Source organism: Pseudomonas flexibilis (assembly GCF_000802425.1).
GTDB classification, from domain to species: Bacteria; Pseudomonadota; Gammaproteobacteria; order Pseudomonadales; family Pseudomonadaceae; genus Serpens; species Serpens flexibilis.
In genome coordinates this window covers 1-111402 of the sequence record NZ_JRUD01000008.1, presented here as the reverse complement: position 1 = coordinate 111402, position 111402 = coordinate 1, and the positions used below count along the sequence as shown (strand labels likewise).

At 66.4% G+C, this 111402-nt stretch carries 110 protein-coding genes, 2 tRNA genes and 6 pseudogenes (1 of these 118 only partly in view); 82 read left to right on the top strand and 36 right to left on the bottom strand.

Annotated elements, in window-relative coordinates; genetic code table 11:
• The 15 genes from SF06_RS07035 to SF06_RS06965 form a co-directional block, all read left to right on the top strand.
• A protein-coding gene (locus SF06_RS07035; RefSeq protein ID WP_039560460.1) for a beta-ketoacyl-ACP synthase III crosses the window boundary here: on the top strand, window positions 1–38 show its end. The gene continues 1084 nt to the left of window position 1, outside the view; the window shows 38 of its 1122 coding nt (coding positions 1085–1122); its start codon lies beyond the left edge, outside the window; it ends in the stop codon at window positions 36–38.
• A gap of 294 nt (window positions 39–332) precedes the next feature.
• Window positions 333–2456, top strand: a complete 2124-nt coding sequence (gene flhA / locus SF06_RS07030; protein WP_039560459.1) for a flagellar biosynthesis protein FlhA — start codon at window positions 333–335, stop codon at window positions 2454–2456.
• A 16-nt stretch (window positions 2457–2472) separates the two neighbouring features.
• Window positions 2473–3738, top strand: coding sequence for a flagellar biosynthesis GTPase FlhF (gene flhF / locus SF06_RS07025; RefSeq protein ID WP_027590708.1), 1266 nt, complete (start codon window positions 2473–2475; stop codon window positions 3736–3738).
• Between the two features lie 90 nt (window positions 3739–3828).
• The gene (gene fleN / locus SF06_RS07020) at window positions 3829–4662 is read left to right on the top strand and encodes a flagellar synthesis regulator FleN (protein ID WP_039560458.1); all 834 of its coding nucleotides are present in this window, start codon (window positions 3829–3831) and stop codon (window positions 4660–4662) included.
• Window positions 4659–5399 (top strand): RNA polymerase sigma factor FliA, encoded by a 741-nt coding sequence (gene fliA, locus SF06_RS07015; RefSeq protein WP_175610504.1) that lies wholly within the window; start codon window positions 4659–4661, stop codon window positions 5397–5399. Before fleN ends, fliA begins: the two co-directional genes overlap by 4 nt.
• Window positions 5400–5491: 92 nt before the next feature.
• A complete protein-coding gene (locus tag SF06_RS07010) occupies window positions 5492–5866 on the top strand; it encodes a chemotaxis response regulator CheY (protein WP_175444346.1) in 375 nt (124 codons plus the stop codon).
• A 19-nt stretch (window positions 5867–5885) separates the two neighbouring features.
• A complete protein-coding gene (locus SF06_RS07005) occupies window positions 5886–6674 on the top strand; it encodes a protein phosphatase CheZ (protein WP_027590712.1) in 789 nt (262 codons plus the stop codon).
• 10 nt (window positions 6675–6684) lie between these two features.
• Window positions 6685–8850, top strand: coding sequence for a chemotaxis protein CheA (locus tag SF06_RS07000; RefSeq protein WP_039560455.1), 2166 nt, complete (start codon window positions 6685–6687; stop codon window positions 8848–8850).
• A gap of 43 nt (window positions 8851–8893) precedes the next feature.
• Entirely contained in the window at window positions 8894–9991 is a 1098-nt protein-coding gene (locus SF06_RS06995) for a protein-glutamate methylesterase/protein-glutamine glutaminase (RefSeq protein ID WP_039560454.1), read from the top strand.
• Window positions 9991–10731, top strand: coding sequence for a flagellar motor protein (locus SF06_RS06990; protein WP_039560452.1), 741 nt, complete (start codon window positions 9991–9993; stop codon window positions 10729–10731). Before SF06_RS06995 ends, SF06_RS06990 begins: the two co-directional genes overlap by 1 nt.
• Window positions 10732–10740: 9 nt before the next feature.
• Window positions 10741–11619, top strand: a complete 879-nt coding sequence (motD, locus tag SF06_RS06985; RefSeq protein WP_027591267.1) for a flagellar motor protein MotD — start codon at window positions 10741–10743, stop codon at window positions 11617–11619.
• 24 nt (window positions 11620–11643) lie between these two features.
• Window positions 11644–12429 carry a ParA family protein gene (locus SF06_RS06980; RefSeq protein WP_039560451.1) on the top strand — a complete coding sequence of 262 codons (786 nt, stop codon included), beginning with the start codon at window positions 11644–11646 and terminating at the stop codon, window positions 12427–12429.
• Between the two features lie 69 nt (window positions 12430–12498).
• Entirely contained in the window at window positions 12499–13617 is a 1119-nt protein-coding gene (locus tag SF06_RS06975; protein ID WP_081993412.1) for a chemotaxis protein CheW, read from the top strand.
• 74 nt (window positions 13618–13691) lie between these two features.
• On the top strand, window positions 13692–14171 hold the full coding sequence (locus SF06_RS06970; protein ID WP_027591264.1) for a chemotaxis protein CheW: 480 nt from the start codon (window positions 13692–13694) through the stop codon (window positions 14169–14171).
• Window positions 14172–14173: 2 nt separating this feature from the next.
• Window positions 14174–14611: a DUF2802 domain-containing protein gene (locus tag SF06_RS06965; RefSeq protein WP_039560450.1), complete on the top strand. Its 438-nt coding sequence runs from the start codon at window positions 14174–14176 to the stop codon at window positions 14609–14611.
• A gap of 12 nt (window positions 14612–14623) precedes the next feature.
• Here SF06_RS06965 and SF06_RS06960 read toward each other — a convergent pair whose 3' ends face one another.
• Window positions 14624–14920, bottom strand: a complete 297-nt coding sequence (locus SF06_RS06960) for an EscU/YscU/HrcU family type III secretion system export apparatus switch protein (protein WP_037009418.1) — start codon at window positions 14918–14920, stop codon at window positions 14624–14626.
• The gene (fliK, locus tag SF06_RS06955) at window positions 14917–16410 is read right to left on the bottom strand and encodes a flagellar hook-length control protein FliK (protein WP_039560449.1); all 1494 of its coding nucleotides are present in this window, start codon (window positions 16408–16410) and stop codon (window positions 14917–14919) included. Before fliK ends, SF06_RS06960 begins: the two co-directional genes overlap by 4 nt.
• 195 nt (window positions 16411–16605) lie before the next feature.
• Here fliK and ccmA point away from each other — a divergent pair, with 195 nt between their 5' ends.
• The 10 genes from ccmA (at window position 16606) to SF06_RS06905 (ending at window position 23978) form a co-directional block, all read left to right on the top strand.
• Entirely contained in the window at window positions 16606–17241 is a 636-nt protein-coding gene (gene ccmA / locus SF06_RS06950; protein ID WP_027591261.1) for a cytochrome c biogenesis heme-transporting ATPase CcmA, read from the top strand.
• On the top strand, window positions 17238–17909 hold the full coding sequence (ccmB, locus tag SF06_RS06945; protein WP_027591260.1) for a heme exporter protein CcmB: 672 nt from the start codon (window positions 17238–17240) through the stop codon (window positions 17907–17909). The genes ccmA and ccmB overlap by 4 nt, the downstream gene beginning before the upstream one ends.
• A gap of 85 nt (window positions 17910–17994) precedes the next feature.
• Window positions 17995–18750: a heme ABC transporter permease gene (locus SF06_RS06940; RefSeq protein WP_027591259.1), complete on the top strand. Its 756-nt coding sequence runs from the start codon at window positions 17995–17997 to the stop codon at window positions 18748–18750.
• Window positions 18747–18923 carry a heme exporter protein CcmD gene (gene ccmD / locus SF06_RS06935; RefSeq protein WP_027591258.1) on the top strand — a complete coding sequence of 59 codons (177 nt, stop codon included), beginning with the start codon at window positions 18747–18749 and terminating at the stop codon, window positions 18921–18923. The genes SF06_RS06940 and ccmD overlap by 4 nt, the downstream gene beginning before the upstream one ends.
• Complete coding sequence (gene ccmE / locus SF06_RS06930; RefSeq protein ID WP_027591257.1) at window positions 18920–19369, top strand: cytochrome c maturation protein CcmE; 450 nt, start codon at window positions 18920–18922, stop codon at window positions 19367–19369. Before ccmD ends, ccmE begins: the two co-directional genes overlap by 4 nt.
• A complete protein-coding gene (locus SF06_RS06925) occupies window positions 19366–21342 on the top strand; it encodes a heme lyase CcmF/NrfE family subunit (RefSeq protein ID WP_027591256.1) in 1977 nt (658 codons plus the stop codon). The genes ccmE and SF06_RS06925 overlap by 4 nt, the downstream gene beginning before the upstream one ends.
• Window positions 21339–21869, top strand: a complete 531-nt coding sequence (locus SF06_RS06920) for a DsbE family thiol:disulfide interchange protein (RefSeq protein WP_027591255.1) — start codon at window positions 21339–21341, stop codon at window positions 21867–21869. Before SF06_RS06925 ends, SF06_RS06920 begins: the two co-directional genes overlap by 4 nt.
• Window positions 21866–22339, top strand: a complete 474-nt coding sequence (locus tag SF06_RS06915; RefSeq protein ID WP_039560447.1) for a cytochrome c-type biogenesis protein — start codon at window positions 21866–21868, stop codon at window positions 22337–22339. The genes SF06_RS06920 and SF06_RS06915 overlap by 4 nt, the downstream gene beginning before the upstream one ends.
• A complete protein-coding gene (gene ccmI, locus SF06_RS06910) occupies window positions 22336–23529 on the top strand; it encodes a c-type cytochrome biogenesis protein CcmI (protein ID WP_039560446.1) in 1194 nt (397 codons plus the stop codon). Before SF06_RS06915 ends, ccmI begins: the two co-directional genes overlap by 4 nt.
• Window positions 23530–23561: 32 nt before the next feature.
• A complete protein-coding gene (locus tag SF06_RS06905) occupies window positions 23562–23978 on the top strand; it encodes a hypothetical protein (RefSeq protein WP_027591252.1) in 417 nt (138 codons plus the stop codon).
• A gap of 141 nt (window positions 23979–24119) precedes the next feature.
• Here SF06_RS06905 and SF06_RS06900 read toward each other — a convergent pair whose 3' ends face one another.
• The 3 genes from SF06_RS06900 to mobA form a co-directional block, all read right to left on the bottom strand.
• Complete coding sequence (locus SF06_RS06900) at window positions 24120–24341, bottom strand: hypothetical protein (protein WP_027591251.1); 222 nt, start codon at window positions 24339–24341, stop codon at window positions 24120–24122.
• 350 nt (window positions 24342–24691) lie between these two features.
• Window positions 24692–24768: transfer RNA gene (locus SF06_RS06895), tRNA-Pro, on the bottom strand.
• Between the two features lie 118 nt (window positions 24769–24886).
• On the bottom strand, window positions 24887–25462 hold the full coding sequence (gene mobA / locus SF06_RS06890) for a molybdenum cofactor guanylyltransferase MobA (protein WP_027591250.1): 576 nt from the start codon (window positions 25460–25462) through the stop codon (window positions 24887–24889).
• A 75-nt stretch (window positions 25463–25537) separates the two neighbouring features.
• Between mobA and moaB the strand changes: the two genes are divergently transcribed.
• The 5 genes from moaB to SF06_RS06865 all read left to right on the top strand — a co-directional run bounded on the left by moaB (window position 25538) and on the right by SF06_RS06865 (window position 30321).
• Window positions 25538–26077, top strand: a complete 540-nt coding sequence (moaB, locus tag SF06_RS06885) for a molybdenum cofactor biosynthesis protein B (protein ID WP_039560444.1) — start codon at window positions 25538–25540, stop codon at window positions 26075–26077.
• Window positions 26074–27270: a molybdopterin molybdotransferase MoeA gene (locus SF06_RS06880; RefSeq protein ID WP_039560443.1), complete on the top strand. Its 1197-nt coding sequence runs from the start codon at window positions 26074–26076 to the stop codon at window positions 27268–27270. Before moaB ends, SF06_RS06880 begins: the two co-directional genes overlap by 4 nt.
• Before the next feature lie 224 nt (window positions 27271–27494).
• A complete protein-coding gene (gene yegS, locus SF06_RS06875) occupies window positions 27495–28400 on the top strand; it encodes a lipid kinase YegS (protein WP_027591247.1) in 906 nt (301 codons plus the stop codon).
• Between the two features lie 126 nt (window positions 28401–28526).
• Entirely contained in the window at window positions 28527–29450 is a 924-nt protein-coding gene (locus tag SF06_RS06870; protein ID WP_027591246.1) for a chemotaxis protein CheV, read from the top strand.
• A 67-nt stretch (window positions 29451–29517) separates the two neighbouring features.
• Window positions 29518–30321, top strand: coding sequence for an MOSC domain-containing protein (locus SF06_RS06865; RefSeq protein ID WP_027591245.1), 804 nt, complete (start codon window positions 29518–29520; stop codon window positions 30319–30321).
• A gap of 174 nt (window positions 30322–30495) precedes the next feature.
• On the opposite strand, the gene SF06_RS06860 is transcribed toward SF06_RS06865, so the two are convergent.
• Window positions 30496–31368 (bottom strand): helix-turn-helix transcriptional regulator, encoded by an 873-nt coding sequence (locus tag SF06_RS06860; RefSeq protein WP_027591244.1) that lies wholly within the window; start codon window positions 31366–31368, stop codon window positions 30496–30498.
• A 120-nt stretch (window positions 31369–31488) separates the two neighbouring features.
• Here SF06_RS06860 and SF06_RS06855 point away from each other — a divergent pair, with 120 nt between their 5' ends.
• The 6 genes from SF06_RS06855 (at window position 31489) to thrC (ending at window position 37107) form a co-directional block, all read left to right on the top strand.
• On the top strand, window positions 31489–31893 hold the full coding sequence (locus tag SF06_RS06855) for a hypothetical protein (RefSeq protein WP_027591243.1): 405 nt from the start codon (window positions 31489–31491) through the stop codon (window positions 31891–31893).
• Between the two features lie 40 nt (window positions 31894–31933).
• Window positions 31934–32830 (top strand): site-specific tyrosine recombinase XerD, encoded by an 897-nt coding sequence (xerD, locus tag SF06_RS06850; protein ID WP_039560442.1) that lies wholly within the window; start codon window positions 31934–31936, stop codon window positions 32828–32830.
• Window positions 32831–32874: 44 nt separating this feature from the next.
• Window positions 32875–33600, top strand: coding sequence for a DsbC family protein (locus SF06_RS06845; RefSeq protein WP_027591241.1), 726 nt, complete (start codon window positions 32875–32877; stop codon window positions 33598–33600).
• A 160-nt stretch (window positions 33601–33760) separates the two neighbouring features.
• Window positions 33761–34234, top strand: coding sequence for a GFA family protein (locus SF06_RS06840; RefSeq protein ID WP_039560441.1), 474 nt, complete (start codon window positions 33761–33763; stop codon window positions 34232–34234).
• 107 nt (window positions 34235–34341) lie between these two features.
• On the top strand, window positions 34342–35646 hold the full coding sequence (locus SF06_RS06835; protein WP_039560440.1) for a homoserine dehydrogenase: 1305 nt from the start codon (window positions 34342–34344) through the stop codon (window positions 35644–35646).
• A gap of 51 nt (window positions 35647–35697) precedes the next feature.
• Window positions 35698–37107, top strand: coding sequence for a threonine synthase (thrC, locus tag SF06_RS06830; RefSeq protein WP_039560438.1), 1410 nt, complete (start codon window positions 35698–35700; stop codon window positions 37105–37107).
• A 228-nt stretch (window positions 37108–37335) separates the two neighbouring features.
• On the opposite strand, the gene SF06_RS06825 is transcribed toward thrC, so the two are convergent.
• Complete coding sequence (locus tag SF06_RS06825; RefSeq protein WP_039560437.1) at window positions 37336–38772, bottom strand: M48 family metalloprotease; 1437 nt, start codon at window positions 38770–38772, stop codon at window positions 37336–37338.
• Between the two features lie 110 nt (window positions 38773–38882).
• Here SF06_RS06825 and SF06_RS06820 point away from each other — a divergent pair, with 110 nt between their 5' ends.
• Window positions 38883–39131, top strand: coding sequence for a sulfurtransferase TusA family protein (locus SF06_RS06820; RefSeq protein WP_039560436.1), 249 nt, complete (start codon window positions 38883–38885; stop codon window positions 39129–39131).
• A 161-nt stretch (window positions 39132–39292) separates the two neighbouring features.
• On the opposite strand, the gene SF06_RS06815 is transcribed toward SF06_RS06820, so the two are convergent.
• Together SF06_RS06815 and SF06_RS06810 are read right to left on the bottom strand one after the other, a co-directional pair.
• A complete protein-coding gene (locus SF06_RS06815; RefSeq protein ID WP_039560434.1) occupies window positions 39293–39769 on the bottom strand; it encodes a peroxiredoxin in 477 nt (158 codons plus the stop codon).
• Between the two features lie 10 nt (window positions 39770–39779).
• The gene (locus SF06_RS06810) at window positions 39780–40337 is read right to left on the bottom strand and encodes a glycine cleavage system transcriptional repressor (protein WP_039560433.1); all 558 of its coding nucleotides are present in this window, start codon (window positions 40335–40337) and stop codon (window positions 39780–39782) included.
• A 169-nt stretch (window positions 40338–40506) separates the two neighbouring features.
• Between SF06_RS06810 and dapA the strand changes: the two genes are divergently transcribed.
• From dapA to SF06_RS06720, 18 genes are all read left to right on the top strand, one after another.
• Window positions 40507–41385, top strand: a complete 879-nt coding sequence (dapA, locus tag SF06_RS06805) for a 4-hydroxy-tetrahydrodipicolinate synthase (RefSeq protein WP_039560431.1) — start codon at window positions 40507–40509, stop codon at window positions 41383–41385.
• Window positions 41386–41406: 21 nt separating this feature from the next.
• Window positions 41407–42492, top strand: a complete 1086-nt coding sequence (bamC, locus tag SF06_RS06800; RefSeq protein ID WP_039560430.1) for an NlpB/DapX family lipoprotein — start codon at window positions 41407–41409, stop codon at window positions 42490–42492.
• Between the two features lie 86 nt (window positions 42493–42578).
• Window positions 42579–43454 (top strand): phosphoribosylaminoimidazolesuccinocarboxamide synthase, encoded by an 876-nt coding sequence (locus tag SF06_RS06795; RefSeq protein ID WP_039560524.1) that lies wholly within the window; start codon window positions 42579–42581, stop codon window positions 43452–43454.
• 100 nt (window positions 43455–43554) lie between these two features.
• A tRNA-Ser gene (locus SF06_RS06790) sits at window positions 43555–43644 on the top strand.
• 684 nt (window positions 43645–44328) lie between these two features.
• Window positions 44329–45204 (top strand): type IV pilus biogenesis protein PilM, encoded by an 876-nt coding sequence (locus SF06_RS06785; protein WP_234702669.1) that lies wholly within the window; start codon window positions 44329–44331, stop codon window positions 45202–45204.
• Entirely contained in the window at window positions 45204–45806 is a 603-nt protein-coding gene (locus SF06_RS06780) for a PilN domain-containing protein (RefSeq protein ID WP_039560428.1), read from the top strand. Before SF06_RS06785 ends, SF06_RS06780 begins: the two co-directional genes overlap by 1 nt.
• Window positions 45799–46440, top strand: coding sequence for a type II secretion system protein GspM (locus SF06_RS06775; RefSeq protein ID WP_027591228.1), 642 nt, complete (start codon window positions 45799–45801; stop codon window positions 46438–46440). The genes SF06_RS06780 and SF06_RS06775 overlap by 8 nt, the downstream gene beginning before the upstream one ends.
• Complete coding sequence (locus SF06_RS06770; protein WP_234703311.1) at window positions 46433–46762, top strand: general secretion pathway protein GspB; 330 nt, start codon at window positions 46433–46435, stop codon at window positions 46760–46762. The genes SF06_RS06775 and SF06_RS06770 overlap by 8 nt, the downstream gene beginning before the upstream one ends.
• Window positions 46759–48366, top strand: a complete 1608-nt coding sequence (mshL, locus tag SF06_RS06765; protein ID WP_039560425.1) for a pilus (MSHA type) biogenesis protein MshL — start codon at window positions 46759–46761, stop codon at window positions 48364–48366. Before SF06_RS06770 ends, mshL begins: the two co-directional genes overlap by 4 nt.
• Window positions 48363–50078, top strand: coding sequence for a GspE/PulE family protein (locus SF06_RS06760; protein ID WP_039560424.1), 1716 nt, complete (start codon window positions 48363–48365; stop codon window positions 50076–50078). Before mshL ends, SF06_RS06760 begins: the two co-directional genes overlap by 4 nt.
• A complete protein-coding gene (locus SF06_RS06755; RefSeq protein ID WP_039560423.1) occupies window positions 50078–51322 on the top strand; it encodes a type II secretion system F family protein in 1245 nt (414 codons plus the stop codon). Before SF06_RS06760 ends, SF06_RS06755 begins: the two co-directional genes overlap by 1 nt.
• Entirely contained in the window at window positions 51319–51801 is a 483-nt protein-coding gene (locus SF06_RS06750) for a prepilin-type N-terminal cleavage/methylation domain-containing protein (protein ID WP_039560421.1), read from the top strand. Before SF06_RS06755 ends, SF06_RS06750 begins: the two co-directional genes overlap by 4 nt.
• A 36-nt stretch (window positions 51802–51837) precedes the next feature.
• Entirely contained in the window at window positions 51838–52293 is a 456-nt protein-coding gene (locus SF06_RS18830; protein WP_039560420.1) for a type II secretion system protein, read from the top strand.
• 102 nt (window positions 52294–52395) lie between these two features.
• Window positions 52396–52839 (top strand): pilus assembly FimT family protein, encoded by a 444-nt coding sequence (locus tag SF06_RS18885; protein ID WP_039560418.1) that lies wholly within the window; start codon window positions 52396–52398, stop codon window positions 52837–52839.
• Window positions 52836–53426, top strand: a complete 591-nt coding sequence (locus SF06_RS06735; RefSeq protein ID WP_367401662.1) for a type II secretion system protein — start codon at window positions 52836–52838, stop codon at window positions 53424–53426. The genes SF06_RS18885 and SF06_RS06735 overlap by 4 nt, the downstream gene beginning before the upstream one ends.
• Window position 53427: 1 nt before the next feature.
• Entirely contained in the window at window positions 53428–54348 is a 921-nt protein-coding gene (locus SF06_RS06730; RefSeq protein ID WP_052199745.1) for a PilW family protein, read from the top strand.
• Window positions 54338–54736 carry a hypothetical protein gene (locus tag SF06_RS06725; RefSeq protein WP_039560416.1) on the top strand — a complete coding sequence of 133 codons (399 nt, stop codon included), beginning with the start codon at window positions 54338–54340 and terminating at the stop codon, window positions 54734–54736. Before SF06_RS06730 ends, SF06_RS06725 begins: the two co-directional genes overlap by 11 nt.
• Window positions 54733–57957, top strand: coding sequence for a DUF6701 domain-containing protein (locus SF06_RS06720; RefSeq protein WP_139326707.1), 3225 nt, complete (start codon window positions 54733–54735; stop codon window positions 57955–57957). Before SF06_RS06725 ends, SF06_RS06720 begins: the two co-directional genes overlap by 4 nt.
• 135 nt (window positions 57958–58092) lie before the next feature.
• Here the strand turns inward: SF06_RS06720 and SF06_RS06715 are convergent, their stop codons facing one another.
• The 3 genes from SF06_RS06715 to SF06_RS06705 all read right to left on the bottom strand — a co-directional run bounded on the left by SF06_RS06715 (window position 58093) and on the right by SF06_RS06705 (window position 59739).
• On the bottom strand, window positions 58093–58518 hold the full coding sequence (locus SF06_RS06715; RefSeq protein ID WP_027591217.1) for a DUF2141 domain-containing protein: 426 nt from the start codon (window positions 58516–58518) through the stop codon (window positions 58093–58095).
• Between the two features lie 13 nt (window positions 58519–58531).
• The gene (locus SF06_RS06710; protein WP_027591216.1) at window positions 58532–58891 is read right to left on the bottom strand and encodes a VanZ family protein; all 360 of its coding nucleotides are present in this window, start codon (window positions 58889–58891) and stop codon (window positions 58532–58534) included.
• A gap of 125 nt (window positions 58892–59016) precedes the next feature.
• The gene (locus SF06_RS06705; protein ID WP_039560413.1) at window positions 59017–59739 is read right to left on the bottom strand and encodes an SIMPL domain-containing protein; all 723 of its coding nucleotides are present in this window, start codon (window positions 59737–59739) and stop codon (window positions 59017–59019) included.
• Between the two features lie 65 nt (window positions 59740–59804).
• On the opposite strand from SF06_RS06705, the gene SF06_RS06700 reads away from it, so the two are divergent.
• The 4 genes and pseudogenes from SF06_RS06700 to SF06_RS18985 all read left to right on the top strand — a co-directional run.
• On the top strand, window positions 59805–60746 hold the full coding sequence (locus tag SF06_RS06700) for a class I SAM-dependent methyltransferase (protein WP_039560412.1): 942 nt from the start codon (window positions 59805–59807) through the stop codon (window positions 60744–60746).
• Window positions 60747–61880: 1134 nt separating this feature from the next.
• A pseudogene (locus tag SF06_RS18995) lies at window positions 61881–62387 on the top strand (methyl-accepting chemotaxis protein); the annotation flags it as partial.
• Between the two features lie 197 nt (window positions 62388–62584).
• Window positions 62585–63349: pseudogene (locus SF06_RS18990) on the top strand (MCP four helix bundle domain-containing protein); the annotation flags it as partial.
• Window positions 63350–63604: 255 nt separating this feature from the next.
• A pseudogene (locus SF06_RS18985) lies at window positions 63605–64204 on the top strand (methyl-accepting chemotaxis protein); the annotation flags it as partial.
• Window positions 64205–64321: 117 nt separating this feature from the next.
• Here SF06_RS18985 and SF06_RS06685 read toward each other — a convergent pair.
• A complete protein-coding gene (locus tag SF06_RS06685; RefSeq protein ID WP_039560409.1) occupies window positions 64322–65221 on the bottom strand; it encodes a prenyltransferase in 900 nt (299 codons plus the stop codon).
• Between the two features lie 79 nt (window positions 65222–65300).
• Window positions 65301–65723, bottom strand: a complete 423-nt coding sequence (locus tag SF06_RS06680) for a MerR family DNA-binding protein (RefSeq protein ID WP_039560408.1) — start codon at window positions 65721–65723, stop codon at window positions 65301–65303.
• Between the two features lie 68 nt (window positions 65724–65791).
• Here SF06_RS06680 and SF06_RS06675 point away from each other — a divergent pair, with 68 nt between their 5' ends.
• Window positions 65792–66424 carry a cation efflux transmembrane domain-containing protein gene (locus SF06_RS06675; protein WP_039560406.1) on the top strand — a complete coding sequence of 211 codons (633 nt, stop codon included), beginning with the start codon at window positions 65792–65794 and terminating at the stop codon, window positions 66422–66424.
• Window positions 66425–66577: 153 nt separating this feature from the next.
• Here SF06_RS06675 and SF06_RS06670 read toward each other — a convergent pair whose 3' ends face one another.
• The 7 genes from SF06_RS06670 to mnmC all read right to left on the bottom strand — a co-directional run bounded on the left by SF06_RS06670 (window position 66578) and on the right by mnmC (window position 74554).
• Window positions 66578–67669, bottom strand: coding sequence for a TRAP transporter substrate-binding protein (locus SF06_RS06670; RefSeq protein ID WP_039560405.1), 1092 nt, complete (start codon window positions 67667–67669; stop codon window positions 66578–66580).
• Window positions 67670–67849: 180 nt separating this feature from the next.
• Window positions 67850–69502, bottom strand: coding sequence for an MBL fold metallo-hydrolase (locus SF06_RS06665; protein WP_039560404.1), 1653 nt, complete (start codon window positions 69500–69502; stop codon window positions 67850–67852).
• A 246-nt stretch (window positions 69503–69748) separates the two neighbouring features.
• Window positions 69749–70465 (bottom strand): hypothetical protein, encoded by a 717-nt coding sequence (locus SF06_RS06660; protein ID WP_039560403.1) that lies wholly within the window; start codon window positions 70463–70465, stop codon window positions 69749–69751.
• Window positions 70458–71366, bottom strand: a complete 909-nt coding sequence (locus SF06_RS17715) for a hypothetical protein (RefSeq protein ID WP_052199744.1) — start codon at window positions 71364–71366, stop codon at window positions 70458–70460. Before SF06_RS17715 ends, SF06_RS06660 begins: the two co-directional genes overlap by 8 nt.
• Before the next feature lie 64 nt (window positions 71367–71430).
• Window positions 71431–72183 carry a sulfite exporter TauE/SafE family protein gene (locus tag SF06_RS06650; protein WP_039560402.1) on the bottom strand — a complete coding sequence of 251 codons (753 nt, stop codon included), beginning with the start codon at window positions 72181–72183 and terminating at the stop codon, window positions 71431–71433.
• A 52-nt stretch (window positions 72184–72235) separates the two neighbouring features.
• Window positions 72236–72502, bottom strand: coding sequence for a metal-sensing transcriptional repressor (locus SF06_RS06645; RefSeq protein WP_027590379.1), 267 nt, complete (start codon window positions 72500–72502; stop codon window positions 72236–72238).
• Window positions 72503–72589: 87 nt separating this feature from the next.
• The gene (gene mnmC / locus SF06_RS06640) at window positions 72590–74554 is read right to left on the bottom strand and encodes a bifunctional tRNA (5-methylaminomethyl-2-thiouridine)(34)-methyltransferase MnmC2/FAD-dependent 5-carboxymethylaminomethyl-2-thiouridine(34) oxidoreductase MnmC1 (RefSeq protein WP_039560401.1); all 1965 of its coding nucleotides are present in this window, start codon (window positions 74552–74554) and stop codon (window positions 72590–72592) included.
• Between the two features lie 113 nt (window positions 74555–74667).
• Between mnmC and pap the strand changes: the two genes are divergently transcribed.
• Window positions 74668–76158: a polyphosphate:AMP phosphotransferase gene (gene pap / locus SF06_RS06635; RefSeq protein WP_039560400.1), complete on the top strand. Its 1491-nt coding sequence runs from the start codon at window positions 74668–74670 to the stop codon at window positions 76156–76158.
• 94 nt (window positions 76159–76252) lie between these two features.
• Here pap and nadC read toward each other — a convergent pair whose 3' ends face one another.
• Entirely contained in the window at window positions 76253–77101 is an 849-nt protein-coding gene (gene nadC / locus SF06_RS06630; RefSeq protein ID WP_039560399.1) for a carboxylating nicotinate-nucleotide diphosphorylase, read from the bottom strand.
• Window positions 77102–77340: 239 nt separating this feature from the next.
• On the opposite strand from nadC, the pseudogene SF06_RS18980 reads away from it, so the two are divergent.
• The 7 genes and pseudogenes from SF06_RS18980 to SF06_RS06600 all read left to right on the top strand — a co-directional run.
• Window positions 77341–77958: pseudogene (locus SF06_RS18980) on the top strand (DUF1631 family protein); the annotation flags it as partial.
• Window positions 77959–78051: 93 nt separating this feature from the next.
• Window positions 78052–78321: pseudogene (locus tag SF06_RS18975) on the top strand (DUF1631 domain-containing protein); the annotation flags it as partial.
• A 604-nt stretch (window positions 78322–78925) separates the two neighbouring features.
• The gene (gene bamJ / locus SF06_RS06620; RefSeq protein ID WP_027590384.1) at window positions 78926–79627 is read left to right on the top strand and encodes a BamJ family beta-barrel-assembly machinery protein; all 702 of its coding nucleotides are present in this window, start codon (window positions 78926–78928) and stop codon (window positions 79625–79627) included.
• Window positions 79628–79836: 209 nt separating this feature from the next.
• Entirely contained in the window at window positions 79837–80280 is a 444-nt protein-coding gene (locus tag SF06_RS06615) for a YkvA family protein (protein WP_027590385.1), read from the top strand.
• 89 nt (window positions 80281–80369) lie between these two features.
• Window positions 80370–80693 (top strand): helix-turn-helix domain-containing protein, encoded by a 324-nt coding sequence (locus SF06_RS06610; protein WP_039560397.1) that lies wholly within the window; start codon window positions 80370–80372, stop codon window positions 80691–80693.
• Window position 80694: 1 nt separating this feature from the next.
• Entirely contained in the window at window positions 80695–81054 is a 360-nt protein-coding gene (locus SF06_RS06605; RefSeq protein ID WP_027590387.1) for a hypothetical protein, read from the top strand.
• Window position 81055: 1 nt separating this feature from the next.
• Window positions 81056–81529, top strand: coding sequence for a tetratricopeptide repeat protein (locus SF06_RS06600; RefSeq protein ID WP_027590388.1), 474 nt, complete (start codon window positions 81056–81058; stop codon window positions 81527–81529).
• A gap of 129 nt (window positions 81530–81658) precedes the next feature.
• Here SF06_RS06600 and SF06_RS06595 read toward each other — a convergent pair whose 3' ends face one another.
• Window positions 81659–83767 (bottom strand): carboxy terminal-processing peptidase, encoded by a 2109-nt coding sequence (locus SF06_RS06595; protein WP_081798273.1) that lies wholly within the window; start codon window positions 83765–83767, stop codon window positions 81659–81661.
• 100 nt (window positions 83768–83867) lie between these two features.
• Here SF06_RS06595 and SF06_RS06590 point away from each other — a divergent pair, with 100 nt between their 5' ends.
• On the top strand, window positions 83868–84827 hold the full coding sequence (locus SF06_RS06590) for a zinc-binding dehydrogenase (RefSeq protein WP_039560396.1): 960 nt from the start codon (window positions 83868–83870) through the stop codon (window positions 84825–84827).
• A 157-nt stretch (window positions 84828–84984) separates the two neighbouring features.
• On the opposite strand, the gene SF06_RS06585 is transcribed toward SF06_RS06590, so the two are convergent.
• Genes SF06_RS06585 through SF06_RS06570 form a run of 4 tightly spaced genes read right to left on the bottom strand, consistent with a single transcriptional unit; the run spans window position 84985 to window position 88692 of the window.
• Window positions 84985–85974: an ABC transporter ATP-binding protein gene (locus SF06_RS06585; protein ID WP_039560395.1), complete on the bottom strand. Its 990-nt coding sequence runs from the start codon at window positions 85972–85974 to the stop codon at window positions 84985–84987.
• Window positions 85971–86768 (bottom strand): ABC transporter permease, encoded by a 798-nt coding sequence (locus SF06_RS06580; RefSeq protein WP_039560394.1) that lies wholly within the window; start codon window positions 86766–86768, stop codon window positions 85971–85973. Before SF06_RS06580 ends, SF06_RS06585 begins: the two co-directional genes overlap by 4 nt.
• Window positions 86755–87627, bottom strand: coding sequence for an ABC transporter permease (locus SF06_RS06575; RefSeq protein ID WP_052199743.1), 873 nt, complete (start codon window positions 87625–87627; stop codon window positions 86755–86757). Before SF06_RS06575 ends, SF06_RS06580 begins: the two co-directional genes overlap by 14 nt.
• 12 nt (window positions 87628–87639) lie before the next feature.
• Entirely contained in the window at window positions 87640–88692 is a 1053-nt protein-coding gene (locus tag SF06_RS06570) for an ABC transporter substrate-binding protein (RefSeq protein ID WP_027590394.1), read from the bottom strand.
• Between the two features lie 311 nt (window positions 88693–89003).
• Here SF06_RS06570 and SF06_RS06565 point away from each other — a divergent pair, with 311 nt between their 5' ends.
• The 6 genes from SF06_RS06565 to SF06_RS17960 are packed head-to-tail and all read left to right on the top strand — an operon-like array spanning window position 89004 to window position 92781.
• Window positions 89004–90149, top strand: a complete 1146-nt coding sequence (locus tag SF06_RS06565) for an amine dehydrogenase large subunit (RefSeq protein ID WP_052199742.1) — start codon at window positions 89004–89006, stop codon at window positions 90147–90149.
• 5 nt (window positions 90150–90154) lie between these two features.
• On the top strand, window positions 90155–90712 hold the full coding sequence (locus SF06_RS06560) for a MauE/DoxX family redox-associated membrane protein (RefSeq protein WP_051587423.1): 558 nt from the start codon (window positions 90155–90157) through the stop codon (window positions 90710–90712).
• Between the two features lie 15 nt (window positions 90713–90727).
• Window positions 90728–91318 carry a methylamine dehydrogenase accessory protein MauD gene (gene mauD, locus SF06_RS06555; protein ID WP_027590395.1) on the top strand — a complete coding sequence of 197 codons (591 nt, stop codon included), beginning with the start codon at window positions 90728–90730 and terminating at the stop codon, window positions 91316–91318.
• Window positions 91319–91339: 21 nt separating this feature from the next.
• A complete protein-coding gene (locus SF06_RS06550) occupies window positions 91340–91891 on the top strand; it encodes a methylamine dehydrogenase light chain (protein ID WP_027590396.1) in 552 nt (183 codons plus the stop codon).
• Window positions 91884–92324, top strand: coding sequence for a c-type cytochrome (locus tag SF06_RS06545; protein WP_052199741.1), 441 nt, complete (start codon window positions 91884–91886; stop codon window positions 92322–92324). Before SF06_RS06550 ends, SF06_RS06545 begins: the two co-directional genes overlap by 8 nt.
• A 13-nt stretch (window positions 92325–92337) precedes the next feature.
• On the top strand, window positions 92338–92781 hold the full coding sequence (locus tag SF06_RS17960; RefSeq protein WP_052155491.1) for a c-type cytochrome: 444 nt from the start codon (window positions 92338–92340) through the stop codon (window positions 92779–92781).
• 78 nt (window positions 92782–92859) lie between these two features.
• Here SF06_RS17960 and SF06_RS06535 read toward each other — a convergent pair whose 3' ends face one another.
• The 3 genes from SF06_RS06535 to SF06_RS06525 form a co-directional block, all read right to left on the bottom strand.
• A complete protein-coding gene (locus SF06_RS06535) occupies window positions 92860–93513 on the bottom strand; it encodes an HAD family hydrolase (protein ID WP_039560393.1) in 654 nt (217 codons plus the stop codon).
• Window positions 93513–94802: a M18 family aminopeptidase gene (locus SF06_RS06530; RefSeq protein ID WP_039560392.1), complete on the bottom strand. Its 1290-nt coding sequence runs from the start codon at window positions 94800–94802 to the stop codon at window positions 93513–93515. The genes SF06_RS06535 and SF06_RS06530 overlap by 1 nt, the downstream gene beginning before the upstream one ends.
• A 66-nt stretch (window positions 94803–94868) precedes the next feature.
• Window positions 94869–96257, bottom strand: coding sequence for an adenylate/guanylate cyclase domain-containing protein (locus tag SF06_RS06525; RefSeq protein WP_407681074.1), 1389 nt, complete (start codon window positions 96255–96257; stop codon window positions 94869–94871).
• A gap of 166 nt (window positions 96258–96423) precedes the next feature.
• On the opposite strand from SF06_RS06525, the gene SF06_RS06520 reads away from it, so the two are divergent.
• The 4 genes from SF06_RS06520 to pdxH all read left to right on the top strand — a co-directional run bounded on the left by SF06_RS06520 (window position 96424) and on the right by pdxH (window position 101451).
• Window positions 96424–98709, top strand: a complete 2286-nt coding sequence (locus SF06_RS06520) for an alpha-amylase family protein (protein ID WP_039560391.1) — start codon at window positions 96424–96426, stop codon at window positions 98707–98709.
• A gap of 128 nt (window positions 98710–98837) precedes the next feature.
• The gene (locus SF06_RS06515) at window positions 98838–99986 is read left to right on the top strand and encodes an EstA family serine hydrolase (RefSeq protein WP_039560390.1); all 1149 of its coding nucleotides are present in this window, start codon (window positions 98838–98840) and stop codon (window positions 99984–99986) included.
• 174 nt (window positions 99987–100160) lie between these two features.
• The gene (locus SF06_RS06510) at window positions 100161–100754 is read left to right on the top strand and encodes an OmpA family protein (protein ID WP_051587425.1); all 594 of its coding nucleotides are present in this window, start codon (window positions 100161–100163) and stop codon (window positions 100752–100754) included.
• Between the two features lie 49 nt (window positions 100755–100803).
• Window positions 100804–101451: a pyridoxamine 5'-phosphate oxidase gene (pdxH, locus tag SF06_RS06505; RefSeq protein WP_027590405.1), complete on the top strand. Its 648-nt coding sequence runs from the start codon at window positions 100804–100806 to the stop codon at window positions 101449–101451.
• A 158-nt stretch (window positions 101452–101609) separates the two neighbouring features.
• Here pdxH and SF06_RS06500 read toward each other — a convergent pair whose 3' ends face one another.
• The 3 genes from SF06_RS06500 to SF06_RS06490 all read right to left on the bottom strand — a co-directional run bounded on the left by SF06_RS06500 (window position 101610) and on the right by SF06_RS06490 (window position 104404).
• On the bottom strand, window positions 101610–102446 hold the full coding sequence (locus SF06_RS06500) for a DMT family transporter (protein ID WP_027590406.1): 837 nt from the start codon (window positions 102444–102446) through the stop codon (window positions 101610–101612).
• A gap of 122 nt (window positions 102447–102568) precedes the next feature.
• Window positions 102569–104116 carry a glycoside hydrolase family 17 protein gene (locus SF06_RS06495; protein ID WP_052199740.1) on the bottom strand — a complete coding sequence of 516 codons (1548 nt, stop codon included), beginning with the start codon at window positions 104114–104116 and terminating at the stop codon, window positions 102569–102571.
• 69 nt (window positions 104117–104185) lie between these two features.
• Window positions 104186–104404 (bottom strand): DUF2061 domain-containing protein, encoded by a 219-nt coding sequence (locus SF06_RS06490; protein ID WP_027590407.1) that lies wholly within the window; start codon window positions 104402–104404, stop codon window positions 104186–104188.
• Window positions 104405–104677: 273 nt separating this feature from the next.
• Between SF06_RS06490 and SF06_RS06485 the strand changes: the two genes are divergently transcribed.
• Entirely contained in the window at window positions 104678–104989 is a 312-nt protein-coding gene (locus SF06_RS06485; protein WP_027590408.1) for a DUF485 domain-containing protein, read from the top strand.
• Window positions 104986–106644: a cation acetate symporter gene (locus SF06_RS06480; protein WP_027590409.1), complete on the top strand. Its 1659-nt coding sequence runs from the start codon at window positions 104986–104988 to the stop codon at window positions 106642–106644. The genes SF06_RS06485 and SF06_RS06480 overlap by 4 nt, the downstream gene beginning before the upstream one ends.
• A gap of 66 nt (window positions 106645–106710) precedes the next feature.
• Here SF06_RS06480 and SF06_RS06475 read toward each other — a convergent pair whose 3' ends face one another.
• Complete coding sequence (locus tag SF06_RS06475) at window positions 106711–109464, bottom strand: response regulator (protein ID WP_039560389.1); 2754 nt, start codon at window positions 109462–109464, stop codon at window positions 106711–106713.
• 79 nt (window positions 109465–109543) lie between these two features.
• Window positions 109544–110176 (bottom strand): trimeric intracellular cation channel family protein, encoded by a 633-nt coding sequence (locus tag SF06_RS06470; RefSeq protein WP_037008862.1) that lies wholly within the window; start codon window positions 110174–110176, stop codon window positions 109544–109546.
• A 116-nt stretch (window positions 110177–110292) separates the two neighbouring features.
• Between SF06_RS06470 and argP the strand changes: the two genes are divergently transcribed.
• The gene (gene argP / locus SF06_RS06465; RefSeq protein ID WP_027590412.1) at window positions 110293–111189 is read left to right on the top strand and encodes an HTH-type transcriptional regulator ArgP; all 897 of its coding nucleotides are present in this window, start codon (window positions 110293–110295) and stop codon (window positions 111187–111189) included.
• A gap of 15 nt (window positions 111190–111204) precedes the next feature.
• On the opposite strand, the pseudogene SF06_RS17955 reads toward argP, so the two are convergent.
• Window positions 111205–111402 (bottom strand): annotated as a pseudogene (locus tag SF06_RS17955) (IS110 family transposase); the annotation flags it as partial.

The following is a 111402-nucleotide window of genomic DNA, read 5'->3' as shown; positions in this document are numbered from 1 at the left end:
GCTATTCCATTGGCAGCGTGGTGCTGCGCAAGCGCTGATACATCCCTGCTGGAAAGCATCGGGGCTGAAGCCCCTCCTGCGGACATGCGGATCACCGCTTTGGCAGGAGGGGCTTCAGCCCCGAGCTTTTTGGGCGCCAGCTTTCGAAGGCGGAACATGGGTTTTGCCTGACGCAACGGCGGTGCCTCGGTTAGCGGCCAGAAAAGCGCTGGCCGACGGAACTTTTTTGGTTTTTCTCCGTCGCCACCCCGCAAGTTGGACGGCTTCTTGCTATCACTCCTGCGCGTTTGTGATGCGCGTCAAAAAATTGTTTCAGCGAGTGGGAGAAGCGGGTGGATCGCACGCGGTTGACGAACTTGCGCGGCAACCTGGCCAGTCTGAGCCGGGGCAATCTGGGCGTGCCGCTGCTGGTGCTGGTGTTGCTGGGCATGATGACCCTGCCGATGCCGCCTTTCCTGCTCGACGTGTTCTTCACGTTCAACATCGCCCTGTCCATCGTGGTGCTGCTGGTCAGCGTGTACGCGCTGCGGCCGCTGGATTTCGCGGTGTTTCCGACCATCCTGCTGGTCGCCACCCTGTTGCGCCTGGCGCTGAACGTCGCCTCCACGCGGGTGGTGCTGCTGCATGGCCAGGAGGGCGAGGGCGCCGCCGGCAAGGTGATCCAGGCCTTTGGCGAGGTGGTGGTCGGCGGCAACTACGTGGTCGGCGCCGTGGTGTTCGCCATCCTGGTGATCATCAACTTCGTGGTGATCACCAAGGGCGCTGGGCGCATCTCCGAAGTGAGCGCGCGCTTCACCCTGGATGCCCTGCCCGGCAAGCAGATGGCGATCGACGCCGACCTCAATGCCGGCCTGATCGATCAGGCCGAGGCCAAGAAGCGCCGCGCCGAGGTGGCGCAGGAAGCCGATTTCTACGGCTCCATGGACGGCGCCAGCAAATTCGTGCGTGGTGACGCCGTCGCCGGCCTGCTGATCATGTTCGTCACCCTGCTCGGCGGCATGGCCATCGGTACCCTGCAGTACGACCTTTCTGCGGGCGAGGCGGCGCGCATCTATTCCCTGCTGACCATCGGCGACGGCCTGGTGGCGCAGATTCCCTCGCTGCTGCTGTCCACCGCGGCGGCCATCATGGTGACCCGCGTGTCCACGTCCGAGGACATGGGCCAGCAGGTCAATCGGCAGATGTTCTCCTCGCCCAAGGCCCTGGCGGTGGCGGCTGGCCTGCTGATCGTCATCGGCCTGGTGCCGGGCATGCCGCACACGCCCTTTGTCGGCCTGGGCCTGGTGGCGGCCGGCCTTGCCTGGCTGATCTGGCGCAAGGCGAACGGCAAGGCGCGCGCCGAGGCCGATGCGGCGCCGGCGCTGCCCGCCGACCAGTTGCCGGCCCTGCAGGAGCCGGAAAGCAAGGAACTCGGCTGGGAAGACGTCAATCCGGTCGATCTGGTGGGCCTGGAGGTCGGCTACCGGCTGATCCCGCTGGTGGACCGCAACCAGGGCGGCCAGTTGTTGGCGCGCATCAAGGGCGTACGCAAGAAGCTCTCCCAGGACCTGGGTTTCCTGATTCCGCCGGTACACATCCGCGACAACCTCGATCTGCTGCCCAACGCCTACCGCCTGACCCTGATGGGTGTCAGCGTGGCGGAGGCCGAGCTGTACCCGGATCGCGAGATGGCCATCAATCCGGGCCAGGTGTTCGGCACCCTGAACGGCATCGCCGGCCGCGATCCGGCGTTCGGCCTGGAGGCGGTGTGGATCGAGGGCTCGGCCCGCGAGCAGGCGCAGACCCTGGGCTACACGGTGGTGGACGCCAGTACCGTGGTCGCCACGCACCTCAACCAGGTGCTCTACAAGCACGCCCACGAACTGATCGGTCACGAAGAGGTCCAGCAGCTGCTGCAGGTGCTGGCCAAGAGCTCGCCCAAGCTGGCCGAGGAACTGGTGCCGGGCATGGTCTCGCTGTCCACCTTGCTCAAGGTGCTGCAGGCGCTGCTGCAAGAGCAGGTCTCGGTGCGGGACATCCGCAGCATCGCCGAGGCCATCGCCAGTGTGCCGGGCAAGAGTCAAGATCCCGGCGCGCTGGTGGCAGTGGTCCGCGTGGCGCTGAGCCGCGCCATCGTGCAGGGCATTGTGGGGCTAGAGCCGGAGCTTCCGGTGATCACGCTTGACCCGCGGCTGGAACAAATATTGCTTGGCAGCGTTCAGAAGGCCGGCCAGGGCGCCGATGAAGGTTTCCTCCTCGAACCCGGCATGGCGGAGAAGCTGCAGCGCTCCCTGGTGGAGACCGCGCAGCGTCAGGAAGCCCTCGGCAAGCCGGTGGTACTGCTGGTTGCCGGGCCGATCCGCGCCATGCTCTCCCGCTTTGCACGTCTGGCTGTACCCAGCCTCCATGTGCTGTCCTACCAGGAAGTGCCGGACAACAAGCAGGTCACCATCGTCGCCACCGTAGGCCAGAACTAACCGAGGTATTCCGACCATGCAGGTCAAACGCTTCTTCGCCGCCGACATGCGCCAGGCCATGAAGCTGGTGCGTGACGAACTGGGCGCCGATGCCGCGATCATCGGCAATCGTCGTCTGGCCGGTGGTGTCGAGCTGGTCGCGGCGCTGAACTATCAACTGCCCAATGAACTGGTGCGCGAGCCCAACCTGCAGCTGGAAGCCGAGCTGCGCAAGACCCAGGAAATGATTGCCTCCGCCCAGGTGGAGATGGCCATCCGCAGCGAAAGCGAGCAGACCCAGCCGGCACCGGTCGCGCCGGTCGCCCCGCCGGCGCCGCGTCGTGATCCGGAGAGCACCGAAGGCATGCTGGATGCGGTGCGCAGTGAGCTGACCGGTCTGCGCGAGCTGATCGAGATGCAGCTGGGCACCATGGTCTGGGGCAACATCCAGGAAAATCGGCCGCTGATCGCCAACCTCTGGCGGCGCATGCAGCGCATCGGCCTGCCGGTGGATGTGTCCAAGAAGCTGATGGATGAGGTCAGTGACGAGACAGACTCGCGTCGTGCCTGGCGTATCGTGCTTGCCCATCTGGCGCGCAGCCTGATCGTGCCCGAGCGCGAGCCGCTGGAAGAGGGCGGCGTGATTGCCCTGGTCGGCCCGGCCGGCATGGGCAAGACCACCACGCTGGCCAAGATGGCGGCGCGCTACGTGCTCAAGCACGGCGCCAAGAATATCGCCCTGGTGAGCATGGACGGCTACCGCATCGGCGCCCAGGAACAGCTCAAGACCCTTGGCAAGATACTTAACGTGCCGGTCACCCAGGTGGAGCCCGGCGAATCGTTGATCGAGGCCCTGGAGCCGCTGAGGAAGAAGCGTCTGGTGCTGATCGACACCGCCGGCCTACCGACCGCCGATCCGGCCCTGCGCCAGCAGCTCGACGCGCTGGCCGCCGCTGATCTGAACGCCCGCAATTATCTGGTGCTGGCGGCCACCAGCCAGGAACAGGTGTTGCGTGCCACCTATCAGAGTTACAAACGCTGCGGCCTGGCTGGCTGCGTGATCACCAAGCTTGACGAAGCACTGAGCCTGGGCGAGATCCTCGGCGTGCTGGTCAGCGAGAAGCTGCCCCTGGCCTACCTGGCCGACGGGCCGCGCATTCCCGACGATCTGCATACGCCGCGCAGCCACCAGCTGGTGAGCCGTGCCGTGCGCATGCAGATGTCCGAAGATCCCAGCGAGGATCTGATGGCCGACATGTTCGCCGGCCTATACAACAACACCACGACGCGTCGCGTCGGATAAGACTCAGGGGAAGCGGCTGGCTAGCCAGACCCTTCGCGCCGCGGCGCGAACAAGGACAGCAGGCCAGACTGGCGAATCAGTGGAGAGAACATGGGTAGCTTGCACCCCGTACAGGTGATCGCCGTGACCGGCGGCAAGGGTGGTGTTGGGAAGACCAGCGTCTCGGTCAACCTGGCGCTGGCCCTGGCCGACCTCGGCCGCCGGGTGATGCTGCTGGACGCCGACCTTGGCCTGGCCAACGTCGACGTGATGCTGGGCCTGACGCCCAAGCGCAACCTGGCCGACGTGATCGAGGGCGAGTGCGAACTGCGCGACGTCATCCTGCAGGGGCCCGGCGGTATCCGCATCGTGCCGGCCTCCTCGGGCGCGGCCAACATGGTGCGCCTGACCAGTCAGCAACATGCCGGGCTGATCCAGGCGTTCAGCGACATCAGCGACAGCATTGACGTACTGATCATCGACACCGCCGCCGGTATCGGCGACGGCGTGATCAGCTTCGTGCGTGCGGCCCAGGAAGTATTGCTGGTGGTCACCGACGAGTCCACCTCGATCACCGACGCCTATGCCCTGGTGAAACTGCTCAACCGCGACTACGGCCTGAGCCGCTTCCGCGTGCTGGCCAACATGACGCACACCCCCGAGGAAGGCCGCAACCTCTACGCCAAGCTGACCAAGGTCACCGAGCGCTTCCTCGACGTGGCGCTGCAATACGTGGGGGCGATTCCCGCCGACGAGCTGGTGCGCAAATCCGTACAGAAACAGCGCGCCGTGTACGAGGCCTACCCGCGTTCCAAGTGTGCGCAGGCCTACCGCGCGGTCGCCCAGAAGGTGGACAGCTGGCCGTTGCCGGCCAATCCGCGCGGCCACCTGGAGTTTTTCGTCGAGCGTCTGGTGAACAGGCCCACAACAGGTTCTTCCGCATGAGCTCACCCGTTCACATGTACAGCCATGCCCAGTCCCGTGACTCCCAGTACCAGCTGATCGAGCGCTACGCGCCGCTGGTCAAGCGGATCGCCTACCACCTGCTCGGCCGCCTGCCGGCCAGCGTGCAGGTCGAGGATCTGATGCAGGCCGGCATGATCGGTCTGCTGGAGGCGGCGAAGAAATACGATTCGGGCAAGGGTGCCAGTTTCGAGACGTATGCCGGCATCCGCATCCGTGGCGCCATGCTCGACGAGGTGCGCAAGGGTGACTGGGCGCCGCGTTCGGTGCATCGCAACAGCCGCATGGTCAGCGACGCCATCCGCGTGGTGGAGGCCAGAACCGGCCGCGACGCTAAAGATCACGAGGTTGCTGCCGAACTCCAGTTAAGTCTCGAAGAGTATTACGCGATCCTCAACGACACCCTGGGGAGTCGCCTGTTCAGTTTCGATGACCTGTTGCAGGAGGGCGATGGCGGCGGTGCGCTGGAAGATATCGAGCACTCCCACCCGAGCCCTTCGCGCGAGCACGAGGACCAGCGCTTCCAGAATGCGCTGAGCGAAGCGATCGCCAACCTTCCGGAGCGCGAGCGCCTGGTGCTGTCGCTGTATTACGACGAAGAACTGAATCTCAAGGAAATCGGTGAGGTACTGGGGGTCAGCGAATCCCGCGTCAGCCAGTTGCACAGCCAGTGCGCCGCCCGTTTGCGGGCCCGGCTGGGCGAATGGCGGGCTCGCTGACAGGGCTTGCCGGTTTTCTGAAGAAGGGGACGCAGTCGGGATGACCCGGCTGCGTTTTTGGACTGTATGGAGGTCGACCGTTGGACAAAAACATGAAGATTCTCATCGTGGACGATTTCTCGACGATGAGGCGGATCATCAAGAACCTGCTCCGTGACCTGGGCTTCACCAACACCACCGAAGCTGACGACGGCCTCACCGCCCTGCCGATGCTGCAGAGCGGCAACTTCGACTTCCTGGTGACTGACTGGAACATGCCGGGCATGAATGGCATCGACCTGCTGCGCGCGGTGCGTGCCGATGAGCGCCTGAAGCACCTGCCGGTGCTGATGGTGACCGCTGAAGCCAAGCGCGACCAGATCATCGAGGCAGCCCAGGCCGGTGTGAACGGCTATGTGGTCAAGCCGTTCACCGCCCAGGGACTGAAGGACAAGATCGAGAAGATCTTCGAACGCGTCAGCGGCTGAACAGCGCCTTGGGGGCATGATGGAGCAGCACACAGATCCAAGGGGCGAGCTCGAAGCGAGCCTGATGGACAATGCACGGGAGCTGATTCGCAGCCTTGAGCAGCGCGACTTCGGCGATGCCGTGCAGATCATCAACGAGCTGAACAAGGTGCGTGACCGTGGTCTGTACCAGGCCGTGGGGCGGCTGACGCGCAAGTTGCACACCGCGATCGTCAGCTTCCATATCGACCCGAATTTCCCCGAGTCGCGGGAGATGTCGGAGATCGCCGATGCCACCGAGCGCCTGAACTACGTCGTGTCGATGACCGAGCGCGCGGCCAATCGCACCATGGACCTGGTCGAGGCCACCGCGCCGGTGATCAGCCGGCTGAACGACGACGCCCGCGAGTTGCGTACCGATTGGCAGCGCTTCATGCGTCGCGAGATGGATGCCGAAGGCTTCCGCCAGCTGGTCAAGCGGGTCGAGCAGTTCTTTGTCCGCAGCGAACGCGAAAGCGAGAAGGTCGGCGCGCAGCTGAACGAGATCATGCTGGCGCAGGACTATCAGGACCTCACCGGCCAGGTCATCAAGCGGGTCACCAATCTGGTCACCGAGGTCGAGCGCGATCTGGTCGAACTGATGCTGATGGCCAGCCAGGTGGACAACTTCGCGGGCATCCAGCACGACCATGCCCAGCTGCGGGCGGAGCTCGATCAACAGAAACAACCCTCGCAGGGTGAAGGTCCGCAGATCCATGCCGATAAACGGGAAGATGTCGTCAGCAATCAGGACGACGTGGACGATCTGCTTTCCAGTCTAGGGTTTTAAGGGGCACGTAATGGGCGTCGATGCCGATGATGAGATCCTTCAGGATTTCCTGGTAGAAGCCGGCGAGATTCTCGAACAGTTGTCCGAACAGCTGGTGGAGTTGGAGAGCCGTCCGGATGACATGGATCTGCTCAACGCGATCTTCCGCGGCTTTCACACCGTCAAGGGCGGCGCGGGCTTCCTGCAGCTGAACGAGCTGGTGGAATGCTGCCACAGCTCGGAAAACGTCTTCGACATGCTGCGCAAGGGCGTGCGCCTGGTCGACGCCGAGCTGATGGACGTGGTGCTGCAGGGCCTGGACGCCATCAACGGCATGTTCGCCCAGGTGCGTGAAGGCAGCGAGCTCACGCCGGCCAGCCCGGAGCTGCTCGAAGCGCTGCACCGCCTGGCCGATCCGGCCGCCGCGCCCGCCGCGCCCGTTGCACCGACCCCGGTGCCTGCCGCGCCCGCACCCGGTCCCGTGGCGACGGAAAAGGAACAGGACCTGACCGACGCCGAGTTCGAAAGCCTGCTGGACGCCATTGGCGGCCCCGAAACGGCGGCTGACGGCGGCGAGTCTGCTGGCGACGAGATCACCGACGCCGAGTTCGAGAACCTCCTCGACCAACTGCACGGCAAGGGCCAGTTCAAGCCCGAGACGTTGCCGGCCAGCGATGCCGCCGCCGGTGACAGCATCACCGAATCCGAATTCGAGAACCTGCTCGACCAGCTGCATGGCAAGGGTCAGTTCAAGCCTGACGTTCTGGCAGGCCAGGAGCAGGCGCCAGCAGCCGGTAAGACGGCCGCTGGCGACGACATCACCGACGACGAGTTCGAGGCGCTGCTCGACCAGCTGCACGGCAAGGGCCAGTTCAAGCCCGAGCAGGTCGCCAGCGAGCCGCCCAAGGCCGCCGCGCCGGCGCCTCAGTCGGCGGCGGTCAAGCCACCCGCCGCCGCCGCACCCACGGAAAGCGCGCCGGCCGCCAGGCCTGCCGCTGCGGCGCCGGCCAAGGCGCCCGCGGCCATCGAGTCGGAAACCACCGTGCGCGTGGATACCGCGCGGCTGGACGAAATCATGAACATGGTCGGCGAACTGGTGCTGGTGCGTAACCGCCTGGTGCGCCTGGGCTTGAACAGCGGTGACGAGGAACTGGCCAAGGCCGTTTCCAGCCTCGATGTGGTCACGGGCGACCTGCAGACCTCGGTCATGAAGACCCGCATGCAGCCGATCAAGAAGGTCTTCGGCCGCTTCCCGCGCCAGGTCCGCGACCTGTCGCGCCAGCTCAAGAAGGAAATCAACCTGGAGCTGGTGGGTGAGGAGACCGACCTCGACAAGAACCTGGTCGAGGCGTTGGCCGACCCGCTGGTCCACCTGGTGCGCAACGCGGTGGACCACGGCATCGAGATGCCCGAGGAGCGCCTGGCCGCCGGCAAGCCGCGCACCGGCAAGGTGGTGCTGTCCGCCGAGCAGGAAGGCGACCACATCCTGTTGCTGATCACCGACGACGGCAAGGGCATGGATGCCAACATCCTGCGCGCCAAGGCGGTGGAAAAGGGCATGCTCGACAAGGACGCCGCCGATCGCCTGAGCGATACCGAGTGCTACAACCTGATCTTCGCGCCGGGCTTCTCCACCAAGAAGGAAATTTCCGACGTGTCCGGCCGCGGGGTGGGCATGGACGTGGTGAAGACGCGCATCGCCCAGCTCAACGGCACGGTGTTCGTCGATTCCACGCCCGGCAAGGGCTCGCGCATCGTCATCAAGGTGCCGCTGACCCTGGCGATCATGCCGACGCTGATGGTCATGCTCGACGACCAGGCGTTCGCCTTCCCGCTGGTCAACGTCAAGGAAATCTTCCACCTGGATCTGTCGCACACCAACGTGGTGGACGGCCAGGAGGTGATCATCGTCCGCGACAAGGCGCTGCCGCTCTTCTACCTCAAGCAGTGGCTGGTGCCCGGCTTCCGCAACGCGGTACAGAAGGAAGGCCACGTGGTGATCATCGCCATCGGCAACCAGCAGATCGGCTTCGTCGTCGACCAGCTGGTGGGCCAGGAGGAAGTGGTCATCAAGCCGCTGGGCAAGATGCTGCAAGGCACGCCGGGACTGGCGGGCGCCAGCATCACCAGCGACGGCAGCATCGCGCTGATTCTCGATGTGCCCAGCATGCTCAAACACTACGCGCGACGCGGCTGATGCCGAACCGGCCCCGCTGGGGCCGGTTCGTTTAGGAGTAGTTATGGCAATTAAAGTCCTGGTGGTGGACGACTCGGGATTCTTTCGGCGCAGGCTGACGGAAATCCTGGGCTCCAACCCCCAGATCGAGGTGGTGGGCACGGCCAACAATGGCCAGGAGGCGATTGACAAGACGCTGGCCCTCAAGCCCGATGTCATCACCATGGATTACGAGATGCCGTTGATGAACGGCATCACCGCCGTGCGCGAGATCATGCGCCGCTGTCCGACCCCGGTGCTGATGTTCTCCTCGCTGACCCACGAGGGCGCCCGGGTCACCCTGGATGCGCTGGACGCCGGCGCAGTGGATTACCTGCCGAAGAATTTCGAGGACATCTCGCGCAACATCGAGAAGGTCAAGGCGCTGCTCTGCGAGAAGGTGCTGACCATCGCACGCAGCAGTCGGCGCGGGCCGGCGGTGTCGTCTGCGGCGGCTGTGGCGCCTGCCACCCCCGCGCGTCGACCGCTGCGCGGCGCAGCGCCCGCCGAGGCGGAGCCGGCGCCGAGCGTGAGCGAGCGCTGGCCGGCCCCCAAGCGCAAGGCCTACAAGCTGGTAGCGATCGGCACCTCGACCGGCGGTCCGGTGGCGTTGCAGCGCGTGCTCACCCAGCTGCCGGCCAGCTTCCCGGCACCGCTGGTGCTGATCCAGCACATGCCGGCAGCCTTCACCGGCGCCTTTGCCGAGCGCCTGGACAAGCTGTGCAAGATCCGCGTCAAGGAAGCCGAGGACGGCGACCTGCTGCGCCCGGGCCTGGCCCTGCTGGCGCCCGGCGGCAAACAGATGATGGTGGACGGCCGCGGCGTGGTGAAGATCCTGCCCGGCGATGACCGCCTGAACTACAAGCCCTGCGTGGACGTCACCTTCGGCTCGGCCGCCAAGGCCTACGGCGACAAGGTGCTGGCCGTGGTGCTGACCGGCATGGGTGCCGACGGCCGCGAAGGCGCGCGCATGCTCAAGCAGGCCGGCAGCCAGGTGTGGGCCCAGGATGAGGCGAGCAGCGTCATCTACGGCATGCCCATGGCGGTGGCCAAGGCCAACCTGGCCGACGGCATCTACGACCTGGACGAGATCGGGCGTCACCTGAGCGAGGCTTGCCAGTAATGGATGTCTTGAGCCTGATCGGCATTCTGCTGGCGTTTATCGCCATCCTGGGCGGCAACTTCCTGGAGGGCGGCAGCCTTGCGGTGCTGCTCAACGCGCCGGCCGCGTTGATCGTCATCGGTGGCACGCTGGCCGCCTGCCTGCTGCAGACGCCGCTGCAGACGCTCAAGCGGGCGGTGGCGGTGGCGCATTGGGTGTTCTTCCCGCCGGCGATCCGCATGGAGGAGGGCATCGAGAAGGTCACCCGCTGGAGCCTGGTGGCGCGCAAGGAAGGCCTGCTCGGCCTGGAGCCGATGGCCGAGCGCGAGCCCGACCCCTATGCCCGCAAGGCCATGCAGCTGCTGGCCGATGGCGTGGAGAGCGAGAACATCCGCACCATCCTGGAAGTGGAGATGTACAGCCACGAGGAGCGCGACTTGCAGGCCGCCAAGGTGTACGAGGCGATGGGTGGGTATTCGCCGACCATCGGCATCATCGGCGCGGTGCTCGGCCTGATCCAGGTCATGGGCAACCTGACCGATCCCTCCCAGCTGGGTACCGGTATCGCCGTGGCCTTCGTCGCCACCATCTACGGTGTGGCCTTCGCCAACCTGCTGCTGCTGCCGCTGGCCAACAAGCTCAAGGCAGTGATCCGGGTGCAGACCCGTTATCGCGAGATGCTCATCGAAGGCGTGCTGTCCATCGCCGAAGGCGAAAACCCGCGCTCCATCGAACACAAGCTCAAAGGCTTCCTGGTGTAGGGCCCAGCCATGCGTCTACGCCGTAGCCGACAGCAGGACACCGAGCCCAGCCATGACCGCTGGCTGGTGTCCTTTGCGGACTTCATGACCCTGATGTTCGCCTTCTTCGTGGTGATGTATGCCACCTCGTCGATCAACGAGGGCAAGTACAAGGTCCTGGCCGACACCCTGGTGGGCATCTTCAACCAGAACGAGAAGGCGATCAAACCGATCCCGGTTGGCCAGGAGCGCCCGCGCACCCGCGACTACGACCTCAGCATGGAAGATGACGGCGGGCCCATGCCCATGGAAGACGGCGACCCGCTGGCGCAGATCACCCGCAACATCGAGCAGGCCTTCGCCGGCTTGATCGCCGAAGGACAGCTGATCGTGCGCGGCACCGAGTCCTGGGTGGAGATCGAACTCAAGTCCAGCCTGCTGTTCCCCAGCGGCGACGCCATCCCCAACGACCACGCGTTCGACATCATCGAGAAGATCGCCAGGATTCTGGCGCCCTTCGACAATCCGGTGCAGGTCGAGGGATTCACCGACAACCTGCCGATCAGCACGCCGCTCTATCCCACCAACTGGGAATTGTCCGCCGCCCGTGCCGCCAGCATCGTGCGCATGCTGAACATGGACGGCGTGGCGCCCGGACGCCTGGCCGCCGTCGGTTACGGCGAGTATCACCCGGTGGCCGACAACGCCACGCCCGACGGGCGTGCCAAGAACCGTCGCGTGGTGCTGGTGGTGTCGCGCTTCCTGGAAACCCGGCGCAGCGGGAGCACCCGTGTGGAAAATCGCCAGGCGGTCACTGGCACGCAATCTGCACTGGCGCCGCACACTGACGCCCGGATCGAAGGTGCTGTCAAAACGCCGGCATTGATGGCCGGTAGTGGTCCGCGCTGAGTCGCGGACGAGAAGGAGCAGTTGATGAAAATCTGGGCAGTAGCCAATCAGAAGGGCGGGGTCGGCAAGACCACCACGAGCGTGGCCCTGGCCGGCCTGCTGGCCGACGTCGGCAAGCGGGTACTGATCGTTGACCTCGACCCCCATGGCTCGATGACCAGCTATTTCGGCTACAACCCCGACAACCTCGAACGCACCGGCTTCGAGCTGTTCCAGCATGGCGGCCAGGTGCCCGATGGGCTCGCCGCACAGCTGCTGCAGAAGACCAGTCATCCGCGCATCGCCCTGCTGCCGGCCAGCACCGCGCTGGCCACCCTGGAGCGCCAGACGCCCGGGAAGAGCGGCCTGGGGCTGGTGATTTCCAAGACGCTGGCGCAACTGTGGAACGATTTCGACCACGTGCTGATCGACAGCCCGCCGCTGCTCGGGGTGTTGATGGTCAACGCCCTGGCGGCCTGCCAGCAGTTGGTGGTGCCGGTGCAGACCGAGTTTCTCGCCGTGCAGGGCCTGGAGCGCATGGTTCACACCCTAACCATGATCAACCGTTCGCGCCGCCAGGCGCTGCCCTACCTGATCGTTCCGACCCTGTTCGATCGCCGCTCGCAGGCCTCGCTGTCGACGCTCAAATTGCTGCGCGACCGCCACAAGGAACACATCTGGCCGGCTTATATCCCCACCGATGGGAGGCTGCGCGATGCCAGTCGCGCCGGTCTGGTGCCGTCGCAGTTCGATCCCGGCTGTCGCGGCGTGATCGCCTATCGGGCCTTGCTGAAATCCCTGCTGGCACGCCAGCCGGGACAGCCGACGTGACGCCCGGCTATCAAGCTGTCGCCCCTGTCGGCCGATAGCATTCAGAGGAAAGACTTACGGATGCAGGATATGAGCACCCAGGACGCCCCTCGGATCGGACCGCAGCAGGCCCTGCAGTCCTATCTGGACGAGCTGTTGCAAGAGGCGACTGATGACCGGCCGGTACGTGCCGAGGATTTCTTGCGCCCGCAGGCGGTGCCTGCCAGCGCCAGGCCGGTGGCCGAGCCGCAGGTACTGGAACCGCGACCGCTGGTATTGCCGACCATCAAACTGACCGACATCAAACTGGTCGAGGCCCCCGTGGCGGTGATCGATGCGCCGGTGCCTGCCGCGCCAGTCGCCGTGAGCACGCCGAGCGAGCCGGAGCCGCTGGCGCCGGTCGCGGTGCCTGTGGTCGAAGCCCCCGCCAGGGTCGAGGCACCGGTGGTTGCGGCCCCGCAGGTCGAAGCGCCTGTCGCGCTGCCGGCGGTCGAGGTGCCGGTGGTTGCGTCGCCAGTGGCCGAAAGCCCGGTCGTTGCGCAGCCTGTGGTTGAGGCGCCTGTCGCGCCGCCAGGGGGCGAGGTCCCGGTGGTTGCGGCACCCGTGGTGTCCGCGCCTGTTGCTGAGGTCGCTGCGCCGGTGGCTCCGCCGCGTGTGCAGCCAGCCGAGGCGAAGGTCCAGGCACCGCTCGCCGAGCCTGTCGTTGCAGCCGCGGTGCCCCCGCTGCCACCGAAGGTGGTGGCTGGCCGTCCCGAGTGGGGTGAGCAGCGTTTCGAGTGCCTGCTGTTCGACGTGGCCGGGCTGACCCTGGCGGTGCCGCTGGTCTGCCTGGGCACCATCCATTCGCTGGAAGGCCAGACGCTGACCCCGCTGTTCGGGCAGCCGGACTGGTTCCTGGGCATGCTCAAGACCCACAGCGGCAACATCAAGGTGATCGATACCGCGCGCTGGGTGATGCCAGAACGCTATCGCGACGAGTTTCGCGATAACCTGTCGTTCGTCATCACCATCCAGGGCTTCGACTGGGGACTGGCGGTGCACAAGGTGGACCGTTCCATCCACCTGCACCCGGACCAGGTCAAGTGGCGCAGCCTGCGCACCCAGCGCCCGTGGCTGGCGGGTACGGTGATCGAACACATGTGCGCGCTGCTCGACGTGGCGTCGCTGGCCGACCTGATTGAAAGCGGTGCGCTCAAGCGCGCGCGCTGAAAGGCGCCCGCCAAGGCGGGCAGAACGGATACGCGCCGCGGGCCGGGCCCGGGCGTTCGACGACGAGGTGGACAATGAAGAATTCGACAGCGCAAAGCTCCGACGATCCGATGCTGCAGTGGGTGACCTTCCGCCTGGACAACGAAACCTATGGCATCAACGTGATGCAGGTCCAGGAAGTGCTGCGCTACAGCGAAATCGCACCGGTGCCCGGTGCGCCGAGCTATGTGCTGGGCATCATCAACCTGCGCGGCAACGTGGTGACGGTGATCGACACCCGCCAGCGTTTCGGCCTGGACTCGGCGGAGATCACCGACAACACCCGCATCGTCATCATCGAGGCGGACAAGCAGGTGGTCGGTATCCTGGTCGACAGCGTGGCTGAAGTGGTTTATTTGCGGCAGTCCGAGATCGAGACCGCGCCGAACGTCGGCAATGACGAGTCGGCGAAGTTCATCCAGGGCGTATGCAACAAGAACGGCGAGCTGTTGATTCTTGTCGAGCTGGACAAGATGATGACCGAGGAAGAATGGTCGGAACTTGAGAACTACTGAATATGGGACACGGAATCGCCCTGATCGTACTGGCAGGGGTCTGCCTGGCGCTGATCATGACCTGCGTCTGGCTGGCCACTCGCCTGCAGCGCCTGAACAAGAGCATGGAATTTCAGTTCAGGCAGCATGCCGAGCGTCACCTCAAGCGTGACCAGAGCATGCAGGAGCTGACCCGTCGGGTGGATACCTACATCGGCGTGTGCGTGAAGATGGGCGATGAACTGCAGGCGCTGCAGCAGCTTGCCGCGCCGCTTCCCGAGCGGCTCAGCAAGCTGGAGCAGAGTGACCCGGCGATGATTTCCTACATCCAGGCCTCGCGGCTGGTGACCCTGGGCGCGAGTGTCGAGGATCTCACCCAGTCCTGCGGCCTGACCAAGGGCGAAGCGGAACTGGTCAGCAAGCTGCACAAGGCCCGCGGCGCCACGCCACCGGCCAACTGAGCGCCACTCCGCTCAGTCCGCCATTGGCAGCGAGTCGTCCTGCCGGGTGAATCCCTCGGGCGCCTTGCCTTTCAGGTACCAGGCGAAGGCGATGATTGCCGCCACGCTGCGGTACAGCGCCTCGGGGATCTCATCGCCGACCTCCAGTCCGGCCAGCAGGCGCAGCAGGTCGGCATTCTCGTAGATAGGCACTTCGTATTCACGGGCCAGCTCGATGATCGCCTGGGCGATCTCGTCGTCGCCCTTGGCCACCAGGGTCGGGGCGTTCTGGCCGTCGTAGCGCAGGGCAATGGCGCGGGGCTCGTTCATGCGGTCACGTGTATCCAGTGGGTTTCCAGGGGCGTGCTCGGCGGCGCGGGGGGCGTGCCGCGATGGCAGTCGAGTTCGCCGATTTCCAGTCCGGCCTCGCTGAGCGTGCGACGCAGTTCACCCAGTTCCCGATCAATCAGCGCCGCGGTGGCGGGGCGCTCGGCCCACAGCTGGCCGCTGAACTGGTTGCGACATAGCTGTGCCTGCACCTGCAGGGGGCCTAGTGGTTCCAGATCGAAGGCCAGATCGATCTTCCATTGCCGTTGACGCTCAGAACCCTTGCGTTTGCGCGGTTCGCCGTCCTCGCTGCGGATGCGCAGTTGGATCGGGGTGGGCAGTTCGCGTACCGGTATCTCCATCTGCAGCACGGTGGCCGGCTGGCCTTCCGTGCTGCTGGCCTGGCCCTGCGCCAGGCTTGCCAGCTGGTGGCTCTGCACCCGGGCCACGGCGCCGGCGGCGAGCTTCAGCAGCGTCTGCAGGCTGGGGTTCTCCAGACCCTCCAGGCGCTGCGTGGGCAGCGGAAAGCTCAGCCCCGGCTGGCGCTCGGGCCGCTGGCCGAGTGCGCCTAGCACCTGGCGGGCCAGGGTCGGCAAGGTGGCCATCAGCAGGGTGCCGGCGGGGGATTGCAGGGTCGTGGCCGGATTGAAGCTCGACAGCTGGCCGAGCAGGCGCAGCAGGTTGGCCTTCAGGTCGCTCTCCAGTGCGCCGCCCTGGCCACTGAGTACGCGGTGCTCCAGTCCGACGCCGGCGTTGCGCAGAATGGCCGCCAGTTGGCGGGAGTCGCTGAGCTGCGCCGCGCTGGGCTGACTGTTCAACAGGCGTTCGATGCTCTGCTGCAGGCCCGATGGCAGGGGCTGGCCCTGCAGTGAGCGCAGCGCGGTGAACAGTGCGGACAGTGGCGACTGGCGGGCGAACTGGCTGGCCAGTTGCTGCAGCAGGTCCAGTTGCTGGACGCGCGCGTCCGGGCTGATGGCTTGCAGGCTGCGATCGTCCAGCACGCGGGCATTGATCAGGCTGCCGACGGGCAGGGGCCTGGCGCTCTCCAGCAGCAGCTGACGGCCGTCCGGCAGCTGCGCGACGATCTGCTGCAGATTGCCGCTGGGCGTGCTGGACAGCACGCGGGCCTGCAACAGGCTGCCGGCGGGCAGGTCGAGGCGGGTCAGCGGGCGGGCCGCGTCGGGCTGAGTAATCAGCAGGCGGTTGTCCGGCAGCGCGGTGAGTTGCAGGCGCGTGCCGGCCGGCAGCTCGGGCTGTCGAGTGGCCAGGGCGTCCAGCGTCACGCTGCGCCCGTCGGCGAGGGTCAGGCGCAGGCTGATCTGCTGTCCCTGGGCAGCCTCGGCTCGGCCCAGCACCTGGGCCTGGGCCTGCTGGCCGGGAGCGAGCAGTCCCTCCAGGGTGGTGAGCGCCTTCAGTGTGTGGGGCGCCAGGCCGCCGGCGGCGCTGGTGGAGCCGGGCAGGGAAGGCGGAAGGGTAAAATTGATCTCGCTCATCAAAAAGGAATTGCCTTTACAACCTGTCGTAATTACCCGTCTTGATAGCCAAGTCACGCATGTATAATGCCGAGCCATTCGCCGGGGCGCCCGTTACTAGATAGCGGCTGCCGTTGGTCCGACTTAAGACGGATCGTCGATTTTCAGCGGCGGCCCGTCTGGCCCTGATTGCATACTGAAGTGGATACGCATGTCGTGAGCCGTCCATTCCTCGAAGCCGTTGCGTTGACCTGCGAGCGTGACTGGCGGCTGCTGTTCGAAGCGTTGGACCTGCGCCTGATGCCCGGTGACATGCTGCAGATCGTCGGCCCCAACGGCAGTGGCAAGACCAGCCTGCTGCGGTTGCTGTGCGGCCTGATGCAGCCGACCGCCGGCGAAGTGCGCCTGCAGGGTGAGCCGCTGGCGGCGCAGCGTGGCGAGCTGGCCCGCAACCTGCTGTGGATCGGCCACGCCGCTGGCATCAAGGGCCTGCTGACCCCCGAGGAGAACCTGGCCTGGCTGTGTGCGCTGCACCAGCCGGCCGAGCGCCAGGCGATCTGGCAGGCCCTGGCTGCCGTCGGCCTGCGCGGTTTCGAGGATGTGCCCAGCCATCGGCTGTCCGCCGGCCAGCAGCGCCGTGTGGCGCTGGCGCGCCTGTACCTGGATGCGCCGCCGCTGTGGATCCTGGATGAACCCTTCACCGCCCTGGACAAGCAGGGCGTGGCCCAGCTGGAAGCGCATCTGGCCGGGCATTGCGAGCGGGGCGGCATGGTAGTGCTGACCACCCACCACACACTGGAAAACAAGCCTTCCGGCTACCGCGAACTGGACCTTGGGCAGCGTGCCGCATGAGTAGTGTCTTTGCCCTGTTGCTGGCCCGCGAGAGCCGACTGCTGTTCCGCCGTCCGGCCGAGCTGGCCAACCCGCTGGTGTTCTTCGCCATCGTCATCGCCCTTTTCCCGCTGGCGGTGGGGCCGGAAAGCCAGCTGCTGCAGACCCTGTCGCCCGGCCTGGTCTGGGTCGCCGCACTGCTGGCGGTGCTGCTGTCGCTGGACGGCCTGTTCCGCAGCGATTTCGAGGACGGCTCGCTGGAGCAGTGGGTCGTTTCGCCGCAGCCGCTGGCGCTGCTGGTGCTGGCCAAGGTGCTGGCGCACTGGTTATTTACCGGCCTGGCGCTGGTGCTGCTGTCGCCGCTGCTGGCGCTGATGCTCGGCCTGCCGCCGCGCTGCCTGCCGGTGCTGCTGCTCTCGCTGCTGCTCGGCACGCCGGTGCTGAGCCTGCTGGGCGCGGTCGGCGCGGCGCTGACCGTGGGTCTCAAGCGCGGCGGCCTGCTGCTGGCGCTGCTGATTCTGCCGCTGTACATCCCGGTGCTGATTCTCGGCAGCGGGGCGCTGCAGGCGGACCTGCAAGGATTGCCCACGGCCGGCCACCTGCTGTGGCTGGCCACGCTGACCGCCCTGGCGGTGACGCTGACCCCCTTCGCCATCGCGGCGGGGCTGAAGATCAGCGTCGGCGAATAAGACATCAACGCGTCGGGTCCGCCCGGCGCCGGACGGTAAACGCACGGGGGCGGCGATCCGGCCCCGCGACACGAAGAGAGCTGCAATGAACTGGACATGGTTTCACAAGCTGGGTTCGCCCAAGTGGTTCTACGAAATCAGTGGTCGCTGGCTGCCCTGGCTGGGCGGCGCGGCGATTGTCCTGTTGCTGCTCGGCAGCGTCTGGGGACTGGCCTTCGCGCCGCAGGACTACCAGCAGGGCAACAGCTTCCGGATCATCTACCTGCATGTGCCCACGGCGATCCTCGCCCAGTCGATCTACGTGATGCTGGCAGTGGCCGGCGTGGTCGGCCTGGTGTGGAAGATGAAGCTGGCCGACGTGGCCCTGCAGCAGGCCGCGCCCATCGGCGCCTGGATGACCTTCCTGGCGCTGCTCACCGGCGCGGTGTGGGGCAAGCCCACCTGGGGTGCCTGGTGGGTGTGGGACGCGCGGCTGACCGCCATGCTGATCCTGCTGTTCCTCTACTTCGGCATCATTGCCCTGGGCAACGCCATCAGTAACCGTGACAGCGCCGCCAAGGCCTGCGCGGTGCTGGCCATCGTCGGCGTGGTCAACATTCCGATCATCAAGTACTCGGTGGAGTGGTGGAACACCCTGCACCAGCCCGCCACGTTCAAGCTCACCGAAAAGCCGGCCATGCCGGTGGAAATGTGGGCGCCGCTGCTTGTGATGGTCATCGGCTTCTACTGCTTCCTGGCCGCCGTGCTGCTGATGCGCATGCGCCTGGAAATTCTCAAGCGCGAGGCGCGCGCCAGCTGGGTGAAGACCGAGCTGCGCGCCCAGGTGGAGGGTCGTCCGTGAGCTTTGCCTCCTTCTCCGAATTCCTCGCCATGGGCAACCATGGCGTGTATGTCTGGACCAGTTACGGCATCGGCCTGCTGGTCGTGCTGATCAATGTCGCTCTGCCGCTGCTCGGACGCCGGCGTTACCTGCAAGATGAGGCGCGCCGTCTGCGCCGGGAGGAAATGAAGTGAATCCGGTCCGCAAGAAACGTCTGTACATCATCCTCGCCCTGCTCGTCGGGGTGGGCGCGACCGTTGGCCTGGCCCTCTCGGCGCTGCAGCAGAACATCAACCTGTTCTATACCCCGACGCAGATCGCCAATGGCGAGGTGCCGGACGGCGTGCGCATTCGCGCCGGCGGCATGGTCAAGGAAGGCTCGCTCCAGCGCACCGGGGATTCCCTTGATGTGGAGTTCGTGGTGCATGACGGCGCCTCCGAAGTGCGCATGCGCTACCGGGGCATCCTGCCGGACCTGTTCCGCGAAGGGCAGGGCATCGTCGCGCTGGGTCGCCTGAATGAAGAGAACGTGCTGGTGGCCGACGAAGTGCTGGCCAAGCACGATGAGAACTACATGCCGCCGGAAGTCGCCCAGGCGATGGACAAGGCGATCCAGGCGAAGGCGGAGAGCGCGCAATGATTCCCGAGATCGGCCATCTGGCCCTCATCCTGGCCCTGTGCCTGGCGCTGGTGCAGTCGACCCTGCCGCTGATCGGCGCCTGGCGCGGCGACCGTCTGTGGATGGGCATCGCCCGTCCGGCGGCCTGGGGCCAGTTCGCCTTCCTGCTGCTGTCGTTCGCCTGCCTGACCTACGCGTTCATGGTCGACGACTTCTCCGTAGCCTATGTGGCGCACAACTCCAACAGCGCACTGCCCTGGTACTACAAGTTCAGCGCCGTGTGGGGCGCCCACGAGGGCTCGCTGCTACTGTGGGCGATGATCCTCGGTGGCTGGACCTTCGCCGTGGCGGTGCTGTCGCGGCAGTTGCCGGAGGAGATGCTCGCCCGCGTGCTGGCGGTGATGGGCATCATCAGCATCGGCTTCCTGCTGTTCCTGATCGTCACTTCCAACCCGTTCGAGCGCCTGCTGCCGCAGGTGCCCACCGACGGCCGTGACCTCAACCCGCTGCTGCAGGACTTCGGCCTGATCGTGCACCCGCCGATGCTGTACATGGGCTATGTAGGTTTCTCGGTGGCCTTCGCCTTTGCGGTCGCCGCGCTGCTCGGCGGCCGTCTTGACGCTGCCTGGGCGCGCTGGTCCCGGCCCTGGACGCTGGTGGCCTGGGCCAGCCTGGGCATCGGCATCGTGCTCGGTTCCTGGTGGGCCTACTACGAACTGGGCTGGGGCGGCTGGTGGTTCTGGGACCCGGTGGAAAACGCGTCCTTCATGCCCTGGCTGGTGGGCACCGCGCTGATCCACTCGCTGGCGGTCACCGAAAAGCGCGGCGTGTTCAAGAGCTGGACCGTGCTGCTGGCCATCGCCGCCTTCTCGCTGAGCCTGCTGGGTACCTTCCTGGTGCGTTCCGGCGTGCTGACCTCGGTGCACGCCTTCGCCGCCGACCCCGAGCGCGGAACCTTCATCCTGGCCTTCCTGCTCATCGTGGTTGGCGCTTCGCTGACCCTGTTCGCCCTGCGCGCGCCGGTGGTGAAGAGCAAGGTAGGCTTCGCCCTCTGGTCGCGGGAAACCCTGCTGCTGGCCAACAACCTGATCCTGGTGGTGGCCTGCGCAATGATCCTGCTCGGCACCCTGTATCCGCTGCTGCTGGACGCCATCTCCGGCGCCAAGCTGTCGGTCGGTCCGCCGTACTTCAATGCCCTGTTCCTGCCGTTGATGGCCATCCTGATGGGCGCGGTGGGTGTCGGTGTGCTGGTGCGCTGGAAGGACACCCCTGGCAAGTGGCTGGCCGGCATGCTGATGCCGGTGCTGATCGCCAGCGCGGTGCTCGGCGGCCTGGCCTCCGTGCTGCTGGGCGACTTCCACTGGGCGGTGCTGGCGGTGTGCATCCTGTCTGCCTGGGTGGTGCTCACCGGCGTGCGCGACCTGCTCGACAAGACCCGCCACACCGGCCTGCTCAAGGGCATCCCGCGCATGACCCGCAGCTACTGGGGCATGCAGCTCGGTCACCTGGGCATCGCCGTATGCGCCATCGGCATCGTGCTGTCCACCCAGCACAACGCCGAGCGCGACTTGCGCATGGCGCCGGGCGACATGCAGGAGCTGGGCGGCTATCAGTTCGTGTTCGAAGGCGCGCAGCACCATGAGGGTCCGAACTACACCTCCGACCGCGCCACCGTGCGTGTGCTGGAGGAAGGTCGCGAGATTGCCGTGCTGCATCCGGAGAAGCGCCTGTACACCGTGCAGATGATGCCGATGACCGAGGCCGGCATCGATCCGGGCCTGTTCCGCGATCTGTACGTGGCGCTGGGCGAGCCGCTGGAAGATGGCGCCTGGGCCGTGCGCCTGCACGTCAAGCCCTATGTGCGCTGGATCTGGCTGGGTGGCCTGCTGATGGCCTTTGGCGGCCTGCTGTCGACTCTCGACCGTCGCTACCGCATCAAGGTCAAGACCCGCGTCCGCGAGGCGCTGGGCATCTCTGGAGCACAACCGGCATGAAACGCGCATTGCTGCTGATTCCCCTGGCGATCTTCCTGGTGGTTGCCGGTTTCCTCTACAAGGGGCTGTTCCTCGACCCGCGCGACATTGGTACCACCATGATCGGCAAGCCGCTGCCCGCGTTCAGCCTGCCGTCCGTGGAAGACCCGGCGCGCACCCTGACCACCGCGGACTTCAATCCGGGCGAGCCGGCGCTGGTCAACGTGTGGGCCACCTGGTGCCCGACCTGCCGCGCCGAGCACGCGATGCTCAACCGCCTGGCCGGGCAGGGCGTGGCCATCTACGGCATCAACTACAAGGAAACCGGCGACGCGCGCCGCTGGCTCAGCGAGCTGGGCAATCCCTACCGGCTGAATGTCGCCGACCCGCAGGGTAGCCTGGGCTTCAACCTGGGCGTGTACGGAGCGCCGGAAACCTTCCTGATCGACAAGAACGGCATCATCCGCCACAAGTACGTGGGCGCCATCGACGAGCGTGTTTGGCGTCAACAACTGGCACCGCTCTACCAGGAGTTGCTCGAGCAATGAAACGCCTGCTAGCTGCCGTTTTCTGTAGCCTGGCCCTGGGCGGTTTCGCCCAGGCCGCCATCGACACCTACGAGTTCTCCAGCGAGACCGAGCGCCAGCGCTTCCGCCAACTGACCAGCGAACTGCGCTGCCCCAAGTGCCAGAACCAGAACATCGCCGACTCCGACGCGCCCATTGCCATGGATCTGCGCCGCGAGATCTTCCGCATGCTGGAAGATGGCCAGGCCGATGAGCAGATCGTCGAGCACCTGGTCGACCGTTACGGCGACTTCGTGCGCTACAACCCGCCGGTCGAGCTGCGCACCCTGCTGCTCTGGTACGGCCCGTGGGTGCTGCTGGGCGGTGGTCTGCTGGCCCTGGTGGTCATCGTGGTCCGCCGTCGCCGGGTCGAGAACGCCCCGCAGAATGCCCTGCTGTCCGCCGAGGAGCAGGAGCGCCTTTCCCAATTGCTGGATAAGAAAGACCCATGATCGATCTCTGGCTTGTCGCCGGCCTGCTGTTGCTGGCCGCCCTGGCGTTCATCCTGGTTCCGGTGCTGCGCGGTCAGCGCGCCCAGGCCGAGGAAGACCGCACCGCCCTTAACGTGGCGCTCTACGAAGAGCGCGTGCGTGAACTGGAAACCCAGCACGCCGCTGGCACTCTGACGGATGAACAGCTGGCCGCCGGCAAGGCCGAGGCTGGTCGCGAGTTGTTGGTGGATACCGAGGGCGATGCGCAGCGCCACGGCAACCTGGGCCGCGCCGTGCCGATCGCCGCCGCCGTGCTGGTGCCGGTGCTGGGCCTGGCGCTGTACCTGCACTGGGGCGCCAGCGACAAGCTGGAACTGGCCCGCCAGTTCGACCACCAGCCCGCCTCCATGGAGGAAATGGTCGCGCGTCTGGAGCAGGCCGTTAAGGCGCAACCCGATGGCGTGGAAGGCTGGTATTTCCTGGCTCGTGGCTACATGGCCATGGAGCGCCCGGCCGAGGCCGCCAACGCCTTCGAGCGCACCGTGGCGCTGGCCGGTCGCGATCCCTCGCTGCTCGGCCAGTGGGCGCAGGCGCTGTACTTTGCCAACGGCCAGCAGTGGAGCGAACAGATCCAGGGGCTGACCGACGAGGCGCTGCAGAGCGATCCGGGCGAAGTCACCAGCCGCGGCCTGCTGGGCATCGTTGCCTTCGAGGCCGGCCGTTACCGGGATGCCATCGAGCATTGGGAATTCCTGATGAATGGCCTGGATCCCCAGGATCCGAACCGCATGGCCATTGCCCAGGGCATTCAGCGCGCCCGCGAGATGCTCGGTGAAGCAGCCCCGGCCGCTTCGGCCGACGTGGCGCCCGTGGAGATGCGCGTGCGTGTGGAGCTGGCGCCGAATGTCGCAGGCCAGGTGCAGCCCGAGGACAGCGTGTTCATCTTCGCCCGCCCGGCCGCTGGTGAGGCGATGCCCCTGGCGGTCAAGCGCCTCAAGGTCGCCGACCTGCCGGCGGAAGTGATCCTCAGCGACGCCGACGCCATGATGGAGCAGCTACGCTTGTCCAACTTCCCGCAGGTGGAGTTGGTAGCGCGCGTGTCGCGCAGCGGCAACGCCACCGCCGGCGAGTGGATCGGGCGCAGCGGTGCTGTCAGCAGCACGGAAGACCGGCTGCAGAGCTTGCGCATCGATCAGCCCGAGAAGCGCTGACGGCCGAACTGACCACCGGCCCTGGAGAGGATATGCAGCGTGCCGCAGGCCGGCTGCTGCTGCTCGGCAGCCTGCTGCTGAGCGGTTGCGCCAGCGATATCTACCAGCTGCCGGGTTCCCGGCAGACACCGCAGCCCTGGCCGGAACCCCGGCCAGCGCCCACGCCCGAGCCATCGCGCCCGGTGATCACCCCGGTGCCGCCGCGCCCGGAGGTTCCCTCGCAGCCGCAAAGCACTGGCACCCACCCACGCTACGCGCCGCCTCCGCATGTGGAAGCGCGCTGGGATGCGCGTCTGGGCGTCTATGTGGTGAGTGGGCGCGAGCTCTACTACCGCGAGCGGCTCTACTACCGCTGGGAAGACGGCTGGCTCTGTTCCGCGCAACCGGACGGTCCCTGGGAGTCGGTGGCCGAGGTCAGTGTGCCGATGGGGCTGCGTGGCCTGCATTGAGGCGTTGTGCCGGCAGAGTAGGGCGGGGGTGAGCGGCGGCTGTGGGAGCGGCGTCAGCCGCGATCAGGGCTGGGGTGGCTGTGAGCTCACCTGTGCGCTCCCACGCGTCGGAAAAGCAGATGGAACGGTGATGAATCGGCCTTACAGGGCCTTGTTGCGGGCGCGTTGAATGACTTGCTGCAGGCGTTCGCCCTGGCATTGCTCCGGATACAGGCGCTCGCTGTGGCGGGCGACACCGTGCTGGTCGACCAGGGTGAAGCTGAAGGTGCCCTTGCGGCCGGGGGCCACGATATAGCAGTGCAGTGGGGCGAAGGCTTCGCGCAATGCGCTGATGGCGTTCTGGGTATGCGAGTGGTTGCTCATGGTTCTTCCTTTTATTGTCTTGGTGGCGCCCGGTTCGCTTGGGGCGGGGGCCTGAAGAGGTCCGCCTGTATGGGAGCGACATCGGGGGCGATGGTTCCGTGCCTGATTTCAAGCAATTAATGGGCCGGAACAGCTGTCAGGGTGGCCCGTGCGGTGCCGTCGAGAGATCAGCTTAGCCGGGTTGCCAGGGTTTGCCGGGGTTCTGGCTGTGTCAGCGACCAGTGATCGCCTGCCAGAATGCTCGGAGAGTTTGACGACTTGATGACTGTTTTCCGGCGTCTCGTCAGGGCGGCGCGGAACAGTTTTCGGAATGACAAAACCCCGCCGTGAGGCGGGGTTTTGCGGGGATTTGGTCGGAGCGACTGGATTCGAACCAGCGACCTTCTCGTCCCGAACGAGACGCGCTACCAAGCTGCGCTACGCTCCGTTTGGATGGCGCGCATTCTACCGAAAAACTTTTGATGCACAAGGGGTTAGGCGAAAATTTTTTTGCAGGGCGGGATGCAGGCGTTTTGCCGCTGGGCACGGCATTCCGTCAAACGGACTCATTGCAGCAGCTCCGGACTGTTGAGATTGGCCAGCCGGTCATCGTCCTCGGTGCAGTCGAGCGCCACGGCGCCCATAGCGGTGAAGATATGCCGGGGGCTGCGCTGGCCTTCCTGCCAGGCGCGCTCCAGGTCGGGTAGCACGCGGGTCGGCAGTAGGCAGAACAGCGGTTGCCACTGCGCACCCTGGCGCAGCAGCAACGGACGGCCTGGCAGGGCGGCCTGCCGCATGCTCGTCAGTAGGGCACTGTCCACCCTGGGTGCATCGCAGGGCAGCACCAGCAGCCAGGGATGCCGTGCCACGGCGAGGCCGGCGCGAATGCCGGCCAGCGGGCCGGGGAAGTCCGGCTCGGCATCCGACACCAGTTGATCGGCAAAGGGCTGGTAGCACTCGGCGTTGCGGTTGCACGAGACGATCAGGTCATCGGTGAGCGGGCGCACGACATCATGCAGCCAGGCGATCATCGGTCGGCCGCGCCACGGCACCAGCCCCTTGTCGCGCCCACCCATGCGCTGACCGCGCCCACCGGCCAGCAGCAGCACGGAGCAGGGCGCAAGAGAGGGAAGCGTTGGCACGATGGGGCTCCTGGGACGGGTGGCGAAAGGCCTGTGATATAACACCGGCATTGTGAACCCTCAACAGGATCCTCCATGTCCCACAAGGCTGCCGTTCCCTTCACTCCGCTGAACATCGCCGTCCTGACCGTCAGCGACACCCGCACCCTGCAGACCGACACCTCCGGGCAATTGCTGGTCGAGCGCCTGACCGAAGCCGGCCACCGGCTGGCCGACCGCGTGCTGCTCAAGGACGACCTCTACCACATACGCGCGCTGGTGGCCGCCTGGATCGCCGATGCATCGGTGCAGGTGGTGCTGATCACCGGCGGCACCGGCTTCACCGCGCGCGACAGCACGCCGGAAGCCGTCACCTGCCTGCTGGACAAGCAGGTCGACGGCTTCGGCGAGCTGTTCCGGCAGATCTCCTACACGGACATCGGCACCTCCACGATGCAGTCGCGCGCCCTGGCCGGGCTGGCCAATGGCACCCTGGTGTGCTGCCTGCCGGGCTCCACCAACGCCTGTCGCACCGCCTGGGACGGCATCCTCGCCCAGCAGCTGGACGCCAGCCACCGGCCCTGCAACTTCGTGCCGCACCTGCGCATGGCCGCCGCCTGCGAGAGCCGCGAATGAGCCTGCTCAGCGTCGAGGAGGCTCTGCGGCGCCTGCTGGTCTGGGCCGCGCAGACGCCGCTCGACGAGCGCGAATCCGTGCCGCTGGAGCAGGCCGACGGCCGGGTCCTCGCGGCGCCGCTGATCGCCGGGCTGGACCTGCCGCCCTGGGACAACAGCGCCATGGATGGCTACGCCCTGCGCCTGGCCGACGGGCAGGGCGAGCCGCTGCCGGTCAGCCAGCGCATCCTCGCCGGCAGCGCGCCGCAGCCGCTGAAACCGGGCACCTGCGCGCGCATCTTCACCGGCGCGCCGCTGCCGCCCGGCGCCGACTGCGTGGAGATGCAGGAAAACACCGAGGTGCTGGCGGACGGTCGCGTGCGCTTCCTCGAAGCCTTGCGCCCGGGACGCAATGTCCGCCCGCGCGGCCAGGAAGTCCGTACTGGCGAGACACTGCTGGCGGCCGGTTCACAGCTCGGCCCGATCGAACTGGCACTGGCCGCCAGCATCGGTATCGGCACCGTGACGGTGCGTCGTCGGCCCCGGGTGGCGCTGCTGTCCACCGGTGACGAGCTGGTCGAGCCCGGGCAGCCGCTGGGGCCGGGGCAGATCTACAACAGCAACCGTCGCCTGCTGGCCGCCTGGCTAATGCGGCTGGGCTGTGAGATGCGCGACGCCGGCATCCTGGCGGACGACCTGCAGGCCACGCGCGCGGCACTGGCCGGAGTGGGCGAGGTGGACCTGATTCTCTCCACCGGCGGCGTGTCGGTCGGCGAAGCCGATTACCTCGGCCAAGTGCTGCGTGAAGCCGGCGACCTGGCGCTGTGGAAGCTCGCCATCAAGCCCGGCAAGCCGCTGACCTGCGGACATTACCGGGGCGTGCCGGTGCTCGGCCTGCCGGGCAACCCGGCCTCCACGCTGGTGACCTTCGGCCTGCTGGCGCGCCCCTATCTGCTGCGCCGCCTGGGTGTCGAGGCCGTCGAACCGCTGGGCGTCGAGGTGCCGGCCGGCTTCGCCTGGGAGCGCGCCGGCAACCGCCGCGAGTACTTGCGCGCTCGTCTGGAACAGGGGCGCGCCGTGCCGCACCCGAACCAGAGCTCCGGCGTGTTGCGCAGCGCCGCCTGGGCCGATGGGCTGGTGGAAGTGCGCGAGGAACGCACCTTCGCCGAGGGAGCGCCGGTGCGCTTCATTCCGTTCAGCGAGCTGCTGGGCTAGCGCGGGATGCCGCGCGGCCCCGTTTTTTAGGAGCGGCTTCAGCCGCGATGTTTTCCGCGCAGGTTCAGCATGGCTGGACGGCCCTGGTCGGGCACCTCCTCCCCAAAAAAAAGCTCGCGACTGAAGTCGCTCCTACAGTCGCTCTTGCAGGTCCATGCCTGCCTCGAACCATCCTCCCTGCGGTGCTTTCCAATGCTGCGGCAGCACGGAACCAGGAGGCATTCATGCAGCGGCGGGCGTGGCTGATTCTGCACGGCAAGCAGGCGCAGAACGAGGCGGTGCGCGAGGCGGTCCAGGCGTGTCGTGAGCGGGGCTGGGAGCTCGCGGTGCGCCTGACCTGGGAAGCCGGCGACGCGCGGCGCCTGGTGGAGGAGGGGCTGCGGGCCGGTTACCCCTGCCTGATTGCCGGCGGCGGCGACGGCACTCTCAACGAGGTGGCCTCGGCGCTGATCGAGCTGCAGGGGGATGCCAGTCTGGCCCTGCTGCCGCTGGGGTCGGCCAACGACTTCGCCCGGGCCGCGCAGGTTCCCCTGGAGCCGGACGCCGCACTGGCGCTGCTGGAGCTGCAACCCACGCCGGTCGACGTGGGCATGGCCAATGAGCGCTTGTTCGTCAACATGGCCACCGGCGGCTTCGGCTCGCTGGTCACCGCCAATACCTCGGAGGAGCTGAAGAAGGTGCTCGGCGGTGGCGCTTACCTGCTCACCGGACTCACCCGCTTCGCCGAGGTGCGCAGCGCCTTCGGCCGTTTCCATGGTCCCGGCTTCGACTGGCAAGGTGATTTCCTGGCCATGGGCGTGGGCAATGGGCGCCAGGCCGGAGGCGGTCACGCCCTCTGCCCGCGCGCGACCATCACCGACGGGATGCTCGATCTCTGCCTGATTCCCGCGCCGCAGGATGTCGGCGAAACCCTGCGGGTAATGCTGAGCGGCGGCATGCTCGGGCTGGATACGGTCGCCGTGACCGCCCGCTTGCCCTGGCTGGAGGTCGAGGCGCCGGACGGGCTGGACCTGAACCTCGATGGGGAGCCTGTGCACAGCCCCCGGGTGCGTTTCGAAGTGCGCCCGCAGCTCCTGCGTCTGCATCTGCCAGTGGATTCGCCGCTGCTGACCGGGGCTGCGGCGGAGTGACGCGGCCGAGCGCTGCCTTTGGTCTGCATTCCTGCGTGATGCCGGTTTGATATTAAACTCGCTGGCGTCGCGGCCGATAACTTTTGAAACGTTGCGCCGCAACTCACTTCGACGTCAGGTAAGCACATGGCGAGTATTCTCGACTCGGTCGATCAGCGCACCCAGCTGGTGGGTGAAAATCGCCTGGAAATTCTGCTGTTCCGCCTCGCCGGGCGGCAGCTCTTCGCGATCAACGTCTTCAAGGTGCAGGAGGTCCTGCACCTGCCGCGCCTCAACCGCATGCCGCACCGCCATCCGTGCGTGTGCGGGGTGATCAACCTGCGCGGCCAGACCCTGCCGGTGATCGACCTGTCCAAGGCCATTGGCATGCGCCCGCTGCAGCCGGAGGCCAACACCATCATCGTCGCCGAGTACAACCGCTCGGTGCAGGCCTTCCTGGTGAGCAGCGTCGAGCGCATCTACAACCTCAACTGGGAAGAGGTGCAGCCGCCACCCGGTGGCAGCGGCCGTTCCCACTACCTGACCTCCATCACCCGCGTGGATGACCAGCTGGTGGAAGTCATCGACGTGGAGAAGGTGCTGGCCGAGATCGTGCCCTACAACGCCCGCGTTTCCAGCGAGCGTCTGGCCGATCCGATTCTCGCCCGCGCCGCCGGTCGCGAGGTGCTGCTGGTGGACGACTCCAGTGTGGCGCTCGCCCAGCTGACGGAGACCCTCAGCCAGCTGAACTTGAAGATCCACACCGCCAGCAACGGCCAGATGGGCCTGCGCAAGCTGCGCCAGTGGGCCGACGAGGGCCACGACCTCAACGAGAAGCTGCTGATGGTGTTCACCGACGCGGAGATGCCGGAGATGGACGGTTACCGGCTGACCGCCGAGATCCGCAACGACCCGCGCATGAAGGACCTGTACGTGGTACTGCACACCTCCCTGTCGGGCTCGTTCAACGAGGCGATGGTCAGGAAGGTCGGCTGCGACAACTTCCTCTCCAAGTTCCAGCCGGAACGCCTGATCGACGTGATCCGCGATCGCCTGCAGCGCGACGCCTGATCCTCGTGCGTGACGGAAGGCCGCCGATTATGCTGGCGCCTTCCGCTCACCACCGATCGAGGCCGTCATGCAGCTCGCCGCGCTATATCGCTACCCCCTGAAATCCGCCATCGGCGAGTCCCTCGACCGCGCCTGGGTCGACGGCCTGGGCATTCGCGGCGACCGCCGATGGATGCTGGTGGAAGCCGACAGCGGCCGATTCCTCACTCAGCGGGTGCTGCCGCAGATGACCCAGTTGCTGGCGCGCTGGAAGGCTGAGCAGGGGGTGCGCCTGCGCGCGCCGGGCATGCCGGACCTCGACGTGCCGGTGCCAGCGGAAGAGGCGCCGCTGCGCCGTGTGAGCATCTGGAAGGACGAACCGTCGGCCGCCGATGCCGGTGACGCCGCCGCCGAGTGGCTCAGCCAGTGGCTGGGGCGTGCCTGCCGTCTCGTTTATCTGCCGCCCGAGCGGGCCCGCCAGGTGGATCTTAAGTATGCCGAGCCCGGCCAGCATGTGGCCCTCGCCGATGGCTTTCCGCTGCTGCTGATCGGTCAGGCTTCGCTCGACGACCTGTCGGCCCGCGTGGGCCGGCCGCTGGAAATGCGCCGCTTCCGTCCGAACCTGGTGATTGCCGGTAGCGACCCCTATGCCGAGGACGGCTGGCGGCGCATCCGCATCGGCGAGCTGATCCTGCGCCCGGTCAAACCCTGCACCCGCTGCATCATCACCACCCTCGACCCGGATAGCGGCGAGCGCAGCGCCGACCAGGAACCGCTGGCCACCCTGGCGCGCTATCGCAAGAGCGACAAGGGCGTGATGTTCGGCCAGAACCTGCTGGTCGACGGCCAGGGCTGGCTGGAAGTGGGCATGCCGGTCGAGCTGCTGGAGTGATCCGGCAAATGCCGTAGGGTGGATCGCGCTCCACCGATCCACCAAACGCGCCGCAGGCGCGCCGTGCCGGCGCGTTGGTGGACAAGAAAGACGTTGTCCACCCTACAGGTCAATCCGCCAGCCGCGCGCCTTCGTAGGGAGGATCGCGCTTCACCGATCCACCAGAGCCGCAGCTCAATACAGCCATTCCCGCAGCCCATCCAGGTTGGCCACCACGATCTGCTGGGCCTCTGCCTTGGTGTGCACCTTGGTCGGGTCGATGTGGTAGCGCTGCAGCACGTACTGCACCAGCGCGCCCCGCGTGTCGATCACCAGCCGGCCGTCGCGCATGCCGAAGTCGTGCTCGATGATCGCCCGCTGCTCGGGCTTCAGGCGCGAGTCCGGCTCGATGATCACCTGCACCTCGGCATTCCAGCCGGCGTCGCCGTCGCGGCCATGCTCGGAGGGCAGGTCGAGCAGCTCCGGCGTGCCGCGCAGGCGACTGAGCACGAAGTCCCGGTAGTCGCGGTTGCGCTCGCAATAGGCGCGCACATGCCAGCGCATGCCGGTGTAGACCAGGGTGTGCGGCGCGATCAGGCGCGTTTCGCCATCCGGCGTGGCGAACGACACATAGCCGCACTCCAGGCGCAGCCCCTCGCGGCAGGCACGCAGCAGCGGGCGCAGCACCTCGGGGGTCACCGAGCGATCCGGCACGCGCAGCACCTCGGTGTGCGCATAGGCCAGCGCCAGTCCCTCGATGTGCGGCGCGCGTTCGTGGTTCTGGTTGAGCAGGTGCAGGTAGGCGCTGGCGCTGTCGTCGATGAACAGCGGCGCGAAGTCGCGGGTCGGCACATAGCCCTTCAGGTGCCGGTCATATGTCAGGTTATGCGGCGCATGCTCGGCGATGTAGGTGTTGATGTCCCTGGAGGCTTGCTGACGGCTGATGCCGAAGCTCTGGATCAGGTGGTTGGTGGTCAGCCGGCCTTCCCACCAGGCCACCGTCTCGATTAGCCGGTAACGCAGCGCCAGGTCCCAGCGCACGGATTCGATCGACTGTTGGCGTTTCATGCTCACTCCATCTGCCTGAAAACTTTACCTGTACAGGTAAACACTCTGGATATGTCGGGTAACGCTACATATCGTTTCGCCACTATTCAAGCGGAACCGGCTGTAATAAGGAGAGTGCAGATGACCCATCAGGTTGCCGATACCGTGCTGTTCGAGGGCACACGCTATCTCAACTGGGATACCCCCCTGGATGGCTATTTCATCGAACGCGGGCTGATGACCCGCATCGTCGAGGAGGGTGCGCGCCATCCGGCTTGCCGGCGCGGCTACGTGGCGCGCTGGGTGGTGGTCGACGGCCTGCTGCGCCTGGCCGAGCTGGAGCGCCACCAGCAGCCGGGTAGCCTGTTCCGCCGCGTATTCGGCAAGGCCGCCGGCCGCCCGCTTGCGGCGCTCTGGTACAGCGGCACGCTGCGCCTGTTCGAGGCCGACAGGCCCCAGCCGGGGCGCTGGCTGGAACTGGACGTCAGCGCGGGGCGGGTGTGCGCGGTGCGGTGGATGCTGCGGGAGGGGTGGGAGAAGGCATAATCCACTGCACCTCGATCATCCGAACAGGCACGCGCTCGCCATGTCCGCCCTCGACCACCCGCTGATCGACCGCTTCCTCCAGGCCCTGTGGCTGGAGAAGGGCCTGTCGGCCAACACCCGTTCCTCCTACCGCAGCGACCTGACGCACTTTCATGGCTGGCTGCATGAGCGCGGTATCGGGCTGACCGGAGTCTCCCGCGAGGCGCTGGGCGATCATCTGGCCTGGCGGCTCGACCAGGGCTACAACGCGCGTTCCACCGCGCGGCTGCTGTCCGGCTTGCGCGGTTTCTACCGCTTTCTGTTGCGGGAAGGGGTGATCGGCGAAGACCCGACCCTGCTGGTCGAGCAGCCGCGCCTGGGTCGCTCGCTGCCGCAAAGCTTGAGCGAGGCGGATGTCGAGGCGCTGCTGGCTGCGCCCGATCTGGACGAGCCTCTGGGACTGCGCGACCGCGCCATGCTGGAGGTGCTGTACGCCTGCGGGCTGCGGGTCACCGAGCTGGTGTCGCTGACCCTGGAACAGCTCAATCTGCGCCAGGGCGTGGTGCGGGTGTTCGGCAAGGGCAGCAAGGAGCGCCTGGTGCCGCTGGGCGAGGAAGCCGTGCACTGGCTGGAGCGCTACCTGCGCGAGGGGCGCGCGGCGCTGCTGGCCGGGCGGCCTAGCGATGTGCTGTTCCCCAGTCGCCTGGGCGAGCAGATGACCCGGCAGACCTTCTGGCACCGCATCAAGCGGTACGCGCGGGTGGCGGGGATCGCCAAGCACCTGTCGCCGCACACATTGCGGCATGCCTTCGCCACCCATCTGCTCAACCACGGCGCCGACCTGCGCTCGGTGCAGATGCTGCTCGGCCACAGCGATCTGTCGACGACACAAATCTACACACACGTGGCCCGCACGCGCCTGCAGGAGCTGCACGCCCGGCATCATCCGCGCGGATGAGCTGTGATAGGCTCTGGCGCCTCGCAACCCATTCCGGAGTATCCATGCGCTGTTCCTCGCTCTTCGCCGCCCTGGCCCTGACTGTCGCTGCACCCCTGGCGCAGGCCGCCGACGCCGAGCAGGCGATTCGCAAGACCCTGAACACCCTGCAGCCGGACCTCAAGGTCGAATCCGTCAGCGCGAGCCCGCTCAAGGGCCTGCATCAGGTGCAGCTGGAGGGCGGCCGGGTGCTCTACATGAGCGAGGACGGCCAGTACCTGATGCAGGGCTACCTGTACCAGATGCGCGACGGGCAGATGGTCAACCTCACCGAGCAGGCCGAGAACGTGGCCGTGGCCCGCCAGCTCAACGCGCTGCCGCGCAACGAAATGGTCATCTTCGCGCCGAAGAACCCCAAGACCCACATCACCGTGTTCACCGACACCGATTGTGGCTACTGCCAGCTGCTGCACAAGGAAGTCGCCGAGCTGAACCGCCAGGGCGTGGAGGTGCGCTATCTGGCCTACCCGCGCGCCGGCGTGGGTTCTCCGACCTACGAGACGCTGGTCAGCGTCTGGTGCGCCAAGAACCCTCAGGAGGCCATGAACCAGGCCAAGGCCCGCAAGAAGGTGCCGGCGGCCACCTGCGAGAACCCGGTGGCGAAACAGTTCGAACTGGGCCAGCGCATCGGCGTGCAGGGCACCCCGGCGATCTTCCTGGCCAACGGCCAACTGATCCCCGGCTACCAGCCGGCCGACAAGCTGGGCCCGACGGCGCTGCAGGCCCGCTGAGGCGTTGCTTCTGCGCGGAACCCCGTAGGAGCGACTTCAGTCGCGAGCGCTTGATGCGGCCTGCACGAACGCATCGCGGCTGAAGCCGTTCCTACAAAGCCTCCCCGGAACCGCCAGCGCCTCAGGTCCTCCAACACCGGTAGGTAAAGGAGGGCATGCGATGCACCTGCAAGGCTCCTGTCATTGCGGCGCGGTGCGTTTCAGCGTCGAAGCGCACCAGCCCTATCCGTTCATGCGCTGCTATTGCTCGATCTGCCGCAAGACGGCGGGTGGCGGTGGCTACGCCATCAACCTGGGCGCCGATTACGCCAGCCTCACCGTCGAGGGCGAGGAGCACCTTTCCATCTACCGTGCCCGGCTGGAGAGCGGCGAGGCGAGCACCGGTCAGCGGCATTTCTGCCGGCACTGCGGCAGCGCGCTGTGGCTGTACGACCCCACCTGGCCCGAACTGGTGCACCCGCACGCATCGGCCATCGACACACCGTTGCCGCTGCCGCCCGAGCATGTGCACATGATGCTCGGCTCTCGGGCGCCCTGGGTGGAGGTCGCGTGCAAGCCGAATGATCGCTGCTTCGACGACTATCCGGATGAATCCCTGGCCGACTGGCACCGGCGCCACGGCCTGACCGACTGACGCTTCCAACCGCAGGGCCAATTGACTTGACCCCCCTGGCCTTCGTAATGTGCGGCTCTTTTCCGCGCCTTGCGGGCGCGCCACGCCGCACACATGGGGAGTCAAGCGTGAAATCGGTGAAAGTAGGCATCTGTGGGTTGGGCACCGTCGGTGGCGGTACCTTCAATGTACTCAAACGCAACGCAGAGGAGATCGCCCGGCGCGCCGGGTGCACCATTGAGGTTGCGCAGATTGCCGCCCGTGACACCAACCCGAAGTGCGACACCACCGGTACCCCCATTACCGCTGACGTCTTCGAACTGGTGACCAACCCCGAGATCGACGTGGTCGTCGAGCTGATCGGCGGCTACACCATCGCCAAGGAACTGGTGCTCAAGGCCATCGAACACGGCAAGCACGTGGTCACCGCCAACAAGGCGCTGATCGCCGTGCACGGCAACGAGATCTTCGCCCGCGCCCGCGAGAAGGGCGTGATCGTCGCCTACGAAGCCGCGGTGGCCGGTGGTATCCCGGTGATCAAGGCGATCCGCGAGGGCCTGTCCGCCAACCGCATCAACTGGCTGGCCGGCATCATCAACGGCACCGGCAACTTCATTCTCACCGAGATGCGCGAGAAGGGCCGCGCCTTCGAGGACGTGCTCAAGGAAGCCCAGGCCCTGGGCTACGCCGAAGCCGACCCGACCTTCGACGTGGAAGGCATCGACGCCGCCCACAAGCTGACCATCCTGGCGTCCATCGCCTTCGGCATCCCGCTGCAGTTCGACAAGGCCTACACCGAGGGCATCACCAAGCTCACCACCGCCGACGTGAACTACGCCGAGGCGCTGGGCTATCGCATCAAGCACCTGGGCGTGGCCCGTCGCACCGAAGCCGGCGTCGAGCTGCGCGTGCACCCGACGCTGATCCCGGCCGACCGCCTGATCGCCAACGTCAACGGCGTGATGAACGCAGTGATGGTCAACGGCGACGCCGTGGGCAGCACCCTGTACTACGGCGCCGGCGCAGGCATGGAGCCGACCGCCTCGGCCGTGGTGGCCGACCTGGTCGACGTGGCCCGCGCGCTGTCCTGCGCGCCGCAAGGCCGCGTGCCGGCCCTGGGCTTCCAGGCCGATGCGCTGTCCGAGCTGCCGATCCTGCCGATCGGCGAGTGCGAGAGCGCCTACTACCTGCGCATCCACGCCCAGGACCGTCCGGGCGTGCTGGCCAAGGTCGCCACCATCCTCTCCGAGCGCGGCATCAACATCGAGTCGATCATGCAGAAGGAAGCCGAGGAGCAGGACGGCCTGGTGCCGATGATTCTCGTCACCCACCGCGTGGTGGAGCGCAACATCGACGACGCCATCGCCGCCCTGGAAGCCCTGGACGACATCAGCGGCAACGTCGTGCGTATCCGCGTAGAACAGCTCAACTAATGCTCAGGGCCCGGGGCGCAGGCGCCGGGCCCGCACCGAAGGTTTGATGACATGCGCTATATCAGTACCCGTGGCCAGGCGCCGGCCCTGAATTTCGAAGACGTGCTGCTCGCCGGCCTGGCCAGCGATGGCGGCCTGTACGTGCCGGAAAACCTGCCGCGTTTCACCGTCGAGGAGATCGCCTCCTGGGCCGGCCTGCCGTACCACGAGCTGGCCTTCCGGGTGATGCGCCCGTTCGTGGCCGGCAGCATCCCGGACGCCGACTTCAAGAAGATCCTCGAAGAAACCTACGCCGTGTTCGCCCACAGCGCCGTGGCGCCGCTGCGTCAGCTGGACGGCAACGAGTGGGTGCTGGAGCTGTTCCACGGCCCGACGCTGGCCTTCAAGGACTTCGCCCTGCAGCTGCTGGGTCGCCTGCTCGACTACGTGCTGGCCAAGCGCAACGAGCGTGTGGTGATCATCGGCGCCACCTCCGGCGACACCGGCTCTGCGGCCATCGAAGGCTGCAAGGCCTGCGAAAACGTCGACATCTTCATCCTGCACCCGCACAACCGCGTGTCCGAAGTGCAGCGTCGCCAGATGACCACCATCCAGGGCGACAACATCCACAACATCGCCATCGACGGCAACTTCGACGACTGCCAGGAGATGGTCAAGGCCAGCTTCGCCGACCAGGGTTTCCTCAAGGGCACCCGTCTGGTGGCGGTCAACTCGATCAACTGGGCGCGGATCATGGCCCAGATCGTCTACTACTTCCACGCCGCCATCCAGCTGGGCGCGCCGGCCCGTTCGGTGGCCTTCTCGGTGCCCACCGGCAACTTCGGCGACATCTTCGCCGGCTACCTGGCGCGCAACATGGGCTTGCCGATCAACCAACTGATCGTGGCCACCAACCGCAACGACATCCTGCACCGCTTCATGAGCGGCAACCAGTACGTCAAGGAAACCCTGCATCCCACTCTGTCGCCGTCGATGGACATCATGGTGTCCTCGAACTTCGAGCGCCTGCTGTTCGACCTGCACGGTCGCAACGGCGCCGCCATCGCCGCGCTGATGGACACCTTCAAGCAGGGTGGCGGTTTCAGTGTCGAGGCCGATCGCTGGAGCGAAGCCCGCAAGCTGTTCGACTCGCTGGCCGTGAATGACGAAGAGACCTGCGAGACCATCGCCCAGGTGTACCAGCAGTGCGGCGAACTGCTCGATCCGCACACCGCCATCGGCGTGCGCGCCGCCCGCGAGTGCCGCCGCAGCCTGGCCACCCCGATGGTTACGCTGGGCACCGCGCACCCGGTGAAGTTCCCGGACGCCGTGGTCAAGGCCGGCGTCGGCCAGGCCCCGGCCCTGCCTGCGCACCTGACCGACCTGTTCGAGCGCGAGGAGCGCCTGAACGTGCTGCCCAACGACCTCAAGGCCGTGCAGCAGTTCGTCAGCCAGCACGGCAACCGCGGCAAACCGCTTTAAAGGCGAACTGCGCAGGGGCGCAACGGCACCATGATGAAAAGCCCGCACCTTTCGGCTGCGGGCTTTTTCGTTGGTTAGTCAGACGTAGGGCGGACATCGCCGTTTTGTCCGCCGCAATGTGCACGCCGGGCGGTGGACAACGAAAAACGATGTCCACCCTACGTGGTCGCCATGACCGTAGGGCGGTCGGCGTTTTTCCGGCCGCCGATTCGGTGCCGCGGCGGCGGCCTACCTGAGCATCTCCTCCAGCAGCCGCTTCTCGGTGCGCAACTCGTCCTGCCGCGCTTCGATGCGTGCGGTCAGCGGGAAATTGCCGATCACTCGGCGCTTGGCGTAGTCCAGTTGGGTCAGGGCCTGTCCGTAGTCGCCCACCAGGGCAAAGAATTCGGCGCGCGCCTGGTGCACGCCGATGATGTTGCCTGCGAGGCCGCGCACTTCCGCGACCTGATACCAGATGTCCGGGTCCTTGGGCCGCTCGCGCAGCAGGCGGTCGAGAATGGCCTCGGCTTCCGCTGGGCGTGACTGGGCGAGCAGCAGTTCGACCTGCATCTGCAGCAGCGGGTAGTTGCCGGGGTGCGCCTTGAGCAGCCGTTCCAGTCGCTGGGTGGCCTGGCTGTAGCGCCGCGCATCCATGTCCAGCTCGATGCGCGCCAGGTTGTAGACGATGTCGTCCGGGCTCTTGTCCAGCAGTGGTTGCAGGATGCTGCCGGCTTCCTCCAATTGCCCAGCGCGCCGCAGGCTGATGGCCAGGCCGTAGCGGGCGGCGTCATGCTGCGGGCTTTCCTCCAGCTGCGCGCGAAAGCGCTTGGTGGCCAGCCCCGGGGTGCTCTCGAACTGCAGTTGGGTACGGGCGCGCATCAACTGGTAGGCCAGGCTGTCGGTCTTGCCGCCGGCCGGCGTCTGCTCGGCGCGGTTGCGGCTGTCGGCCACCCGCGATTCGGACAGCGGGTGGGTGAGCAGGAACTCCGGCGGCTTGGCGTCGTAGCGGTACTGGCGGGCCAGACGCTCGAACATGCTCGGCATGCCGCGCGGGTCGTAGCCGGCGTTGCGCAGGTTGCTCAGGCCGATGCGGTCGGCTTCCTGCTCGTTCTGCCGCGAAAAGCTGCGCTGGCTCTGGATGGCGGCGGCCTGCCCGGAGGCGATGGCGGCGATGGCTGCATCCCCGGCGCCGGCCGCCGCAGCGACCACGCCGGCGAGCATGGCGGCCATCAGCGGCAGCTGCATGCGCTGCTGCGCTTCCAGACCGCGCGCGTAATGGCGCTGCGACAGGTGGGCCAGTTCGTGTGCGAGCACCGAAGCGAACTCGGCTTCGGTCTGGGCGTGCAGGAACAGGCCGCCATTGACGCCGACGATGCCGCCCGGCACGGCGAAGGCGTTGAGCTGCGGGCTGTCGAGGATCACGAACTCCAGGCGCCGGTCCTGCAATTGGCTGGTCTCGGCCAGGCGGTAGACGTGCCGTTCGACGAAGTCCTTGAGCAGCGGGTCGGACAGCTGCGAGACCTGGCCGCGCAGCATGCTCAACCAGGCGCGTCCGAGCTGGTACTCCTGTTCTGGGGCGACTATGGCCGAGCTGGCATCGCCCAGCGACGGCAGGTCGTTGGCGTGCGCCGCCGGACTCAGGGCCAGGCAGACGGCAAGCAGCAGAGTGGGGCGCGGGGCAGTCATGCGGGTACTCGCTCGAATCGCGGGGGCTAACTGTAGCCTTGTCCCGGCGTCGCTGGCCAGCCACGCCGGGGCTTGGGTATTCTCGCCCGCTCACTGCGCAGAGGTGTGAAATGACTGACCAAGTGCAGGCCCCGGCCTGCGATGCGGAACTGGACGCCAGCGGCCTGAACTGCCCGCTGCCGTTGCTCAAGGCCAAGCTGGAGCTCAACCGCCTGCCCAGCGGCGCGGTGCTCAAGGTCACCGCCACCGATGCCGGTTCGCAGCGCGATTTTCGTGCCTTCGCGCGCCTGGCCGGGCATGAGCTGGTGCGCGAGGAAGAGGAGGCGGGGGTTTTCCGTTACTGGTTGCGCAAGGGGTAAGCGCTCAGCCCCAGTGGGTCGGCGGCCGGAAAAGCGCCGACCGCCCTACGGCTGCACCGGCCTGTTCGTAGGGTGGTCAACGCAACGCGTTGGCCACCGAGACGCCGCATCGGCGTACACCGCATTGGCGGCCCGGAGCAGCGCCAGCCGCCCCACAGGAGTCAGCGCCCTTCGTGCAGCGCCCGGGCGGCGTCCAGTACCGCCTCTACATGGCCCGGCACCTTCACGCCGCGCCATTCCTGGCGCAGCACGCCGTCCTGGTCGATCAGGAAGGTGCTGCGGTCGACGCCCAGGTATTCCTTGCCATAGAGCTTCTTCAGCTTGATCACCTCGAACAGCTGGCACAGCTGCTCATCCTTGTCGGAGATCAGGTCGAAGGGGAAGCCCTGCTTGGCCTTGAAGTTCTCGTGGGATTTCAGGCCGTCGCGGGACACGCCGAACACCAGGGTGTTGGCGGCCAGGAACTCGGCGTGGCGATCGCGAAAGCCCTGTCCTTCGGTGGTGCAGCCGGGGGTGCTGTCCTTCGGGTAGAAATACAGCACCAGCTGGCGACCCTTGAGGGCGCTCAGCTGGACGGTCTGGTCGCCGGTGGCCTGGGCCTGGAAGTCGGGGACGGGCTGGTCGAGGCTGACGGTCATGGCGGATTCCTTACGGGTTGTTCGGGCGCCACGGCTCGATCAGGGCATCGAGGTTCAGGGCATCGGCGAAATCCAGGAACTGGTCGCGCAGCCAGCTGATCTGGGTGCCCGGCGGCAGGGTGACGTTGAGGGTGGCGTTGAGCATGGTGCCGCCGGTGTGCGGCGCCTGGTAAGTGTCGCAGCTCAGGCTTTCCAGCTCGATGCGGTGATCGGTGAAGAACTGGCAGAGCTCGCCGAGGATGTCCGGCCGATAGGCCGCACTCACGTAGGCGACGTACGGCAGCGCCTGCGGGCGGACTTCCAGCGGCACACTGCGCACCACATTGAGGGTGAAGTCGTGACGCTTGGCGATCGACGGCAGGGTCCCTTCCAGGCGGGCCAGGGCGTCCCAGCTGCCGCCGACCTGCAGGGTGAGCACGCTGCATTCGCCGTGGCGGCTGAGCTGCGTGGAGGTCACTGCGCAGCGGCTTTCCTGGCAGGCCCGGTACAACACGCTGGTCAGCGTCATGGGGTTGGTGCCGAGGGCGCTGACAACCAGAAATTGTTCACGAACGGGCGGGGTGGACATGCAGGCTTCCTAACGCAGATGAAGACAACGCCGAAGGCGTCGAAACGAGGGCGAAAGGGTAGCGAAAAGCGCCGCCCAAAGGAATGGCGGGCCCCCGGAACTTCGCTTGTGCGAGGCCGGGGCCGACAGTACCATTGGCCCCTCTCTTTTCTGGCAGGAGTGGTGGTAGATGATTTCGGGCAGCATGGTGGCGCTGGTCACTCCCATGGATGCGCAGGGCGCACTGGATTGGGACAGCCTGAGCAAACTGGTGGACTTCCACCTGCAGGAAGGCACCAACGCCATCGTCGCGGTGGGTACCACCGGCGAGTCCGCCACCCTGACCGTGGACGAACACATCGAAGTAGTGCGTCGCGTCGTCGACCAGGTCAACGGTCGCATCCCGGTCATCGCCGGCACCGGGGCCAACAGCACCCGCGAAGCCATCGAACTCACCGAGCTGGCCAAGGGCGTGGGCGCCGATGCCTGCCTGCTGGTCACCCCGTATTACAACAAGCCGACCCAGGAAGGCCTGTACCGCCACTTCCGCGCCATCGCCGAAGCCGTGGCCATCCCGCAGATTCTCTACAACGTGCCGGGTCGCACCGTGTGCGACATGCTGCCGGAAACCGTCGAGCGCCTGTCCCGCGTGCCGAACATCATCGGCATCAAGGAAGCCACCGGCGACCTGCAGCGCGCCCGCGAAGTGCTCGAGCGTGTCGGCCAGGATTTCCTGGTGTATTCCGGTGACGACCCCACCGCCGTGGAAATGATGCTGCTCGGCGGCAAGGGCAACATCTCGGTGACCGCCAACGTCGCACCGCGCGCCATGAGTGACCTGTGCGCCGCCGCCATGCGTGGCGAGGCCGCCATCGCCCGCGCCATCAACGACCGCCTGATGCCGCTGCACAAGGCCTTGTTCCTGGAGTCCAACCCGATTCCGGTGAAGTGGGCGCTGCACGAGATGGGCCTGATCCCGGAAGGCATCCGCCTGCCGCTCACCTGGCTCAGCGAGCGCTGCCACGAACCGCTGCGCCAGGCCCTGCGTCAGACCGGCATGCTGGCCTAACAGACCAAGGAAGCGAAACGCATGAAGCGACTGGCCGGACTCACCGCACTCGCCCTGATCATCACCGGCACTGGCGGTTGCAGCTGGCTGGGCTTCCGCGATCGCGGCAGCGATTACCTGCAGGCGCAACAGACCGCGCCGATGCGTTTGCCTGAGGGCGTCCAGGCCAAGCACCTGGATCCTCTGCTGCCGATTCCGACCCAGATTCCGTCGCTGGCCGCGCGCGACGACGAGTTCGAGACGCCGCGCCCGCAAGCCCTGGCCGCTGGTCCGGACAGCGGCGAGTTCAGCCTGCAGAAGAGCGGTGATGCGCGCTGGCTGCTGGCGCTGCGCCCGCCGGCGGAAGTCTGGCCGCTGGCCCGTCAGTATTTCGAGCGCAACGGCCTGGCGATTGCCGAAGAGCGGCCACAGACCGGCGAGTTCATCACCGCCTGGCAGCGTTACGATCGCCTGTCGCCGGAGCTGAGCCGCCGCCTGGGGGGCCGCGTGACGGTCGCCGCTCCCGATGCCCAGGTGCGGGTGCGGGTGCGCATCGAGCCGGGCGTGCAGCGCAACACCAGCGAGATCTTCCTGGCTGCCGTGGAACGCCCGGCGGACAGTACGGCCAACCTGAGCTTCCCCAGCCGCTCGGCCAACCAGGCGCTGGACAGCGCGCTGCTCGACGAGCTACTGGCCGGCCTGGAGCGTGGCGCGGGGCAGGGCGGTTCGGTGTCCCTGGCCGCGCGCAGCGCCGATAGCCGCGTGCGGGTCACCGCCGGCGAGGATGGCAGCGGCAATCCGGTACTGAACGTCGAGGCCGATTTCGACCGCAGCTGGTCGAGCATCGGCCGCGCCCTGGAGCGCGCCGACCTGCGCATCGACGACCTCAACCGCAGCCTGGGCCTGTATTACCTGAACCTGTCCGGCGATGCGCGCAAGCCCGGCGAGAAGCCCGGCTTCTTTGGTCGCCTGTTCGGCAGTGACGAAGCCGCCGGCGAGCGTTACCAGGTGCGCCTGACCCGACTGGGCAATGGCGTGCAGGTCTCGCTGGAGCAGGATGCCGATACCCTGGCACCCAAGGACATCGCCCAGCGCGTGCTGGGGCAGATCCAAAGCAATCTGAACTGAAACCCGCGTTTCAGCTCGAACCCCAGGCGAAACCCCGCAGCGCGGTTTCGCCTGTTTTCTTTCCGATGATGCGGACCTTTTTCGACATGAGCACACCCACCGCCCTGAGCCTGAAGAAACTCTACTCCGGCAAAGTCCGCGACCTGTACGAGATCGACGACAAGCGCATGCTGATGGTCGCCAGTGATCGCCTGTCGGCGTTCGACGTGATCCTTGAGGAGCCGATCCCGGAGAAGGGCAAGATCCTCACCGCCATCTCCAACTTCTGGTTCGACAAGCTCAAGGGCCTGGTGCCCAACCACTTCACCGGCGACAAGGTCGAGGACGTGGTGCCGGCTGCCGAGCTGCCGCTGGTGGAAGGTCGCGCCGTGGTGGCCAAGCGCCTCAAACCGGTACCGGTGGAGGCCATCGTGCGCGGTTACCTGGTGGGCTCGGGCTGGAAGGAATATCAGAAGAGCGGCACCGTCTGCGGCATTCCGCTGCCGGCCGGCTTGAAGGAGGCCGCCAAGCTGCCGCAGCCGATCTTCACCCCGTCCACCAAGGCAGCCGTGGGCGACCATGACGAGAACATCTCCTTCGCGCGCTGCGAGGAGATCATTGGCGCCGAGTTGGCCACCAAGGTGCGCGACACCGCCATCGCCCTGTACAGCGCCGCCGTCGATTACGCCGCCACCCGCGGCATCATCATCGCCGACACCAAGTTCGAGTTCGGCCTGGACGAAGATGGCACCCTGACCCTGATGGACGAGGCGCTGACCCCGGATTCCAGCCGCTTCTGGCCGGCCGACAGCTACGCCGAAGGCAGCAACCCGCCGAGCTTCGACAAGCAGTTCGTGCGCGACTGGCTGGAATCCACCGGTTGGAACAAGCAGCCGCCGGCGCCCAAGGTTCCCGCCGAGGTCTGCCAGAAGACCGCCGACAAGTACCGCGAAGCGCTGACCCGCCTGACCGGCGAGGACTGAACCTTTCCCGGCGCAGTGCAAGCGCTTGAAATGCGAGCGAAAAACTTGCGTCGGGGGTTAGACAAATGCGCCGCAGCTGGTATGATGCGCGCCGACCTCTGGGGAGATGCCGGAGTGGTCGAACGGGACGGATTCGAAATCCGTTGTGTCCTCACGGGCACCTAGGGTTCAAATCCCTATCTCCCCGCCATACATCAAGCCTGAGCCCCTGATTTTCCTAGCGAATTTCAGGGGTTTTTGCTTTCCGGAACCCAGGTGTCGAAAGCCGGCCACTGGATCAACGGGCACCGTCATGGCCAGCGTGGCTCATCTCTGGACGATCCTCGCCCGTTGTTCGCCATGCGGGGTTGCACGGCAACTGCCCCAGTACCGAGAACATTTGCATCGCGAGCTGCCCTCGGTTTTCCAGATTTGAACCTGTCGACTTTTTTCTTCCGATAGCCAACCTGGCGGGCAGCCTGACCGTTCAAAGGTGTCAACTCGCCATAACCCCTTGATGTAAAAGGAAATTTGCTCATCGCTAATGGCTATGAGATAGCAAATTGACACTTTTCCTCTGTTTTCGAGCTATCGACAAATAACCGGCGCTGAACGAAAATGTGCGCCGCTTCACAGTTCGAGGTCTGCGTTGGACGGCTGGAAACCCCGTTCCAGACGCGTTTGTTGTCGGTGTTGCCGGTCAGGGCAGGCACCAATGGCGAAAACCAGGCCCGGTTCGCTGTGTAGTGGCCCTTTTTCGGTCGCAAGGTTGGCAGGCCGCATCGTCAGCAGTAGTCGCTCGCAGCACGCGCAGGAAGGCGTGGTGCGAAACGGTCTTTGACAGGTAGCCTCAGTGGCGTGGTTGAAAAGGACGAAGCCCCTGCCAGACGGACTGGTGGGCCTGGAATTCAGTCATCAGGGCATTGCGCTTGCGCAGGTGCGCAGGCGTGCAGGCCAGGCACCTGAACTGCTGCATTGCGTGTATCGCGAAGCCGAACTGCCCGAGCGTGCCGCCGTGCTCAAGGCGCTGGTCGATGAGCTCGGCCTGTCCGGCCTGCCCGCCAACCTGGTGCTGCACTCCGCCGATTACCGTACCTTCCTCCTCGAAGCCCCCGAAGTTCCCGCCGATGAGCTGCGCGACGCCATGCGCTGGCGCGTCAAGGACATGCTCGGCGAGCCGCTGGACCAGGTCGTGCTGGATTGCTTCGCGCTGCCGGCCGATGCCTATCGCGGGCGCATGCGCATGGCCTATTGCGCCGTACTGGGCAAGGCGCAGATGAACCAGTACGCCGCCTGGCTGCGTGGCAGCGGCCTGCGACTGACCAGCATCGACATCTCGGAAATGGCCTACCGCAACCTTGGCCTGCTGGCCGGGGCGCCGGACCTTAACATCGCCGTGCTGCGCCTGCGCACCACGGAAAGCATGATCTGCATCCAGAAGGGCGCCGACCTGTACATGGCGCGACGCCTGGAGCAGGGCGCGCGGGGCGGGGTCGACGACCTGGCCAACATGACCCTGGAGATCCAGCGCAGCCTGGATTACTTCGAAAGCCAGATCGGCGCCGGCCGGCTCAACCGCATCCTGCTGCTGCCCATGAAGCACAAGGCCGCCGAGGCTCGCACAGAGCTGACCTACGGGCTGGCCACGCCGCTGCAGGTGGTCGATCTGCGTGAGCTGTTCCCTGGGCAGCCGGCCGCCGAGCTGGCCGAACTGCAGCAGGTGCAATGCCTGGGCGCCATCGGCGCGGCGCTGCGCCAGGATGCCGCCTGATGCAGAACATCAACCTCTACCAGCCGGAAACGCCCCAGTCGTCGGGTCCGCGCCCCCGGCAGATGCTGCTGGGCCTTGCCGTGCTGGCGTGTCTGCTGCTGTTGCATGGCGGCTGGACGCTGTGGCGCAGCCACCTCGGCAGCCAGGCCCTGGCGCGCGCCGAGCAGCAGTCCCGTGCCGTGGAAGCCGAGCTGCTCAACCGCCAGGCCAGCTTCCGCGAGCCGCAACTGGACAGCGGGCTGAGCGAGCGGCTGGCCGAGTTGCAATCCGGCAACCAGCGCCTCCAGCAGCTGGTGGACCACCTGTTGTCCCTGGAAGCCCAGCATCGCGCGGGCTTCGCGCCGCTTCTGGCCGGGCTGGCCGACCGGCACATCCAGGGGCTGTGGCTGACCCGTATCCGCATGCGGGAAGGCGGACAGCTGCTGCGTCTGGAAGGCCTGGCGCAGGAGCAGACCCAGGTGCCGCGCTACCTGGCCAGCCTGAGTGGCAGCCCCGCGTTGCAGGGCCGTGAGTTCGCCCAACTGCAGGTGCAGCGTGAAGACAGCGGTCTGCTGCGCTTCAGCCTGGCTTCGCAGGTCGAGCAGGAGCCGGGCGATGAATAGCCTCGTGCAGTTCTGGCGCCAGCGGGCGCCGCGTGAGCAGTGGCTGATGTATCTGGTCGGCCTGGCGCTGGTTGGTCTGCTGTACGTGCAGTGGCTGGCCGCGCCCCTGGCGGCGCGTACGGTTGCCCAGGAGCAACGCCTGCGCCAGGTGGAGCAGGGCATTGCGGCGGCGCAGGCGGCCATGCGCCAGCTGGATGAACGCCTGGCCGCCGACCCCAACCCCCGCTATCGCCAGGCCATCGGCGAGGCCGAGGCCCGACGCGAGGCGATCTTCGCCGGGATCGACAGCGGCACGGCCCGGCTGATCTCGCCCACCGACATGCAGAAGTTGCTGGAAGACCTGCTGCGTCGCCAATCCGGCCTGCGTCTGGTGGAGCTGCAGAGTTTCAGCGCCCCGCTCAGCCTGCCGGATGCGCAACAGGCCCCCTCGGTGCTCTATCGCCACGGCCTGCGCCTGACCCTGGAAGGCGGCTACTTCGACCTGCTCGCCTACCTGCAAGCCGTGCAGGCCAGTGGCTGGCAACTGCACTGGAACAGCCTGGACTACCGGGTCGGCGAAGCCGGGCCGGGCAAGGCGAGCATCCGCCTGGAGCTCTATACCCTCAGCCGACATGCGGGGTGGCTCGGTGTTTAGGTCCTGCCTGTCCCTCGCCCTGTCGCTAATGAGCATTCCCCTGTTCGCCGCCGACCCGACCCTGCCGCCGCGCCAGGCGTTGCCGGCCGCTGCCAACCAGCCCGCGCCGATTCTCGAACCGCTGCGCCTGCAGGCCATCCTGCGCACCGCCGATAGTGCGCGCGCGGTGATCAACGGCCAGACCCTGCGAGTCGGTGATCGCGTCGACGGTGCCCGCGTGCTGGCCATCGGCGCGCGCTCGGTGAGCGTCGAGCGCCAGGGGCGGCGCAGCACCCTGCAACTGGTTTCTCCCCTTCTGACTCCGAGCCGAAACACGCCATGATCTTTTCCTTTGCCCCGCGCTTCGGCCTGCTCGGCCTGTTCGTCCTGATCAGTGCCTGCCAATCCTTCCCGGACGGTGAACGGCGCCTGGCCGACGAGACCGCCCGGTCCTTCCAGGACAGCCTCGCCCACAGCCAGGCCGCCCTGCAGGCACCGCTGCCGGCCACGCGCGGCGCCCCGGTCGAACCGCCCATGCCCGCTGCGCCGAGCGCCGCTGCGCCGCGTTTCGACGTGCTGGTCAGCGACATGCCGGCGCGCGCCTTCTTTCTCAGCCTGATGGACAGCGCCGGGCAGAACATCCTGGTGCCGCCGCAGGTCAGCGGCGAGATCACCCTCAGCCTGCGCCAGGTCACCCTGCCGGAAGTGCTGGCCGCGGTGCGCGACGGCTATGGCTACGACTTCCGGCGCACCAGTTACGGCTACCAGATCCAGCCCAACCAGGCGATCACCCGTACCTACGACCTCAACTACCTGAACGTGCAGCGCCAGGGCATGAGCGACACCCGGGTCAGCTCCGGCCAGGTGACCACCAGCGACAGCATCGGCGCCGGCGCCGCCGGCACCACCACGAGCAGCACCGCCAGTACGGTGAGCGCCAGCCACCTGCTGACCAGCAGCAACGCCGACTTCTGGAAGGAAGTGCAGGCCGTGGTGGCGATGATCATCGGTATCGAGGAAGGCAACAGCGTGGTGGTCAACCCGCAGGCCGGCCTGCTGGTGGTGCGCGCCTCCAGCGCCGACCAGCAGAGCGTGGCCGACTTCCTCGACAAGGCGCAGCGCAACCTGCAGCGCCAGGTGATCCTGGAAACCAAGATCCTCGAAGTCAGCCTGACCGACGAATTCCAGGCCGGCATCCGCTGGAGCGACCTGGGCCGCGAGCGCAACAGCCGCTTCGGTGTGGCCCTGGCCGGTGCCGAGCTGGCCGGCGCCCAGGGCATCGGCGGGGTGTTCAGCGCGGCGCTGAGCGTCGGTGATTTCGACGGCATCCTGCAGTTGCTGGAAACCCAGGGCGACGTGCGCGTGCTGTCCAGCCCGCGCATCTCCACGCTGAACAACCAGAAGGCGGTGATCAAGGTCGGCACCGACGAGTTCTTCGTCACCGACGTGTCCACCACCACCACCACCCTGGCCGGCGGCGGCACCGCCCCGGACCTGGACATCACCCTGACGCCGTTCTTCTCCGGCATCTCCCTGGACGTGACGCCGCAGATCGACGAGCGCGAGCAGGTCACCCTGCACGTGCGACCCACCGTCAGCCGCGTTCAGGACCAGAACAAGAGCATCCAGCTGGGCAGCTCCAGCAACACCTTCCTGCTGCCGTTGGCGCTGTCCACCACCCGCCAGTCCGACTCCATCGTGCGCGCGCGCAGCGGCCAGGTTGTGGTAATTGGTGGCCTGATCGAGAACGGCGCCGACAACACCGACGCGCAGGTCCCGTGGTTGGGCCGCCTGCCCGGGCTCGGCTGGCTGTTCAAGCAGCAGCGCAAGGTCTCCACGCAGACCGAGCTGGTCATCCTGATGCGTCCGCTGGTGGTCGGCGACCAGACCTGGCACGAGGTGCTGCAGAGCAGTGCGCGCTCCTTCGACGAGAGCGGCCGGCGATGAACCAGGATTTCCGCCAGGGCCGCGTGCGGCTCGGTGATTTGCTGATCGAGGCCGGGCTGATCGACGACGCCCAGCTGCAGCGTGCCTTGCAGGAGCAGAAGCGCACCGGCGTGAAGCTCGGCCGCGCGGTGGTCGACCTCGGTTTCATCAGCGAGACGCGCCTGCTCAAGGCGCTGTCCGAGCAGCTGCGCATCCCGTTCGTCGAGCTGCCGCACTACAAGTTCGACCCGGCCCTGACCCAGAGCCTGCCCGAGGCGGTGGCGCGGCGTTTCCGGGTGATCGTGCTGTCGCGCCAGGGCGACGGCCTGCTGCTGGGCATGGCCGATCCGCTCAACCTCTATGCGCTGGACGAGGCCGAGCGCCTGCTGGGCAAGCGTGTCCATCCGGCGGTGGTGCTGGAGGCCGACCTGCTGGCCGCGCTGGACCGCATCTACCGGCGCAGCAGCGAGATCGCCTCGCTGGCCGGCGAGCTGGACGAGCGCCTGGAGGAAGCCGATTTCGACTTCGGCGGCATCAGCCAGGACAACCAGGACGCCCCGGTGGTGCGCCTGCTGCAGACGCTGTTCGAGGACGCGGTGCAGATGAAGGCCTCGGACATCCACATCGAGCCGGACGACAAGGTGCTGCGCCTGCGCCTGCGCATCGATGGCGTGCTCAACGAGCAACTGATCAAGGAAACCCGCATCGCCTCGGCGCTGGTCATGCGCCTGAAGATCCTCGCCGGCCTGGACATCTCCGAGAAGCGCCTGCCCCAGGACGGCCGCTTCAACATCCGGGTAAAGAACCGCAACCTGGACGTGCGCGTCTCGACCCTGCCGGTGCAGTTCGGCGAATCGGTGGTGCTGCGTCTGCTCGACCAGAGCGCCGGGGTGTTCAGCCTGGACGGCACCGGCATGCCGGTGGAGATGCTCGAGCGCTTCCGCCAGCTGCTGCGCCGTCCCCACGGGCTGGTGCTGGTCACCGGCCCGACCGGCTCGGGCAAGACCACCACGCTGTACGCGGGCCTGGCCGAGCTGAACAGCGCCGAAACCAAGATCATCACCGTGGAAGACCCGGTGGAATACCGCCTGCCGCGCATCAGCCAGGTGCAGGTCAATCCGAAGATCGAGCTGACCTTCGCCCGCGTGCTGCGCGCCGCGCTGCGTCAGGACCCGGACATCGTGCTGGTCGGCGAGATCCGCGATGGCGAGACCGCCGAGATCGCCCTGCGCGCCGCGCTGACCGGCCACCTGGTGCTGTCCACCCTGCACACCAACGACGCGCTGACCTCGCCGCTGCGCCTGATCGACATGGGCGCCGAGCCGTTCCTGGTCGCCAATGCCCTGAACGCCGTGCTGGCCCAGCGCCTGGTGCGCCGCGTGTGCGAACACTGCCGCGAGGAGCACGCGCCCGAGGAGCGTGAGCAACGCTGGCTGGAAGTCATCCATGGCCGGCCGCTGAACGGTCGGTGCTTCGTGCGCGGCCGCGGCTGCCATCACTGCCACAACACCGGCTACCTCGGGCGCATCGGCGTCTACGAACTGCTGGAAGTCAACGCCGCCATGGCCGCCGCGCTGCGCCGCAACGACCCGCAGGCGTTCGTCGATGCGGCGCGCCGGCAACCCCACTACCGTCCGCTGGCCGCGGTGGCGCTGGACTACGCCCTGGCCGGGCTGACCAGCGTCGATGAGGTGTTCCGCGTCAGCGCCAGTCTGGTGGAGGAATTCGACTGATGGCCGCGTTCCGCTTCACCGGTCGCGACGCCCAGGGCCAGAAGGTCAGCGGCGTACGCCAGGCGGCGAGCGCCGAAGCGCTGGCCGGCGAGCTGCTGGCCGAGCGCATCACGCCGCTGACCATCGAGGCCCAGGCCGAATCCGCCGTGGGCGGCGACACCGATGTGCTGCGCCAGCTCAGGCGTCTGCTGGGCCGCGAGCGGGTGTCGCTGGAGGAACTGATCATCTTCTGCAGGCAAATGCACAGCCTTAGCAAGGCCGGCGTGCCGATCCTGCGCGCCATGGGCGGACTGGCCGATTCCACCCGCAACCCCTTTTTCGGCGAAGTGCTGCGCGCCGTGCGCGCCGACCTGGAAGCCGGCAACGGCCTGGGTGTGGCGCTGTCCAGCCATCCCAGGGTATTTACGCCGCTGTTCATCAGCATGGTCAGCGTCGGTGAGAACACCGGCCAGCTGGACCTGGCCTTCAAGCAGCTGGCCGGCTACCTGGACATGGAGCGCGAAACCCGCAAGCGCATCCAGCAGGCCACCCGCTACCCGCTGTTCGTGCTGCTGGCCATGGGCGTGGCGCTGGTGGTCATCAACCTGCTGGTGATCCCGGCGTTCTCCAAGGTGTTCGCCCAATTCAAGAGCGAGCTGCCACTGCCCACGCGCATCCTTATCGGCTTTTCCGAGTTCACCCAGCAGTGGTGGTGGCTGATCGCCCTGGCCCTGGCCGGCGGGTTGGTGCTGTTGCTGCGCTGGCTACAGACCGAGCCCGGCGCGCGCCTCTGGGACCGCTACAAGCTGCGCCTGCCGATTGTCGGCGGCATCTTCGAGCGCATCGCCCTGGCACGCTTCACCCGCACCTTCGCGATGATGTACCGCGCCGGCCTGCCGCTCTTGCAGGCCCTGGCCATCAACAGCAACACCGTGGGCAACCGCCACATCGGCCAGGCCATCCTGGCCATGCGCGACGGCGTGGAGCGCGGCGAATCCCTGACCCGTGGCGCCGTGGCCAGCGGCCTGTTCACCCCGCTGGTACTGCAGATGCTGGCGGTGGGCGAGGAGACCGGCGCCCTGGATGACCTGTTCATCGAGGTCGCGGACTTCTACGAGCAGGAGGTCGATTACGACCTCAAGCGCCTGGCCGACTCCATCGAACCGATCCTCATCGTCGCCATGGGCGGCATGGTGTTGGTGTTGGCGCTCGGCGTGTTCCTGCCCATGTGGGAACTTTCCGCCGCCACCAAGGGGGTGCGATGAGCCGGTACGCGCAACAGGGCTTCACCCTGCTGGAACTGGTGGTGGTCATCGTCATCGTCGGCCTGCTCGCCGCCGTGGCGCTGCCGCGCCTGATGAGCGCCACCGGCGATGCCCAGGCCGCCTCGGTCAACGGCACCGCCGGCGCCCTGGCCGCCGGCGTGGCCATGGTGCGCGCCCAGTGGGAACTGAACCGCGCTAGCGGACGCGGCGGACTGAACAACGTGGCCGGCTTTGGCAATGGCGACGTGGACGTCAACGAACTGGGCTGGCCGGTGGCAACCGCCTCCGGCCCCGGCGCGCAAGGCTGCGCCGAGCTCTGGCGCGGCGTGCTGCTCGGCTCCGCGCCCAGCGTGGCCGTGCGCGGCAGCGCCGCCTACCTCAGCGAATTCGCTGCGCCGCTGTGTCGCTACCGCTACCAGAACGACAAGCGACGCATCGAGTACGACACCCGAACCGGCGCGGTCACCGTCGCCGAATGACATTTGTTTTAAACACACCCAAAGGGGGAGCTGTATATGAAGAAGCAACAGAGTGGTTTCACCCTGGTCGAGCTGATCATGGTGATTGTGGTGCTGGGCATTCTGGCGGCGTTTGCGTTGCCGCGGTTTGCGGATTTTGGGGGGCAGGCGCGGGTAGCAGCGGTGGAAGGCGTTGCTGGTAGCCTGCGTTCGGCGGCGGCGATTGCGCATGCTGCGGAGTTGGCAGGAACTGGCCCGGTAGTTCTGGAAGGGGTAACCATCGCCATGGTCGGTGGCTACCCGGCGGCGACTCGGGCGGGCATCGTTGCTGCTGCACAAGTAGATGGCGTGGAAGTTTCCGCCGACGCTGCTGGGTCTGCCGGCGTCCTGTATTTCGCACCGAATGGTGGCGAGGCTACCGCTGCGAGTACCTGCAAAGTGACCTACACCGCTGCTGATACGAGTACGGATCCCGTTACTCCGGCAAGCATCGCAGTGGACGATGACTGCTAATTCTTTGGTAGCTGATAGGTGGGCAGCGTGTTTCTGTCCACCGCGCGGACGCCACGGTGGCCAAGGCTGCGTCTTGACCACCCCACGTCGGGTTCATGCCTTATGAACACACAACGCGGTTTCACCCTGGTCGAGCTCATCCTGGTGATGGTCGTCATCGGCATCCTTGCCGCCGTGGCGGGGCCGCGTTTCTTTTCCCGTGATGTCTTCGACGAGCGGGTCTATTTCGAGGAGGCCCTGGCCGCCGTGCGCTATGCGCAAAAGGTGGCCGTGGCCTCCGGTTGCCCGATCCGTGTCGAGCTGGACAGTGCGGGCTACCGGCTGCTGCATCACTCGACCTGCGGCGGCTTGGCGCCTGAGGCGTCGGTCGCCGACCCGGCCGGCGGTCCTTACCAGGCCGGCAACCCACGCAGTGTGTCCGTGGTCCCGGCGCTGAAGGTGGTCTTCGACGCCCGCGGCGGCACGAGTAAGCAACACAGCACCACCGTCGGGGGCACCTTCATGATGACCGTGCACGAAACGGGCTTTGTCGAGGTGACGCCATGAGTATGCGCCCCCTGTGGGAGCGGACTTGTCCGCGAGCTGCTGGGTTCGGTGCGCACCGCATCGCGGACAAGTCCGCTCCCACGGTTCCTTGCGAGCTCCGACCGCCGGTGGCGGGCCCGGGTGCCAGCCATGCGGCCAGCCAGCGCGGCATGACCCTGGTCGAACTGATCCTCACCATCGTCATCATTGGCATCGCCGCCACCGCGCTGTTCAGCGCCATGGCCTCGATCACCGTTCGCTCCGCCGATCCCATGCTGCGCCAGCAGAGCCTGGCGATTGCCGAGGGGTATCTGGAAGAGATTCTGTTGCAGGACTATGCATCCGCCCCAGATCCCTGCACCGGACGAGCCTGTTTCAACGATGTGCGGGACTACCACGATCTGGACGACCGTCCGCCCCGGGATATGAACAACGATGTGATTCGGGGGCTGGACAACTACCGGGTGGAAGTGGACATCGCCGCCCGGAGCGGGACGGAAGGCCTGGGGCCGATCGGGCATAAAGTCACGGCCCTGCATATCCGCGTCACCGTCACCGACCCGGCCGGAGGCACACTGAGCCTCGATGGCTATCGGACGGAATACTGACATGCGCCTTTCACCCCGTAGGGTGGACAACGTTGTCCTGTCCACCAGGCCGCCGCTCCAGGGCAACCCACAAGCCACCCCGCTTCGGGGACAGCACGGCTTCACCCTGGTCGAGCTCGTGCTGGTCATCGCCCTGGCCGGGGTGGTGGCGGTGCTGATCTCTACCGTGCTGTCGCGCCCGTTACAGGGCTTCGTCGATCAGAGCCGCCGGGCGGAATTGACCGATCAGGCCGCGACGGCATTGAACCGCATGGCCAGGGATATTCGGATGGCGGTGCCCAACTCCGTGCGGGAATCGCCCGGAACAAACGGGCTGGATTTCGTGCCGCTGCACGAGGTTGGGCGCTACCAGGGCAGCCTGGACGAACACGGTGTTCTGCACGATCCGCCGATATGTGACACCGACCCTTGTCGTATCAGCATGGTTACCGATCTGGAAGCGGCATCTGTCGTCGAGTCGCGTTGGCTGGTGATTTACAACCTAGGCGCCGAGTCGGGTGGTGTGCCTGTGGATGGCCAGAATCTTTGGGCATATCAGGCTCCAGGTGTGGTCACCCCCTCCAACGCGCGGTTTGAACTGGATGTATCAGGTTCCTCGCAACGTCTGGTCGTGAAGGACGCAATCGGTTTCCGCTTTGCCTTTGCTTCTCCGCAACGTCGCCTATATCTGGCGCGCGAGGCCGTGCGCTACCGCTGCGATCTTGCTAGGGGGGTGTTATGGCGGGAGACCTTCGACACGCTGGATCTGACGAAACCGCCCCTGAGTCGTACACCGTTGGCCGACAGCGTCTCCCACTGCGCTTTCACCTACCTGCACGGAACGCACACCCGCAACGCCCTTATCACCCTGCGTTTGTCCCTGAGCAAGGGCGGCGAAACCATCAGCCTTATCCAGCAGGTCCACGTCGACAATGCGCCTTGAATTCGCCCCCGCCCAACGCGGCTTCGGCCTCGTCGCCGCGCTGTTTCTGATCCTCGTCGTTGCCGGCGTGGTCGCCGCAATGGCCCGCCTGGCTGCGACCCAGCACAGCACCAGCAGCCTGGCGTTGCAGCAGGCACGCGCCCACCAGGCGGCACGGGCGGGACTGGAGTGGGGGATTTCTCAGTTCGTGAATCAGAAAACCTGTGCGATGAGTCTGGAGCTCTTTGCCTTGGATGCATTCGAGGTAACGGTGCAGTTCATACCCCGGCCGCCGGAAGCGGGAGTGGTGTTATGCATGGTACGGGCCACGGCCGACTACTCCACTCCGGGCAGCCCGGACCATGTACACCGTAAGCTGGAAGCTGTTCTGGAAGAGGACGCACCGTGACGACTCGTTCTTTACTCTCCGGACTTGTCGGCCTGTTCGCCTACCTGTTCGCCTCGCTCGCCCAGGCCGCCCTGCAATGCACGCAGGTCTTTCCGGGCGGCATCCAGAGCCATTCGCCCACGGGCTTCATCCAGATGGGCTACAAGTCGCGGGTCTATGGTAGCGGCCCGACACTGAACGCCCCCACCGTTACCCACACCCATTCGTGGGGGGATCAGGTGGGACTGTGCGATGGGGTGAAATGCACTGCGACCGGGAAACATGCCGCCAGTTCGGCCCCTGCCTTTCAGGCAGGCTCCTTGATGCCGGGCATTTTCCGCACTGGCAACGCAGTGGATGGTCCTCTAGCTACGGAAAGCGCAAAGGAGCTGTCGAAGATCGCGGGCGACTATGGCGCGGTTACCGTGGCTCAGGAATCGACCCTGCGCTTCACGAGCATTGGCGGAACCTACCTCATGCGTGGCGTGACGACACGCTACAAGTCCGCCCTGGAATTTGCTCCCGGCGAGTACTGGATAGACGGTTCCTTTACCAACGCCGAGCAGACTGTCATTCGTCCGCAAGTCGGTAGCGCCGGGGTGGTGCGCCTGTATGTGAGAGGCAGTTTCAAGTCCGGCTACATGCGCTTCGAGGGATTCTCGCCGGGACAGATCGAGCTTTACGTACAGGGCGACGTGCAGGTTGGCGAGAACTTCCGGTTTCCCGGTTCCATCCATGCCACTGGCAAAGTCGAATTCGGAACCCACGCGAAAGTGGAAGGTGGTGTATTCGCCCGGCAGTTCGCCAAGGGCAACTCGGCGACCATCACCTACCCGGAGGGCACAGAGGATCGCTATATGGGCATCCTCAGGCCTGACTACAACGCCACTTTCGAGCTGGGCACCGGCAGCTACTGGATCGACGGCGACCTGGATGCCAGTGTTGCCAGCCGGATTCGCAAGTTACCGGGCGCCGGGACGGTGCGCCTGTTTGTGAGGGGCGACATTCAACTGGCCTATGCTGCCCAGTTCGAGGGCTTCGCACCCGGCGAACTGCTGATGTACGCCACCGGTGATATCACCCTAAACAGCCAGAAGGACATTCCCGCCTTTGTCTATGCCGCGGGCGATGTCCGGATCAACTTCAGCGGCGGCGCCCGCTACCGCGGCGGTATAACCGGGCGCAATGTCTACATTGGGCAAGAGTCCATTGTTGAGTACGTGGATCCTGTGGACTTGGGGGATCTATGTGATAACTCGGGTGGCCATGTTGTCGACCATTACCGACTTTCGTTTTCTACCCCGCAATTCAGTTGCGAACCCATCCCGGTGCTCATCCGTGCCTGCGCCGACGCCAGCTGTTCCCGCACTGTGCCCGTGACCAAAACCCTGACCTTGACGCCGGCCAATCGCTGGCTCGGCAACGGTACGGTGACCTTTGCGGATAGCGACACGGCCACCGCGTATCTGAAACGGATACCCGGCCTGCTGCAGCTGGGGTTGGTTGGCGAACCCTATCGCTGCAACCGCGGGGACTGTGGGCTGGAAATTCTGGAGAGCGGCTTCGCGATTCGTGTTCCTGCCCTGATTGCCGGCCAGCAGGTGGCCGCCGAGGTGCAAGCGATGCGCCTGGACGAGAGCAGTGGCGCCTGCGTGGCGGATGGTAGCTTCGCCAGCAGCGAGCGGACGGTGGCGCTCTGGTCGGCCTACAGTGCGCCGGACAGCGGATCTCGGGTGGTGTTGATTGCCGGCGGCAGCATCGGTACGCATGCTGGCGACGCCAGCCTGAGAACCCTGCGCTTCGATGCCCAGGCACGCAGCGGGTTCCCGATCCACTATGACGATGCCGGGGCCTTGGATCTGCACGTCCGCTATCTGGGCAGCGGGGCGGAAGACGGGCTCGACATGCAAGGCAGCACGACCGTCGTATCCCGGCCCTACGGGTTCTGCATCGAGACGGGCGCATACCTTTCGGGGTGCAGCGATGCCGATTGTCCGCTGTTCGCGCCGGCTGGGAATACCGTGCGTGCTGGTGACCCCTTCGACCTGCGTATCACCCCGGTGGCGCTGCCAGCCGATGGCAATCTCTGTGCGGCGCAGCCGACCCCGAATTTCACCGGCCCGCTGGAGCTGCGCGCACTCGTTCAGGAGCTGGACGATGGCGTCGACGGCCCGTTGGAGATCGACCGTTACGCCCATCCCTTGGGCGGGCGTCACGAGCTGCAGCAGAAGCTGCACGAGGTGGGCATCTTCTCTATCGAGGTGCACAGCACCGGCTATCTTGGCGGCTCGGACTTCATGAGCCAAAGCGCTCCTTTTGGGCGCTTCGCACCGGCCTATCTTCAGGCGCGCCTCAACACGCCGGAGCTCAAGGCCGGATGTGTGTCGGCGACGGGCTCCTTCAGCTACCAGGACCAGCCCATCGAGTACGCTGTGACGCCCGAGCTCACGATCACAGGCAAGAGCAGCAACGGGGCAGTGACGCGCAACTATGACCGGGGCGCTTTCTGGAAGCTGGGGGATACCCTGGCCCCGACCCTGAGTTTTGCTCCGGGCCAGGTGCAGGATGCCTCGCGGTTATCCGGTTCCGGCGACTTCAAGGTGATACCCGACGCTACGTCGGGTGATGGTGAAAAGGCTTACCTGCTCACGGCGGGCCACATGGTCTACCAGCGTGCCGGCACCGGTCCCGCGGCCAGCGATGTGCCCTTTTCGCCGAATCTGCTGATGATGATTGCCGCCGGGCAATTGAGTGACAGCGATGGAACCCGCCACGGTGCGGGCAGTGGTGCGGATTTCGTATCCGAGCCATTCGGCTTCCAGACGCCGGGCGGCGAGATCCGCCTAGGCCGAATCCGTGTGGGTAGCGCCCATGGCCCCGAGCACGCACCGCTGGATCTGCCCTATCAGGTGGAAACCTGGCAGTCCGGCAATGCCTTCGTGCCGGATGGCAGCGATGCCTGCGCGGTGATCACCGGTGTGCAGTTGGGTCCGTACACCGGACAACTGGAGGGCAAAACCCAGGCGCAGGTTTCAGCGCTGGCCCAGGGCAGGGGCGTGATCCGCCTGACCGCTCCCGGCCCGGGTGGCGAAGGGAGCGTAGTCGTCACGCCGCAGGTCCCCGACTGGCTGACATACGACTGGAAGGGCGATGGCTTCGAGAACCCCAGCGGCCTAGCCACCTTCGGCATCTACAAGGGAAACGAGAAGATCATCTTCCGCCGCGAGGTGATCGGGCGCTGAGCTGGGTTGTGAATGAAGTTCGGCAATCCGGCCTGCTTCCGTGGAGTCAACTTCAGTCGCGATGCGCGTGGGCTGGGGCGCACAAAAGCATCGCGGCTGAAGCCGCCCACTAAAGGTCCGGAGGCCGGCACCGCCTTAGTACCTCACCTCCAAGACCACCCGATTCTCCCCACCCTCCACCACCTCGAACGCACTGTCCTCGAAGCTCGGCGGGCCCATCACCGTGGGGTTGTTGGACAGCGCGTAGCCTTCGGTGGGGAACATGCCGAAGCGGCGGTTGAGTTCGCCGTTACCGTCCTCGTCGTGGTAGGCCATGATCGCGTAGCGGCCGGCGGGCAGGTTTTCCAGGGTCAGGGTGGCAGTGCCCGGGGTGGCCGGCAGCTTGTGCACCTGGAACGCCTGGGGTTCCTTGCGGAAGGTCTTGGGGTCCTGGTACAGGCCGACGCTCAGCTCACCGCGGTCGTGCTGGATGCCGGTCAGTTCGATGGTCAGTCGGTTGTCGGCCAAGGCGGTGGCGCTGGCGAGCAGGGCGGGGAGCAGGAGGAAGACGGGGCGGAACATGGTGGTAGGTCCTTCAAGGGTGGGAAACACGGGGGCGCAGCACAACGTAAGCCAGCAGGCCGAGGGCGATGCCCAGGCCATCGGCCAGCAGGTCGGCCCATTCGGCGAACCGGTAGCCGGTCAGGCCCTGCAGCAGCTCGATGAGCACGCCATAGCCGAGCAGGCCCGCCGTGATCATCAGCCGGCGGCCGCGCAGCGCCATGCAGCCCAGAAACGCCAGGCTGGCAAAGGCCAGCAGGTGGTTGCCCTTGTCCCAGCCGGTGCTCAGGCGTGGGTCGGGATCGGGAAGCAGGGCGAGCACCAGCACGGCAAGCAGGCAGGCGGTGAAGGCCAGGCGCCAGAGCGAAAGGGGAATGCGGTGGAGCAGGTGCATGGGTGGTCCTTGCGGTGAAAGCGGAAGCAGCGGGTACAGGGCGGCGGGTGTATTCCGGCCGGCGTGAAGCCGGCCCTACAGGGTAGTGCCCCACAGGGACGGTCGCCCACCGGGGCCGCTTCGCATCACTCCAGGGCGAACTGGAAGGTGCTGACCACACGCAGGCGCTTGCCGATGGTGCGCGAGCTGTCCATGTCGCTGCCGTCGTCGTCGAGTACGCGGATCACGCCCTGGTTGGCGCTTCTCAGATCGCCCAGGGTGGCGCCGGCGTCGGCGGCGAATTTGGCGGCCTGTTCGCGGGCGTTGCGGGTGGCTTCTTCGAGGAGCTGCGGTTTGACTTCGTTGAAGCCGCGCAGTTGGTAGCGGGGTCCGGCGAAGCCGTCGGGGTTCTCCAGCTGGATGCCGGCCTGGATCAGCGGATCGCTGGCGTTGGCGGCCTTGGCCACGGCATCCACGCGGGAGGACTTCACCAGCACCTGTCCCTGGCCGGTGAAGCGCAGCGCCACGTCGCTGTTGCCCCATTCACGGGCCAGCAGGTCCTGCACCTGCAGTGGGCGCACCTCGATTTCCTCGGCGGTAAAGCCCTGCTCGCTCAGGAAGGCGACCACCCGCTGGCGGTCCGCGGCCAGCTGGCGCTGCACTTCGTCGAAACTCGATCCGCCCCGGCGGAAGCCCAGGGTCCAGATGGCGAAGTCGCTCTTCACGTCCAGCTCGGCCAGCCCCTTCACGGTCACCGAACGGTCTGCCAGGCGAAAACGCTCGATACCCTGGCCCACTGACCAGCCAGCGAAGGCCAACGCGGCTCCGAGGATAAGGGCGGGGACGATTCCGAAACGGGTCACGGGCATGGTGGCTCTCCGGTAGGCAGCGAGGCGAGTACAATGCCGGCTTTTTTTTGCAGGTGCCACCGCCAATGAACCCCGACGCCCTCGCCACACTGGAGCAGTGTGTGCTCGATGCGCTGGTCTCGCCGCCCGCCGAGACCCGCCGCCTGCTGCATGGTCGCGGCCGTTGCTGGCCGGGTCTGGAGCAGCTTACGGTCGACTGGCTGGAAGGCGTGCTGCTGGTGTCGCTGTTCCGCGAGCCGGAGGGCGACGGCCTTGAGGCGCTGCGCGCGCTGCTGCTGCGCCTAGGCGAGTCGGCTGCCTGGCAGGGCAGCGGTGCCCGTCATCTGTTGCTGCACCTGCGTTACCAGCCCGGCAGCCCGACCGAGTTCCTGGTCGGCGAGGCACTGGACGGCTGGCAGATCACCGAGGACGGCCTGCGCTACCAGCTGGATCTGGGCCGCAAGCAGAACAGCGGGCTGTTCCTCGACATGCGCTACGGGCGCCGCTGGGTGCGCGACAATGCGGCCGGCAAGCGGGTGCTCAACCTCTTCGCCTACACCTGCGGCTTCTCGGTGGCGGCCCTGGCCGGCGGCGCCGAGCGGGTGGTCAACCTGGACATGGCTGGCGCCGCCCTGGCGCGTGGCCGGGACAATCACCGACTCAACGGTCATGACCTGGGGCGGGTGAGCTTTCTGCCCCATGAACTGTTCAAGTCCTGGGGCCGGGTGCGCCGGGAAGGGCCGTATGACCTGGTCATCATCGACCCGCCCAGCTTCCAGAAGGGCAGCTTCGCGCTGACCCGCGACTACGCCAAGATCCTGCGCAAGCTGCCGGAATTGCTGACGCCGGGCGGAGGGGTGCTGGCCTGCATCAACGCGCCGGACATCGACGCCGCTTTCCTGATCGAGGGTATGGCCAGCGAGGCGCCGAGCCTGCGCTTCGAGCAGCGGCTGGAGAACCCGCCGGAGTTCGCCGATATCGATCCGCACGGTGGATTGAAGGCACTGGTTTTCCGCGACGCGTCGTGACATGCGTCAAGTTTCGCCGTTTGTTTCCGATAAACGCCCTAACGGGCCACGCAAGGCCCATTCGCCAGTACAAAAGGGGGAGTGATGGATAACCGCACGCAAACGCTCAAGGCGCGTCTGTGGCTGCTGGGCTGCGCCAGCGTGCTCGGGGTGCTGGTACTGGCAGCAGTGACGCTGTTCTATGCGCAGCGCGCCAAGGACCAACTGGTCGAGTTCGTGGAGCATCACGTGGCGCTCAGCCAGCTGGCTACCGAGACCTATGCCAACGGCCTGCAGATGGGGCAGGCGTTGCGCAACATCCTGATCGATCCCGCGAATCAACAGGCGTACAAGAACCATCAGGCGGCCCTGGAAAACCTTAATTCCGCCGGTGAGCGGCTGGTCGCCCTGTTGGCGAACGATCCTGAGCATGTCGCCGATGCCGAGACGCTGCGGCGCCACCTGCGTGCCTGGCCGCCGCTCCAGGCGCAAGTCATCGAGCGAGTCCGGGTCGGCGAGCTCATCGAGGCGCGCTTGCTGCTGGTCGAACAGGAAACCCCGGCCTGGCGCGCCCTGCGCGGTCCGTTGCTGGAACTGGTGAAGCAAAGCGACCAGGAAGCCGATGCCGGCTACGTGTCGCTGGTGGCCGGGCTCGATGCGTCTTCGCGCATGGCTCTGTTCATCAGCCTGGCCACCCTGCTGCTGGTGGCTGGCGCCACGCTGCTGGTCGGTCGTGGCGTCTTTCGTCAGGTGGGCGGCGAGCCCGCCGAGGCGGCGCTGGCGCTGCGCCGGATAGCCAATGGCGATCTCACCCAGAAGCTGCCGGTGGCGGCGGATGATCGCAGCAGCATCCTGTTCGCCACCCGCGAAATGCAGGAGCAGCTGGCCACGCTGATCGGACGCATCCAGGGTTCGGCCACCCAACTGGCGTCGGCCTCCGAGGAACTGCACGCGGTCACCGAGGACACCGCGCGCGGCATCGCTCGCCAGAACGACGAAGTCCAGCAGGCCGCCACGGCGGTCACCGAGATGTCCACCGCCGTGGACGAGGTGGCTGGCAACGCCACGCGTACCTCGACGGCGTCCAGCGACGCCGAGCAGGAAGCCCGCGACGGCCTGCGCCAGGTGGCGGCGACCCGCGAAAGCATCGGCCAGGTGCTGGTGGTGATCCAGGCCATCGCCGACCAGACCAACCTGCTGGCCCTCAACGCGGCCATCGAGGCGGCCCGCGCCGGAGACGCCGGACGCGGCTTTGCGGTGGTGGCCGACGAGGTGCGCGGCCTGGCGCAGCGCACGCGCAGTTCGACCCAGGAGATCGAACGGATGATCGGCGCCATCCAGAGCGCCACCCAGGCTGCCGTCAGGGAAATGCATGAAAGCAGCGAAGTGGCCGCGCACAGCCAGGGCATGGCCGGGCAGGCCGACCAGGCCCTGGCGCGCATCGCCGAACGGGTCGGGCAGATCAACGAGATGAACCTGGTGATCGCCAGCGCCGCCGAGGAGCAGGCCCAGGTGGCCCGCGAAGTGGACCGCAACCTGGTGGCCATCCGCGACATCGCCCAGCAGAGCGCCGCCGGCGCCCAGCAGACCTCGGCCGCCAGCGACGAGCTGACGCGCCTGGCCACCGATCTGACCCGCCTGACCAGCCGCTTCCAGCTCTAGATCGAGTGGGGGTGCCGAAAATGGACTCAATTTTCGGCATCTGCTGCCGATAACGGCGCGTCGGACCCGCTGCGGCGGGCTACCAGAACCCTATAAACCGACTGCCAGCGTCTGCGTGTCCCCTCTGGGGAAGCTTCCGAGGGCCGAAGCGCCGATGTGCTTCGGCGTTTCGCCGTGTTCACTTCAAGGAGAAGGCCATGTTGCAAAACTGGACCATACGCACCCGTCTGCTGCTGCTGGTCGGCATGATGCTGCTCGGTACCCTGATCACTGGCGTGGTGTCGCTGGTCGCCCAGCAACGCAGCCTGGTGGGGCTGAACTCGATGTACCTGGACCGCGTCGTCCCGCTGCGCGAACTCAAGGTGGTGTCGGACATGTATGCCGTGCAGATTGTCGACGCCGCGCAGAAGGCCAATCTCGGCCTGATGTCCTACGAACAGGCGCTGGGTGATGTGGACAAGGCCCTGGCGGACATCGACCGGGCCTGGAAGCGTTACCTGGGTACCTTCCTGCTGGAGGACGAGCAGCAACTGGTGGCGCGTATCGAGCCGATGATGCAGGACCTGCGCGCCCCGCTGAGCAACCTGCGCGAGATCCTGCGCAGCAAGAACTCCTTCGACCTGCAGCAGTTCGTGGACACCGAGCTGTATGGCCGCATCGATCCGATCTCCGCGGCCATTAATGCCCTGATGGATGTCCAGCTGCAGGCGTCCCGTGCCGTGTACGACGAGTCCGTGGCCCGTTACGAAACCAACCAGCGGATCACCATCGGCGTCATCGTGGTGCTGCTGGCGCTCGGCGCGGGGCTGGCCGCGCTGCTGCTGCGCAGCATCATGGGCCCGCTGGACACGCTCAAGCAGGCCGCTGGCCGCGTGGCGGAAGGGGATCTGACCCAACCGCTGAACCCGGTCGGTCGTGACGAGATCACCGAGGTGCAGCGTTCGGTGCAGCAGATGCAGCAGAACCTGCGCGATACCCTGCAGCGCATCCAGGGCTCGGCCACCCAGCTGGCCTCGGCCGCCGAGGAGCTGCACGCGGTGACCGACGACACCGCGCGCGGCATCACCCGCCAGAATGACGAAGTGCAGCAGGCCGCCACGGCGGTCACGGAGATGTCCACCGCCGTGGACGAAGTGGCCGGCAACGCCACCCGCACCTCGACGGCCTCCGGCGAGGTCGAGCGCGAGGCCCGTGACGGTCTGCGCCAGGTGGCGGCGACCCGCGAGAGCATCGATCAGCTGGGCGGCAAGCTGGGCCAGACGGCAGCCACCGTCGAGCGTCTGGCGGCCGAGGCGGAATCCATCGGCCAGGTGCTGGTGGTGATCCAGGGCATCGCCGACCAGACCAACCTGCTGGCCCTCAACGCGGCCATCGAGGCGGCGCGTGCCGGCGAGGCAGGGCGCGGCTTTGCGGTAGTGGCCGACGAGGTGCGCAGCCTGGCGCAACGCACCCACAGCTCGACCCAGGAAATCGAGCGCATGATCGGCGCTATCCAGACCGCAACCCAGGCGGCGGTCCGGGAAATGCACGAAAGCAGCGAAGTCGCGACCCATAGCCAGGGCATGGCCGGGCGCGCCGACCAGGCGCTGGGACGCATCGCCGAACGCATCAGCCAGATCAACGAGATGAACCTGGTGATCGCCAGCGCCGCCGAGGAACAGGCCCAGGTGGCCCGCGAAGTGGACCGCAACCTGGTGACCATCCGCGACATCGCCCAGCAGAGCGCCGCCGGCGCCCAGCAGACCTCGGCAGCCAGCGACGAGCTGGCGCGCCTGGCCACCGACCTGAACCGGCTGACCAGTCGCTTCCAGCTTTGAGGGGTGTGTCGCCCTGCTTGCGGAAGGAGGGATTTCAACTGCGGCTCCGTTCGGGGTAGGGCGGTCGGCGTCGTTCTGGCCGCCAAGGTCTGGGGCGGCACCGCAGGTTCTGATGCGTCAGATCAGCAGCCCCACCGCCATCAGCAGCGGCGTTCCCACGCTGACTGCCGCGTTCAGTCCCAGGGCCGGCAGCAGGCGTTGCGGTTCCAGCGCATTGCGGCGCAGCAGCCAGGCGGCGCGCAGTGCCAGCGGCAGGGTCAGCAAGCCCAGCGCGGCGCCGGCCAGTTCGCGCTGCCACAGGGCCGCCAACAAGACGCCATAGGCCAGCAGCCAGTGCCGCAGCGCCACCCGCAGCGCTCCGGCAACACCGATCTGCATGGGCAGCGTGCGGCGGCCGGCGGCGCGGTCGGCGTCGATGTCAGGAATCTGGCTGAGCAGCAGCAGGTTGTTGCACAGCAGCAGCGGCACCAGGGTCAGCAGCAGGTCGCCACTGTCCAGCGGGCCGCCGAGCACCAGACGCGCGCCAAGCACCATCAGGGCGAAGCCGAGGCCCGGGGCGAACAGGCAGAGCCAGGGATGGCGGGTCAGCCAGGGGGTATACGCCAGCACCAGCAGCAGGCCGGCCAACCCCAGGGGCGCCAGGCTGGCAAACAGCTGCGGCTGGCGCAGCAGGAAGAACAGGCCGATCAGCGCGCAGGTCAATAGGCTGCCAATGCCCAGCAGCAGGGTGCGGCCGAGCAGCTGCGGATGCGCCACCAGCGTGCCGCTGCCACCGCTGAAGGCGGTGCGCCGGGTGCGCAGGTCCAGCCCGCTGCGGTAATCGCCGTACTCGTTGAGGGCGTTGACCGCCACGTGGGCAGCCAGCGCGCCAATCAGTACGAGGAGGGCTTCGCCGAACGGCAGCGATGCGGGTGGAGCCGGCGGCAGGGCCAGCGCCAGTCCGAGCGCCACGCAACTCAGCGTCAGCGGCAGAAAGCGCCCACGCGCCACGCCCAGCCAGGCCCAGGTTTCGCTCATTTCGATGTTCCTTTTCCGGTATCGGGAGGGCAGGGCCGCGCACTCTGCCAGCAAACCGCGCGGCCGGTATTGATGGGGCTCAGTCGTCCGGGTGCTGGCAGCAGTGGCGCTCGTCCAGAGCTTCGAGCAGCCGGCAGTGCTCGGCCTCGGCACTCGGGCAGTTGCCCAGCTTGCGCAGTTCCTGCTGCAGGTTCTGCAGGTCGCGGATGCGTGTATCGATGGCATCCAGATGCTCGCGGACCATGCGGTCGGCGCTGGCGCAGGGTTGTTGCGGGTGGGCGGCCAGTTCCAGCAGTTCGCGGATTTCCTCCAGGCTGAAGCCCAGCTCCCGACCGCGGCGGATGAAGCGCAGCCGGCGGACGTCCTCGGCGCGGTAGCTGCGGTAGCCGGACGGGGTGCGCTGGGGCGCGGGCAGCAGGCCGGAGCGCTCATAGAAGCGGATGGTCTCCACGTTGACGCCGCTTTGCTTGCTCAATGCGCCGATGGTGAGGGGAGTGGACATGGTCTTGACCCTGTAGCAACTACAGGCTTTAGCCTACGGCCAGTTCTGAAAAACACCAAGGAGACTCCATGGGAGCCAATTGCTGCAGTCACGCGACCGCGCTGCGGTCGGGCCGTTACCGGAAGATTTTGTGGATCGCGCTGGTGGTGAACTTCACCATGTTCGTGGTGGAAATCGGCGCCGGCTTCACGGCCGGGTCGGTATCCCTGCTGGCAGACTCGCTGGATTTCGCCGGCGACGCTGCCAACTACGGCATCAGTCTGCTGGTGCTGGGCATGGGGGTGGTGGCGCGGGCACGGGCCTCGCTGTTCAAGGCGCTGTGCATGCTGCTGTTCGGCATCGCAGTGCTGGCCACCGCCCTGTGGCATCTGGTCAGCGGCACGGTACCGAGCGCGCCGACCATGGGCGTAGTGGGCACCCTGGCGCTGCTGGCCAACGTCGGCGTGGCGGCGCTGCTCTACGCCTACCGCGAGGGCGACAGCAACATGCGCAGCGTCTGGCTTTGTTCGCGCAACGATGCGCTGGGCAACCTCGCGGTGCTGATGGCCGCGCTGGGCGTGTTCGGCACCGGCAGCGCCTGGCCGGACCTGCTGGTGGCCGGCATCATGGCCAGCCTGGCGACCAGTGCCGCGACGCAGATCCTGCTGCAGGCGCGCGGTGAGTTGAACGGTGAGCAGGCGCACGCCGGTCACCGGCACTGAGCTGCCGCTGCGCGCTTTCCTGTAGGAGCGGCAACAGCCGCGATGCTCTTTCGTGCAGGCCGGCGGTGCGGCGGTTGCGGGCGGTGGGGGATCAAAAAAGCCCCGGTCTCTGGCGAGGCCGGGGCTTTGCTGTACATCCGGATCAGCGCGGCATCAGCGCCATTCGTAGATGTTCTTGTCGGTGGCTTCGCCCATCGGCGTGGCCAGCTCGCGGAACTGCTTCATGGAGGTCCAGATGCGCTGGTTCAGGTCGCTCTCGGCGGCGAACTTGTCCATCACCTGCTCGGATTGCTGTTGCAGCGCGGCGAGCACGGTGTCCGGGAACTTCTTCAGGATCACGCCCTGCTTCTGCAGTTCCTGCAGCGCCTTGGCGTTGTTGTAGACGTACTCGTCGATCATCAGCTGCAGCGAGCCCCGGGCGGCCTCTTCGAGGATCGCCTGCAGGTCGGCGGGCAGTTCATCCCAGGCGGCCTTGTTGATCAGCAGCTCGATGGCGGCCTGCGGTTCGGCCCAGCTCGGGTAGTAGTAGTACTTGGCGGCCTTGTGGATGCCGGAAGCCAGGTCGTTGTACGGGCTGACCCAGTCGGTGGCGTCGATCATGCCGGTCTGCAGGGCGGTGAACACCTCGCTGCCGGGGACGATGATCGGCGTGGCGCCGATGCTGCCGATGACTTCGCCGCCCAGACCCGGCATGCGGATCTTCAGGCCCTTGAGGTCGTCGACGCTGTTGATTTCCTTGTTGAACCAGCCGCCCATCTGCATGCCGGAGTTGCCGCCCAGCAGTGGCTTCACGCCGTGCGGCGCGTAGGCTTCTTCCCACAGCTGCATGCCGCCGCCGTAGGTGACCCAGGAGTTGAACTCCATGGTGGTCAGGCCGAAGGGCACCGAGGTGAAGAACTGTGCTGCCGGCACCTTGCCCTTCCAGTAATAGGAGGGGCCGTGGCCCATCTGCGCGGTGCCGCGCGACACGGCATCGAAGACTTCCAGGGCTGGCACCAGCTCGCCGGCGGCGTAGGTCTTGATGACCAGGCGGCCGTTGCTCATGCGCTCGACGCGCTTGGCGAAGTCATCGGCCCCGGTGCCCAGGCCCGGATAGTTCTTCGGCCAGGTGGTGACCAGTTTCCAGTGCACGGTTTCCACCGGCGCGGCGGCGGTGGCTTGTGATTGTTGTTCGTCCTTGCACCCGGCCAGGCCGAGAGCCAGCAGTAGCGCCGAAGTGGCACCGAACAGTTGGCGGCGATTCATCAGGAGTGTTCCCCTCGCGGAAGGTTGGGCCCCGCCCGGTCGGTTCCGGGGGCGGGGAGACCGCGGTCCGGTGCCGAATTGCCTGGGCGGAGCGAGGCAGAGCCCGCGTGCCAGAGGCTGCGGGCGTCGCGCACAATAATCCAGCGTTGGCGGACTTAACAAGCCGAGTGGTCGTGCCGGTCAATCCAGCAGGGCCCGCAGCGCTTCGATTTCCTGGCGCAGTCGTGCTATCTCGTGGGTCTCCGAGGAACCTGCCGCGTTCAGGGATTCTGGAAGCGGTTGGCAGTTGTCCAGATTAATCCAGCGCCCATCGGCAATTCGCACCTCGGCAATGGGGCGTTCCCCCGCTCTTTTCTCTGCCGCGCGCTCAAGAATGGCTTCCTGCAAGGAGCGCTTGCTTTTGTAGTCGCCGTGATTGAGAAAAACGGTCGCCGGGGTGTTCGCTGAGAAACCATCGGTCTGGAAGAGGAACTCCAGCAGCATCTTGCGGTCCGCGTGCGCCGAATAGAACGCGGACAGGTCGATGACCTCCGCATGGCCGGCTTCCAGTTCATGCAGTGGGCGTGGTTGAGATGACGCGTACCCCATCAGCTCGTGCCCCCGGGTTCCAGGCGACTGGAACCCGGTGAGGAGGATGCTGTTGCGGGGATCCCCGGCCATGTACTCCAGGTAGTCGACAACCGGACCGGCATCGCACATGCCGGCGCTGGACACAATCACCTGATGGGCCTCGACAGTGTGCGAGACGTTTTTTCCTTTCGGGTTGAGCATGCGCAGTTCATAGCCATACCCGTTGACGTCTTGGTGTTCGACCAGACGCTGTAAAAGCTGCTGTATGGCTTCCGCCGACATGTTGAGCCGCTCGCAGAGGGCCGAGTTGAAGTATTTGAACTTGCCCTTGGGGCTGCGGCTGAACAGTTCGTTGGCATAGATGCGCGTTACGGACAGCCCAAGCGGAGCATGGACAAGGGTGCTGACCGGTTTTTCAATGCCGCGCCGATGGCGGGGAAGTTCCTGTTTCATCCAGCGCAGCAAGTCCATGAGCAATTCCTGGGTGCGGTGCAGCGAAAACGCGGGGATCAGCACCTTGCCGCCCTTGTCGAAAAGGGTGTGGACAATTGCCTGCCCGAGCCGGGCTAGGCGATTGTCCGCGCAGAGGTATTGGGTATCGCGCACCCGGGAACCATAAGTGGACTCAACCACAATGTAGTCAGTGCCCGAAGGGAAAGGGTTATGCCCATCCTTCATCAGCGGCAGGTAGGGATTTTCCGCGCTTTGGCACCCAATATCACCGCTGAAGCAGATGTTCCTGTCGACCAGTTCGGCGGGATTGCCCGGTTTGGGTACTTTCCAGGAGAGATTGAACATGCACGCGCCGAGGATATGGCTGCTGCGCAGATAACGCATGACCAGTCCGCTGGAGAGGGGGACGATGTGCGTACCCCAGCGGAAGTCGTCATTGCGATCCACGGGACGCCAGCGAATCCGCTCCACGTCCTCCTCGCTGTACTCGCCGGAGATGCGGCCGGCGTCCTTGAGCATGAGCCGGGTGAGCTCCTGGGTGGCCTGGGTGGCATAGACTGCGCCCGTGAAACCCTCCTTGATCAGGCGTGGGAGCAGGCCGCAATGATCGAGATGGGCATGGGTCAGAAACACATATTTGATTTTCTTGGGATCGAACGGAAACGGTTGGCTGTTTTGCCAGACGAAGTTCTCGTCGCCCTGATGAATGCCACAGTCCACCAGCAATTGCGTGTCCGAATCGGTGTGGTGAAGCCAGGTGCAGGAGCCGGTTACGCCTTCGATTGCGCCGACAAATTTCATTTTCAACATGATGGTTTCCTTTTTTCGGACTGCGTGGATCCCTGGCGCTTTGGCGCCGGATCGCGGATTGGATTATTCAGATATGCGTGACGGCGATCAGGTCGCGGTACACGGGGGCGATTGCGCGGTCAGCGCGATTGAGCGGGGGATGATTCGAGGCACTTCAGGACTCCTTTTTGGCTTTTCCTGAGGCCAGTCTCGGTTGGGGAATTTCCCTACCAAGCTTTTTTGAGAAATAAATCGAAGGTGGCTTGGTTATAGCCAGCGCTTGAGCAGATTGTCGAAATCCACGGCCTCCTGGTAGCGGGCAATGACTGTCTGACGAATCCGTTCCTGCTCCGGCGACAGATGCTGCGGATCAACGGCTTGCGCCTCTTTCCAGGCGAGTTCCACTTCATTCCTGAGTGCATGGCGCGCCATTCGGTCGGCGGCCGAGGACACGGGCTGGTGCGCCAACTGCTCGGCAAGACTGCCGGCGCTTAGAATGCGCTGGGGTAGCCGGCTACCAAAGGGGTTGGGAAGTTCGACGTGCCGTGGATCGACCGAGGCGAGTTGGTTCAGGAAGTCGTCCAAGGCATCGTCCAGCCAGCCATGAAGTTCGAGCTGTTCTCTCAACTGGCGAGCCTTGTCGCGGCGGTGTCCACTCGGATCGCGAGGGTCTTTGGCAGGCCTGAGCAGTTCGGCGACGGCGGCCGGTTTGCCCAGGACGCCCAGTAGGGAAAGGGCGTTGCGCAAGCACGTTTGTTGATCGCTGGGGAGGTCCTGCTGGCTCCTTCGGCCGTCACCGGTGCCAGATGCTTCTTGCCAGCCAATATCCAGAAGCTTTTCCAGCGGGTTCTGGTCTTTGTCCTTCTCCGCGCTCAGCACTTTGACCAGGTAGTTGACGCGCTCCTTGAATTTTGGGTTCTTGCTGCGATCAACCTGGAGCCAGCGTCTGATGGCGTCTGTCAGGGAAATACGCGGGTCAGCCATTGCAGGCGCGCCGCAGTAGGTCCCCCGGCCAATGAGCGCCATGGGTGGAGGCCGCTCGGACAAGACGCTGAGCAACCACATGGATGTCTTGATGACAGTGGCCACGGTGCTGGCTGCGATATTGATCGATGACTCCCAGACAGTAACCGGCCTTCATGGCTTCGGACACTGAAGTGGTTAGCGCTGCCAGTGGCGTTGCTTTGCGCCCGTGGAGCGCCAGCAATTCCCGGCAACTTGTGACCAGCTCGTTATAGGCCGGTGAAGCATGAGCTGAGGGGGCGGGTAGCCACAGACCGAGCAGTAACAGCAAGGGAAGCAGGGATTTGCCAACGGGCAATCCGGCCTTTTCGACGGTCATGACGTCGGCGCCTCGTTCGTGTGCGCCGAGCTTCAGCGACTCGTCGAGCTGGGGCTGTCGGGCCTGTACGGGCGCGGCCAGGTAGATTGTGAGCAAGAAGAGACCCAGCAGCGCAAACTCGCTTGGCTTTGAATGGAACAGGAACGTCTGCAACTCCATAGCCGCTTCAGAAATCCGGGGCGGCTCAATAGCGACAACGGCGACGGTGAAACACAGTCCCGTGGTGACCAGAAAGGCCACGGCAAGCAGGCCCTGTGCTTTCAGGAACCGATCAAGACCGTCCCAAAAGCCATACTGGAAAACCTTGCAACGCCGGATATGGCGCCTTGCAAGCGATAGCCAAAGCAGCAGAAACAGCCACTCAGCGGGGGAAATATCTTTGAGTCCATTCCATGACTCGAAAATGAGCACCGGAATGAACATCAGCGCCAACAGGCCCAGTGCCCACCATAGGACGTGGCGAACGCCGTTCAGTAACAGAAGCAGCAGCCGGCTAAATCCGATGCTCAGTTGCAGGGGGCGGGAAAGTGGAATGTGGCCCATCAGTCGTCCTTGGCGTAACAGTCTTAAGGCACGCCATGATATCACTTCGATATTGTTCGTGAGCCTAGGCCGCGAGCTTCTGCACCGCCATCGACAGGCTCACCAGCACCAGCATCAGGGCGAAAAGCCGCTGCAGCAGCGTGCTGTTCAGGCGCTGCGCCAGCAGGTTGCCGGACAGCACGCCGATGGCGCCGCCCAGGGCCAGGCCGCCGAGCAGCGGCAGTGGCGGATTGGCGCCGGTGAGGTAGATCAGGAAGCCGCCGCCGCTGACCAGCGCGATCACCGCCATGGAGGTGGCCATGGCGCTGAGCAGCGGCAAGGGTGAGAACCACAGCAGCGCCGGCACGATCAGAAAGCCGCCGCCCACGCCCATCAGTCCGGACAGGGTGCCGACGCCGACGCCGATGGCCAGCAGCGGGCCCGGACGCAGCGGACCCGGATCGACGCGAGGCGGCTGCCCGCTGCTGCGCCACAGGCGCCAGGCCGACCACAGCACCAGCGCGCAGAAGGCGACGATCAGCGCGGTTTCCGGCACGAAGCGACCCAGCCACTGGCCCAGGGCATTGCCCGGCAGGCCAGCCACGGCCAGCAACACGACGGGGCGCCAGGCCACCTGGCCGAGGCGCGCGCGGGGGATGGCGCCGATCAGTGCGGACATGGCCACCGCGCCGAGGCTCACGCCGATGGCGTCGCGCAGCGGCAGGTGCAGGCTGAGCAGCAGGGGCAGGGCGACTAGGGAGCCGCCGGCGCCGGTCAGGCCCAGCAGCAGGCCGAGCACCAGCCCGATGCCCAGCGCTTCGGCCAGTAGAAGTTCCATCAGCGGGTCCCGGGGTGGAGGGGCAGCGTCATGCGGATACTGCCTCCGGGTATCAGGTGTATTTGGTGAAGATGGTGCGTACCCGGCTGAGCATCTGTGCATCGTCCCGCTCGGGGTCCAGCACGGTCTCTTCCAGCAGGCAAGCGAGCATCTCCTGATAGGCCTTGTCGAGCGCCTTGCGCGCCGCAGCGAACTGCTGGGCGACCGCCTCGCAGTCCTCGCCCCGGCGAATCATGCCCTGGATGCCGCGTATCTGGCCTTCGACGCGGGCCAGGCGCTTGAGCATGGCCTCTTGGTGCAACTGAATGGAATCGGGCATTTCTACTCCCTGGGGGTATCGGTGGCGAAGTGTACTGTCGGGCGCAACGACGCGGCAACGCGACAACGGACCGGTGGCGAGCCGGGATTATCCAGCTTGTCCGCGCACCTGCTGCCGGAGCAGGAAGCGGTTGGGGTGGCAGGCCTCGGCAACCGCCACTGGCACCGGCAGGGGTTCGGCCTCCAGCCAGGCGGCCAGTAGCTCGCCGCACAGCGGCGCGGTCACCACGCCCCGCGAGCCGTGGGCCAGGTTCACATACAGGCCGTCCAGCCAGGGGCAGGGGATATCCGGCACCTGGCGCGCGTCGCGGGCCAGTACGGCATAGCAGTTGGCGAATGCCGCTGCGTCAGCCAGCGGGCCGACCAGGGGCAGATAGTCCGGGCTGGTGCAGCGGTAGGCGGCGCGGCCTTGCAGGCTCGCCGGATCGAGCTGGCCGGCGTCCAGGCGCGTGGCCAGCTCGGGCGCGATCTCGCGCAGGCGATTCAGGTTGCCGATGTGCTCCTCGGGGGTGACGCCCTGGAAGCGGTTGTGCAGGTCGAAGCTCGCACCCAGGGTGTGCTCGTCGCCGCGCGGCGGCGCCACATAGCCCTCGGCGCACAGTACGGTGCGCAGGGCGCGGCTCTCCGGCGTGGCGGGCACGCGGGTGATCTGGCCGCGAATGCGCTTGAGCGGCAGCGCGCGGGTCGGCTCGAAGGCGGTGGCGTCGGCGGCGTTGGCCAGCACCAGGATCGGTGCGGCGGCGAGCAGGCCGTCCGCACCGTGGGCCTGCCATGCGCCGGCTTCGCGGCGAATCGACAGCGCTTCGCGGTGCGTCAGCAGCTGGATGTTCGGGTGATGGGCCAGCAGCCGGCAGAGCGCCGGCGGGTGCGCCCAGCCGGCCTCCGGGTAGAAGAGGCCGCCGCAGGGCAGGGCGATGCCGGCACGTTGTTCGGCCTCCGTCTGGCTCATGGGTTGCAGCAGGCTGGGCGGGAAGGCTGCCGCCAGTTGCGCCTGGCGCTCGGCTTCCTTGGCATCGAAGGCCAGTTGCAGCACCCCGCAGGCGTCCCAGTCGACGCCACGTTCCAGGCGCTCCAGCAACCGGCGGGTGAAGCCGAAGCCGGCGAGCAGCAGGCGCGACAGCGGCGTGCCGTGCGCCGACAGCTTCAGGTAGAGCACGCCCTGCGGATTGCCCGACCCTTCCTCGGCGACCTCGCCGTGGCGTTCCAGCAGAGTCACCTGCCAGCCGCGCGCGGCCAGACTGGCGGCGCTGGCGCAGCCGGCCAGCCCGGCGCCGATGATCAGCGCGCGGCGCTCGGCCGGGCGCGGCGGCCGGGCGAACCAGGGTTTGCCGCCCGGCGCCGGCTGGCCTTCAAAAAGCCCGGCGAGCATTTCGCGTTTGTGGCCGAAGCCCTTGACCTTTTCCATGCGGAAGCCGGCCTCGATCAGGCCACGGCGCACCGTGCCGGCGCAGGTGAAGGTGGCCAGGCTGGCGCCGGGGGCGGACAGCCGCGCCAGTTGCGTGAACAGCTCGGGCGTCCACATCTGCGGGTTCTTGGCCGGGGCGAAGCCATCGAGGAACCAGGCGTCCACCTGGGCGTCCAGCTGCGGCAGGCATTCCAGGGCGTCGCCGACCAGCAGCGTCAGCAGCACCCGGCCGCCGTCGAACAGCAGCCGCTGGAAGCCCGGCTGGATGCCGGCGTACTGCTCGAGCAGCGGCGTGCTGAACACGGCCAGTTCCGGCCACAGCGCCAGGGCGCGGCGCAGGTCTTCCCCGTCGAGCGGGTACTTCTCGACGCTGACGAAGTGCAGGCGCGCACCGGCCGGCGCGTGCTCGGCGAAGGCCTGCCAGGCGCAGAGGAAATTCAGTCCGGTGCCGAAGCCTGTCTCGCCGATGACCAGGCGGCCGTCGCTTTCCAGCGCGGCGCAGCGCTCGGCGATCCGGTTGTGACGCAGGAACACGTGGCGGCTTTCCTCCAGGCCGCTGGCGCGGGAGAAATACACGTCGCCGAACTGGCGGGACAAGGGCTGGCCCTGCTCGTCCCAGTCGAGCTGGGCCCGGGAACTCTCGGTCATGAATCTGGCTCCGCAAAAGGTGCGGCATTGTAGCCTGCGTGATGGCATTTCGACTTTGTGGGCGAGTGCACATTTGGGTAGTCTGGCCGCCTTGCAGTCAGGAAGCTTTCTCCATGTTCGAATCCGCCGAAATCGGCCATGCCATCGACAAGAAAACCTACGAAGCCGAATTGCCCGCGCTGCGCCAGGCCTTGCTGGAAGTCCAGTACCAGTTGCGCGAGCAGGCGAACTTCCCGGTGATCATCCTGATCAATGGCATCGAGGGCGCCGGCAAGGGGGACACGGTCAAGCGGCTCACCGAATGGATGGACCCGCGCCTGATTCAGGTCTCCACCTTCGACCTGCAGACCGACGAGGAGCTGGCCCGCCCGCCGGCCTGGCGCTACTGGCGCCAGCTGCCCGCCAAGGGGCGCACCGGCATCTTCTTTGGCAACTGGTACAGCCAGATGCTGCAGGCGCGGGTCAAGGACAAGATCGACGATGCCCAGCTGGATCAGGCGATAGAGAGTTCGCAGCGCCTGGAGCGCATGCTCTGCGACGAGGGCGCGCTGATCTTCAAGTTCTGGTTCCACCTGTCCCGCGAGCAGATGGAAGCGCGCCTGAAGAGCCTGGCCGACGACCCGCTGCACAGCTGGAAGCTGAGTCCCCTGGATTGGCAGCAGAGCAAGACCTACGACCAGGTGGTGCAGCATGCCGAGCACATCATCCGCCGCAGCAGCCGGGACTATGCGCCCTGGTACGTGGTGGAAAGCAGTGATCGCAACTACCGCAACCTGACCGTCGGCAAGATTCTCCTGCAGGGCTTGCGCGCAGCCCTGGAGGGGGCGCGCGGCCCGCAGCCGGCGCCGCATGCCGCGCCGGTGGCGGTCAACCTGGGCACCCGTCGCCTGCTGGAAAGCCTGGACCTGGGCCAGGCGCTGGAAAAAGCCGACTACAAGGCGCAGCTGGCTCGCGAACAGGCGCGACTCTCCGCACTGCTGCACGACAAGCGCATGCGCCGGCATGCCCTGGTGGCAGTGTTCGAAGGCAACGATGCGGCCGGCAAGGGTGGCGCCATTCGCCGTGTGACCGAGGCGCTGGACCCCCGCGAATACCGCATCATTCCCATCGCCGCACCCAGCGACGAGGAGCGCGCGCAGCCCTACCTGTGGCGCTTCTGGCGGCATATCCCGCCGCGCGGGCAGTTCACCATCTTCGACCGCTCCTGGTACGGCCGCGTGCTGGTGGAACGCATCGAAGGCTTCTGCTCGCAGGCCGACTGGCTGCGCGCCTACGGGGAAATCAACGACTTCGAGGAAAGCCTGGTGGAGCACGGCGTGGTGCTGGTGAAGTTCTGGCTGGCCATCGACAAGGACACCCAGTACGCGCGCTTCAAGGAGCGCGAGGCCACGCCCTTCAAGCGTTTCAAGATCACCGAGGAAGACTGGCGCAACCGCGAGAAGTGGGACCAGTACCTGGATGCCGTGGAGGACATGGTGGACCGCACCAGCACTGGCCTGGCCCCGTGGACCCTGGTGGAAGCCAACGACAAGCGCTTCGCCCGGGTGAAGGTGCTGCGCACCATCAACGATGCGCTGGAGCGGGCGTTCGCGCGGGACCGGTAGCACGTAGGGGTGGTCGGCGCGCAGCCTTGGCCACCACGGTGGCCAAGGCGATGCCTTGACCGCCCTACGGAGTTAGCTGCCGCAGTTTCAAGGATCAGAGACTCAGGCGCATCGACAGGTCGATGGCCTTGATGTCCTTGGTCAGTGTGCCCAGGGAGATGTAATCCACGCCGGTCTCGGCCACGCCGCGCAGCGTGCGCTCGTTGATGCCGCCGGAGGCTTCCAGCTTGGCCCGGCCGGCCGTCAGGCGTACGGCCTCGCGCATATCATCCAGGCTCAACTCGTCGAGCATCACGATATCGGCGCCGGCCTCCAGGGCCTGGCGCAGCTCGTCGAGGCTTTCCACTTCCACTTCCACCGGCTTGCCGGGCGCGATGCTGCGCGCCGTGGCCACCGCCGCGGCGATGCCGCCGCAGGCGGCGATATGGTTTTCCTTGATCAGGAAGGCGTCGTACAGACCGATGCGGTGGTTGTGGCAGCCACCGCACGTCACCGCGTACTTTTGCGCCAGGCGCAGGCCCGGCAACGTCTTGCGGGTATCCAGCAGCTTCACCGCGGTGCCGTCCACCAGATCGGCGTAGTGCCGGCAGCGGGTGGCCACGGCTGACAGGGTCTGCAGGAAGTTCAGCGCACTGCGCTCGCCGCTGAGCAGCGCGCGCGCCGGCCCCTCGACACTGAACAGCACCTGGTTGGGCTCCACGCGGTCGCCATCCTTCACCCGCCAATGCACGGCCACGCGGGCGTCCAGCTGACGGAACACCGCGTCGACCCAGGCAGTGCCACAGACCACGGCCGCCTCGCGGGTGATCACGCTGGCGTGTGCCAGGCGTTCGGAGGGGATCAGCTGTGCGGTGATGTCACCGCTGCCGAGGTCCTCGGCCATTGCCAGACGGACGTTGGACTCGATCTCGGCGCTCAGCTCGGCAAGGGTGAGGTTGGCCATGGCGGACTCCTGCGGGGTGGGGAGGGCGGCGATTATACGAGCCCTGGCGCCGGCGTGCCCGGGTTGCGTTCGTCGGAACAAAGCGGCGCCCTGTGAACCGCATCATGTCCGGGCCGCTCCGCACTTGAGCCCTTGGCGCGTCGGCCAATAATTCGGCCCGTTGGTTTCTCCGGCGCCTGGCTCAGGCGTCCGCAGCCGGCAGCCAATGCTGTCGGCCGCTCTATCCCGAGGTTCTTACGATGAAAACTGAAGCCAAGGTGGTGGCCTTCGGTATGCCGACGTCGCGCCGCCGTAACGATCAGCCATTGCCGGTTCCGCTTGAGCAGATCCGTGACCTGGCCCAGGCCCAGTTGCGCCAGGGGATACAGGCGCTGTTCGACGACGTTGACGATGCGCTGTTCGATCGCGCCGATCGTGCCGACAACAGCCAGGAGCAGGAGCTGTACTTCGAGGCCATGCGCGATCTGCGCCTCAAGCGGCAAGGCATCGAGCGCACCTTCCTCGATCGCTGTGCGGGCGGCTTCGAGAGCCTGCTGCAAGAGCAGGGGGCGGAGCTGCGTACGCTCGGCCATGCCGAACTGGAGGCCCGCGTGGCAGACGAAGCGATGATCGGCAAGGCGTTGGGCCAGCTGGAACCGGGGCTCGGCCAGCTGAGCCTGCGTTTCGGCGCTTTGCTCGGGCGTCCGGTGGGGGAGGGCGCCAATCCGCTGGGGCCGCATGCCCTCTGCACATTCTTCGCCGAGGCCTGCAGCGAAGCGGACATGCCGATCCGCATCAAGCTGATCGTGCTCAAACTGTTTGAGCGGCATTGTTTGGGCCGCCTGGGCGTCCTCTGCAAGGAAGCCCATCGATTGCTGGAAGCGGAAGGCGTGCCGTCCGCCGAGAGTCCGCCAGCGGCGGTCACTGAGCAGGAGGCGGCGATGGACGCCGCTGCCGAGCCCGCAGATGCGCAGGTCGATCAGCTGCGAGTGGGCAGCTGGCTGGAGCTGCGCATGGATAACGAACAGAAGCTGCGCTGTAAGCTGGCCGCTTTCATTCGGCCGACCGGTCGCTACATCTTCGTCAACCGCAGCGGCGTGAAGGTTCTGGAGAGGACGCGGGCCGAGCTGGCGGCCGATCTCGCGGCGGGGGCGGTTCGTCTGCTGGATGATGCGCAGATCTTCGATCGTGCCCTGGAATCGGTGATCAATCTGCGTCGGGTAAAGACGGACCAACCCTGACGGTTCCAGGGTTGTAAGCAAAAAAATAAAGGGGCGGAGGATGGCTCCGCCCCTTTCGTCCCGATCCCTGTGCTCCCCCGTCGTCCTGACGACGATACATCCTGCATCGGTTCCTGCGGGTCGCATTCCTGGCAACCCGGTCGCTCCCTCGACACGCTGTGGATTCTAGTGTGCCGGCCGACGGCGGCAACCTTGCCGCCCCGTTCATTCGGGACGCTTCAGGTACTGAGGATGGAGGAAAAATTCAAGTATTTCAGATGGTTAGGCGAATGCCGGGGTGCGGGCTTGACGTATTTCGGGCGGCTCTCCTACAGCGGGTGTAAGCAATTTCCTACAAGGAGCGCCGCGAGGAAGCGCCTGCTCCTCCCGTCCGTGGCCAATGGCCTGCGAGGGGGACGAGCGGGAGTGAACAGGCGCGGCCATTCTCGCCGCCCGCGTCTGAGGGCTGAATGACCGTCGTCAATTCCGCGAGGTAGTCGCTGAATCCGTGACTGCGGAACCTTGGCAGCCGCGTGTCACTCCTATCGCGGTAGCCAGTTTTCGCGGCGGGCTGCTAAGCTCGCCGCTTGATCGATACCCCCGCAAGGCGGAAGAAGGAAACAGCATGAGACAACATCGGTTGGCGGCGTCCATGGCGCTGGTGGGTCTGGTTCTCTCCGGCTGCGATTCGCAGACCAGTGTGGAACTGACAACCCCCGCCCAGAAAGCCTCCTACGGCATTGGCCTGAACATGGGACAGAGTCTGGCCCGTGACGGCATGGACGATCTGGATCCGCAGGCAGTCGCCCTGGGTATCGAGGATGCGCTGGCCGATCGCGAGCCGCGTGTAAAGGACGAAGAGCTGATCGAGGCGTTTTCTGCCCTGCAGGCCCGTGTCGACGAGCGTATGGCAGCCCAGCAAGCGGAAAATGTTGCTGCGGGCAAGAAATTCCTCGAAGAGAACGGCAAGCGTGAAGGCGTGGTGACCACCGCCAGCGGGCTGCAGTACGAAGTGCTGAAGAAAGCCAACGGTGCCAAGCCGAAGGCCGATGACGTGGTGACCGTCCACTATGTCGGTACCCTTACCGACGGCAGCGTGTTCGACAGTTCGGTCGAGCGCGGTGCGCCCATCGACCTGCCGGTGGGTGGCGTAATCCAGGGCTGGGTAGAAGGCCTGCAACTGATGAACGTGGGCGAGAAGTACAAGCTGTACATCCCCAGCGAGCTGGCCTATGGCGATCAGAGCCCGAGCCCGCTGATTCCGCCGAGCTCGGTGCTGGTCTTCGAGCTGGAGCTGCTGGGTATCAAGGGCAAGAACGCCCAGTAAGCGTGCGTGAATGTCGAGCGCCCCGTCCTGACGGGGCGCTTTCGTTTCTACCGGTGGAAACCCGCATTGACGGCGACAGGTCTGAGAATAGGAGTCCGGGATCGGCGTGCGGATGAAATGCCGGCAACCCGTCCGAGTCCTGTGTACCCTTTCAGGGCAGTCCCCCTGTTTCGCGTCGAGATAGGAGTGCCGGCAATGCGGAGATCACCATGAATGTGCCGCGGCATCTGGCCCGCTTCCTGCCCCTTGCGGCGCGTATCCTGCGCGGCAAGCGGCTGCCCGCGTTGCTGCTGGCAGTGTCCGGCAAGGCGGCGCGCCGGGGTGCCGGTCAGCGCGGGCTGGTCGCGAATCTGGGACTGTTTCAGGCGCTCTGCCTGGCCTGGTGGCGCGGCGAGTATCGGGCGGTCAGTGGCAAGGCGCTGCTGACTGTGGTCGCGGGCCTGGCGTATTTCCTCTCGCCGCTGGACCTGATTCCGGACTTCCTGCCGGGTCTGGGTCTGCTCGACGATGTGGCTGTGCTGTCCTGGATCATGCGGACCTGGAGCAGCGAGCTGGATGCGTTCGCCGCCTGGCGGGATGCGCAGTCCACCGTGCGGCGGCAAGCGCTGGAGCGCTTGCCGGACGAGGCGGAAATTCGTTCCCGTTCGGACTGATGTGCGCTCGGCGGACGTAACAAGAAGGCTGTGCTTGTTAAGATGTGGTCGCCGAGGGATCGGTGGTCGTACTTTCAGGAGACGTATCAATGAGTGTTCAAGTGATATTGCGCGAAGGCCAGCCGGAGTATGCCGTGCTGCCCTGGGATGAATACCAGGCGCTGCTGAGTGCCGCCGGCCAGTCCGGGTGGCAGGAAGAGGCTGCACCCGCGCCGACGCCGACCGGCGGTTTGGTTCTGGAGCGGCTCGCCGCGTTGCGTGAGGGCGTGGGCATGAGTCAGGCGGAACTGGCCCGCAGCGTGGGCATCAGCCCGTCCTACCTGGCGATGATCGAGCAGGGCGAGCGCGAGCCCGACGATGCGATTCGTCGTTCCCTGGCCCGGGTACTCGGTGTCGCCACCGAGGGGGTCTGAGATGCGTATCAGCCGACAGCATTGGGAAGCCCTGCTCGCTGAATTGAACGATGCCTGCCGCCAGCGTCACCTGCTGACCTATCGGGCGCTGATCGAACGCCTGCAACTGCCGGCGCCGGCCATGCAGACCCTGGTGGCTGCGTTGGAATATCTGGCTACGCTGGATGCGCGGTCCGAGCGACCGTTGCGCAGCTCGCTGGTCATCAGCCAGGGGGCAAGCCGGTTGCCGCGTCCGGGCTTCTTCGAATGTGTGACGCGCCTGGGTCGTTTCACCGGGCCGAGTGATGGCGCCGCCGCCGCTTCCTGGCATGCCGCCGAGGTGGCGCGGGTTTTTGAATTCGATTACCCACAGGAGCCTTGATATGGCGTGGTGGTGGCGGCTTCGGGCGCGACTGGGCTATGCGCTGGCGCGTCGCTTGTTTCATTGGCGCTGGCTGATGCAGAAACCTGGGGCCTGGCGCTGGATGGAAGGTCAGTTCGCGCGCATGGCCACGCTCGGTCATGTTCCTGCGCAGAGTTTCTATGGGCATGTGCTGCTGTTTCGGGGGCGTGGCCTGGGTGCGCGTGAGGAAGGGCTGCGGTTGCTGCGCCTGGCCGCCCAGGGGGGGGACAGCAAGGCCGCCTACCAGTTGGGGGTGACCAGTTTGGCGGGCAGCCCGCAGCAAGAGCCCGACGGTCAGGAAGCCGCCCGCTGGTGGATGCTGGCCGCCCAGGCGGGGCATCCGCTGGCGGCCCGCAAGCTGGCCGAGTTGTATCGCGACGGTGGTTATGGCCTGATGGCCGACGCCGACCTCGCCGAGCGCTACAAGCGCCGTGCCGAGGAGCTCGGGTTGTAGTTCGCTTGAATGAAAAAGCCGGCGTGAGCCGGCTTTTTCTTTTGTACAGCGTCGCGAAGCTTCCAGAGCGGCCAGGTCAACGCTGTTTATGGCCGCCCAAGGCGGCTATTCCAGCCCTATGTCGCCCCTTTAGTGCCTGGCCACGCGACTTTCCAGGGTCAGGTAATCGAGCAGGATGTGCCCGGTTTCCGCCAGGTAGGCATCTTCTTCCGGCTTGGGCTTGTCGGCGGTGTGTGGAATCGCCGGTTCCTCGTCCTCGGTCTTGATCTTCTTCAGCGGTTCCTCGCCGCGTGCCAGGCGACGTGCGTTTTCCAGTTTCAACTGGCGCGCCTCGATGGCGGCCTGCTGGCTGCGGCGCTTGGCTTCGTTCAGGGAAACCCGGGTTTCCTTCATCAGTTCCTGGGACAGCTGCAGGCGTTCGCGGGTGAACACGAAGTCCGGGTTCTGCGCGGCGCGGGCGTCATGGCGGGCCTTGAGGTCTGCCAGGAACGGCTTGAACGGATCGCTTTCCGGGCGAATCGCCGGATGGATGCGGTCCCAGGGCATCGCCTCGGGCAGGGCGCTTTCGCCGATCTCGTCGGTGTCCACCTCGGAGGGGTAGCTGATGTCCGGCACCACGCCCTGGTGCTGGGTGCTCTGCCCGGACACCCGGTAGAACTTGGCCAGGGTCAGCTTGAGCTCGCCGTGGTTGAGCGGCTGGATGCTCTGCACGGTGCCCTTGCCGAAGGTCTGCACGCCGATAATCAGCGCGCGGTGATAGTCTTGCATGGCGCCGGCGAAGATCTCCGAGGCCGAGGCGGACAGGCGGTTGACCAGCACGGCCATCGGCCCGGTGTAGTAGGCGCCGGGATTCTCGTCCGCCAGTACATCGACGCGGCCATCGCTGTTGCGCACCAACACGGTGGGCCCTTGCTCGATGAACAGGCCGGTCAGCTCGGTGGCTTCCTGCAGGGAGCCACCGCCGTTGTTGCGCAGGTCGATGACGACGCCATCCACCTTCTCCTGCTTCAACTCGGTCAGCAGCTTCTTCACGTCGCGGGTGGTGCTCTTGTAGTTCGGATCGCCGGCCCGGTAGGCCTTGAAGTCCAGGTAGAACGCCGGAATCTCGATGACGCCGAGCTTGTAGCTGCGGCCCTCGTGCTCCAGGTTCAGCACCGATTTCTTGGCCGCCTGCTCCTCCAGCTTCACCGCCTCGCGGGTCAGGGTCACGATGCGGCTGGTCTGGTCATTCGGCGCGTTGCTGGCCGGAATGATCTCCAGGCGGACCTTCGAGCCCTTGGGGCCGCGGATCAGCTTGACCACTTCATCCAGGCGCCAGCCGATCACGTCGACCATCTCGTCGTTGCCCTGGGCCACGCCGACGATGCGGTCGGCAGGCACCAGCTGCTTGCTCTTCTCGGCCGGGCCGGCGGGCACCAGGCGAACGATCTTGACCATCTCGTTGTCGCTTTGCAGCACCGCGCCGATGCCCTCCAGCGACAGGCTCATGTTGATGTCGAAGTTTTCGGCGTTGTCGGGCGAGAGGTAGCTGGTGTGCGGGTCGTAGGTTTGCGCGAAGGCATTGATGTAGGCCTGGAAGATGTCCTCGCTGCGCGTCTGGTTCAGTCGGGTCAGCTGGTTCCGGTAGCGCTTGGTCAGCAATTCCTGGATGGCCGCGGGCTCCTTGCCGGCGATCTTCAGACGCAGCACCTCATCCTTGACCCGTTTGCGCCACAGGTCGTCCAGCTCGGCGCGGTCGCGCGCCCAGGACGCCGTCTCGCGGTCGATTTCCAGTTCTTCATCGATCGTGAAGTCCAGGCTGTCGATGTTCTCGAGCAGACTCAGGGCGTACTCGATGCGCTGGATCAGCCGCTCCAGATGGCGCTGGTAGATGGTGAAACCGGGCTCCAGCTGCCCTTCCTTAAGGAAGTCATCGAACTGCAGGCGCCAGGGCTCGAACTCGGCGATATCGTCGGCGGTGAAATAGCTGCGCGCCGGATCGAGCAGCTTGATGTAGCTGTCGTAGATCTTGGCCGAGCGGGCGTCGTCCAGCGGGGGTTTGTTGTAGTGGTGACGGCGCAGCAACTCGACGACGTTGAGGCTGGCGATCACCTGGTTGCGGTCGGGCTTGAGGCTGGCCCAGTCGAGATCGGTGGTCTTGGCCTGCAGGGGCAGGCTCAGGCCCATCACCAGGGCCAGGGCCGCACCGCCAAGCAGGCGCGGGAGAGTGGGTCGACGCAAGGACAAGTGATAACGCATAGTAGGCCGTCTATTGATACCGGTTTCGCACGAAACCGGCGTAATGGCGCGAAAGCCCGGCATCGTCCGGGCTCGATGTGAGAGTCACTATGGAGGCAGCGTGAAGGCATTGCAAGGTATCGAGGGACGCGTGGAGTGGGCCGAACGGAGCAGTGAACCGTGCGGTTCCGGGCAGATTCGCATCCGTGTGGCCGCGGCAGGGCTTAACCGTGCCGATCTGTTGCAGCGGGCCGGTCACTACCCGCCGCCGCCCGGCGCCAGTGACATCCTCGGCCTGGAATGCGCCGGGGTGGTCAGCGAGGTGGGCGCCGGCAGTCCGTGGCGGGTGGGCGATCGGGCCTGCGCACTGCTGGCCGGCGGTGGCATGGCCGAAGAGGTGGTGGTGCATGCCGGGCATGCGTTGCCGGTACCCGACGGACTGAGCCTGGCCGAAGCCGCAGCGCTGCCGGAGGTGTATGCCACCGCCTGGCTCAACCTGTTTCAACTGGCCCGCCTGCAACCGGGCGAGAAGGCGCTGATCCATGCCGGCGCCGGCGGGGTCGGCTCGGCGGCCATCCAGCTGTGCAAGGCATTCGGCAATCCCTGCTGGGTGAGCGTCGGCTCGGCCGATCGCCTGGCCTATTGCGAGAGCCTCGGCGCCCAGGGCGGTGTGCTGCGCGGCGAGAATCTGGACAGCCTGAAGGACTTCGCGCCGTTCGACGTGATCCTCGATCCGGTGGGCGCCAGCTATGCGGCGCTGAACCTCAGTCTGATCGCCCTGGATGGCCGCTGGGTGGTCATCGCCATGATGGGCGGGCGTCGCGCCGAGCTGGACCTGGCCAAGTTCCTGGCCAAGCGCGTGCAGATCACCGGCTCGACGCTGCGCAACCGCGACGATGCCTTCAAGGCGGCGCTGATTGCCGAACTGCGCGACAAGGTCTGGCCGCTGTTCGCCGAAAAGCGGCTGGCGCCCCAGCTGGAGCGGACCTTCCGTGCCGATCAGGCCGAGGAAGCCTTCGCGCTGCTGGAGAGCAACCAGGTAAATGGCAAGATCGTGCTGCTGCTCGACGACAGTCTCTAGTCGAGAGGCCTCCAAAGCCTTTGAAACCGCAGGTTTCGGTAGGTTGGTCAACGCGTCGCGTTGGCCAACCTCGGGCCCGCCAGTCGGCGGCCGGAACAGCGCCGACCGCCCCTACGCTCCGGGCCGCGCTTTGCGGCTGGCATCACATCAGTGCGCTTTACCCCTCCAGCTCGCGAACCGCCTCCGGGGCGATCTCCAGCGCCACGGAGCGGCCGCTGGGCAACAGGTCCCCGGCGGAGCGGTTGAGCACATCCACGTACAGTTCCACACCGCGACTCTCCACGTGGTAGCGAATGACGTTGCCGAGCAGGCTGTGGCTGCGGATCAGCCCGCTGAGGTCGCCGCTGCCCAGGCGGATGGCTTCCGGGCGGATCGCCACGCGACGGCTCATCGAGCGGCCGAGCAGGCGCCCGGCCGCCTCGGCATCCAGCAGGTTGTAGTGGCCGATGAAACCGGCGGCGAAGGCACTGGCCGGCTCGGTGTACAGGGCCTCGGCGCTGCCGCTCTGCACGATGCGCCCGGCGTCCATCAGCAGGATGCGATCCGAAAGGGTCAGCGCCTCCTCCTGGTCGTGGGTGACGAACAGCGTGGTCAGGCCCAGTTCCCGCTGGATACGGCGGATTTCCTCGCGCAGGTGTTTGCGAATGCGCGCATCCAGCGCCGACAGCGGCTCATCGAGCAGCAGCAGGCGTGGCCGCGTGACCAGCGAACGGGCCAGGGCGACGCGCTGGCTCTGGCCGCCGGACAGCTGCTGCGGATAGCGGTCAGCGAGCGCTTCCAGCTCCACCAGGGCCAGCACCTCGGCGACGCGCCGTGCGCTTTCCGCGCGCGGCACCCTTTGCATGCGCAGGCCGAACGCCACGTTCTGGGCCACCGTCATGTTGGGAAACAGCGCATAGCTCTGGAACACCATGCCGATGCCGCGCTTCTGGGGCGGCAGGGGCAGCAGGTCCTGGCCGTCCAGCCGGATCGTGCCGCCGTCCACCTCGGTCAGGCCCGCCACGCAGCGCAGCAGGGTGGATTTGCCACAGCCCGAGGGGCCGAGCAGGGTGACGAATTCGCCCTGCTCGAGGGTGCAGTCGATGTCGCTGAACACCGGTGTGGCGCCGTAGCGCTTGTGCAGTCCCTGAATGACCAGAAAGCTCATGGCAGATCCTTGTTCAGGCGGTTGGCCGCCCAGGTGAACAGCAGCACGAAGAAGAAATAGGAGATCACCAGGGCGCTGTTGAAGTGGCCGCTGCTGTTGCGCATGTTGTTCAGGTACACCTGCAGGGTCTCGTAGCGGGTGCCCACCAGCAGATTGGCGAACACGAATTCGCCGAGCAGGAACGAAAAGGACAGGAACAGCGCCACCATCACCCCCTTGCGCAGGTTGGGCAGCACTACCCAGAAGGCCGCCTGCCAGGTGCTGGCGCCATGGACGCGCGCGGCGTCCATCAGGTCGCGCAGGTTCAGCGCCAGCAGGTTGTTGCTGATCGCCCGGTACATGAACGGCAGGGCCACGGTGAAATAGCAGCCAATGAGGATCCAGGGCGTGCCGATCAACGGCAGGGGTCCGCTGCCGTACACCTGCAGCAGCCCCACCGAGGAGACTACCGGCGGGATGGCGAAGGGCAGCAGGATCAGCACGTTCATCAGGCCGTCCAGGCGCGGGAAGTGGTAGTGCACCACGAACAGCAACGGCAGGATCAGCAGCACCGACAGCAGCAGCGCGCCGAAGCACACCAGCAGCGAATGGCCGAAGGCGCTGAGGAAGCGCGCGTCGCTCCACAGCGCCAGGTACCACTTGAGGGTCAGTCCGCTGGGCAGCACGGTCGCCGACCAACTGGTGGCCAGCGAGTAGAGCAGCGTGCCGGCCAGCGGCAGCAGCAGGATCAGGAACAGCAGCCAGACCACCAGCCGGTGGTAGAGCAGGACAGGGCCTTGTTCAGCGCGCCGCATGGTAGCTCCTCCTCAGCAGCCATTGATGCACCAGCGTGATCAGCGCCATCAGGCCGACCAGCAGCATGGCCAGGGCGCTGGCCAGCCAGGGGTCTAGGTTGATGTCGCCGGCCACCAGCGCGGCGATGCGGATCGGCACGATGTTGAAGTTGCCGGTGGTCAGCGCGTACACGGTGGCGTAGGCGCCCAGCGCGTTGGCCAGCAGGATCACGAACGTGCCGACCAGTGCCGGGGTGAGCACCGGCAGGCCGATGTGGCACCAGTAGCGCCAGGTCGATGCGCCGAGCAGTGCTGCGGATTCGCGCCAGTCCTCGCGCAGAGCGTCAAAGGCCGGGTAGAGCAGGAGTACCCCCAGCGGGATCTGGAAGTAGGTGTAGATGACGATCAGCCCGGTCTTGGAATAGAGGTTGAAGTCCTCGATCCAGCCGATCTGCCGCAGCAGCAGCGTGAGCGCACCGTTGAAGCCGAGCAGGATGATGAAGGCGAAGGCCAGCGGCACCCCGGCGAAGTTGCTGGTCATGGTGGCGAAGGCGTTGACGAAGTCGCGCAGCCGCGAGTCCACCCGGTGCAGCGAATAGCTGCCAAGCAGGGCGATGAGCAGGCCGAACAGGCTCGACCAGAAGGACACCTGCAGGCTGTGGCTGATCGCCTGCCGATAAAAGCGCGACTCCAGGATGCGGGTGAAGTTGGCCAGGCTCCAGCCGTCGGCCGTCTGCAGGCTGTTGACCGCCACCCAGAGCAGCGGCGCGATCTGGAAGGCGAAGAACACCAGCGCGAATGGCAACAGACAGAGCGCCGCCAGCCAGCGGCCGCGACGGGGGGCGCTCCACGGCGGCGCGCGGCGTGCAGGAGCCGTCATGGGCTGGCCGTGCTAGCGCATCTCGATGATCACGTGTTCCTGCCAGAGCTGCGGCAGCGCCCGGGAGGTCTTCTCCCAGGCAGCCGCGTCTCTGATCGGCTGGACATTGGCGTACTGCTCGTTGGGTAGCAGCCTGGCCTGCACATCCGCCGGCAGGGTCAGGTGCTCGGCGCGGATGGGGCGGGCGTTGCCCTTGGCCAGATTGATCTGCCCGGCGTCGGAAAGGATGTACTCGCGGGCCAGCTTGGCGGCGTTGGGGTGCTTGGCGTACTTGTTGATGATGGTGGTGTAGCCGGAAATCACCGAGCCGTCGGAGGGGATCAGCACTTCGAAGCGGTTGGGGTCGATCTGCTCGCGATAGCCCAGGCCGTTGAAGTCCCAGACCACGCCGACTTCCACCTCGCCCTTTTCCAGGGTCTGGATGGTGGGGTTGGCCAGCGACAGCCGGCCCTGACGGGCAATGTCGGCGAAGAAGTCCAGGCCCGGCTGGATGTTCTTCTCGTCGCCGCCGTTGGCGAGGGCCGCTGCCAGCACACCGTTCACCGCCTGGGCAGCGGAGCTGACGTCGCCAATGGCTACCTTGTAGCGGCCGGTTTTCAGCTCAGCCCAGGAACGGGGCACCTCCTTGACCAGCTGCGTGTTGACGATGAAGGCAATGGAGCCGGTGTAGGCCAGCATCCAGTGGCCGTCCTCATCCTTGGCCCATTCGGGAATCTGCGCCCAGGTGCTCGGCTTGTAGGGCTGGGTGACGCCCTGCTGCACGGCGATGGGGCCGAACGCCGCGCCCACGTCGCCGATGTCGGCGGTGGCGTTGTTCTTCTCGGCGGCGAACTTGGCGATCTCCTGGGCCGAGCTCATGTCGGTATCGCTGTGTTCCAGACCGTACAGGCGCTTGAGGTCGGCCCAGGTGTCCTTCCAGTTGGCCCAGCTGTCCGGCATGCCCACGCTATCCACGCGACCCTCGGCGCGCGCAGCCTGTTCCAGCTGTGCCAGGTCCTGGGCGTTGGCCGGATTGCCTACGGCCAGCGCCGCGCTCATCAGAGAAACCAGTAGCAGTCGTTTCATCGTGCAGCTCCTTGCAGGGGTGAGTCCTTGGGGCGGTACCGCCACTGTGGCGGCCCTGGATGACCGGTGAATGACAGGCGGGGCGTTGGCAAAGCGTAGACCAGGCTGGACCGCGTTCAGCCCGTTGTCGCTGCACCATAGAGGTGCGCCGGATAATGGCGAAGGGCCGCTAAAGCACCGAAAAGGAACGAAAAACCATGCAAAAGTGCCCGTAACCCTTTGTTTTTTAAGGTGGCACGCTTGCTGCTATGAGGTGTTCAGCGCGGTGTTCGAAATACTGGCCGCGCGTATCCCTAGACGTGGAGAACATCATGCAAGCCTTGGGTATTACGCTGGGTGCAATGCTGGGTGTGCTGTCGGTCGGCATCGCTCAGGCATCGGAAACCTTCGTTCCGGAAGTATTGACGGTCGAGAAGGCCATCAAGCCGGGCGCGAACGTCTTCGTTCTGGATCAGAGCTGGAAGGGAGCCAGTCGCATCAACGTGCTGTCGGCCGATGACCTTGAGCACAAGGGCATCCTGAGCGTCGGTATCACCGGCCAGATGGTCTACAGCAAGGATCGCAAGACGGCCTACGCCATGTCGGCGTATGCCACTCGCATCACCTACGGTCCGACCGAAGCGGTGCTGCAGGAATTCGATGTCGACACGCTCACGCTCAAGCGCGAGGTGATCATTCCCGAGAAGATGGCGCAGGTCGCGCCCTCCAGCGCCGTGCTGGCGCTGTCCGGTGACGAGCGCTTCGCCTTCGTGCAGAACGCCACGCCGGCCACTTCGGTGACCGTGGTGGATCTGCAGGCCGGCAAGTTCCTCACCGAGATCCCGACCCCGGGCTGCTTCGGCATCTTCCCGACCCCGGCGGGCAGCCGCTTCACCACCGTGTGCGGTGACGGCACCCTGGCCACCTTCGAGGTCAAGGCCAATGGCGAAGCCTCCGCCCCGGCGCGCAGCGCCAAGCTCTTCGATCCGGATGCCGACGCCCTGTTCATCGTGCCCGAGCGGGTTGGCCAGGACCTGGTGTTCCCGTCCTTCAAGGGCAACCTGTACCGCGTCTCCGACAGCGGCAAGGCGCCGAAGCTGGTCGAGAAGTTCTCGGTAGTGGAGGGCATCGACGGCGACTGGGCGCCGGGTGGCGTCGATGTGTCCGCCTGCAACGCGGCTCACAACGTGCTGTTCCTGACCATGCACTCCGGTGCCCAGGAGGGCAGCCACAAGAACGGTGCCGAGGAGCTGTGGGCGATTGACCTCAAGCGCAAGCAGGTCCTGTACCGCTCGGTGGTTCCGCATTTGGCCTCTATTGCCGTCACCAATGGCAAGCAGCCGGTGCTGTTCGGCCTGAATGAAGACAGTGAACTGATCCGCTACGCGATCGACCCGCAGGCCCGCTTCGCCGCCAAGCCGACCCACACCGTGGAAGGCGTGGGTGAGTGGACCGTGTACGCAGTTACCGGCGAGTAAGTGCCATGAATGCCTCTGTCCTTCATCTGGCAGCCCTGGCCGCGGTGGTCTTCCTGGCGCTGCTGTTCCTGCGAGCCGCTTGGCACAAGGCGGCTGACTACGGGCGCTTCGTTGGCTTCGTGGCCGACTACCGCCTGGTCCCCGACGCGCTGTTGGGCGTGGCCAGCCGCCTGCTGGTCGCCGCCGAGTTCGCCGTCGTGGCCCTGCTGGTCTGGCCGCCGCTGGCGGTCTGGGGGGCAGTGGGCGCGCTGGTGCTGCTGGGGCTGTATGCCCTGGGCATCGCTGTGAACCTGCTGCGCGGTCGCACTCGCATCGAGTGTGGCTGCGGCGGGGCGGCGCAGCCGCTGTCCTGGCTGCTGGTGGTGCGCAACGGGGTGTTGATGGCGCTGGCCGGTCTGGCCCTGTCGATCCCCTACACGCTCGCTGGTGTGCTGGAAACCGCTGTTGCGCTGCTGGCAGGCGCGTTGGCCTTCAGCCTCTACGTCATCGCCGAACAGGTGATGGCGAATCCGGGCCCCCTGTTGTTGGCACGCAAGGCCAACTCGCTTTCCCAACCGAACTGAAGAAGAAGCCGTCCCATGTCCTTACTTATCTTCGCCGTCTGTGTGCTCACTGTGCTGGTCCTGGCACTGATCGTCATGGTCTTCGCCCTGGCCCGCCAGATCGGCATCCTGTTCGAACGTATCTCTCCCGTCGGCGCCATGGTCAATGACAGCGGGCCGAAGCTGGGCGAGGTGTCTCCCGCCTTCAACCTGCCGAGCCTGACCGGCGGCCTGGTGCAGATCGGTGCGGTTTCTCCGAAACACACCCTGATCTTCTTCCTGTCGCCGACCTGTCCGATCTGCAAGAAGCTGCTGCCGGTGCTTGCGTCCATTCGCCAGAGCGAAACCTGGCTGGACGTGGTGCTGGCCAGCGATGGCGAGGAAGCGCGTCACCGCGACTTCATCGCCCGTGCCGAGCTGGAGCAGTTCCCCTACGTGATCTCCGAGCAGCTGGGCGTGACCTTCCGGGTGGCGCGTCTGCCGTTCGCGGTCCTGCTCGATGGCGAAGGTGTGGTCAAGGCCAAGGGTCTGGTCAACACCCGCGAACAGCTGGAAAGCCTCTTCAACGCCGCCGAAACCGGTTACGCGTCGATCCAGGACTTCGCCAGCCGTACCGCACATTCCTGATCCCCCGTGGAGTCATCAATCATGTCCAAGTTCTTTGATCGCCTGTTCACCGTCATCGACAAGACCGCCGAAGCCGGCGCGCGAAAGACGGCCATGCAAACCGGTCGCCGCTCCTTCCTGGCCAAGGCCGGCGTGGCGCTGGCCGGTACCATGGCCATGCCGCTGTTGCCGTTCGACCGCTCCCTGGGCGGCCTGGCGATGGCCGCCACCGGCGCCGGTGGCGACGTCAATGACGAATACAGCTGTGACTACTGGCGCCACTGCGCCCTGGACGGCAACCTGTGCAGCACCTCCGGCGGCACCATGACGTCCTGCCCGCCCGGCAGCGAAGCGTCCAAGGTAGCCTGGGTCGGAACCTGCCGTAACCCCAACGACGGCAAGGACTACCTGGTCTCCTACAACGACTGCTGCGGCAAGGCCTCGGTGGCCAGCTCCACCTTCTGCTTCCGCAGCGAGCGCGAGCGTCCCGGCTACCGCATGGGTCTGCACAACGACATCAACTGGTGCATGGCCAACACCAACAAGGGCTACCACTGCACGGTGTCGGTGGTGGTGGGGCTGGCCGATGCGTGATCTGGCTGTAAAAGGCGGGGCGCTCTGCGCCCTGCTGCTGGCCCTGGGCGGTACTGCCCAGGCCGGTGAAGCGTTGTTCCAGAAGCACTGCGCCAGCTGTCATGGCGCCAGTGCCGAAGGCATCCCCGGACTGGCCCCGCCGCTGGCGCATCCCGGGCTGTGGCAGGGCCTCGGCGAGCAGGCTCCGCAGTATCTCACCGGCGTGATGGCATCCGGCATGAGCGGCAAGCTCACCGCCATGGGCCAGCTGTACATCGGCCTGGTGATGCCGCCGCAAAGCAACCTGCCCAGCGACGAGCTGGCGCAAGTGGCCAGCTACCTGTTGAAGCTCAACGGTGTGCCGGCCTCGGTGAGCGCGGCGGATGTGGAGCAGGCGCGCAGTCCGGCTCAGACCCATGCGCAACTGCGTGCCCTGCGGCCGCAGAATCTGTAAGCGAGGTAGCACTATGCAACGGTGGCAGTCGTGGGTGGTAGCGATGGGGCTATCACTGGCTGCCCCCGTGCTGTCGGCCCAGGAGTATTCGGCATCGGTCAACTATCAGTTGCGCTGCGCCGGATGCCACGGGCAGGACGGCATGGGGGTTCCAGCGGGTGGCATCCCGCCGTTTCCCAAGTATGTCGATGGCTTCTTCTCGACCGAGAACAGCCGCCTGTACCTGATGCACGTGCCGGGCATCAACGGTGCCAGTCTCACGGATCGCGAGATCGCCGCGGTGATGAACTATGTGGGCGAACGCTGGGGCGAGCCCGGTGCACGCAAGCCGTTCACGGCAGAGGAAGTGACGGCACTGCGAGCCAGGCCCGTGGAGGATGTGGTGGCGCTGCGCCGCGATGTTACGGAAGAGCTGAACCTCGCGGGCTACGAGGTTCCGGATTATCCCTGGCCGTGACGTCTTGAACCTTAGGGCGGTCAAGGCGCAGCCTTGGCCGCCGTGGTGGCCAGGCATAGCGTTGACCACCCTGCGCAGTCAGCGCCAGTCGAGAATGTCCCAGCCCTGCGCCTCGGCGTGGGCGCGCAGGGTCGCATCCGGGTTGACGGCGTGCGGGACGTCGACCGCGCAGAGCAGCGGCAGGTCGTTCTGCGAATCCGAATAGAAGTGACAGGTTTCGGCGGGCCGGCTTTGCTGGCGTTGCCAGGCGTGCAGCGCTGCGATCTTGCCTTCCCGATAGGTGAGGATGCCCTGGGTGAGGCCAGTGTAGCGACCGTCTATCACCTCCATGTCGGTGCCCAGCGCGTGCTGGATGTCCAGCTGCGCGCAGATGGCTTCGACCAGGAAGCGCTGCGTGGCGGAGATCACCAGGATCTGGTCACCGGCTTCGCGATGGCGCTCCAGGCACTGCAGCGCCTCGGCATAGAACAGCGGCGCGATCACCTCGACCGCGAACCGATCGGCCAGCGCCCGGCATTCGGCGGGCGTGCGACCGGCCAGCGGTTGCAGGGTGAAGGCCAGGTAGTCTTCCAGCGTCAACTGGCGCTCGGCATACAGCCGTACCATCGCCTGCTCGCGCGGCACGAACTGCTCCAGATCCAGCCAGCCCTGCGCGCCCAGGTAACGGCCCCAGAGGCTGGGGCTATTGCCGGCGATCAGGGTTTCGTCCAGATCGAAGATCGCCAGCGCCATCAGGCCAGCTCGGCGCTGTTGTAGAAGGCGGTCAGCACCTTCACCAGATGCTCCAGATCCTGGCTGCCGGCCAGCTCGCGGATCGAGTGCATGGCGAAGGTCGGCAGACCGATGTCCACCGTCGGCACGCCCAGGCGGCTGGCGGTGATCGGGCCGATGGTCGAGCCGCAACCCATGTCGCTGCGGGTCACGAAGCTCTGCATCGGCACTTCGTTCTCCAGGCACAGGTGGCGGAAGAAGCCGGCGGTTTCGCTGCTGGTGGCGTAGCGCTGGTTGCTGTTCACCTTGATCACCGGGCCGGCGTTGAGCTTCGGGCCGTGGTTGCCGTCGTGCTTGTCCGGGTAGTTCGGATGCAGGCCGTGGGCGTTGTCGGCGGAGATCAGCAGCGAGCGCTGGGTGATGCGCACCAGGTCCTCGCCGGCGGCGAAGGCGCGCTGCAGGGTCTGTTCCAGGAACGGGCCATCGGCGCCGCAGCAGGAGGTAGAGCCAACTTCCTCGTGGTCGGTGCACACCAGCACGCAGCTCTGCTCGTCGTCGGCGGCCAGCAGCGCCTGCAGGCCGGCGTAGCAGGACAACAGGTTGTCCAGGCGCGCGCCGGCGATGAAATCGCCATGCAGGCCCACCACGGCGGCGGGCTGGGTGTCGTACAGGCTGAGCTCGAAGTCGAGGATGATGTCGGCGGTCAGCTCATGCTCGCGGCTCAGCTGGTCGGCCAGCAGGGCGCGGAAATCGTAGGGCTCGGCGCCGGCGATCTGGGCGAGGATCGGCGGCAACTCGTTCTGCGCGTTGATCGCCCAGCCCTGGTTGGCCTCGCGATTGAGGTGGATGGCCAGGTTGGGAATGACCGCGATGGGCGCCTGGAAGTCGATCAACTGGCTTTCCACCCGGCCGTCGCGGCGGAAGGTCACGCGGCCGGCCAGCGACAGGTCGCGGTCGAACCAGGGCGCCAGCAACGCGCCGCCGTAGACCTCCACGCCCAGTTGCAGGAAGCCGTGACGCTGCATCTCGGGCTGCGGCTTGACGCGCAGGCAGGGGCTGTCGGTGTGCGCGCCGACCAGGCGCAGGCCACCTTCCAGCGGGCTGCGGGTGCCGGCTTTGAAGGCGATCAGCGAGGAATCGTTGCGGGTGACGTAGTAGCGGCCGCCCGGCTCGCACTGCCAGGGCTGGCGTTCATCCAGCGGCTGGTAGCCAGCGGATTCGAGTCGCTGGGCGAGGGTGGCGGTGGCATGGAAGGGGGTGGGTGACGCCTTGAGGAAATCGATCAGACCTTGGGTGAGCTCAGCACGCATGACGGACTCCGAACAACAGTGGCGGCAGTGTATCGGATTTGTCCGCAGCTGAGGCGCGGCACCGTCTCAGATGATCTTGTCGCGCAGCTTGTCCGCCGCCTCGCGCAACGCCTCGATCACATGCTCCTTGTCGAGCTGCTGCAGGCTGTTGGTGTCCAGGTACATGGAGAAGCCGGGCAATTCGTGCTCGATGAAGCTGGGCGAGGCGCCCAGGTCGCGGCGGAAGTCGATCACCTGGTAGATGTGGATCGGCCGGGCGAAGCCCTTGACGGTGATCTGTCCCTTGTCGCGGCACATGATCACGTCCTTCACCAGTGAATAGGTTTCGTGGGAAATGAGGATCTCGCCGATCTCCGCCGCGTTTTCCAGGCGGCTGGCCAGGTTCACCTCGCGGCCGATGATGGTGTAGTCCATGCGCGTTTCCGCGCCGAAGTTGCCCACCGTGCAGTAGCCGGTGTTCAGGCCCATGCGGATTTCCAGCGGCTTGGTGATGCCCTGGGCGCGCCATTGCTGGCGCAGCACCTTCATGTGCTTGCGCATGGCGATGGCCATGGACACCGCCGCCACGGCATCCTTGCGCGCCCCTTCGGTGGTCGGGTCGCCGAAGAACACCATCACGCAGTCGCCGACGAACTTGTCGATGGTGCCGCCGTACTTGAGGGCGATCTTCGACATGTCGTTGAGGTAGGTGTTGAGCAGGTCGGTGAGCTGCTCGGCCTCCAGCTCCTCGGAGAGTTCGGTGAAGCCCTTGATGTCCGAGAAAAACACCGTGAGTTTCTTGCGCTGGGTTTCCAGGCACACGCTCTTGCGGCCGCTGAAGATGGATTCCCAGATCTGCGGCGACAGGTACTTGGACAGGCTGCGTGCCAGCCGCGCGGCCTTTTCCTGTTCGCGCTGGATCTCGCTGCGTGCCAGGTAGAGCTTGAGGCTCTGCTGGTGCACGAAATAGGCGGTGATGCAGATGTACAGGCCGCTGGACAGGATGCTCACCAGCACCACCAGCGGCGGGGTGTCCAGGTGCAGTTCCGGCGGCCGGTGGTAGGCGTAGCCCAGCGCCGTGAGGCCGGCTACCAGCAGGGTCATCAGGAATGACAGCACGCCGCCGCCGATCATGGCGCTGAAGCCGAGGATCAGCAGGATCATCAGCGCGGGGATGGCCGACAGGCCAAGCAGCACCAGGGCGAAGCCGGCATGCAGGGCATCCAGGAGCAGCAGCGCCTGGTCGGTTCGTTGCGGGTTGCGCCGGTGGAACGGGCGGCTCAGCAGGTGGGCCAGCTGGGGGTACAGCAGGGTGTAGGGCACCATCCAGAGGATTTCCTGCGGGCAGTGCTGCACATAGGTGCCGGTTACGACGGTGGCGGCCACCGTGAGGTAGGCGAGCACACGGGAGTAGTAGTCGCGAAGGGGCAGGAGGCTTCCCCGGGAACCGGACACGATGGCGGACTTGATAGGCACGACGTTTCCCTGTGTACGCTACTGCAAAGCCAGGTGCCGGATCATAACCAAGCGGAAGGAAGGGGCCAAGCGGTGCGACGGGCCGCGCCAGCCTTTGGGCCGCCCTCCGCACCCTTGCCGGTCGTCGTGGTCTATTGGCCCGGGCGCAAGGAAAGGAGGGCAGGCGATGCGGCGGTGGCGCTGGGTGCTGATGCTGGTGGGGAGCGGCCTGCCCCTGTTCTTGCAGGCTGACGAACAGACCCTGTTCAGCTTCGTTCGCCCGCTGGATGTGGTGCAGGTGTCCACCGAGGATGCCTGGTTCCCGGAACTGACCGCGGAAACCACCCCGGAGGGCGCCATCCTGCGACGCCTGAGCTTCAACAATGCCGCGCAGCCGACGCTGTCGCTCGAACCGCAGGACGGCGTCTGGGACTGGACCGGCCAGCGCACCATGACCCTGCGCCTGCGCAACGCGATGGAGTGGGACCTGACCCTGCATGTGCGTATCGAAAGCGGCGATGGCCAGGCGCTGGAGGCGCGGATCGGCCTGCCAACCGGGCCGACGCAGACCCTCGCCGTGCCCCTGCAGGCCACCTCGCCGGAGGCCTGGGGCATGCGCGCCGGTCCGCCGATGCCCTGGTCGCAGGGCGGCCGGCGCTTGCTGGTGGCCACCCAGGTGCAGGGGGAGATCAGCCTGGATCGGGTGCGCGCGGTCAAGGTCTACCTGCGCAATCCCGATGTGCCGCAGCACATCCTGCTCGGCCAGTTCGGCGTCAGCGCCAGCGATGAGCTGGTGACCGCCTACCAGGGGCTGGTTGATGGCTATGGCCAGTACACCCGGCGCGCCTGGGGCGACAAGATCAACGCTGACAGCCAGCTGCGCCGTCTGCTCGACAATGCCAGTGCGGCGCTGGACAGCTGGAACCGCCAGTTGCCTGAGCGTGATCGTTTCGGTGGCCTGCGCGGCGGTGCGCGCTTCGAGGCCACCGGCTTCTTCCGCACCGAGAAACAGGCGGAGCGCTGGTACCTGGTGACACCGGACGGCCACCCGTTCTTCTCGCTGGGGGTCAATGCGGTGAGCCGCCAGCACAGCCAGACCTACGTGCAGGGGCGCGAAGTAATGTTCCAGTCGCTGCCGGCGCCCCATGAGCCGCTGGCGCTGTTCTATGGCCAGGGCGACAGCCGCACCGGTGTGATGGCCACGCGCGAGCGGCAGTTCGCCCACGGTCGCTGGTTCGATTTCTACAGCGCCAACCGCTACCGCGCCCAGGCCGAGCAGGCCTGCGAGCGCCACGAGCCCTGTGCACCCTGCCGGACGCGGCAATCGCTGCCCGACGCCGAGCGCCGCGACGAGACCGCCTGCCTCGTCCTGCGCACCCAGGCGGTGAACGCCCTGTGGCCCGAACAGACCCTGGCACGCCTGCAGGCCTGGGGCTTCAACACGCTGGGCAACTGGAGCGATGCGGAGCTGCACGAACAGCCGCGCATGCCCTATGTGCTGCCGCTGTCCATTGCCGGTGACTACGCCAGCATCCCCACCGGCCACGACTGGTGGGGTGCCATGCCCGACCCGTTCGATCCGCGTTTCGCGATGGCCGCCGAGCGCGCGGTGGCCATTGCCGCGCGCGGGCGGCGCGAGGATCCGTGGCTGATCGGCTACTTCGTCGACAACGAACTGCCCTGGGCGGCGCCTGGTGACACGCCCCAGGCCCGCTACGCGCTGGCCTACAACACCCTGCGCCAGACCACCGATGTGCCGGCCAAGCGCGCCTTCCTGAAACAGCTGCGCGACCGCTACCGCAACCAGCAGGGGCTGGCGGCCGCCTGGGGCATCGAGCTGCCGGCCTGGGAGCTGATGGAGGACCCCGGCTTCGAGGCGCCGCTGCCCGACCCGGCCCATCCGGCCATCGAAGACGATCTGCGGCGCTTCCTGGCGCTGTACGCCGACACCTACTTCCGCACCGTCGCCGAGGCGCTGGCCTGGCATGCGCCGAACCACCTGCTGCTGGGCGGGCGCTTCTCCATCGCCACGCCGGAAGCGCTGGCCGCCTGCGCGCGCTATTGCGATGTCCTCAGCCTCAACACCTACACTCGGGCACCCCGGCAAGGCCAGGATTTCACCGCGCTGCACGCGTTGAACAGGCCGGTCCTGATCGCTGAGTTTTCCTTCGGCTCGCGGGATCGCGGGCCCTTCTGGCCGGGGCCGCTGGAGGTGCCAGGCGAAACCGCGCGAGGCGCCGCCTATGCACACTTTCTCGAGCGGGCCCTGCAGGAGCCGGTGATTGTCGGCCTGCACTGGTTCCAGTATCTGGACCAGCCGGTGACGGGCCGCCTGCTGGACGGCGAGAACGGCCATGTCGGCCTGGTGGCCATCACCGACGTGCCATTCGACGGCTTCGTCGACGCCGTGCGTCGCGCCAACCTGCGCCTGCTGCGCCGCTGGCTGCCCCCGGCCGAGCGCACGGCGCCATAACCGCCGTCCCCTATACGCCGTCGGCCCGCCTAAGGCCGGCCCTGCAGGGTTGCTGCGCACAAACTTGCCGCACGCGCCGCGCCGCGCCGACAATACCGCCCATCCAATCGATACCCCGGAGTGCGAGCGTGCAGATCCAAGGCTATTTCGACCTGCGTTTCGAGGCGGTTCGCGACGCGTTCGCCGCTCTGTTCGACAATCCCGGTGAGCGCGGCGCGGCGCTCTGCGTGCAGGTCGCCGGCGAGACGGTCGTGGACCTGTGGGCCGGCCCTGCGGACAAGGACGGCCAGGAAATGTGGCAGCAGGACACCCTGCTCAACCTGTTTTCCTGCACCAAGGCCTTCGCCGCCGTCGCCACCCTGCAACTGGTGGGTGAGGGCAAGCTGGAACTGGATGCTCCGGTGGCCCGCTACTGGCCGGAATTCGCCGCCGCCGGCAAGGAGCGCATCACCGTGCGCCAGTTGCTCTGCCACCAGGCCGGACTGCCCGCCATTCGCGCTCCGCTGCCGGGCGAGGCGCTGTACGACTGGCCAGCCATGTGTGCGGCACTGGCCGCCGAGGAGCCGTGGTGGACGCCGGGGACCGCCCACGGTTACGCGCCGATCACCTTTGGCTGGCTGGTTGGCGAGTTGCTGCGCCGTGTCGAAGGCCGCGAGCCGGGCGAGGTCATCGTTGCGCGCACCGCCAAACCGCTGGGTCTGGATTTCCATATCGGCCTGGACGACGCCGAATTTCACCGCGTGGCCCACATCGCCCGGGGCAAGGGACCCGTCGGAGACGAAGCCGCCCAGCGGCTGCTGCGCACCATCATGCGCGAGCCGCAGTCGCTCACCACCCGTGCCTTCACCAATCCGCCTTCCGTGCTGACCAGCACCAACCGCCCGGAATGGCGCCGCATGCACCAGCCAGCGGCCAACGGTCATGGCAATGCCCGCTCGCTGGCCGGCTTCTACACCGGCCTGCTGGAGGGTCGGTTGCTCGAGCCGGAGCTGCTCACCGAGCTGACCCGTGAACATTGTCGGGGTGAGGACCGCACCCTGCTGACCTCCACCCGCTTCGGTCTCGGCTGTATGCTCGACCAGTCGGGCGTCGCCAATGCCACCTATGGTCTCGGACCGGGTACCTTCGGCCACCCTGGCGCTGGCGGCTCCGTCGGCTGCGCCGATCCGCAGCGGGAACTTAGCTTCGGTTTCGTGACAAATACATTGGGACCCTATGTGCTGATGGATCCGCGTGCGCAGCAGTTGGCCCGGGTGGTAGCCGCCTGTCTGGCCTGATCGGCCAATAGGCGAGCGATTTACGCAGTCTTTCAAGTGCTTACCGTCCGTCAGCTGGCTGGCGCCAATATCTTGCGTATTCCTCGCCTGCCGGCAAAATGCCACTGGCATGCCAATGAACGGGCGGTCTGAAACCGACTGCTGTTATCAACTTTTGTGCTAGGGCAACCGTCCATGAATATGAAAATGATCCACTCCGCGACCCTGATGCTCTGCATGGCTGTAGCGGGTTGCAGCTCCACGGGCAACACTGGCAGCGCGCGTCCCGAGGTCTCCCAGTCCTGGCTGGACAGCCAGGAAACCGCCCTGCGCACCGCAATGGCGGGCAGCAGCTTCACCCTCAGCCGCATCGACAACGCGCTGGTGGTGACCGCTCCGGCCGATACCACCTTCAACGCCGATCGCCCCGACATGCTGCTGCCGGCCAGCCTGAAACCCATCACCACCGTGGCCAAGCAGGTGGGTGGCAACACCGAAGCCGGCGTGCTGATCGTGGGTCACCTGGACAACACCCTGAACACCGAAGCCGCCGCCAAGCTGAGCCAGTCCCGCGCCCGCGCCGTGGCATCCATCTTCCGTCTGAGTGGTCTGAAGCACGATCGCCTGCAGGCGCTGGGTCTGGGCGGCGCCCAGCCGGTGGCCAGCAACGACAGCGCTGACGGCCGTGCCAAGAACCGTCGCGTGGAAATCCTGGTGACCGAGCAGAAGGCCCTGGCCGCCGTGGCTGCCGACTACCGCGCCAGCGCCACCAAGCTTGCAGCCAAGTAAGCGGCGTCTCGGTTAAGCTGGGGGCCGTTTCTACCTTCCGGAGACGACCATGTCCCCCAGCCTTGCCGATATGCGTCGCGAATACGTTCGCGACGGTCTCACCGAAGAACAGGCGCCGGCCGAACCGCTGGCCCTGTTCCGCACCTGGTTCGCCCAGGCCGTCGAAACCGAGCACCTGCCGGTCGAGCCCAACGCCATGACCCTGGCCACCGTGGATGCCAACGGTCGCCCGCATTGTCGGGTGCTGTTGCTCAAGGGCCTCGACGAACAGGGCTTCACCTTCTTCTCCAACTACGACAGCGCCAAGGGCGAGCAGCTCAGGGCCAATCCCTTCGCAGCCATGACCTTCTTCTGGCCAACCCTGGAACGCCAGGTGCGCATCGAAGGCCGCATCGAGCGGGTCAGCGCCGAGGAGTCAGATGCCTATTACCGTGTGCGTCCGCTGGGCAGCCGTCTCGGCGCCTGGGCCTCGCCGCAGAGCCGGGTGATCGCAGGGCGCCACGAGCTGGAACAGTTGCTGCGCGACACCGAGGAACGCTTCCGCGACCAGGAACCGCATTGCCCCGAGCACTGGGGCGGCTACCGTCTGGTACCGGAGCGCATCGAGTTCTGGCAGGGTCGGCCCAGCCGACTGCACGACCGCCTGAATTACCGCAGGGTCGGCGACGCCTGGGTGCGCGAACGACTGGCGCCGTAAGAGATCTTGTAGGGGGGGCTTCAGCCGCGACCCGGGTGCGGGTCGCCACGGTGGACAAACAAGGCGTTGTCCACCCTACGAGGCTGCAGGGTTCTCGACTCATCGGCGGCCGGAAAGGCGCCGATCGCCCTGCAAACGCAGTCTGCCGAGCCTCGTGGCTAATGCTTCTGGCGGGCGGAGAGGGCAATCGCCAGTAGGATCAGCGCCCCGCCGGCCGCCATGCGCAGGGTGGGCTGTTCGTCGAACAGCCACCAGGCCACGGCGATGCCGTAGACCGGCTCCAGGGCGAAGACCAGCGCCGCGCTGCGCGCCTTGAGCACACTCAGGCTGGCCACGAACAGGCTGTGGGCAATGGCCGTGCAGAACACGCCGAGCAGTCCCAGCCACAGCCAGTCCAGTGGCCTCACCGCTGGCAGCAGATGCCATGCCAGCGGCAGCAGGCACAGGGCGATGGTCAGGTTCTGCCAGAGTGCCGCCTGGAACGGGTGGATGCCCTTCACCGAGGCGCGGTTGGCCACCGACAGCAGGGCGAACAGCAGTCCGGATAGCACGGCCCACAGCAGCCCGGTGGTCTGTGTGCTGGCCAGTTCGAACTGGGGGGTCACCAGCAGCAGCCCGGCGCTCACCAGCACCAGAGTCAGCCATTCCATGCCCCGAATGCGCTCGCGGAACAGCAGCCCTTCCAGCAACACGGTGAAGGCCGGGAAACTGGCGAAGCCCAGGGTCGCCACCGCTACCCCGGACAGCTTCACCGCGTGGAAGAACGTCAGCCAGTGCCCGCCCAGCAGCAGGCCGCCACCGGCCAGCAGCAACAATTGGCGCCAGCCTGGCCGGGCATGCCGCCAGGCCAGCGGCAGCAGGCTGATCACCGCGAACAGCGCGCGTCCGAAGACGATCACCAGCGGTGCGGCGAGCGCCAGTTTGCCGAACACGCCGGTCAGGCCGAACGCCAGTGCGCCGATGTGCAGCCCGAGCAGGGCGCGTCGTGGGGTCATGGGGGCTCCGGTAGATAGGGCAAGGGTGCGTAGGGTAAGCGCTTTTGGTAGGCGCGGACCTGTCCGCGAGGCAGGCCGACACCTGGCCGGCCACACCGGGCGGCTCGCGAACAGGTTCGCTCCTACTGGTTCGTGCAGGGCTCGGGTTTCGGAAGCGGGCTATGTGCGGGCAGTGCTCGCCGCGCAGCGCGCATGAGCGCCACGGCCAGCAGTGCGCAGGTCAGCGCCCAGGCCACGGCCTGGCCATTGACGATTCCTTCCTGCCATAGCTGCAACGGGATGCCCAGCGCCAGCACGCCTGCCAGTAAACGCCCCTCGCGCGGGCGGATGGGGCGCGGGTGCAGCAGGAAGAAGATGGCCGGAAACAACAGCGCGTACCAGGGAAACCCACGATAGCGCGCATCCAGCACCAGTCCGAGCATCAGCACCGCGCCGGCAAAACCGCTGGCCAGCAACAGCGGCGCGTCGAGCCATGGCCAGGTTCGGCGCCGTGCGGTGGCTGACAACGCCGCCTGGGCCAGCACCAGCAGATTGAGGCATATCAGTGTGGAACCCCACAGCCACTCCGCCGGGCTGCGGCTGATCACCGCGAGCTGTTGCGCCTGGAACGCCACGCAGCCCGCACCCAGTGCCGCCAGCGGCGGCAGCCAGAGCCGCGTACCCGGCCCGGCCAGCAACAGGGCCGCTCCGTACAGGGCCAGCGCGAGCGCGAGCCACACCGGCCAGTCCGGCAGGTTGGATACCGGCCCGCTCAGTACCCCCTTGTCGGCGCGATCGGCGTCGAACAGCCCCCAGTAGCCGCCCACGGTGCCTTCGCTGCGCCGCTTCCAGGGTTGATCGAAGGCTTCGATGAGGTTGTAGCGCCAGCCCTGGGCCTCGGCCTGTTGCACGAAGCCGCGAATGAAGCGCGCCTGGTTGAGTGGGCTGGGCACGGCGGTTTCCCGCTGCCGGCCCTGGCTGGGCCAGCCGGTTTCGCCAATCAGGATGTCCTTGGGAGCGAAACGTTGAACAAACTCGTCGTGAACACGGGCAGCCTCGTCCAGCGCGCTGTCGATGCCCTTGGGTTCGTCCTCCCAGTAGGGCAGCAGATGTACGGTAAGGAAATCCACCGCCGGGGCGATTTCCGGGTGGCGCAGCCAGAATTCCCACACATCCGCGTAGCTGACCGGTTGCGGCACGTTGTCGCGGACCCGCTCGATCAAGCGGGCCAGTTGCGCGGCGGTGACCTCACGACGCAGCAGGGTTTCATTGCCCACCAGCACCGCCCGGACCACATCGGGGTAGGCGCGGGCGGTCTCGATAAGCAGGCGGATCTCGGCTTCGGTATCCCGTGGATCGGCATTGACCCAGGCGCCCAGCAGGAGCGTGAGGCCGTGCTTGCGGGCCAGCGCCGGCAGGGCCTCCAGCCCGCTCATCGAATAGAGGCGTATGCAGGAAAAGCGCTGAGCGAGCAGTGCCAGATCGGCATCCAGCTGGGCGCTGTCCAGACGCAGCGGCAGGTCGAAGGGCGACTGCTCACGGCCGAACGGGCTGTACGACACGCATTGCAGACGCTGGTCGTCGGCGATGGCGTCGGCCAGCGGATGGCTGCGACCGAGCCAGGCCCAGCAGGCGCTCAGCAGCAGGGCGAAAAACAGCAGGAAGGCGAGGTAGTGAAGGCGTGGTCGCATGGGGCGGGCCGGCGGAAGCGTCCTTGCAGCTTAGCGCCGTCCAACGACCCTGCCGGTCCGCTTGGCGGATCAGGCCTGATGGTGCAGCCAGGCATGTTCCGGAACGGGGGCGGGGGCCGACTTTCCGAAGCGCTCCCAGAGCTTCTCGTGGAAGTAGAAGCCCACCGAGTTGCACAGGGGTTCGATGGCCGCCACCAGTCCCCCGATGGCCACGCTGCCGGTCAGGACATAGGTCACCGCGAAGGCAATGCAGAAGTGCATGACGGTGAAGGTAGCGGTCTTGAGCATGTGGAGTCCCCGGATTGAGTTGGGAATCGTTGTCGTTTGCGTGAACCTTAGCGGGGACGGGTCGATTGAGAAAATTTTTCTCCTGTATGGGGGTGATAGCTTTTTGACGATGGAATAACGGCGCGGCCTTCGGGCAGGCCAACTCAGGAAATGTCGACCACAGCAACCTTTTGCGACCGGCGGCCAATTCGACCAATGTCGACTTTTGTTGACGGGGCAGGGGCTTAGAGTGCCCCCCGTCCAGAATTCCCTGGCTTTTAGGACAAGAACAAGATGTACGACGTTGTAACCCAGCGGATTGAACAAAGTCCGCGCTTCAAAGAACTGGTGGCCCGTCGCGGTCGCTTCGCCTGGACCCTGTCCGCCATCATGCTCGGCCTCTACGTGGCTTACATCCTGGTGATCGCATTCGATCCCCAGCTGTTCGGCACGCGCATCAGCGCCGACTCGTCCATCACCTGGGGCATCCCCGCAGGTCTGGGCCTGATCTTCTCCGCATTCATCCTGACCGGCATCTACGTCAAGCGCGCCAACGGCGAATTTGACGACCTGACCGCGGAAATCATCGAGGAGGCGCAGCAATGATGTCCCGTCTCCTGGCAGGTGCCGCCCTGCTGTTCGTCGCCCCCAGCCTGTGGGCGGCCGGTGCCCTGGAAGGCGAAGTGGTCAAGCAGGCCACCAACTACACGGCCATCGTCATGTTCCTGGTGTTCATCGCAGCCACCATGGGCATCACCAAGTGGGCCGCCAAGCGCAACACCTCGACCTCCGACTACTACACCGCCGGTGGCAGCATCACCGGTTTCCAGAACGGCATGGCGATCGCCGGCGACTACATGTCCGCCGCCTCGTTCCTGGGTATTTCCGCCCTGGTGTTCGCCTCCGGCTATGACGGCCTGATCTACTCGATCGGCTTCCTGGTGGGCTGGCCGATCATCCTGTTCATGATCGCCGAGCGCCTGCGCAACCTGGGCAAGTTCACGTTCTCCGACGTGGCTTCCTACCGCCTCGGCCAAACCCAGATCCGCATCCTCTCCGCCTTCGGCTCGCTGACCGTGGTGGCCTTCTACCTGATCGCCCAGATGGTCGGCGCTGGCAAGCTGATCCAGCTGCTGTTCGGCCTGGACTACCTGGTCGCCGTGGTGCTGGTCGGGGTGCTGATGGTCATGTACGTGCTGTTCGGCGGCATGCTGGCCACCACCTGGGTGCAGATCATCAAGGCGATCCTGCTGCTCTCTGGCGCCACCTTCATGGCCATCATGGTGATGAAGCACGTCGGCTTCGACTTCGGCCGCCTGTTCTCCGAAGCGATCAGCGTGCACGCCAAGGGCGAGTCGATCATGAGCCCCGGCGGTCTGGTCAGCGACCCGATCTCCGCGATCTCGCTGGGCCTGGCGCTGATGTTCGGCACCGCCGGCCTGCCGCATATCCTGATGCGCTTCTTCACCGTGGCGGACGCCAAGGAAGCCCGCAAGTCGGTGTTCTACGCCACTGGCTTCATTGGCTACTTCTACATCCTGACCTTCATCATCGGCTTCGGCGCCATCCTGCTGGTGGGCACCAATCCGGAGTTCAAGGACGCCTCGGGCGCCATCGTCGGCGGTAACAACATGGTCGCTGTACACCTGGCCAGCGCCGTGGGTGGCAACCTGTTCCTGGGCTTCATCTCGGCCGTGGCGTTCGCCACCATCCTGGCCGTGGTGGCCGGTCTGACCCTGGCCGGTGCCTCGGCGGTGTCCCATGACCTGTACGCCTGCGTCATCAAGAAGGGCAAGGCCCGCGAGCAGGACGAGCTGAAGGTCACCAAGATCACCACCCTGGCCCTGGGTGTGGTCGCCATCCTGCTGGGTATCGCCTTCGAGAAGCAGAACATCGCCTTCATGGTCGGCCTGGCCTTCTCGATCGCCGCCAGCTGCAACTTCCCGGTGCTGTTCCTCTCCATGTACTGGAAGGGCCTGACCACCCGCGGCGCGCTGTTCGGCGGGATCCTCGGCCTGGGTACCGCGGTGGTGCTGACCATCCTCAGCCCGACCGTGTGGGTGAGCATCCTGGGCAACGCCCAGGCGATCTTCCCCTACGAGTACCCGGCGCTGTTCTCGATGATCGTCGCCTTCGCCACCACCTGGTTCTTCTCGGTCACCGACAAGTCCCAGGCCGCCAGCGAGGAGCGCGCGCGCTTCCTGCCGCAGTTCATCCGCTCGCAGACCGGCCTCGGTGCCAGCGGCGCTGTCGCGCACTGATCCCTGTCCCACCAATGAAAAAGGCAGCCGCGAGGCTGCCTTTTTCGTTTCCGGAATGGATGAGCGTCAGGCCGTCACCGCCGTCCGCGACAGACGCTGGATGGCTTCGTCGAGCACTTCCAGCGCTTCGTGTGCCTCCGGCGCGTCCTGCTTGAGCAGGGTTTCGCAGCGTTGGCAGGCGGCACGCAGCTGGGGCACGCCGCAGTAACGGGTGGCGCCATGCAGGCGGTGGATGCGCTCGATCAGCGCCTCGCGGTCCCAGCGCTCCCAGGCGATCAGGATGGCCTGACGGTCGGCGTTCAGCGAATCCAGCAGCATGGCCAGCATGTCGGCCGCCAGGTCAGCCTTGCCGGCGGCCAGGCGCAGGCCTTCCTCGGAGTCCAGTACCGGCAGGCCGCTGCCGGGTTCGCCCGCCGGCTCGCTCGGACGTACCGGCTGACCGCCGCGCAGGCTCAGACCGGTCCACTTGAGCACCACCTGGCTGAGCTGGTGCTCGTTGATCGGCTTGGTCAGGTAATCGTCCATGCCGCCCTGCAGCAGGGCGCGCCGTTCGTTGGCCAGGGCGTGGGCGGTAAGGGCGACGATGGGCGTCTGTGCCCGGGCCTGCTCGGTTTCCCAGGCGCGGATCACCTCGGTGGCCTTCAGGCCATCCATGCCGGGCATCTGCACGTCCATGAAGATCAGGTCGAAGCTGTGCCGGCGCACCTGCTCGACGGCGGCGAAGCCGCTGTCCACCGCGGTGACCTCTGCCCCCAGGTCGGCGAGCAGGGTTTCCACCAGCAGCAGGTTGGCCGGGTTGTCATCCACGCACAGCAGGCGCGGCGGACGCGACTGGCCCGCCAGTGGAGCAGGAGATTCGTTGCGGCTCGCCGGACGGCCGCCGCGCAGCTCCCACAGGCCGTTATGCAGCTGGCGCGTGCAGATCGGCTTGCTGAGCAGTTGCTGATGTTCGTCGCCGAGCTCCTGGTTGTAGAGCATCTGGTCCGTGGTCGGGCAGAGGATGAGCGCCTTGCAGCTCTGGGCTTCCAGCTCGTGCAGGTACTGTCCCAGCCGTTCCGGCGGCAGGCTGCGGCTGTCGATGCTCAGCACCGTCAGCTCGATCGGGCGGGCATCCGGGGAGTTGGCCACCGCCTCCAGCAGCTCGCCGGGGTTGGCGTACTCGAGTACCTCGAGACCGGCGTCTTCCAGTTGATGACGCAGCGCCTGGCGAGCCAGGTCGTGGCCATCCAGCAGCGCGACGCGCAGGCCGCGCAGGTCTTCGCAGGTTTCCTCGTCCAGCGGCTCGGCCTTGGGCAGGCTGATGCTGATCCAGAAGTCCGAACCCTGGCCCGGCACGCTTTCCACGCCGATCTCGCCGCCCATCTGCTCGACCAGGCGCTTGGAGATCACCAGGCCCAGGCCGGTGCCGCCGGCCTGGCGGCTGATGGAGTTGTCGGCCTGGCTGAAGGCATGGAACAGCTGGCGCAGATCGTCCTCCGACAGGCCGATGCCGGTGTCACTGACGCTGATGCGCAGCTGTGCGCGTTCGTCGTCTTCGTCCTCCACCATGGCGCGCACGGCCACGGTGCCCTGGTGGGTGAACTTGATGGCGTTGCTCACCAGGTTGGTGAGTACCTGCTTGAGGCGCAGCGAATCGCCGACCAGCGACTGCGGTGTATCGCGGTAGATCAGGCAGACCAGTTCCAGCTGCTTGCCATGCGCTTCCGGGGCCAGCATGGTCAGGGTGTCCTGCAGCAGGTCGCGCAGGTTGAACGGTGCGTTCTCCAGCACCAGCTTGCCGGCCTCGATCTTCGAGAAGTCGAGGATCTCGTTGATGATGCCCAGCAGGTTGTTGGCGGACTTCTGGATGGTCTGCAGGTAGTCGCGCTGGCGCGGGGTCAGTTCGTTGCGCAGCAGCAGCTTGGTGAAGCCGAGGATGCCGTTGAGCGGTGTGCGGATCTCGTGGCTCATGTTGGCCAGGAACTCCGACTTGATGCGACTGGCCTCCAGCGCCTCCTTGCGCGCCAGGTCCAGCTCGATGTTCTGGATCTCGATGGTTTCCAGGTTCTGGCGCACGTCCTCGGTGGCCTGCTCGATGCTGTGCTGGAGCTCCTCCTGGGCATTCTGCAGGGCAGCGGCCATGCGGTTGATGCCGGCGGCCAACTGGTCCATCTCGCGGCTGCCCAGGTCCGGCAGGCGGGTCTGCAGATCGCCGTCCTTCAGGCGCGCCACGCCCTTCTGGATGATCGTCAGCGGCACGTTGATCGCCCGGCTCATGCGCAGGGCCAGCAGCGCGGCCACCCCCAGGCAGGCGCCGATCAGCATCAGGCTGGCGAACAGGCTGCGGTAGCCGCGCAGCAGGGTGCCCTGGTGGGAAATTTCCAGCTCGATCCAGCCCAGCGGCCGGTCGTCAGTGGCAGCGGCCTCGCCAAGGGTCAGGTGGCTGATAAGGATCGGCTGGATGAAGCGCGTGGTATCCCGGTCGGTCAGCCGTTGCGGCTGATCGGTTCGGCGGACGGGACGGGTCTGCGGCAGCATGTTCGGCCCGGCATGGGCGCGCATCTGACCGTCCTGGTCATACAGCGTCACCGCACGCACGTCGGGCTGTTCGAGCGCCTTGCTGGCGATGCGCTGCAGCAGTGCGGGATCGCTGTTGGGCAGCGCTGGCGCGGTGAGCGGTGCAAGGTGCTCGGTGACCATCTGACCGCGTTGCAGCAACTGTGACTGCAGGTCCGCCAGTTGCATCGAGGTGAAGTAGATACCCAGCAGCAAGGCCAGCAGGCTGGTGGGCAAGAGGGTCAGCAATAGGACGCGACCCTTGATGCCGAGTTGGCTTAACACACTGGAGTCCCCTGGTTGACCGATGGCGTGAGTGTAGCGAGACGACCGCTCATCGGGCAGTCGGAGGGTGTGATACCGATCAATCCAGTCCGCGAATGTTCTCGGAATCGTACTGCGGCAGGCGCCAGCCGAAGCGGATGGCCAGCATGCGCAGCAGGAAACCCGACACCAGCGCCGCCAGCGAGGCAATCTGGATGTCGATGCCCAGCCACAGCAGGGACACGTAGAGCACGCCGGTGAACAGGGCTACGGTGGCGTACAGCTCGCGGCGCAGCACCATGGGCACCTCGTTGCACAGGATGTCGCGCAGCAGACCGCCGAAGATGCCGGTGATCACGCCGGCCAGCACCACGATGGAGGGGTGCGCCTCCATGCCCATGGCCACGTCGCAGCCGATCACGGTGAAGGCCACCAGGCCCAGGCCGTCGACAATCAGGAACAGCTTGCGCAGATGGTGCATCTGGCGTGCGATGAAGGCTGTGACGATGGCCGCGCCGATGGTGAAGGACAGGTACTCGGGGTGCGCGATCCAGCCCACTGGGTAGTGACCGAGCAGTACGTCGCGGGCGGTGCCGCCACCCAAGGCGGTGACCGTGCCCAGAAGGCTGATGCCGAACAGATCCATGCCGCGCCGCATGCCCATGATGGCCCCGGACATGGCTTCGGCGGTGATGGCGATCAGGTAGATGACGTACAGCAGGGTGAGGGTCACGACAGGCTCCGGAGCACGCGGATGTGAGGGGCGCGATTATCCGTGGGCCGCCGGGAAAATGAACATGGCTAAGGTTTTTTAGGGTATACAAACATTTTCTTAATCCGGGCGCTGTCATGCAGTTGGACCCTAGACAAACGCAGGCTTTCCGGGCCGTGATCGAATGCGGCAGCTTTGAGCAGGCGGCGGCGCGCCTGCACCTCACCTCGCCGGCCATTTCCCAGCGGGTGCGCGCCCTGGAAAGCACCCTGGGCACGCCGCTGGTGGTGCGCAGCCGGCCGTGCCGGCCCACCGAGCTGGGCCAGCGTCTGCTGCAGTACCTGCGCCGCGCCCAGTTGCTGGAGGCCGACCTGCTGGCCGAGCTGGCCGAGCAGAGCGACGCGCCGCTGGTGGTGGTCGCGGCGCTGAATGCCGACAGCCTGGGCACCTGGTTCTTCCCGGCGCTGGCCGAGGTGCTGATCCGCGAGCGGGTGCTGCTGGACCTGACCGTCGAGGACCAGGACTACACCTACAGCCTGCTGGAAAGCGGTCTGGCCATCGGCTGCATCAGCACCGAGCCCAAGCCGATGCGAGGCTGCACGGCGGCGCCGCTGGGCATCATGCGCTACCGGCTGGTGGCCAGCGAACCGTTCCGCCAGCGCTTCTTCCCCCACGGCCTGACGCGCGCCGCCGCACGCCGCGCGCCGGTTGTCGCCTACACCCGCAAGGACCGCCTGCAGTCCGCCTTCCTGCTGGAGCGTTTCGGCCTGCCGCCGGGCGCCTATCCGACCCATTACGTGCCGGGGGCCGAGCCGCACTACCAGGCCATCCGCTACGGCCTGGGCTACGGCATGGTGCCGGAGCTGCTGATCCGCGACGCGCTGGCCGGCGGCGAGGTGCTCGACCTGACTCCGGACGCGCCGCGCGATGTGGCGCTGTACTGGCACACCTGGAAGGTGCAATCGCCGCGCATGGAGCACCTGTCGCGGCAGATCGTCGAGGCCGCGCCGCGCCTGCTGATGCCCGTGACGTAGATACCGTCTTGCTCCCTACCGCGCAAGCGCCAGTTTGGGGTCGAAGGGCTGGCCGGATTTGAGTACTCCATAGGCGATGTGCAGCAGCTTGCGCATCGCCGCGCAAACGATCTGCTTGCCGCTCTTGCCGCGGCTCCTCAGGCGCTCCGCACGGTGCTGTAGTGCGGGGTTTGGTCGGAATCGTGTGGTATCACCCGTGGTAGCTAGTTGCGG

Coding starts and splice junctions, on each gene's coding strand:
- SF06_RS06925 (WP_027591256.1), top strand. CDS start 19,366: ATGATTCCCGAGATCGGCCATCTGGCCCTCATCCTGGCCCTGTGCCTG.
- pdxH (WP_027590405.1), top strand. CDS start 100,804: ATGTCCCCCAGCCTTGCCGATATGCGTCGCGAATACGTTCGCGACGGT.
- SF06_RS06970 (WP_027591264.1), top strand. CDS start 13,692: ATGAAGAATTCGACAGCGCAAAGCTCCGACGATCCGATGCTGCAGTGG.
- yegS (WP_027591247.1), top strand. CDS start 27,495: ATGCAGCGGCGGGCGTGGCTGATTCTGCACGGCAAGCAGGCGCAGAAC.
- SF06_RS06860 (WP_027591244.1), bottom strand. CDS start 31,368: ATGAAACGCCAACAGTCGATCGAATCCGTGCGCTGGGACCTGGCGCTG.
- SF06_RS06605 (WP_027590387.1), top strand. CDS start 80,695: ATGCGTATCAGCCGACAGCATTGGGAAGCCCTGCTCGCTGAATTGAAC.
- SF06_RS06795 (WP_039560524.1), top strand. CDS start 42,579: ATGAGCACACCCACCGCCCTGAGCCTGAAGAAACTCTACTCCGGCAAA.
- moaB (WP_039560444.1), top strand. CDS start 25,538: ATGTCCCACAAGGCTGCCGTTCCCTTCACTCCGCTGAACATCGCCGTC.
- SF06_RS06815 (WP_039560434.1), bottom strand. CDS start 39,769: ATGACCGTCAGCCTCGACCAGCCCGTCCCCGACTTCCAGGCCCAGGCC.
- SF06_RS06485 (WP_027590408.1), top strand. CDS start 104,678: ATGTACGACGTTGTAACCCAGCGGATTGAACAAAGTCCGCGCTTCAAA.
- fliK (WP_039560449.1), bottom strand. CDS start 16,410: ATGAGCGAGATCAATTTTACCCTTCCGCCTTCCCTGCCCGGCTCCACC.
- SF06_RS06845 (WP_027591241.1), top strand. CDS start 32,875: ATGCGCTGTTCCTCGCTCTTCGCCGCCCTGGCCCTGACTGTCGCTGCA.
- SF06_RS06600 (WP_027590388.1), top strand. CDS start 81,056: ATGGCGTGGTGGTGGCGGCTTCGGGCGCGACTGGGCTATGCGCTGGCG.
- SF06_RS06825 (WP_039560437.1), bottom strand. CDS start 38,772: ATGACTGCCCCGCGCCCCACTCTGCTGCTTGCCGTCTGCCTGGCCCTG.
- SF06_RS06490 (WP_027590407.1), bottom strand. CDS start 104,404: ATGCTCAAGACCGCTACCTTCACCGTCATGCACTTCTGCATTGCCTTC.
- SF06_RS18830 (WP_039560420.1), top strand. CDS start 51,838: ATGAAGAAGCAACAGAGTGGTTTCACCCTGGTCGAGCTGATCATGGTG.
- SF06_RS06905 (WP_027591252.1), top strand. CDS start 23,562: ATGCAGCGTGCCGCAGGCCGGCTGCTGCTGCTCGGCAGCCTGCTGCTG.
- SF06_RS06700 (WP_039560412.1), top strand. CDS start 59,805: ATGAACCCCGACGCCCTCGCCACACTGGAGCAGTGTGTGCTCGATGCG.
- SF06_RS07010 (WP_175444346.1), top strand. CDS start 5,492: ATGAAGATTCTCATCGTGGACGATTTCTCGACGATGAGGCGGATCATC.
- SF06_RS06900 (WP_027591251.1), bottom strand. CDS start 24,341: ATGAGCAACCACTCGCATACCCAGAACGCCATCAGCGCATTGCGCGAA.
- motD (WP_027591267.1), top strand. CDS start 10,741: ATGCGTCTACGCCGTAGCCGACAGCAGGACACCGAGCCCAGCCATGAC.
- SF06_RS06710 (WP_027591216.1), bottom strand. CDS start 58,891: ATGCACCTGCTCCACCGCATTCCCCTTTCGCTCTGGCGCCTGGCCTTC.
- SF06_RS06545 (WP_052199741.1), top strand. CDS start 91,884: ATGCGTGATCTGGCTGTAAAAGGCGGGGCGCTCTGCGCCCTGCTGCTG.
- SF06_RS06685 (WP_039560409.1), bottom strand. CDS start 65,221: ATGAGCGAAACCTGGGCCTGGCTGGGCGTGGCGCGTGGGCGCTTTCTG.
- SF06_RS07005 (WP_027590712.1), top strand. CDS start 5,886: ATGGAGCAGCACACAGATCCAAGGGGCGAGCTCGAAGCGAGCCTGATG.
- SF06_RS06755 (WP_039560423.1), top strand. CDS start 50,078: ATGGCCGCGTTCCGCTTCACCGGTCGCGACGCCCAGGGCCAGAAGGTC.
- SF06_RS06580 (WP_039560394.1), bottom strand. CDS start 86,768: ATGCGGCGCGCTGAACAAGGCCCTGTCCTGCTCTACCACCGGCTGGTG.
- SF06_RS06660 (WP_039560403.1), bottom strand. CDS start 70,465: ATGGCTGACCCGCGTATTTCCCTGACAGACGCCATCAGACGCTGGCTC.
- SF06_RS06980 (WP_039560451.1), top strand. CDS start 11,644: ATGAAAATCTGGGCAGTAGCCAATCAGAAGGGCGGGGTCGGCAAGACC.
- SF06_RS06670 (WP_039560405.1), bottom strand. CDS start 67,669: ATGAATCGCCGCCAACTGTTCGGTGCCACTTCGGCGCTACTGCTGGCT.
- SF06_RS06960 (WP_037009418.1), bottom strand. CDS start 14,920: ATGAACGAGCCCCGCGCCATTGCCCTGCGCTACGACGGCCAGAACGCC.
- SF06_RS06840 (WP_039560441.1), top strand. CDS start 33,761: ATGCACCTGCAAGGCTCCTGTCATTGCGGCGCGGTGCGTTTCAGCGTC.
- SF06_RS06680 (WP_039560408.1), bottom strand. CDS start 65,723: ATGTCCACTCCCCTCACCATCGGCGCATTGAGCAAGCAAAGCGGCGTC.
- SF06_RS17960 (WP_052155491.1), top strand. CDS start 92,338: ATGCAACGGTGGCAGTCGTGGGTGGTAGCGATGGGGCTATCACTGGCT.
- SF06_RS07000 (WP_039560455.1), top strand. CDS start 6,685: ATGGGCGTCGATGCCGATGATGAGATCCTTCAGGATTTCCTGGTAGAA.
- mshL (WP_039560425.1), top strand. CDS start 46,759: ATGATCTTTTCCTTTGCCCCGCGCTTCGGCCTGCTCGGCCTGTTCGTC.
- SF06_RS06880 (WP_039560443.1), top strand. CDS start 26,074: ATGAGCCTGCTCAGCGTCGAGGAGGCTCTGCGGCGCCTGCTGGTCTGG.
- SF06_RS06760 (WP_039560424.1), top strand. CDS start 48,363: ATGAACCAGGATTTCCGCCAGGGCCGCGTGCGGCTCGGTGATTTGCTG.
- SF06_RS06550 (WP_027590396.1), top strand. CDS start 91,340: ATGTCCAAGTTCTTTGATCGCCTGTTCACCGTCATCGACAAGACCGCC.
- SF06_RS06775 (WP_027591228.1), top strand. CDS start 45,799: ATGAATAGCCTCGTGCAGTTCTGGCGCCAGCGGGCGCCGCGTGAGCAG.
- SF06_RS06650 (WP_039560402.1), bottom strand. CDS start 72,183: ATGGAACTTCTACTGGCCGAAGCGCTGGGCATCGGGCTGGTGCTCGGC.
- pap (WP_039560400.1), top strand. CDS start 74,668: ATGTTCGAATCCGCCGAAATCGGCCATGCCATCGACAAGAAAACCTAC.
- SF06_RS06705 (WP_039560413.1), bottom strand. CDS start 59,739: ATGCCCGTGACCCGTTTCGGAATCGTCCCCGCCCTTATCCTCGGAGCC.
- ccmI (WP_039560446.1), top strand. CDS start 22,336: ATGATCGATCTCTGGCTTGTCGCCGGCCTGCTGTTGCTGGCCGCCCTG.
- dapA (WP_039560431.1), top strand. CDS start 40,507: ATGATTTCGGGCAGCATGGTGGCGCTGGTCACTCCCATGGATGCGCAG.
- SF06_RS06570 (WP_027590394.1), bottom strand. CDS start 88,692: ATGAAACGACTGCTACTGGTTTCTCTGATGAGCGCGGCGCTGGCCGTA.
- SF06_RS06780 (WP_039560428.1), top strand. CDS start 45,204: ATGCAGAACATCAACCTCTACCAGCCGGAAACGCCCCAGTCGTCGGGT.
- SF06_RS06915 (WP_039560447.1), top strand. CDS start 21,866: ATGAAACGCCTGCTAGCTGCCGTTTTCTGTAGCCTGGCCCTGGGCGGT.
- SF06_RS06615 (WP_027590385.1), top strand. CDS start 79,837: ATGAATGTGCCGCGGCATCTGGCCCGCTTCCTGCCCCTTGCGGCGCGT.
- SF06_RS06665 (WP_039560404.1), bottom strand. CDS start 69,502: ATGTTGAAAATGAAATTTGTCGGCGCAATCGAAGGCGTAACCGGCTCC.
- SF06_RS06990 (WP_039560452.1), top strand. CDS start 9,991: ATGGATGTCTTGAGCCTGATCGGCATTCTGCTGGCGTTTATCGCCATC.
- bamJ (WP_027590384.1), top strand. CDS start 78,926: ATGAGACAACATCGGTTGGCGGCGTCCATGGCGCTGGTGGGTCTGGTT.
- SF06_RS06510 (WP_051587425.1), top strand. CDS start 100,161: ATGAATATGAAAATGATCCACTCCGCGACCCTGATGCTCTGCATGGCT.
- SF06_RS06855 (WP_027591243.1), top strand. CDS start 31,489: ATGACCCATCAGGTTGCCGATACCGTGCTGTTCGAGGGCACACGCTAT.
- SF06_RS06500 (WP_027590406.1), bottom strand. CDS start 102,446: ATGACCCCACGACGCGCCCTGCTCGGGCTGCACATCGGCGCACTGGCG.
- SF06_RS06735 (WP_367401662.1), top strand. CDS start 52,836: ATGAGTATGCGCCCCCTGTGGGAGCGGACTTGTCCGCGAGCTGCTGGG.
- fleN (WP_039560458.1), top strand. CDS start 3,829: ATGGGTAGCTTGCACCCCGTACAGGTGATCGCCGTGACCGGCGGCAAG.
- argP (WP_027590412.1), top strand. CDS start 110,293: ATGCAGTTGGACCCTAGACAAACGCAGGCTTTCCGGGCCGTGATCGAA.
- SF06_RS06565 (WP_052199742.1), top strand. CDS start 89,004: ATGCAAGCCTTGGGTATTACGCTGGGTGCAATGCTGGGTGTGCTGTCG.
- SF06_RS06725 (WP_039560416.1), top strand. CDS start 54,338: ATGCGCCTTGAATTCGCCCCCGCCCAACGCGGCTTCGGCCTCGTCGCC.
- mauD (WP_027590395.1), top strand. CDS start 90,728: ATGTCCTTACTTATCTTCGCCGTCTGTGTGCTCACTGTGCTGGTCCTG.
- SF06_RS06480 (WP_027590409.1), top strand. CDS start 104,986: ATGATGTCCCGTCTCCTGGCAGGTGCCGCCCTGCTGTTCGTCGCCCCC.
- SF06_RS06675 (WP_039560406.1), top strand. CDS start 65,792: ATGGGAGCCAATTGCTGCAGTCACGCGACCGCGCTGCGGTCGGGCCGT.
- bamC (WP_039560430.1), top strand. CDS start 41,407: ATGAAGCGACTGGCCGGACTCACCGCACTCGCCCTGATCATCACCGGC.
- SF06_RS06820 (WP_039560436.1), top strand. CDS start 38,883: ATGACTGACCAAGTGCAGGCCCCGGCCTGCGATGCGGAACTGGACGCC.
- SF06_RS06585 (WP_039560395.1), bottom strand. CDS start 85,974: ATGAGCTTTCTGGTCATTCAGGGACTGCACAAGCGCTACGGCGCCACA.
- nadC (WP_039560399.1), bottom strand. CDS start 77,101: ATGGCCAACCTCACCCTTGCCGAGCTGAGCGCCGAGATCGAGTCCAAC.
- SF06_RS06965 (WP_039560450.1), top strand. CDS start 14,174: ATGGGACACGGAATCGCCCTGATCGTACTGGCAGGGGTCTGCCTGGCG.
- SF06_RS06865 (WP_027591245.1), top strand. CDS start 29,518: ATGCAGCTCGCCGCGCTATATCGCTACCCCCTGAAATCCGCCATCGGC.
- SF06_RS06530 (WP_039560392.1), bottom strand. CDS start 94,802: ATGCGTGCTGAGCTCACCCAAGGTCTGATCGATTTCCTCAAGGCGTCA.
- SF06_RS17715 (WP_052199744.1), bottom strand. CDS start 71,366: ATGGGCCACATTCCACTTTCCCGCCCCCTGCAACTGAGCATCGGATTT.
- SF06_RS06520 (WP_039560391.1), top strand. CDS start 96,424: ATGCGGCGGTGGCGCTGGGTGCTGATGCTGGTGGGGAGCGGCCTGCCC.
- SF06_RS06715 (WP_027591217.1), bottom strand. CDS start 58,518: ATGTTCCGCCCCGTCTTCCTCCTGCTCCCCGCCCTGCTCGCCAGCGCC.
- SF06_RS06730 (WP_052199745.1), top strand. CDS start 53,428: ATGCGCCTTTCACCCCGTAGGGTGGACAACGTTGTCCTGTCCACCAGG.
- SF06_RS06575 (WP_052199743.1), bottom strand. CDS start 87,627: ATGACGGCTCCTGCACGCCGCGCGCCGCCGTGGAGCGCCCCCCGTCGC.
- SF06_RS06995 (WP_039560454.1), top strand. CDS start 8,894: ATGGCAATTAAAGTCCTGGTGGTGGACGACTCGGGATTCTTTCGGCGC.
- SF06_RS06595 (WP_081798273.1), bottom strand. CDS start 83,767: ATGCGTTATCACTTGTCCTTGCGTCGACCCACTCTCCCGCGCCTGCTT.
- SF06_RS06940 (WP_027591259.1), top strand. CDS start 17,995: ATGAACTGGACATGGTTTCACAAGCTGGGTTCGCCCAAGTGGTTCTAC.
- SF06_RS06810 (WP_039560433.1), bottom strand. CDS start 40,337: ATGTCCACCCCGCCCGTTCGTGAACAATTTCTGGTTGTCAGCGCCCTC.
- SF06_RS06495 (WP_052199740.1), bottom strand. CDS start 104,116: ATGCGACCACGCCTTCACTACCTCGCCTTCCTGCTGTTTTTCGCCCTG.
- fliA (WP_175610504.1), top strand. CDS start 4,659: ATGAGCTCACCCGTTCACATGTACAGCCATGCCCAGTCCCGTGACTCC.
- flhF (WP_027590708.1), top strand. CDS start 2,473: ATGCAGGTCAAACGCTTCTTCGCCGCCGACATGCGCCAGGCCATGAAG.
- SF06_RS06750 (WP_039560421.1), top strand. CDS start 51,319: ATGAGCCGGTACGCGCAACAGGGCTTCACCCTGCTGGAACTGGTGGTG.
- ccmB (WP_027591260.1), top strand. CDS start 17,238: ATGAGTAGTGTCTTTGCCCTGTTGCTGGCCCGCGAGAGCCGACTGCTG.
- SF06_RS06610 (WP_039560397.1), top strand. CDS start 80,370: ATGAGTGTTCAAGTGATATTGCGCGAAGGCCAGCCGGAGTATGCCGTG.
- SF06_RS06645 (WP_027590379.1), bottom strand. CDS start 72,502: ATGCCCGATTCCATTCAGTTGCACCAAGAGGCCATGCTCAAGCGCCTG.
- SF06_RS06975 (WP_081993412.1), top strand. CDS start 12,499: ATGAGCACCCAGGACGCCCCTCGGATCGGACCGCAGCAGGCCCTGCAG.
- thrC (WP_039560438.1), top strand. CDS start 35,698: ATGCGCTATATCAGTACCCGTGGCCAGGCGCCGGCCCTGAATTTCGAA.
- xerD (WP_039560442.1), top strand. CDS start 31,934: ATGTCCGCCCTCGACCACCCGCTGATCGACCGCTTCCTCCAGGCCCTG.
- SF06_RS18885 (WP_039560418.1), top strand. CDS start 52,396: ATGAACACACAACGCGGTTTCACCCTGGTCGAGCTCATCCTGGTGATG.
- SF06_RS06535 (WP_039560393.1), bottom strand. CDS start 93,513: ATGGCGCTGGCGATCTTCGATCTGGACGAAACCCTGATCGCCGGCAAT.
- SF06_RS06560 (WP_051587423.1), top strand. CDS start 90,155: ATGAATGCCTCTGTCCTTCATCTGGCAGCCCTGGCCGCGGTGGTCTTC.
- SF06_RS06920 (WP_027591255.1), top strand. CDS start 21,339: ATGAAACGCGCATTGCTGCTGATTCCCCTGGCGATCTTCCTGGTGGTT.
- mnmC (WP_039560401.1), bottom strand. CDS start 74,554: ATGACCGAGAGTTCCCGGGCCCAGCTCGACTGGGACGAGCAGGGCCAG.
- SF06_RS06870 (WP_027591246.1), top strand. CDS start 28,527: ATGGCGAGTATTCTCGACTCGGTCGATCAGCGCACCCAGCTGGTGGGT.